Raw genomic sequence first — 109778 nt, forward strand, 5'->3', positions numbered from 1 at the left:
TGCTCGTCGCGGTTGCTGTTCCGACGATGACGGCAGTGCGTGCCGCACTTGCCGCGAGTCCGCGTGAACGTCGTCCGAATGCCATGGTGTTCCTCTCGAGTGGTTTAACCGGGGTGGTGTTCGTGGTGTTGTGGTCGGGTCAGGTCAGGGGTGGAAAGGCCAGAAGACTGGAACCAGGAAGGTGGCAACGGCGACGAAGAGCAGCAGGAGGGGCAGCCCGAGCTTCCAGTAGTCGCCGAAGCGGTACGCTCCAGGCCCCATCACCATGGTGTTCGCCGGGGTCGCGACCGGGGTGAGGAACGATGCTGCCGCTGCGACCGTGACGCCCATCAGCAGGGGGAGCGGTGAGATCCCCGTTTCGGTTGCGATCGCGATGGCGATCGGACCAAGGATGAGTGCTGTGGCCATGTTGCTGATCAGCTGCCCGAGCACGCTCGTGACGACGGCGATACCGAAGAGCAGCAGATAGGGGCTCGAGGTGCCCACTGCGGCGACGAGCCCGTTCGCGATGACGTCGGCAGCGCCGGAGACCTGGATGGCGGTCGACAGCGGAATCATCCCGCCGACGAGGATGAGGGTCGTCCAGGAGATCGAGCGGTGCGCCTGGGAGACCGTGAGCACGCGCAGGAGGACCATCGCCGCCGCAGCGGTCAGGGCTGCAACCGCCGCAGGCACGATCCCGGTGGCAAGCAGGACGACCATGCCGGCGAGGATCACGAGGGCGGTCGTTGCGCGCGGGCCCATCGGCACGGCCTGGCGACGGATCAGCTGGGGTGCGTCGACGACGACGACGTTGGGGTCTGCGGTGTTCCGGTCGAGCGCCTGCCACGGGCCGCGCAGCAGCAGCACGTCTCCAGCGGCGAGGACGGCATCCGTCAGGTCCTCCCCGCTCCGCTGGATCGCGATGACGACGAGTTCCCCACTGTCCGTCACCATTCCCGTGAAGACGCTTTCACCCACGAAGGACGAGCGTGGTGCGATGACGACCTCTGTGACACCGTTCTTCCGGCCCAGCAGGCTTCCCGCGTCCGCGAGAGAGTACTGGGCTGCGAGGGTACGCGCGTGGTCGCTGAGATCCTTGGGCGCGACCTGGGCGGTTCGGTTGGGCAGGAGCCTCGGGCCGAGGAACACGGTGATCAGGATGGTTCCGACGACGAGCGGGAGGCCGACGAGGCCGAATTCGAAGAATCCGAACGGTGCATGGCCCGTGCTGACCGCGAGCTCGGAGACGAGCACATTGACCGGGGTTCCGGTCAGGACGAGAAGCGACCCGGCATGTGCGCCGAAGGCGAGTGGCATCAGCATCTGGGAAGGAGGCTGCCGAATCCGGATCGCGAGCACGACGACCATCGGGAGCAGGGACGCGACGGCGCCGTTGACGCTGATCAGGGCGGTGACGACCGCAACGAGCAGCATCACGAACGTCACGATGATGCGCCGGTTCGTTCCGGTGCGTTTGGTGAGCTGCTGGCCGGCCCAGGTGGTCACCCCGGTCGCGTCGAGTGCTTCGCTGACGACGAACAGGGCGGCGATGAAGACGATGACCGGGTCGCCGAACCCCGCCAGGGTCTGCTCGAAAGAAATCACCCCGGTCAGGAAAAGCGACAGCGCAACGCCGATGGCGACGATCTCCGCGGGAACCGCGTTCCAGACGAAGAGCACGATCGCGGCGAGAAGCACGAGCAGGGTGATCGAGATGTCGTTCACGGCTGCGCCCCAGGATGCCGGTGAACGGCGTCGCCGCGTGGCCTGCTCATGACCGGGAGGCCGGCCGTTCCAGGCCGTCCTCGTCGTCGTCCGGTTCCTTGCCGCTCGAGAGCGCCGCGGGGATGTCCCCGGGAATGTAGTCCGGCATCCGCCCGGCCGGGATGATCGCGAGGAGTGCGATGCCGGCGAGGCCGAGCAGCGAGATCTGCAGGGCACGGAGCCGCGCGTCCTCGTTGATGGCCACGGCCTCTGCAACCTGCTCCGGGGTGGCGGATGTCTGGCTCAGGACCGACTCGAGGTGGTCGTTGGTGACGAAGTTCACACTGTCGAGGGGCACTTGCGCGACCAGTTCCGGCGGCAGGGCCTGGCTGCTCGCGACACTCGACGCCACGATCGCGCTGAGGATTCCGACGGCGAAGACGCTCGCGACGGCGATGCCGACGCTCCCCGAGATGTTGTGGACGAGGCCGCGCCAGGCGCCTACGTCTCCGGCGAGGCGTTTCGGGGCCGCGGAGAGCAGGGTGTTGAACACGAGCGCCACAATCGCCCCCTGGCCGAGGCCGAGGATGATGAGGCCGATGACGACGGCGAACTGTTCCCATTCGTTCCGGATCGTGAAGGCGAGGATCACCAGCCCGAGGGCGACGACGACGAACCCCACCCGGGCGATCTGGTGCGGCGGGTACCGCTTGTACAGGGTGGCCACGACGGAGCTGGCGATGAAGATCGAGAGGGTGTACGGGATGATCGAGATCGAGGTCTGGAAGCTCGACCGGCCCTGCACGATCTGGATGTAGAGCGGGATCAGGAAGTTCGCTGCGGTTCCCACGAACAGCATCGCCGCCATCGCGAAGGTCGTCGCCTTCTCGGATCCGGACTTCAGCACCTCGAGGTCGAAGATCTGCGGCAGGTGCGCGGCCTTCCTCCGGCGCAACCACACGAAGAACGCCTGCCCGCCGATCGCCCCGAGGAGGATCAGGACCGGCGCAGGGGAGACCCCCAGGACTGTGAAAGGCGCGCTGGGCGTGGCCAGGACCACGCCCCAGGAATTCAGGCCGCTGAACCCGAAGCTCAGCAGGATGATGGACCCCGCAGCGAGGACGGCGCCGACCCAGTCGATCACGACGGCGGGCTGGGACGGCACGACCTTCAACCGGAAACTCAGCAGCAGGTTCACTGCCGCGAGCGCCACGATCAGGGCGAAGGAATACCGCCAGCCGATCGTCGACGCGAAGGTACCCGCGATGAGGAGCGCGAGCACCCCGGCCGCGGGGATGGCCGCCGCGAGGAACCCGATCGAGCGGGCCTGCTGCTCACCGGAATAGTTCGCCGCGATGAACACCACGAGCGCCGGCGCGATCAACGCGATCACCGCACCGGACGCGGCCTGCGCGATGAACAGCATCGTCGGACTCACACTCACGGCAACGGCCGCCATCGCGAGTCCATGGATCACGACTGCGATCTGGAACACCCGGCGGGACCCGAACTTCGCACCCAGCTTGGCACCGAGCAGGATGAACGCCGCCATCGCGAACGTGCCCGCGGTGATCGCCGTCCCCACACTCGTCGCTGGAGTGTTCAGATCCGTCGTGATGCCCTGCATCGACACCGTCAACGCATTCACCGCGAACGACGCCTGAATCTGCGTGAGCACGACCACGACCAACGGCAACCACGACGCTGCAACGGCAGGGCGGGTGGCACCCCCGGGTACGACGGTCTCTGAGGACATCCTTCACGCTCCCAACTGGGTTTCCGACTGGTTCTGTCTGGGTCTGTCCGGCGAATTCTTGTCAGACTAGGGCCACTGATCCGGCGTCCAGCAGAGTTGGCGCAGGACTGCGCTTGTGCTGGCGCAAGAACGCCGTGCCGGGTCCGGAGCTGTCAGGCGACAACCCGGAGTTCTTCCGCGTTGCATTGTGTTCCCGTTTGGGGGGCGATAGCCTGCGGTTCTGGAATGGATCGCAGGTCTGCGTCGCAGCGGGCCGCGCGGAGATCGCGCAGCAGAAGTGAGGGGTTTCAGATGTGGGTGCCGGTGTCCAGCGACGCGGTGCGGCATCTCACCGTTCAGTCCGGCATCCCGGTTCCGCTTCCCGACGACGCTGTCGGCTTCCTCGCGCAGCGCCTCGAGGTTCCGGCCTCTGACGTGTTTCATTTTTCGGCGATCAGGAAAGCGATCGGCAGCACGACGGTGACGCTCGCCACCCAGTCGGCCTTCCGCTACACAGGGGGCACCGATTCCACCGCGGGGGTCCTGCACGTCGGTTTCATGCTCAATGGCAGCATGACGATCGGACTCGGTCAGCACCCGCCCCAACGGTTCAGCCCGATCAGCGCATACGTGATGCCGGCGGGGGTCGCGTCGTCCGTCCAGACGACGGAGGTCACGCGCGGACTCGGCATCCAGCTTCCCCAGGCCCGCCTGATAGCGAGGGGGATCCAGCTCGAGGGTGAACGCCTGCGCCTCGAACGCTCGGCGTCTCTCGCCGCGCCCCTGCGGGTCCTGGCGCTCGCGGTCGTCGAAGCGGCCTGGACGCCGACGGCCATCGGAGTGTCTGTCACAGAGAGGACGATCGAGGACCTCGTGGTCGGCATGTTTCTGGAGGGCGAGGGTTATGCCATGGACAGCGCTGACCTCCGGGCGGGCCTGCGCATGCGCGCCGTCGCCCACATCGAGGCCAGGCACCGGAACCGCGATCTCAGTCCTGCTGTCGTTGCCGCCCAGCTGGGGATCTCCCTGCGGCACCTGCAGCGCGCGTTCGAGGGCGGGGGCAGTACTGTCGCCGCGGAGATCAGCCGGTGTCGCGCGGAGTCTGCCGCCCAGCTGCTGCTCGCACCGCGCACGGCGGGGCTGACAATCGCCGACATCGCAACGCGTTCCGGATACACGTCCGCTTTCGAGCTCCGCGCCGGGTTCCGCGCACGGTATGGCGTCCTGCCCTCCCAGTACCGCATCGGCGGCATCGCCCTGCCGGAGACACGAGCGTCCGGACGTGCGTAATCCCCGGTCCCCGGCCAGTATTCTTGGGACGGTGAGTTCTTCTGACTATTCCGCCCGCCACCTCTCGGTCCTCGAAGGCCTCGAGGCCGTGCGCAAGCGCCCCGGCATGTACATCGGCTCGACCGACTCCCGGGGGTTGATGCACTGCCTCTGGGAGATCATCGACAACTCCGTCGACGAGGCGCTCGGCGGATTCGGTGCCGGAATCGACATCGTGCTGCACCCGGACGCGAGCGTCGAGGTCAGCGACACCGCCCGCGGTATCCCCGTTGACATCGAACCGAAGACCGGACTGACCGGCGTCGAGGTCGTCTTCACCAAATTGCACGCCGGCGGCAAGTTCGGCGGCGGTTCGTATGCGGCGTCGGGTGGACTGCACGGAGTCGGCGCATCCGTCGTGAATGCCCTGTCGGAGCGCCTCGACGTCGAGGTCGACAGGGACGGCAAGACCTGGGCGATGTCCTTCCACCGCGGTGAACCCGGACTGTTCGCCGACACCGGGGAGAAGAGTCCGGACGCCCCCTTCACCCCCTTCGAACACCAGAGCGAACTCCGTGTGGTCGGCAAGGTCCGTCGAGGCGTCACGGGAACCCGTATCCGCTATTGGGCGGATCGGCAGATCTTCACCAAGGGCGCGACGTTCCAGACCGAGGAACTGCTCGAACGGGCCAGGCAGACGGCGTTCCTCGTTCCCGGGCTCGCCTTGTCGATCGACGACCGCCGTGGCGATGAGCCCGTTGTCGAGGTATTCCGGTTCGAGGGTGGCATCTCCGAGTTCGTCGAGCACCTCTCGACGGATGCCGCGATCACGGACACCTGGCGCCTCACCGGCCACGGCACGTTCACCGAAACCGTTCCTGTGCTGATGCCGACGGGTGCCATGGTCCCGACCGAGCTCGTCAGGGACTGCGCCGTCGATATCGCGCTGCGCTGGGGGACCGGCTACGACACGATCGTCCGCAGTTTCGTGAATATCATCGCGACGCCCAAGGGCGGCACCCACCAGGCCGGATTCGACGCCGGGCTGATCAAGTTCCTCAGGGCCCAGGTCGAACTCAACGCGCGTAGGCTCAAGATGGGTTCTGACAAGCTCGAGAAGGACGACGTGATGGCGGGGCTCACCGCCGTGCTCACCGTGCGTCTGCCCGAGCCGCAGTTCGAGGGACAGACCAAGGAGGTCCTCGGAACGCCCGCCGTGCGCGCGATCGTCGCGAACGTCGTCGCCCAGGCGATGAACGAACGCTTCGTGTCCACCCGGCGCGACGACAAGACGCAGGCGGCCGTGCTGCTCGACAAGATCGTCGCGGAGATGAAGTCGCGCATTTCCGCCCGTGCCCACAAGGAGACGCAGCGGCGCAAGAACGCCCTCGAAAGCTCCTCCCTGCCCGCGAAGCTCGTCGACTGCCGCAGCAACGACGTGCTGAACAGCGAACTGTTCATCGTCGAAGGCGACTCGGCGCTCGGCACCGCCAAGCTCGCGCGCGACAGCGAGCACCAGGCCCTGCTGCCCATCCGCGGCAAGATCCTGAACGTGCAGAAGGCATCCGTCGCCGACATGCTCTCTAACCTCGAGTGCGCCTCGATCATCCAGGTCATCGGCGCCGGCTCCGGCCGCAGCTTCGATCTCTCGGCGGCGCGCTACGGCAAGGTCATCATCATGAGCGATGCGGATGTCGACGGGGCGCACATCCGCACCCTGCTGCTGACCCTGTTCTTCCGGTACATGCGCCCGATGATCACAGAGGGGCGGGTGTTCGCCGCGGTGCCGCCCCTGCACAGAGTGGTCGTGATGAACCCGGGCTCGAAGCCCAATGAGACCATCTACACCTACTCGGAACCCGAGCTGCACAGCGTGCTTGCGGCCCTGAAGAAAAGCGGAAAGCGGTACCAGGACCCGATCCAGCGGTACAAGGGGCTCGGCGAGATGGACGCGGACCAGCTGGCGACGACGACGATGGAGCGCTCGCACCGGATGCTCCGCCGCGTGCGGGTCGCCGATGCCGAGCAGGCCGGCAAGGTCTTCGAACTCCTGATGGGCAACGACGTCGCCCCGCGCAAGGAGTTCATCATCGAAAGCTCGGACAAGCTCAGCAGGGACCGCATCGACGTGTAATGCCTGTTCACGGTGATATGGTCGCCGCACACTGCCGGCACTGGCGCCGGCACAAGGCGGAGGGCATTCCAGATGAGCACCCAGGCGGACCAGGCAGGATTCCAGCAGGCACGGTTCACGGGCCGGACCGTCATCGTGACCGGGGCGGGCAGCGGCATCGGGAGGGCGACGGCGCTCCGGCTCCTCAGCGAGGGCGCCCGCGTCATCGCCGCCGATATCTCGGCGGAGCGTCTCGCGGCTCTGGAGCAGAGCAGCGGCAGCGGGGAGCTCGTCGGCGTGGCCGGCGACGTGAGCCTGCAAGCGGATGTCGACGCGCTCGTGCTGGCCGCGGGACCCACGGTCGACGGGCTGGTCAACAATGCCGGGATCATGGACTCGTTCCTCCCGACGGCGGAGATCACCGACGAGGTGTGGGAGCGGGTCTTCCGGGTGAACGTGACCTCGCAGATGCGGCTGATGCGTGCCGTGCTGCCCGGCATGGTCTCGGCCGGTTTCGGGCGGATCGTGAACATCGCAAGCGAGGCAGGCATCCGCGCGGGAGCATCGGGCACCACGTACAGCGCGTCCAAGCACGCCGTGATCGGACTGACCAAGAGTACGGCGTTGTTCTACGGGCCGAAGGGGGTGCGCTGCAATGCGGTGGCGCCCGGCGCGGTGAAGACGAACATCGAGGCTCCGTTCCTGTCCGCGTGGGCCGCCGAGCGTCTCGGACCGATCATGCAGACGACCATTCCGGCCCCTGCGGAGCCGGAGGAGCTGGCCGCGTCCATTTGCTGGTTGCTGAGCGAGGACTCGCCCAACGTCAATGGAGCCGTCCTGATGTCCGACGGCGGCTGGTCGACAATCTAGCGAACGCCGGTCTGCGGAGGTCAGGCGGGCGGGGCGAACGCGGAACTGGGCAGGTCGCGCTCCCCGGCGGCGATGGCGCCGACGATCCGCGCGGCCACGGCCTCCGGCTGCAGACCGGCAGGGAAGTTCGGCGCGACGCCTGAGATCGGGTGGTCGGCGAGGCCGGTTTCGGTGTGTCCGGGGCGGGCGTCGATCATGCGGATGCCGCTGCGGCGAAGCTCCCGCCCCGCGGCCTGTCCGAATGCTGCGAGGGCGGCCTTGGACGCCGAGTACGCCGCAAGGCCCGCGGTCGGGCTCTCGCTCACGACACCGCTGAGGGTCACGAAGAACGGTTCCCTGCCGGCGGCGGCGGATGCCGTGAGGCTGTCCGCTGCGGCGCGGAGCAGGCGGATGGGCGCGAGCGTGTTCACGGCGAAGAGTTCCTCCATGGCCGCGTCTCCGAGCTCACGTGCCGGCCCGAAGGCCACGACACCGGCCGCGTTGACGACCCCGTCGAGTCCTCCGGTGGCCTGGACCGCACGGGCGACCAGGGCGTCGACTGCCGAAACGTCGGTGAGGTCACCCGTGACGAGCGTGCCGGGGATCCCGAGGGCTGCGAGCCTGGCCGTGTCACGCCCGGCCAGGACAAGGGTCGCTCCGGCGGCCGAGAGCTGCCGGGCGATTTCACGGCCGAGGCCGCCGGTCGCGCCGACGACGAGGACGACCGAGCCGGGAAGTGTAGTCATTCGGACACTGTAGCCGTCTGAGCCGGCCGTCTGAGCCGGCCGCATGAGCCGGACGCATGAGCCGGCCGGCCGGTTCAGGCGATCCGGGCGCCGATCGTGCCGACCAGAGCTTCGAGCATCGTCCCAGAGGCATCCCGCCTGGCCCCGGTTTCCGGAAGGGTGCGCGGGGCTCCGTCCGGACCGACCGCGCGGGCGGGCATCGGACCGACCCACGCGACGGCGATGGCGTCTTCCCCCTTGAGGAAGCGGTGGGCGCGGACTCCGGACGTCGCCCGGCCCTTCGCGGGGAATTCGGTGAACTCGGAGACCTTGGCACTGCCGGGGTCCGTTCCGGCGAGGGTGTGGCTGGACGCTGCGACGGTGGCGACGACGGCCGTCTCCGCGTCGTCGGCCGCGAGACTCGTGAAGAACACGGCCCGGGCATCCGCTGCGAGTTTGATCCCGGCCATTCCGCCGGCAAGGCGGCCCTGGGGCCGCACCGATGCGGCCGGGAACCTCAAGAGCTGGGCGTCGGACGTGACGAAGACGAGCTCGTCGTCCTCCGTGCCCTGCTCGGCCCCGATGACGGAGTCCTTCGGCTTGAGCTGGATGATCTCGAAGTCAGGCCGGTTCGCCCAGTCGCCCGCGACGACGCGCTTGACGGTGCCGAAGGCGGTTCCGAGCGCGATGGAGCGGTCGGACTCGAGGGAAACGAGCGCGAGCACGGTCTCGGACCTGTCGGTCAGGCCCAGGTAGTCGGCCACGCGCACGCCGGCGCCGAGCTGGATGGATGTGGGCGGCATCACGGGCAGGTCGACCGGGGTGAACCGGATCAGCCTGCCGCGGCTCGTGACGGCGCCGACCTCTGCACGGCTCGTCGTGTCCAGGGTGGAGAGCACGGCGTCGTGCTTGCTGCGCCGCTGGGTGGGCACGGTCCTGGTCCGGGGCGCGGATGCCGCGTCACCGGTCTCCGTCGCGGCGTCTCCAGCCGGGAGGGCATCGGGATCGAAGGGGTCGTCAGCAGTGGGCTCGATGGCGGCGAGGTCGACCCTGGCGATGCGACCGGTGGCACTCAGGTAGACCCTGGTCGGCGTGTCGGTGAGTTCGAGCACCGGGGCGTTGCGTTTGGCGACGGCGCCGGCGATGCTCGGCTTGGCCTCGGTGAGGAGGGTGCGGCGCGGGGTGCCGAACTTCTCCGCCACGGCGGCGAGCTCGTCGGAGACGAGGGTGCGGATGGCCTGCTTGCTCCCGAGCAGTTCTTCGAGGAGGGCGATCTCGGCGAGGAGCTGGTCGCGTTCGGCCTCGAGTTCGATCTGGGAGAAGCGGGTGAGGCGGCGCAGACGGAGTTCGAGGATGTACTCGGCCTGGATGTGGCTCAGCTCGAAGACGTCGATCAGGCGGGTGCGGGCCTGCTCGGTGTCGTCGCTCGTGCGGATCACCTGGATGACCTCGTCGATGTCGACGATGGCGATGAGGAGGCCCTCGACGAGGTGCAGGCGTTCCGTGCGCCTGGCCAGGCGGTAGGCGCTGCGCCGGGTGACGACCTCGATCCGGTGGCCGACGTAGACGGAGAGGAGCTCGCGCAGGCCGAGGGTCTGCGGTCCGCCGTCCACGAGGGCGACCGCGTTGATGTTGAAGGAATCCTCGAGGGGGGTGTAACGGTAGAGCTGTTCGAGAACGGCGAGGGGGCTGAAGCCGGTCTTGATGCCGATCACGAGCCGCAAGCCGTGGGTGCGGTCGGTGAGGTCTGTGACGTCGGAGATGCCGCTGAGCTTCTTGGAGGTGACGCCGTCCTTGATTTTCTCGATGACCCGCTCCGGGCCGACGAGATAGGGGAGCTCCGTCACGACGAGGCCCGATTTCCGGGCCGTGATGGCCTCGACGGAGACCTTGGCGCGGGTCTTGAAACTGCCGCGGCCCGTGAGGTAGGCATCCTTGATCCCCGAGAGACCGACGATCGTCCCCCCGGTCGGCAGGTCGGGTCCCGGCACGTATTCCATCAGCTCGTCGAGCGTCGCGTCGGGGTGCGCGAGCAGGTGCCGCGCCGCGCCGACGACCTCGATGAGGTTGTGCGGCGCCATGTTCGTCGCCATGCCGACGGCGATGCCCGCGGCCCCGTTGACGAGCAGGTTCGGGTAAGCGGCAGGGAGCACATCCGGCTGGGTCAGCTGGTTGTCGTAGTTCGGGACGAAGTCAACGACGTCCTCGTCGAGGTTTTCCGTCATGGCGAGGGCGGGGGCTGCGAGGCGCGCCTCGGTGTACCGCGGCGCGGCGGGGCCGTCGTCGAGGGACCCGAAGTTGCCGTGGCCGTCGATGAGGGGAACGCGGAGGGTGAAGGCCTGGGCCATCCGCACGAGCGCGTCGTAGATCGCGGTGTCACCGTGCGGGTGCAGCTTCCCCATCACTTCGCCGACGACGCGCGCCGACTTCACGTGGCCCTTGTCCGGACGCAGGCCCATCTCGGCCATCTGGTAGAGGATCCGGCGCTGCACGGGCTTGAGCCCGTCCCTCGCGTCGGGGAGGGCGCGGGAATAGATCACCGAGTACGCGTACTCCAGGAACGATCCCTGCATCTCCGTCGAGACATCGACGTCCTCGATGCGTTCGGTGAATGCTGCGGGCGGGGTAGCGGGTGTGCGACTCATTCGTGAATTCTGCTTGGGGTGCTCCGGTGGCAGGACCAGCGGCACGATCGGGTGGGCGCGCAGGCTGCGCGCCAGTGCAGGGCCGTGTCCATGACAGACTTGACCCAATGCCCCCCATGCTACCGGCCCGCCAATTCAGTGAGCTGCGCCTTGCCGACGTCCTGTCAAGTTGCCACGCTGCGGTCCTCGGCCGGGAGAATGCGCTTGCCCTCGCCGCTGTCGACAAGGCCGTCGTCGTGCTCGTCGACGGCCTCGGCGTCAGCTCGCTGCGGGCACGGGCAGGCCACGCCCGGTACCTCATGTCGAAACTGACCAGGGCCGGGGTCGTCGATACGGTCTTCCCCGCCACGACCGCCGCAGCGATCACGAGCCTGACCACCGGGGTCGAACCCGGTCGGCACGGGCTCGTCGGCTACCGGGCCCTCGACGCCGCCAACGACAGGGTCGTCAACCAGCTGAGTGGCTGGGACGAACGGATGCCGCCGGAAACGTGGCAGCGGACCCGTACCGTCTTCGAGCGCGCCGCCGATGACGGTGTGCCGAGTTTCACCATCGGCCCGAAGCGCTACGCCCACTCCGGATTCACCCTCGCGTCCCTCCGTGGTGCGCACTACGTGCCGGCGGAGAGCATCTCCGATCGGTTCGCGGCGGCCCGTGCCCTGCTGGACACCGAGTCGCGCGCCCTCGTCTACCTGTACGTGCCCGAACTCGACGTCGCCGCACACGCGCACGGCTGGGAGTCCGCGAAATGGCTCGCGGCCCTCGAGGCCCTCGACTCCGCCGCCGGGCGCTTCGCTGCCGGTATGCATCGGGACGAGGGGCTCATCGTCACCGCAGACCACGGCGTCCTCGACGTCCCCGCCACGAAACACGTGCTCTTCGACAGCGTTCCCGAACTCGTCGCGCCGGTGCGGCACATCGGGGGAGACCCGCGCTGCCTCTACCTGTACCTCGACGAGTCCCGCGGCGACGCCGGAACGTCCGCATCAGAGGCGGCGACCACGCTGGCCGAAACCTGGCGCGAGGTCGAGGGCGACCGGGCGTGGATCTTCACGCGTGCGGAGGCGGTCACGGCCGGACTCTTCGGCAGGGTCGATGACGAAGTGCTGCCCAGGATCGGCGACGTGATCGTGGCCGCGCGGAAGGCCGTCGCATACTACGACTCCCGCGAGCCGAACCAGTCCGCCCGGTCGATGATCGGCCAGCACGGGTCGCTCACGGACGAGGAACTGCGCGTCCCCGTGATCCGCGACGGTGCCTTCGGCGCGTAGCCGCGGCTTCCGCCCGGGGGAACACCTCAGGCCCGCCCCCGGGGGGACGGGCCTGAGGGAGAGCCTGATGCTCAGGAGGGGTACTGGCCGCGCTTGACCTGGGGCTTCGGAAGCCGCATTGCTCGCAGCTGGAGCGCGCGCATCGCCGCATACCAGCGCACGCGCTCCGCCTTCGCGTCGCCGAACTTCGCCTTGACCTTCCGGGTGAGGGTGAAGCCGAGCACCGTGCAGTCCACGACGGCGATGAGGAAGAAGGCCCAGAGCGCGAGGATCCCGTAGGTCTGCACGTTGCGGTCGGGGAAGAACGTGAGGAGGATGACGAGGAACATCACCGGGATCATGAACTCGCCGATGTTCACCCGGGCGTCCACGTAGTCGCGCACGAAGCGCTTCTGCGGACCACGTTCGCGGACGGGGAGGAACTTGTCCTCACCCGCGGCCATGCCGATCCTGGCCCTGTCGCGGGTCTCCGCGGACTTGGCGCGTGCCTGGCGTGCGGCGAGCTTGCGGTCGTCGGGCACGAGGGGGCGCCGGTTGGCGGCCTCCTGCTCCTTACGACTCGGCGTCGGCTGGCCCTTCCCTTCCGGGTGGCCGGCGGGGTGGGCGGCCGCGAGGCGCGCCCTCGTCTCGTCGATCGATTCGATCGGCGGTTGTGCGTCTGGGTTCACTGGCTTGGCCACATCAGTTCCTTGCAATTAGTTGGCTTAAGATTACCTGATGACCGTTACCCCAGATACTGCACCCGAAGCCGCACTCGCCGACGCGCCTGTGCGCGCCGCGGTCGAGGCCGCCCTTCCCGCCACGATTGCCGACCTGTGCGCCCTCGTGCGCATCCCGTCCGTGTCCTGGGACGCGTTCGATCCGGCCAGGGTGGCGGAAAGCGCGGAGGCCGTCGCCGCCCTGGTGCGGGGGCTCAACGTCTTCGACGAGGTTGTCGTGACCCGGTCGGGAATTCCCGGCACCACGGAACTGGGCCAGCCTGCCGTGCTCGCCCACCGACCGGCCCGCAACGGCCGACCCACGGTCCTGCTCTATGCCCACCACGATGTGCAGCCCCCCGGCCACGACATCGACTGGGAATCCACCCCGTTCGAGCCGACCGTTCGCGGGGATCGGCTCTACGGAAGAGGCGCAGCGGACGACAAGGCAGGGGTGATGGCGCACGTAGCGTCGATCCGGGCACTCGCCGAGACGGCCGGCCCCGACTTCGACCTCGGAATCGCCGTGTTCATCGAGGGTGAGGAGGAGTTCGGCAGTCGCTCGTTCGCGGCATTCCTCGAGGACAACCGGGAGTCGCTCCGCGCCGACGTCATCGTCGTCGCCGACTCCAACAATTGGGACGTGGACACCCCCGCCCTCACGGTCGCCCTGCGGGGCAACGTCACCTTCCGACTGACCGTGCGCACTCTCGACCACGCCTCCCACTCCGGAATGTACGGGGGAGCGGTGCCCGACGCCATGATGGCGACTGTGCGCCTTCTCGCGAGCCTCTACGCGGAAGACGGCTCCGTGGCCGTCGACGGGCTCACGAGTCGGGACGTCCCCGCACCCGAATACACCGAGGAACAGCTGCGCCTGGAAACCGGCCTCCTCGATGGTGCGACGCCCATCGGCCACGGCCCGCTGCTCAGCAGGCTCTGGTCCCAGCCCGCCATCACGATCACAGGCATCGACGCCCCGAGCGTCGCGAACGCGTCGAACACCCTGTCCCCGGTCGTGAGCGTGCGTCTCAGCACCCGGATCGCACCAGGACAGCCCGCTGCTGAGGCTTACCAGGCCCTCGAGGCGCACCTGCGCGCCCACGTCCCGTACGGGGCGAGCATCACCATCGACGACGTCGACACCGGCGAGGCGTTCCTCGTCGACGACAGCGGCTGGGCCGTGCCGCTCGCGCTCGGTGCGATGACGGATGCCTGGGGCAAGCCCCCGGTCAACGTCGGCATCGGCGGCTCCATTCCGTTCATCTCGGACCTCGTGCGGGCGTTCCCGGAGGCCCAGATCCTCGTCACGGGTGTCGAAGACCCCGATTCCCGGGCGCACAGCCCCAACGAGTCCCTCCACCTGGGCGTGTTCAAACGGGCAGTCCTCGCCGAGGCGTTCCTGCTCGACCGGCTCAACCGCCGCACCGGGACTCTGGAGGCCCCCACCCGATGAACCCATCAGCCCCGGTCAGAGACGAGAGACCGGCAGGCGGGAATTACTGCGGCGGACTCACCGTTGCTGCAGGTAGAATCTGTCAGAATTCGAGCACAGCGCAAGGAGCGTCATGACCGACACCATCACAACCAGCACCGCCGCCCACGGAGTGGGCCTGAGCGAGGCCGCAGCGCTGAAGGTACGAAGCCTGCTCGCCCAGGAGGGCCGTGAGGACCTGCGCCTCCGCGTCGCCGTCCAGCCCGGCGGCTGCTCCGGCCTCATCTACCAGCTCTACTTCGACGAGCGTGTGCTCGACGGTGACGCGCTCGTCGACTTCGACGGTGTCGAGGTCGTCGTCGACAAAATGAGCGTTCCGTACCTGGACGGGGCCTCGATCGACTTCGAGGACACCATCCAGAAGCAGGGCTTCACCATCGACAACCCCAACGCCGGCGGCAGCTGCGCCTGCGGGGACTCGTTCAGCTAGGGAACCACAGACGATGCCGGGCGGGCCGCCCGGCATCTTGGCGTGGATTCGTTACCGGATCAGCGCCTGCGCTGCACCCCGAAGCGCATCCCGCGCAGTAGGCTGTCATTCACACAGAGGCACTTCCGATGAAGTGATGTCGAGACTCCCCGAAAGGTTACTGGTGCGCAAAAACCACCGTCTCCGATGGGCTGCAATTCCGATCGCAGCGTCGTTGGTCATTGTTCTAGCGGGGTGCACCCAAGCCCAGCTCCACGGCTTCCTGCCCGGCTTCGTCGAGGGCGAACCGGCGGTGACGAACCAGACCGACCGCGTCGCCGGACTCTGGACGACATCCTGGATCGTGCTCCTGATCGTCGGCCTGATCACCTGGGGCCTGACAATCTGGGCCGTGATCGTCTACCGGCGCCGCAAGGGCCAGACCGGACTTCCGGTCCAGCTGCGGTACAACATGCCGATCGAGATCTTCTACACGATCGTTCCTCTCATCCTCGTCATCGGTTTCTTCGCATTCACCGCGAGGGACCAGGCCGCCATCGAGGCCCGCTTCGACTCACCGGACGTGAAGATCGAGGTCATCGGCAAGCAGTGGGCCTGGGACTTTAACTACGTCAACGAGAATGTCTACTCCGCCGGCATCCAGGGCCAGCCGAACCTCGACGGGCCCAAGGGCTCGCTCGTCGAAGCCGAGTTGCCGACGCTCGTCCTCCCGGTGGGCAAGAAGGTCGAACTCGCGCTCGAATCCCGCGACGTCATCCACTCCTTCTGGGTCATCGACTTCCTCTACAAGAAGGACATGATCCCGGGGAAGACCAACTACATGTCGGTCATCCCTGAACGGATCGGCACCTATTCCGGCAAGTGCGCCGAGCTGTGCGGTGAGTACCACTCGCTCATGCTCTTCAACGTCAAGGTCGTGTCAGAGGCCGACTACGAGGCGTACACGGCCTCGCTCAAGGCCGCGGGCAACTCCGGGCAACTCGACAACGGGTACAACCGCAACCAGAATCTTCCGGGCACGTCCGCCCCGGCGGTAGAGGAAGGCAAGTAGGCCATGACCACAACCGCACCCGCAGCACCCGCGACGCCGGCCGCCCCGGCCGCTACCCGTCGTCCCACGGGCGTCGAGCGCAAGGGCAACGTCCTCGTCCGCTGGATCACCTCCACCGACCACAAGGTGATCGGGTACATGTACCTCATCACCTCCTTCGTCTACTTCTGCCTCGCCGGCGTGATGGCGCTCGTCATCCGCGCGCAGCTCTTCGAGCCCGGCCTCGAGGTCGTGCAGACCAAGGAGCAGTACAACCAGCTCTTCACGATGCATGGAACGATCATGCTGCTGATGTTCGCGACGCCGTTGTTCTTCGGCTTCGCGAACTCGCTGATGCCCCTGCAGATCGGCGCTCCTGACGTCGCCTTCCCGCGCCTCAACGCCTTCTCGTTCTGGGCATTCTTCTTCGGCAGCCTCATCGCCGTCGGCGGGTTCCTGACGCCGCAGGGAGCAGCATCCTTCGGCTGGTTCGCCTACCAACCGCTCGCGAGCACGACCTTCTCGCCCGGCGTCGGCGGAAACCTGTGGATGGTGGGCCTGGGACTGTCCGGTTTCGGCACCATTCTCGGCGCGGTGAACTTCATCACGACCATCATCACGATGCGCGCCCCCGGCATGACCATGTTCCGGATGCCGATCTTCACCTGGAACACGCTCGTCACCTCGCTGCTGGTCCTGATGGCGTTCCCGGTGCTCGCCGCGGCCCTCCTTGCAGCGGCCTCTGACCGCATCTTCCTCTCGCACATCTACGACCCGGCCAACGGCGGTGCCATCCTCTGGCAGCACCTGTTCTGGTTCTTCGGCCACCCCGAGGTGTACATCATCGCGCTGCCGTTCTTCGGCATCGTCTCCGAGGTGTTCCCGGTCTTCAGCCGCAAGCCGATCTTCGGGTACAAGACGCTCATCTACGCGACCATTTCGATCGCCGCCCTGTCGGTGGCGGTCTGGGCCCACCACATGTACGTGACCGGTTCGGTGCTGCTGCCGTTCTTCTCGCTCATGACGATGCTCATCGCGGTTCCGACCGGTGTGAAGATCTTCAACTGGATCGGCACGATGTGGCGGGGGTCCCTGACCTTCGAGACGCCGATGCTGTGGGCGCTCGGCTTCCTCGTCACCTTCACGTTCGGCGGGCTCACCGGTGTCATCCTCGCCTCGCCGCCGCTCGACTTCCACGTCTCCGACACGTACTTCGTCGTGGCGCACTTCCACTACGTCATCTTCGGAACCGTCGTGTTCGCCATGTTCAGCGGCTTCTACTTCTGGTGGCCGAAGTGGACGGGCAAGATGCTCAACGAGAGCCTCGGCAAGTGGCACTTCTGGTTCCTGTTCATCGGATTCCACACCACCTTCCTCGTGCAGCACTGGCTCGGAGTGGTCGGCATGCCGCGCCGCTACGCCTCGTACTCTCCGGAGGACGGCTTCACCTGGATGAACCAGCTGTCCACCATCGGGTCGATGATCCTCGCCGTCTCGATGATCCCGTTCTTCCTGAACGTGTACATCACTGCCCGCAAGGCGCCGAAGGTCACGGTCAACGACCCGTGGGGCTTCGGAGCCTCCCTCGAGTGGGCCACGTCGTGCCCGCCGCCGCGGCACAACTTCACGTCGATTCCGCGCATCCGCTCAGAGCGGCCGGCCTTCGACCTCAACCACCCCGAGGTCGCCATGCCGGTCGGGATCGGGCCGGGCAAGGACGCGCCCGATGCCCCCGTCTACGACGCCGCAACGAACGAGGTCAAATAAATGAGGGCAAACACCAACCTGCTCTGGCTGCTCGCGGGCTTCTTCGCCCTCGTCACGGTCGCGTACATCGTTTGGGGTCTCGTCGACCCGCACCAGCACAGCATCGAATGGGCGGGGACCTTCGCCCTGGCACTGAGCTCCGTGTTCGTGAGCTTCGTCGCCTTCTACCTGTCCCGGGTGCACGGCGCTCAGGGAGGAGAGCTTCCAGAGGACCGCCTCGACGCCAACGTCGACGACGGCGATCCCGAAGTCGGCTTCTTCAGCCCGTGGAGCTGGTGGCCCATCCTCCTCGCCGCGAGTGCTGCGTTGCTTTTCCTCGGCCTCGCGATCGGGTTCTGGATCTCGATCATCGCGGTCGGCATCGGCGTGATCTGCCTCATCGGCTGGGTCTACGAGTACTACCGCGGTAACTTCGCGCGCTAGCCGGTCCGCGAAAGCGGGTGAGCAGTCGGTCTCGATTCCTGAGAACGACGGCTCACCCGCTTTCGCGTTAATGGGGGAGAGCGTGCAGGGCGCGGCGCCGGAAGCCGAGCACGTCGAAGGAGAACGTCACGGGACTGCGGGAAGGCCAGCGGCCTGCGATGGCCTCCGTCCCGGTGTGATGTGCCGACGGGCCCATGCCGATCAGGACGGCAACGGCGTCCGCGCCGAGGTCGTGACGACTGGTGACCCTGATCCGGGTCTCCAGGGCGAACCAGGGCTGCAGGGAGTCCCTGAGGTCCTCGGCTTTGTTCGGCGGGATATCGAGGGCCAGTCCGGCATCCCTGAGCTCGCGGAGATGGTCATCGTGGGGAACGACGACGGCGAGGAGACCCCTGTCGCGCAGCACGCGATGGAATTCGGCCGGGTTCCGCGGTGCGAAGACGTTCAGGAGGGCATCGGCGACTCCGGTCCGCACCGGAAGGTCGGCCCAGACGTCGGCGACGAGCCCGTCCACCTGCGGCGGTTCAGGGAGTTTGCCGCCTGAGGCTGCAGCATGTTCGTGCCCAGGCGCGGCGACGGTGCGGGCAGCGGCCACAGTTCGGGCCACGGCGACGGGGGAGAGGTCCATTCCGAGGTATCCGGCGGTCGGACAGGCTTCGGTCACTCCGCGGAGGTAGTACCCGGTGCCACAGCCGATGTCGAGCACCCGAGCGGGCTGTTCCGCTGCGACGAGCGTCGTGACGGCCGTGCGCAGGTCTTCGTACCAGCCGGCTTCGAGGAAGGCCTCACGTGCGTCGAGCATCGCGGCGCTGTCACCGACCACGTGGCTGCGCCCGCCCAGGAGCGACAGATAGCCGCGCCGGTTGGCGTCGAAGGAATGCCCGGAAGCACACCGCAGCACGAGGCCGCCATTCGCCGCGAGGGGCGACAAACAGTTCGGGCACCGAAGCCACTCCGACAGGGTCTGGAGGGACATCGATGCCCGATCTGTTCATGTTGTGTTGTGGTGATTGTGGAACTACCGCTGGTTAGTGGTGGTCTCCGTGGCTCTGCTCGAGCTCCGTCGTGGTGACCGGAACAATCCGGTCCTCGAAGAACCAGCGAGAGAGTCCGCCGCGCAGGCGCTGGCCGGTCGTGATCTTGCCCTGGTCGTTCGGGCGGATCATCAGCGGCTTGTAGTCCGAGTAGCTCACGAGCTTCCAGCGCTCGTACTCGTCGACGGGCTGGTGCACCTCGATGTACTCGCCACCGGGCAGGCGGACGATCCGGCCGGATTCGTAACCGTGCAGGACGATCTCGCGATCCTTCTTCTGCAGCGCGAGGCAGACTCGCTTGGCGACGAAGAACGCGATGAACGGTCCGACGATCGTGGCGAACTGACAGGCGTGGATGACGCCCTCCATCGTCACGTGGAAGTGCGTGGCGATGATGTCCGAGGATGCGGTCGACCAGAGCGCGGCGTAGAACGTCACGCCGGCCGCGCCGATCGCCGTGCGGGTCGGGGCGTTGCGCGGGCGATCGAGGATGTGGTGCTCGCGCTTGTCCCCGGTGACCCAGGCCTCGATGAAGGGGTAGATCAACACGACCAGGATGAAGAGTCCGAGGCTGATCAGAGGGATCAGGATGTTGAACGACCAGGTGCGATCGAGCCAGACGAACTCGAGTCCCGGCGGAATCAGGCGCAGGGCCCCGTCGGCAAAGCCGATGTACCAGTCCGGCTGGGTACCCGCCGAGACGGGGGAGGGGTCATAGGGTCCGTAGTTCCAGATCGGGTTGATCGTGAACAGTGAGGCGATCAGCATCACGACACCGAAGACGATGAAGAAGAACCCGCCGGCCTTGGCGGCATAGACCGGGAGGACCGGGTAGCCGACGACGTTCTGGTTCGTGCGTCCGGCACCGGGGTACTGGGTGTGCTTGTGCACGACGACGAAGAGCAGGTGCATCGCGATGAGGGCGATGATGATCGCGGGCAGCAGCAGGATGTGGAGCGAGTAGAGCCGACCCACGATCGCCTCGCCCGGGAACTCGCCGCCGAAGAGCAGGAAGGAGATCCAGGTTCCGATCAGCGGGATGCCCTTGACCATTCCGTCGATGATCCGCAGGCCGTTGCCGGAGAGCAGATCGTCGGGGAGGGAATATCCGGTGAAGCCCTCTGCCATCGCGAGGATGAACAGGATGAAGCCGATGACCCAGTTGAGTTCGCGGGGCTTGCGGAACGCACCCGTGAAGTAGATCCGGAGCATGTGCAGGCCGATGGACGCCACGAACAGCAGCGCAGCCCAGTGGTGCACCTGGCGCATCAGGAGGCCGCCGCGGATGTCGAAGGAGATATTGAGCGACGAGGACATCGCCGCCGACATTTCGACGCCCTTGAGCGGAACGTACGAGCCTTCGTAGTGGACGGGTGCCATCGAGGCGCTGAAGAAGAACGTCAGGAACGTCCCGGACAGCAGGATGATGACGAAGCTGTAGAGGGCAACCTCACCGAGGAGGAAGGACCAGTGGTCTGGAAAGATCTTCCTGCCGAGTTCCTTCACCGCGGTGGAGATGCTCGTGCGCTCGTCGATGTAGTTCGCCGCCGCGCCCGTGAAGCCGCCGTTGGTTTTCGTCGTCTCGACCACGCCTGTGGTCGTTTTCGTGATACTCAATGCCGCTCCCAGAAACTCGGTCCGACGGGTTCAGTGAAATCGCTCTGCGCAATGAGGTAGCCCTCAGAGTCTACGGCGATGGGCAGCTGGGGGAGCGGCCGCTTGGCCGGCCCGAAGATGACCTCGCAGTGGTTCGACACGTCGAACTGTGACTGGTGGCACGGGCAGAGCAGGTGGTGGGTCTGCTGTTCGTAAAGGGCGACGGGGCAGCCGACATGGGTGCAGATCTTGGAATACGCGACGATGCCGTCGTACGACCAGCCTGCACGCTCGGGGAGTTCGTTGAGGTCCTCGGGCTTGAGGCGCATCAGCAGCACGGCCGCCTTGGCCTTCTCTTCCAGACGACCGCTCGGCAGGTCCTGCAGACCCTCCGGAATGACGTGGAAGGCGGAGCCGAGGGTGACGTCCGAGGCCTTGATCGGTGTGCCGGTCGGGTCGATCGCCAGCCGGGTCCCCTTCGTCCACATCGTGTGGGTGAGCAGCTCGGAAGGGTTCTCGTTCATCGGGCCGAGGCCGCGGAAGAGCACGACCGCGGGAAGGGGGAAGGCGATGAGCGCGCCGATCAGGCTGTTCCGGATGAGGCTGCGTCGTCCGATCCCGGATTCCTCGTTGGCTTCGGCGAAGATTTCGACCGCCCTGGCCCTCGTCTCGTCTGAGCCGCGGACGGGGTGCCGGACATCGATGCCTTCGTGGTCGCTCATCAGCGCCTTGCCCCAGTGGACGGCGCCGATGCCGATCGCCAGGAGCGCGAGGGCCAGACCGAGGCCGATGAAGAGATTGTTCAGCCGCACGGAACCCGGGTCGGTTTCCACGATCGGGAACGCCATGTACGCGGCGATAGCAAAAACGCTGCCGACGATCGAGAGGTAGAAGAGCGTGTACACCGTGCGCTCGGCACGGCGCTCGGCGCTCGGGTTCAGGTCGGTGACGCGGGGGCGGTGCGGCGGGAATCCGGGGTTGTCCACGGCGTCGCGCACGACAACGGCCGTGCCGGCGTTCGCGGGGTCGTGCCCGGCGCCGGAGTCAGCAGCGGTGAGGTCCTTCCCGCTGTTATCGTCCGTGGCCATTGTGCTCCTTTGTCTGCTGTGTGTCGTGCAGTTGTGTGCTGAGCAGGTGTGTCTGCTGCATGATTCTGATTCCGCGCCCTGTTCGGATGCGGGTCAGTTCGATTTTGCGGTGATCCACACCGTCAACCCGACGATCGCGCCGAGTCCGAAGATCCAGAGGAACAGTCCTTCGGAAACCGGACCGAGCGAGCCGAGGGCGTATCCGCCCGGGGACGGGTTGTTCTCGAGGTACTTGAGGTACGTGATGATGTCGCGTTTGCTCTCCGGTGAGATGTTCATGTCGTTGAAGACCGGCATGCTCTGCGGTCCCGTGATCATGGCCTCATAGATGTGCTGGGCGGAGACGCCGTCGAGTGCGGGTGCGAACTTGCCCTCCGTGAGGGCGCCTCCGGCGCCTGCGACGTTGTGGCACATCGCGCAGTTGATGCGGAAGAGCTCGGCGCCCTTGGCGGAATCGCCCTGCGCGTCGAGGTACCGCGCATCCGGGATGGCCGGCCCGGGGGCGAGGGAGGCGACGTATGCGGCGAGGGCTGCGATCTGTTCGTCCGTGAACACGACGGCCTTCTTCTCAGCCTGAGGCCCGTCCATCTGCATGGGCATCCGGCCGGTGCCGACCTGGAAATCGACGGATGCCGCACCGACACCGATGAGGCTCGGGCCGGATCCGGTTCCCGCGGCGCCGAGGCCGTGGCAGGTGGCGCAGTTGCTCGCGAAAAGCTTCTGGCCCTCTCCGATGGTCTGCTGAGACGAAGCATCCGTCTGGGCACTCGCGGTGCTCGTGCTGAACAGCGCATAGGCGCCGCCCGTGAAGAGGAGGCCGATGGCGATCAGGGCGACACTGGCAAGTGGGCTGCGGCGGCCGGACTTGCGCACGCGGGCCGGCTTGGGGGTGTTGGTCTTGGTCATTCTGAGGTGTCCGCTCCGGATCTCTATTTGAGGACGTAAATGACGAGGAAGAGGCCGATCCAGACGACATCGACGAAGTGCCAGTAGTACGAGACGACGATGGCGCTCGTCGCCTCCTTGTGACCGAAGTTCTTGACCGCGAACCCGCGGCCGATGACGAGGAGGAAGGCGATCAGGCCGGCCGTGACGTGGATGCCGTGGAAGCCGGTGGTGAGGTAGAACGCCGATCCGTATGCGTTGCTCTGCAGCGAAACGCCCTCGGAGACCAGGGTGGCGTACTCCCAGATCTGCCCGGAAACGAAGACGGCGCCGAGGGCGTACGTCAGGAAGAACCACTCGACCATGCCCCACTGGCTGGGCTTCCAGCCCGTTGAGCGGGCCTGGAGACGCTCCGCGGCGAACACGCCGAACTGGCAGGTGATCGACGAGGAGACGAGGATCAGGGTGTTCACGAGTGCGTAGGGAAAATTGTGCTTCTCGGCTTCGAATTGCCAGAGTTCCGGCGATGTCGACCGGAGCGTGAAGTAGATGGCGAACAGGCCCGCGAAGAACATGACTTCGCTGCCCAGCCACACAATGGTGCCGACAGCAACGCTGTTGGGCCGATTAACCACGGGCGCTGTGGCTGAATAAGTTATCGAAGGGCTCGTCACTCGTCCATTATGGCCGATTTCGCAGCCGGGGTGCGCACCATGCGGACGCGGGTGCGTCATTTACCCAAAAGGTGACCAGATTGGAACGAAAGCGCCGCTGGAGCAGATTCGGAACGCGGGAGCCGATGCGCTTAAGATCGGTTTCATGCTCGAAATCCAGTCCTGGCCCAATGTCCTCAGCGCCCTGCTCAGTGGAGAGGACCTGAGTGTCTCCGATGCGGCGTGGAGCATGGAGCAGGTGATGCAGGGGCACGCGACCCAGGCCCAGATCGCCGGGTTCCTCGTCGCCTTGCGCGCCAAGGGGGAGACCGTCGACGAGATCGTCGGTTTTCGTGACGCCATCCTCGAGCATGCCGTCGCCCTCCCGGTCAACCCGATGGCGCTCGATATCGTCGGCACCGGCGGTGACCGTTTCGGCACCGTCAACATTTCGACGATGGCTTCGATCGTCTGTGCCGGCGCGGGCGTTCCGGTGATCAAGCACGGGAACAGGGCCGCGAGTTCGGCATCGGGCGCCTCGGACGTGCTCTCGGCGCTGGGCATCGACCTGACCCTCTCCGCCGAGAAGGTCGCCGAGATCCTCGAGGCGACCGGGATCACCTTCGCCTATGCGGCGGCATTCCACCCAGGATTCCGTCACGCCGGACCGGTCAGGGCCGAGCTGGGCATCCCGACGGTGTTCAACTACCTCGGCCCGCTCTGCAACCCGGCGCGTCCGGAAGCCTCCGCTGTCGGTGTCGCCGGACTCGACCGGGTACCGCTCATCGTCGGTGTCTTCCAGACCCGCGGAGCTGCCGCGCTCGTCTTCCGCGGGGACGACGGTCTCGATGAACTCACGACGACCGGTCACAGTCACGTCTGGGAGGTCTCCCGGGGACTCGTGACCGAGCATGACATCGACCCGCGCGAGCTCGGCATCCGCCGCGCCTCGATGAGCGAACTCCTCGGCGGCGATCCGGCGCACAACGCGGAGGTCGTGCACCAGACGCTCGCCGGACAGGCGGGCGCCGTGCGCGACATCGTGCTCCTCAACGCAGCGGCCGGTCTTGTCGCCTTCGATCTTGCGAAGAATCCGGTGTCCGCGCAGTCGAGCATCCTCGACCGATTCCGCGACAAGCTGGCCGTGGCAGCGGAATCCATCGATTCAGGGGCCGCTACGGCCAAGCTCGCCGAATGGGTCGCGGCCAGCCGCGCCTAGCCAGCCTGCACGCACCGATTCGACGGAGATTCTGGTGGGAAAGCGCCTGAGACGCGCTCCCGCGTGTGTGGAACCCGGAATCTCCGTCGAATCGGTTGGTTGTGCGGCAGCGAGTTGTGCGGCTTAGAGCACGTCCTCGTCGACCCAGCCGAAGGTCTTCGTGACGGCCTTCTTCCAGTTGCGCAGCTGCCGGTCGCGCTCGGCGACCGTCATCTGCGGCGTCCAGCGGCTGTCCTCCTGCCAGTTGGCGCGGAGCTCGTCGAGGTCGCTCCAGAAGCCGACCGCGAGGCCGGCCGCGTATGCGGCACCGAGCGCCGTGGTCTCCGCGACGACGGGCCGGACGACGGGCACGCCGAGGATGTCGGCCTGGAACTGCATGAGCGTGTTGTTGGCGATCATGCCGCCGTCGACCTTGATCTCGGTGAGCGGGACCCCGGAGTCGGCGTTGACGGCGTCGATCACCTCCCGGGTCTGGAACGCGGTCGCCTCGAGGGCCGCCCTTGCGATGTGACCCTTGTTCACGAACCGGGTCAGCCCGACGAGGGCGCCCCGGGCGTCCGAACGCCAGTACGGCGCGAACAGCCCGGAGAACGCCGGCACGAAGTAGGCGCCGCCGTTGTCGTCGACGGACTTCGCGAGCGTCTCGACCTCTTCGGAGGAACTGATCATGCCGAGGTTGTCGCGCAGCCACTGCACGAGCGCGCCGGTGACGGCGATCGAGCCCTCGAGCGCGTAGTGCGGTTCGGCGTCGCCGAGCTTGTAGCCCAGGGTCGTGAGCAGCCCGTTCTTCGAGTGCACGATCTCGGTGCCGGTGTTGAAGATCAGGAAGTTACCGGTGCCGTAGGTGTTCTTGGCCTCGCCCTGGTCGAACGCGGCCTGGCCGAACGTCGCGGCCTGCTGGTCGCCGAGGATGCCCGCGATCGGCACCTCGCGAAGCAGGCTGTGTTCGTTGACCGTTCCGTAGACTTCGGAGGAGGACCGGATCTCGGGCAGCATCGACCGGGGCACGTCGAAGGCGGCGAGGATGTCGTCGTCCCACTGCAGGGTCTCGAGGTCCATGAACAGCGTGCGGCTCGCGTTGGTGACGTCGGTCGCGTGCACGCCGCCCTCGAGGCCGCCGGTGAGGTTCCAGAGCACCCACGAGTCCGTCGTGCCGAACATCAGCTCGCCGGCATCCGCCTTGGCCCTGGCGCCTTCGACGTTCTCGAGGATCCAGACGATCTTTGTGCCCGAGAAGTACGTGGCGAGCGGCAGGCCGACCTGCTTCTTGAAGCGCTCCACGCCCCCGTCGGCGGCGAGGCGGTCGACGATGGGCTGGGTGCGGGTGTCCTGCCACACGATCGCGTTGTAGACGGGGAGCCCGGTGGTGCGGTCCCAGACCACGGCGGTCTCGCGCTGGTTGGTGATGCCGACGGCGGCGATGTCGTGCCGGGTCAGGTTCGCCTTGGACAGCGCCTGCCCGATGACCTCACGGGTGTTGTTCCAGATCTCCATCGGGTCGTGCTCGACCCAGCCGGCCTGGGGGAAGATCTGCTCGTGCTCGAGTTGTCCGGTCGAGACGATCGAACCGGCCTTGTCGAAGATGATCGCCCGCGAACTCGTGGTGCCCTGGTCGATGGCGATGACGTATTGGGCCATGGAATACCTCCTTGTATTGTTCTGACACGTTGTGCTGAGACGTACTGACTACTGATGGACATGCAGAAGCCGACCGGTCGGTCCTGGTTGGGGAACCGGCCGGTCGGCAGGCGCACTAGGTGAGAATGGGCAGGAGAGCGTACGAGGCCCATCCGGCGAGGACGCCGCCGATGACGGGGCCGACGACCGGCACCCAGGAGTACGCCCAGTCGGACGAGCCCTTGCCCTTGATCGGCAGGATGAAGTGCGCGATGCGCGGTCCGAGGTCACGGGCCGGGTTGATCGCATACCCGGTCGGGCCACCGAGCGAGGTGCCGATCACGATGACGAGCAGGGCCACCGGCAGGGCGCCCAGGGCCGCGAGGCCGCCGGACGTGCCCTGGCGACCGCCGCCGAAGGCGATCACGACGAACACCAGCACGAAGGTGCCGATGATCTCGGTGACGAGGTTCCAGCCGTAGGAGCGGATGGCCGGACCGGTCGAGAAGACGCCGAGCTTGTTCGCCGGGTTCGGTTCCTGGTCGAAGTGCTGCTTGTAGGCGAGCCAGCAGAACACGGCCCCGATGATGGCGCCGAGGAACTGAGCCGCGATGTAGACGAGCACCGACAGGAAGTTCACCGGGACCCCGGAGCCGAACTCGGTCGCGCCCGATGCGACGAGGCCGAGGGTGACGGCGGGGTTCAGGTGCGCACCTGAGTTGTACGCCACGATGACGCCGGAGAAGACGGCGAAACCCCACCCGATGGTGACCATCAGGAAGCCGCCGCCGAGACCTTTGTTCTTGGCCAGGGCGACGTTGGCTACGACACCGGTACCGAGGAGGACGAGCATCGCGGTGCCCACGACCTCCGACAAAAATACGACTCCAATATTGTCCACGTTGACCTTCCTAGGTAGGGCTCGAGCGCTGAACAGTCTGGTCGCGGTGAGCGACTGGCAACACCATAGCGCGCTGGTATCCCGAGCGAAATGGGCAGGTCGAGGCGTGGTTCGTCCCTTACTTCCCCGGCTACCTGCGCGTAGGTTAAGGACAGCTCCGTATCGAATCGCACGATGCGACGCCGACCGATCGTCACCATCCGACCCGAAGGAAGAGTCATGAAAAAGCTCGTCAATGATCCCAAGAACGTTGTCGATGAGGCCGTGGCCGGCTTTGCAGCCGCGCACGGCGACATCGTGCGCGTATCCAGCGACCCTACTTTCATCGTCCGCGCCGATGCCCCGGTGTCGGGCAAGGTCGGCCTGGTCAGCGGAGGCGGAAGCGGCCATGAGCCGTTGCACGGCGGATTCGTCGGCGTCGGCATGCTCGACGCCGCCGTGCCAGGCGCGGTCTTCACCTCGCCGACCCCCGATCCCATCCTCGCGGCGACGCAGGCGGTCAACGGCGGCGCAGGGGTGCTGCACATCGTGAAGAACTACACCGGCGACGTCCTCAATTTCGAGACGGCTGCCGACCTGGCCCTCGCGGATGGGATCGAGGTCCGCACGGTCATCGTCAATGACGACGTCGCCGTGAAGGATTCGCTGTACACCGCCGGACGTCGCGGAGTCGCCGGAACGGTCCTCGTCGAGAAGATCGCCGGAGCTGCGGCCGAACGCGGCGACGACCTCGCCTCCGTTGCCGCCGTCGCGGAGAAGGTGATCGGGCAGGTGCGCACGATGGGTGTGGCGCTGACGCCGTGTGTCGTCCCGCACGCGGGAGAACCGAGCTTCACCCTCGCAGAGGACGAGATCGAAATCGGCATCGGCATCCACGGCGAGCCGGGCCGGGAGCGGATCAAGCTCGAACCCGCAGACGCCATCGTCGACCGTCTCCTCGGACCGATTCTGGAGGACATTCCGTTCGTGAGCGGGGATTCGGTGCTCCTCCTCGTCAACGGCATGGGCGGCACTCCCCAGATCGAGCTCTATATCGTCTTCCGGAGGGCCGCCGAGGTCCTTGCTGCCAAGGGGATCACTGTCACGCGGACGTTGGTCGGGAATTTCACCACCTCCCTCGAAATGCAGGGCATGTCCATCACGGTTCTCAAGCTCGATGACGAGCTCACCGCGCTCTGGGATGCGCCGGTGCAGACTGCGGCGCTACGGTGGGGACGGTAGAAGGAGATTCCATGAATCTGAGTGTCACCTGGGCTGAAGCCTGGATCCGGCAGTGTGTGGACGTTATCGCTGACCATCGTGTGGAGCTGATCACCCTCGACAGGGACATCGGCGACGGCGACCACGGCGAGAACATGGACCGTGGTTTCCAGGCGGTGCTGGGGAAACTCGACACCCTCCCGGCAGACGCCGTTCCCGGCGACGTCCTCAAACTCGTCGCGACGACACTCATTTCCACGGTGGGCGGTGCCGCGGGGCCGCTCTACGGAACGGCTTTCCTGAAGGCGGCCGTCGCCGTGGCGGGGAAGCCGGACCTGGACGGTGCCGCGGTCGTCGCACTGCTGACGGCGGCACGCGACGGAATCGTGCTCAGGGGCAAGGCGGAGAGCGGCGACAAGACCATGGTCGACGCCTGGACGCCCGCTGTGAACGCTGCAGCGGCCGCGGAACGCGCCGGAGCGACGCCCGTCGCCATCCTCGTCGAGGCCGCGGATGCTGCGGAGGCCGGCGCGGTTGCGACGGAGCCGCTCATCGCGCACAAGGGACGCGCGAGTTACCTCGGCGAACGCGCCATCGGGCATCGCGATCCGGGTGCCCAGTCCAGTGCCCTGCTTCTGCGTGCTGCCGCCGACACCGCCGAGCAGGTTGCGGATGAGTGATTCAGAACCCGCCGTCCCCGCCGTACTCGTCGGCCTTGTCTTCGTGTCGCACAGCTCGCTGATCGCGAGGGGCCTCGTCGATCTCGCCCGCCAGATGGCTCCGACCGTGCGGATGCTGCCGGCGGGCGGCACCGACGACGACCGGATCGGAACGAGCTTCGCCAAGGTGGCGGCGGGCATCGAGGCCGCAGAAGCAGGCAGGGGAGTCGTCGTGCTTTGCGACCTCGGCTCCGCAATCCTGACGGCGGAATCAGCGCTCGATTTCCTCGATGACGACACTCGATCCCGGGTCGTCATCGTCGACGCACCCCTTGTCGAGGGCGCCGTCGCCGCCGCCGTCGCCGCACAGATCGGTGGCGACCTGCCTGCCGTGGAGTCTGCGGCCCGGTCGGCTGGGGCAGCGTACTCGGGTGCGCCCTCGGCCCAGGCGCCGGTCCCGGCCGCAGATGCCGGGTCCGGTCAGTCGGGGGCCGACACGACGGTGATGAGGACGGTGACCCTGATCAACGCTGACGGCCTGCACGCCCGGCCCGCCGCGGAGTTCGTGACCCTCGCCGCGACGCTCGGCGTTCCGGTCACGGTCAATGGCCGCGATGCCGCGAGCCTGCTGGCCATCATGGGCCTCGGGTTGACCCGGGGCGCACGGGTTGAACTCTCGGCAAGCGGTGCCGGCGCGGCCGCGGCGGTCGACGCCCTTGCCACACTCCTCGAATCGGGGTTCGGCGAGGCCTGAGAGTCCCGGGGGAGCCAGCGGCACGGCGGAAGATCGCGCCGGGAAATTTCGGCTCATACCGACCCGATTGGTTCTATGCTGGCCGCATGATCCAGGACACCACAGTGCCGTGCCCCGTGTGCGGCCATGCCATGAGTGAACACACGATCGTGCACGGCGTGCACGACACGATCCTGAACTGTCCGGTGCCCCATCCGGGCGCCTGGGACAGGGACGCATTCGAACCGGTGAACGAGTTCGGCATGGTCACCCACCAGCACCCTGCGGAGGACCCTCCCGTTCACGGCTGAATTCTCCTGCTCCGCACCTGCAACGGCTGGTCAGCGTACGAGTTCACCAAGAATTTCCCCGGATGCCCTATTGTCTGCAGTGCAGATCTCCTGCACAACGTCGTCCCACCTAATCCAGACGGTATCCATCGAATGAGCGCCACAGCCAAGCGTGTGATCGGGCTCGTCCTCGCGGGCGTGCTCGTCGTCGGCGTGGTCATCGTCGTGGTCGGCGGTCGCCTGTTCGGAACAACGACCGGGACGGCTCCGGTGACCACGAACCTCGCTGTCGTCCACGGGGTCATCGGCTCGGAGAAGAAACCGTTCTTCGACGACCCGGCCGTCCGGGCTGTCTTCGCCGAGAAGGGTCTCGACGTCGAGGTCGTGACGGCGGGATCACGCCAGATCGCCACATCCGTCGACCTCACCGGCGTCGATTTCGTGTTCCCTTCCTCCGCGCCCGCCGCCGAGAAGATCCGGCGCGAAGCCGGGGCGCGCAGCGTGTTCTCCCCGTTCTACTCGCCGCTCGCGATCGCGACCTTCACGCCGATCGTGGCCCTCCTGCAGTCCGCGGGGATCGCGAACCAGGACGCCGCGGGCACCTGGCACCTGAACGTCGCGGAATACCTCAAGGCCGTCGCCGCGGGAACCCGCTGGAATCAGCTCCCCGGTGCGGCGGCGAGCTACAACAGCTCCCGTTCGATCCTGATCTCCAGCACGGACATCCGCCAGTCGAACTCAGCGGCCATGTACCTTGCGATCGCGTCCTACGTCGCCAACGGGAACAGCGTCATCAGCTCCGCCGACGCGGAGGCCGCCGTCATCGACCCGATGGCCGCGCTCTTCCTCGAGCAGGGCTTTTCGGCCTCCTCCTCCGAGGCACCATTCGAGGACTACCTCTCCCAGGGAATCGGCTCGAAACCGCTCGTGATGGTCTACGAGGCACAGTTCCTCGGCCGGCAGATGAGCGTCACCGGCCGCAGCGCCATCACCCCTGACATGGTCCTGATGTATCCGGACCCGACCGTGCTCTCCAAACACACGGTGGTCCCGCTGTCCGAGCAGGGAACCCAGGTCGGCGAACTCCTCCAGTCCGACCCCCGCCTCGCCCGGCTCGCGGCGCAGTACGGGTTCCGGCCCGCCGACCCGGCCGTGTTCACGGCAGCCCTCGCCGGCAACGGCCTCGCGGCGCCCGCAAGCCCCGTCAACGTCATCGAACCGCCGAGCTACGAGACGCTCGAGGCGATGATCACGACCATCAGCGGGCGGTACGACACCCCTCTTGCCTCACCAGACGCCAACGTCGACAAATGACCAGACGAACACCCGCCGAACGATCACCCGGAGACCAAGGAGCACCATGGCAGACTCATCCCTCGATCTGAGCACTCCCACACCGGGCGAGAGGCCGGCCGCCGCTGCGACGACAGCACCGCGCGTCGACACCGGACTTGTGCTCGTGCCGCCGAACGCTGTCCCGGACATCGGTGGCACCCAGGCCAGCGCGATGATGCCGATCGACGACGCCCGCACTGAGGAACTCGCCGGACGCGCCAGGGCCTTCGTCGCCGACCTCATCGACCGCGATCCCTCGGCCCCGGAATTCCAGAAGAAGATCTCGGACGTGGCCCAGATGGGCCGGGACGAGATCCGGGCCGCGTCCGAGGTCAGCAACCGGATGCTCCAGCGCCCGGTCGCAGCGCTTGCCGCCGCGCGCGGAAAAGGCGACGAGGCCGACGCGCAACGGCGCGTCGCCAGCACACTCGTCGAACTGCGCGGAACGATCGAAGACCTTGACCCGTCCAGGGCCGACGGCGGGGTCGCCCAGTTCCTCCTGAACCTGATCCCGTTCCGGGACAAGCTCCGCAGCTATTTCGCCCGGTACGCCTCCGCACAGAGCCAGCTCAACAAGATCATCCACTCGCTTCAGAACGGCCAGGACGCCCTTCTCAAGGACAATGCGGCGGTCGAGGGGGAAAAGGTGCGGCTCTGGGAGACGATGAATCGCCTGCAGGAGTACGCCCTCCTCACGAGCGCCCTCGACACCCAACTGGTGGAACAGATCGACACGGTCAGGACGACCGACCCGGCCAGGGCCGACGCGCTCACGAGCGATCTCCTCTTCACGATCCGACAGAAGCACCAGGACCTGCTCACCCAGCTCGCCGTGAGCGCCCAGGGCTACCTCGCCCTCGACGTCGTGCGGAAGAACAACGTCGAACTCATCAAGGGCGTCGAACGGGCAACGACGACGACCATATCCGCCCTGCGCACGGCCGTGATCGTGGCACAGGCACTGGCCAACCAGAAGCTCGTCCTCGACCAGATCACCGCCCTCAACACGACGACCTCGAACCTGATCGTCTCGACCTCGCAGATGCTCAAGACCCAGTCTGTCGCCATCAGCGAGCAGTCGGCATCCGCGACCATCAGCCTCGAATCGTTGGAAACGGCCTTCCAGAACATCTACGAGACCATGGACGCCCTGGACAGCTACAAGCTCAAGGCGGTCGCGACGATGGCCCAGACGGTCGACACCCTTCAGACCCGCCTGGCCGAGGCAACCGCATACCTCGAGCGAGCCCGGCCGGAAGCCCACTGAGCATGCTTCGCCTCCTGAGGAGCTTCGGCGTGGTCGCGGTCGCGGCGCTGCTGCTGGCGGGCTGCACCGTTGCGCAGCCGAACGAGCAGGACGGCCTGCCCAACGACGCCACGACTCTTCGGGTCCTTGCGGGCAGCGAGGTCAAGGATATGGCTCCGATCCTGGAGTCCGCGGCCGCAGACAAGGGAATCCGGGTGGTCTTCGACTACACCGGCACCCTCGCCGGCACGGAACTCGTCGCATCCGGTCGTGCCGCCGGTCGCTACGACGCGACGTGGTTCCCGAACAACCGCTACCTGTCGCTGCTTCCCGGGGCGGCCAAGGCCGTCTCCTCGAGCGTCAAGATCATGAGCTCCCCGGTCGTCCTCGGGCTTCGGCCCGCAGTGGCGGCGCGGCTCGGCTGGGACTCCGCCCCGCCGACCTGGGCGGACCTCGCCACCGCCGCTGCCGACGGTGAATTCACATACGGCATGACCAATCCCGCGGCCTCGAACTCCGGGTTCAGCGCCCTCGTGGCGGTCGCGACGGCACTGTCCGGAACGGGAACCGCGCTCACCGATGCGGACGTCACTGCGGTCGGTCCTGAGCTGACCCGGTTCTTCTCCGGGCAGAAACTGACCGCCGGGTCCTCCGGCTTCCTTGCTGACAAATTCGTCGCAGACCCCACCCTCGTCGACGGCGTCATCAACTACGAGTCCGTACTCCTCGGTCTCGCCGGCAAGGGTGCACCGCTCACGATCGTCCGGCCGACCGACGGAGTCGTCACGAGCGACTATCCGCTCACCCTGCTGGCCTCGGCCGACACGGGCAAGCGTCCACTCTTCGACACCCTGACGGCCTGGCTCACCACTGACGCCGTACAGAAGCGAATCGTGTCGGAGACCAACCGTCGGCCAGGCGTTCCCGGGATCGACACCGGGTCGGCCTTCCCGGCCGGCATCCTCTTCGAGACGCCGTTCCCGAACACGCTGGACGTCGCCAACACCCTGATCGCGACCTACCTCGACACGGTGCGGGCTCCCGCGCAGACGCTCTTCGTGCTCGATACCTCCGGGTCGATGGCGGGGGAGCGGCTCACCGCGCTCCAACAGGCGCTCAAGAACCTCGCCGGGGCAGATTCCTCGACGACGGGCGGTTTTGCCGCGTTCCGCAACCGTGAGCGCGTGACCCTGATCCCGTTCAGCACCGCCCCGGATACCCCGACGATCGTCGACGTGCCTGCGGCGGACAAGACCGAGGCCCTGCAACGGATTCGCGATGTCGCGGATGGACTCTCCGCAGACGGCGGCACGGCGATCTATGACTCGCTGGAACGAGCGTATGCCCTCGCGCGGCAGCAGAAGGCCGAGCGGCCGGATACCTTCGTCTCGATCGTGCTCATGACCGATGGTGAGAACACCGACGGTGCAACGGCGAAGGACTTCTCGGACTACTACGCGACCCAGGGTGCGGATACCCGGTCCATCGCGACCTACGTCGTTCTCTTCGGCAATGGCAACGTCGATGAGCTCACGAGCGTGGCGAAGCTCACGGGCGGGCAGGCCTTCGACGCGCTGAACGGCGACCTGTCGAGCGCGTTCCAGGACATTCGTGGGTACCAGTAGCGTGTCGCGGTGGCTCGCCTCCACGAAGAACATCGTGGGCTCGGTAGTCGGCATCGCGACCCTCGGCGCGCACGTCGCCGTCGGCCTCGGTCCGCTGTGGCCCGTTGTCGTCGTCGCGATGTACGCGGTCGGCGCGCTCGTCGCACCGCGCGACAGGGTGGACCTGCGGCCGGGACCACTGCATGGAGAGGGGGGAGTGGCGTCAGCCGCGGACCTTGCTGCCCAGCTGGCCGTGCTGAGGAGATCGATGACGGCGGAGAACCGCCGCCTGCCGGACGAAGCGACCTCGAGGCTCGCCCGAATCCTGGATGCCCTCGATCAGGTCATCGCCCGCTGGACGGACCTGACCGAAGCGGCCGATCAGGCTCACACGGTCGAGCAGATGATCCTCGACTACCTGCCCACGTCGATTCAGCGGTTCCTGAACCTGCCGCGGAGCTTTGCGATCGCAAGCCGGGTCGAAGGGAAGAAGACGGCTGAGGACGAACTGATCGAGCAGTTGGACATCCTCGAGACGGAGAGCGATCGCATCCGCACCGCACTCTACGCGAAAGACCTCGCGGCGCTCGAAGACCAGAGTCGTTTCCTGCGTGAGAAATTCGGCCGATCCGAACTGGACCTCTGATTCAGGCGAGCCCGGGCAGGGGGACCGGCGGCGCCGGTGCGACGGGGGCCGCTGGGCGATAGGTCGCGATGATGACACCCGTGCTCGTCGTCGTGCTGTCGACGAGGTCGAGGGATGCCGAGGGGCCACCGTCCGGGAAGAGGCGTCGACCGGTGCCGAGCACCAGGGGGTGGATCAGGAGCGTGTACTGGTCGATCAGGCCCCAGCGCATCAGTGCACGCACGAGCTCGCCGCTGCCGAGGATCACGATGTCCTTGCCGGGCTGCTGGCGCAGTTCCGCGACGGTCGTCGTCGCCTCACCGCTCAGGAGGATCGAGTTGTTCCAGGCCAGGGGGCCGGGGAGGGTCATCGACGTCACGTACTTCGGGATGTTGTTGATCACCTCGGTATACGGGTTCTCCAGGGTCATCGCCGGCCAGATCGAAGCGAAATCCGCGTACGTCTTGCGTCCGAAGAGCAGGGCGCCGGCATCGCCGATTCCCGCGGCCATGACGCTGCCCATCACCGAGTCGGCATAGGGCTGGGCCCAGCCGCCGAGGTCGAAGCCGTCCCGGCGATCCTCGTTCGCCCGGCCGGGCGCCTGCATCACGCCATCGAGGGTCACGCTGTTGGTGACCACGATTCTGCTCATCGAAATCCTTTCCTCCGTCTGCAAACTTACTGCCCGATGCCGAATCTCCTAATTCGGGGGACAACAGATGACGCCTGCTCCAGACAGCCTTTCACCTTCTTGACAAAAAATATTGTCGGTGGAAGGCTGGTTGCATGCTCGAAGTCGCCGTCATCGACACCGCCGGAGCGGCGGCAGCGTCGCTCGAGCCCACACGGAGCCGGCTGCTCGCCGAGCTCGGCGAACCGGGTTCGGCCACGACCCTGGCGGCCAGGCTCGGCCTGCCGCGCCAGAAGGTCAACTATCACTTGCGCGAACTGGAACGCCACGGTCTCATCGAACTCGTCGCCGAGCGTCGCAAGGGGAACATGACCGAGCGGGTGATGCGGGCGACGGCACAGTCATTCGTGATCTCGCCAACGGCGCTCGGGGGAGTGGCTCCCGATCCGCGGCGTGGCGTGAATGAATTCTCGGCGCGCTGGATGCTCGCGGTTGCCGCCCGGCTCGTCCAGGAGGTCGGAATCCTGCTCGACCGCGCGGGGCGCGCACACCGCCCGCTTGCCACATTCACAATCGACAGCGAGCTGCGCTTCGCTTCGGCGGCCGATCGTGCCGATTTCAGCGCGGAACTCGCTCTCACGGTCGCCACCCTCGTCACGCGCTACGACGCGCCGCAGTCCCCGGGCGGTCGCGCCCACCGGCTCGTCCTCGCGCTGCACCCGAGCATCACCCGACCTCCGGAAGAACCCGGTAACCCAGCAGGCAAGGAGAACTGACATGAGCAAGGACTTCGAGATCGTCGTCGAGGGGGAGTTCCCCGGCGATCCTGAGCAGATGTGGGACGCCATCACCCAGAACACGGCGGCGTGGCTGTTCCCGACGGACGACATGCCCGGGGTTGACCTGGTCTCGGAGCGCCCGACCCATCACGTGAATCGGATGGAGGGACCCGATGGCTGGTTCAACCAGCTCGAACAGGTCATCGAACCGCGTCCGGGTGGGCATTCGTTCCTCCGCTGGGTGCACAGCGGCGTCATCCAGGACGACTGGGACAACCAGTACGACAGCGCGAGCAAGCACACCCTGTTCTACCTGCACACCCTGTCCGAGTACCTCGAGCACTTCGCCGGCCGCAGTGCCGTCTACGCCGATGTCCAGGGACCGGAGGCCTCTGGCGGTCCCGAGGGATTCGAGACGCTCCGGAGCGCACTGGGTTTGACTCCCACGTCGGCCGTGGGGGAGACCGTCACCGTCGCCCTGCCCGGAGTCCCGGCGGGAACGGCAAGCGTCGACTGGAACGCAGAGCACTTCATCGGCCTCCGCACGGCCGACGGTCTCTACCGATTCTTCGGTCGGAACGCCTTCGGTGCTGTCGTCGGGCTGACCGTGCACCGGTTCGGCGACATCGGGAGCGCGGGACTTCCCGAGGACTGGAAGACCTGGCTCGACGCCCTGTATGGCTGACGCCGGTCGGGAAGCCACGTCCGGGGACGTCGGACCTCTGGAAACCGTGTGCCTCGCGCGCTACCGTGGCAGCATGAGCGCAATGGATCTGGCCACCCTCCGCCGCCTGGCCGCGGAGGGCAATGAAGAGGCCGCGAACCGGCTCGCCGAACTCGCGGCGACTCGCGGCGACCTGGCCGAACTGCGCGAGCTGGTGGATTCCGGCAACGAACTCGCCGGCGAGAAGCTCGCGCAGCTCGCGGGGGAGCGCGGCGACATCGACGAGTTGCGCCGTCTGGTCGGCGCGGGAAACGAACTGGCGGCAGACAAGCTGGCCCAGTTCGCCGCGGCGCGGGAGGACATCGACGAACTCAGCCGTCTCGCCGACGAGGGCAACGAGGTTGCTGCGACACTCCTGACCCAGCTCATCCGTGGAACCGGGTAGGGGAGCCGACCATGGCAGTGACGGGTATCGGCGGGCTCTTCTTCCGCAGCAATGATCCGGACACCCGGGCGGCCTGGTACCGCGAGCACCTCGGTATCGAAGCGGGCCAGGCCGGCGTCTGGCAGCAGCAGGCCGGCCCGACCGTGTTCGCGCCGTTCCCCTCCGAAAGCGACTATTTCTCAGAGAAGCACTCGTTCATGCTCAACCTCCGTGTGACGGACCTCGACGCGCTCACCGCACGGCTCACGGCGGCGGGAGTCAACGTCGAGCGTCGCCCAGAGTGGGATACGACCGACTACGGCCGCTTCGCCCGCATCCACGATCCCGAGGGGCTTCCGATCGAGCTCTGGGAGCCTCCGGCCTGAACGGGCCGGATCGCATCAGCCGACCCATTCGCCCTGCAAACTGACATAATGTGCATTATCGGTCATTACCGGATGCCTGTTATCTGAGCCGTGTCGTCGTTGTTTCGTCGTCGTCGTTGTTATGTCGGCGTAATCGCGTCGGATTCTGTCTGACGGCCACCGGAGCCGGGCGGCCCGGTCAGGCGCCGACGTACGCAGCGAGGAACTGGCCGGTGAGGGTGGACCGGGCGGCGACGAGATCGGCGGGCGTTCCTTCGAAGACGATCCGTCCGCCGTCGTGGCCCGCACCGGGGCCGAGGTCGATGATCCAGTCGGCGTGTGCCATGACCGCCTGGTGGTGTTCGACGACGATCACGGACTTGCCGGAGTCGACCAGCCTGTCGAGCAGGCCGAGAAGCTGCTCGACGTCGGCGAGGTGGAGGCCGGTGGTCGGTTCGTCCAGGACGTAGATGTCGCCTTTCTCTGCCATCTGGCTCGCGAGCTTGAGCCGCTGTCGTTCGCCCCCGGACAGGGTCGTCAGCGGCTGTCCCAGGCCGAGATAGCCGAGTCCGACATCGGCCAGCCGGACGAGGATCGCGTGAGCGGCGGGCGTGCGCGCCTCCCCCGAACCGAAGAAACTTTCGGCCTCGGTGACCGACATGGCAAGGACCTCGCTGATGTCGCGCCCGCCGAGGTGGTAGTCGAGCACGGATGCCTCGAACCGCTTGCCCTCGCAGACCTCGCAGGTCGTCGCGACGGTGGCCATCACGCCGAGGTCGGTGTAGATGACGCCTGCCCCGTTGCAATTGGCGCAGGCGCCCTCGGAGTTGGAACTGAACAGCGCAGGCTTGACCCCGTTGGCTTTGGCGAAGGCCTTGCGGATCGGCTCGAGCATTCCGGTGTACGTCGCCGGGTTGCTGCGTCGGGAACCCCGGATGCCACCCTGGTCGATCGACACCACATCCGCGCCTGCCGGGATGGAACCGTGCACGAGCGAACTCTTTCCCGACCCGGCCACCCCGGTCAGCACGACGAGCACGCCGAGCGGGATGTCGACGTCGACGCCCTGCAGGTTGTTCCTCGTTGCGCCGCGGATCTCGAGCGCCCCCCTGGGCGTGCGCACGGTGTCCTTGAGGGCGGAGCGGTCGTCGAAATGACGACCGGTCAGGGTGCCGCTGGATCGGAGTTCCTCGACGGTGCCCTCGAAGCAGACCGTGCCGCCGGCCGTTCCCGCGCCAGGGCCGAGGTCGACGACGTGGTCGGCGATCACGATCGTCTCCGGCTTGTGCTCGACGACGAGCACCGTGTTTCCCTTGTCCCGCAGCTGCAGCAGCAACGTGTTCATCCGTTCGATGTCATGGGGGTGCAGCCCGATGGTGGGTTCGTCGAAGACGTAGGTCACGTCGGTCAGCGAGGATCCCAGGTGCCGGATCATCTTGGTGCGCTGGGCTTCACCGCCGGAGAGGGTGCCGGCCGGCCGGTCAAGGGAGAGATAGCCCAGTCCGATCTCGACGAAGGAATCGAGGAGCTGGCGCAGCGCGGTTAGGAGCGGCAACACGGAGGGTTCGTCGAGAGCGCGAACCCACCCGGCCAGGTCGCTGATCTGCAGGGAGCAGGCATCCGCGATACTGATGCCTGCGACCTTCGAGGACCGCGCGGCCGCACTGAGGCGGGTCCCCCGGCACTCCGGGCAGGTCGTGAACGTGACCGCGCGGTCCACGAACACGCGGATGTGCGGCTGCATCGCCTCGCGGTCCTTGGAGAGGAAGGCCTTCTGGACCTTGGGGACCAGACCCTCGTAGGTCATGTTGATGTCCCCCACCTTCACCTTGGTCGGTTCCCGGTACAGGAAGTCCTCGAGCTCCTGCGCGCTGTAGTCGCGGATCGGCTTGTCCGCGTCGAGGAAGCCCGACCCCGTGAAGATCCGCACGCCCCAGCCGTCCGGGGTGTAGCCGGGAATCGTGAGCGCACCCTCGTTGAGCGATTTGGCGGAATCATAGAGCTGGGTGAGGTCGATGTCGTTGACCGTGCCCATGCCCTCGCACCGGGGGCACATGCCGCCGGTGATCGTGAAACTGCGTCGTTCCTTCACGGTCTTGCCCGCCCGTTCGAGCGTGACCGCTCCCGCTCCGCTGATCGAGGCGACGTTGAAGGAGTACGCCTGCGGCGAGCCGATATGCGGCTGCCCCAGCCGGCTGAAGAGGATGCGCAGCAGCGCGTTCGCGTCGGTCGCGGTTCCGACCGTTGACCGGGAATTGGCGCCCATGCGCTCCTGGTCGACGATGATCGCGGTCGTGAGCCCCTCGAGCACGTCCACGTCCGGCCGCGCGAGGGTCGGCATGAAGCCCTGCAGGAAGGCGCTGTACGTCTCGTTGATCATCCGCTGGGACTCTGCGGCGATCGTACTGAACACGAGGGAACTCTTTCCCGAACCGGACACGCCGGTGAACACCGTCAGGCGACGTTTCGGGATGTCGATGGTGACGTTCTTGAGGTTGTTCTCCCTCGCGCCCTGAACCCGAATCAGATCGTGGATGTCGGCGGCGTGCGGAGGAAGACTCATCATGGCTCCATTCAACCAGCATCGCGCAATGCACGAGCGGGGTGAACTCCCCCGGCGACCATTGCGCGTCAGGGGCCCTCCTCGCTACAGTCTGGGTGACCGAACCAGACGCCCAGGCGTCCCCAGTGGTATTTCGAGTCCGAGGAGCGCAGTCATGTCTCATCCCGTCACCGAATTCGATCTCACGGTGGACACGAGCCGCCTGAGCAAGCCCGAACTGACCACGATGCGAACCGCCATGGCCGTCGGCGGGGTCGTCGCCATCGTGCTCGGCGTGATGATCCTGGTCTGGCCGGGAGCGACGCTCACCATCGTGGCCGTCCTCTTCGGCCTCTATTTCCTGATCGGCGGAATCGTCCGGATCGTGCGCGGCATCGTCATGGCCGGCGGCGGCGCAGGCGTCCGGGTGCTGAACATCCTGCTCGGTGTGCTGCTGCTCGTCGCCGGTGTCATCGCGATCCGCAATCCGATCGGGACGATCGCCGTGCTCGGCATGGTCATCGGGATCTCGTGGCTGATCGAGGGTGTTGCGGCGCTCGTCGAAACGGCCTCGGACTCGAGCAGGTGGTTCGGCATCCTCTTCGCTGTGATCAGCATCGTGGCCGGAATCGTGGTGCTGCTCTCCCCCGTGAACTCGCTCGGCGTGCTCGTCATCGTCGGCGGGGTGTTCCTGATCGTCTCCGGCCTGGTCCAGCTGGTTGTGTCGTTCACGCTCGGACGCGGCGCGCGCACCAGCGTCACAGACTGACCTCGCTAGTCGGTGACCATGTCGGTGGTGTCGCCGACGTACCGGGTGTTGCCCGCGGGAACCGGCTCGACGGCGGCCAGGGCCACCTCTGCGGCGAATTCGCTCACGTTGTACAGGCGACCTGCGGCGACCTTGCGGGCGCTCATCGTTCCGGGGCTCGAACGCTCGAGGAGCGTCGCGGTGACGGTGCCCTCGATGATGTCTCCGGAGACCACGACGAAACCGATGCCTTCGGAGTCGAGTTCTGGGATGAGCGCGCGCAGCGCGTCCTCACCCGCACGCTTGCTCCGCGCGACCGGTACGTACTCCGGCATGGTCGGGGCTGTCTCGAAGAAGTGCGCCTGGTGGCTCGTGACGAACACGACCCTGGCGCCGGCGCCCAGCAGGGGGCGAGCGGCCGCGAGCAGGTTGAGCTGGGCATCCCGGTTGAGCTTCATCGCGTAGTCGGGGGCCATCCCGGTTTCCATGCCGCCTGAGGCATTCATCACGAGGATGTCGAGTCCGCCGTATTCCGCGCGGATCGTTTCGATCATGGCTGCGACCGAGGCCTCATCGGTGAGGTCGGCGCCCGCGGTGATGGCCGTTCCGCCGGCCGCGCGGATGGCGTCGGCGACTTTGATCGCCCGCGCCTCCTTGTTGCGGAAGTTGATGACGACGCTCGCTCCGGCCTCCGCGAAGATTCCGACGGTCGCGGCTCCCACGCCCCGGGAAGAGCCGGTGACGAGGACACGCTGTCCGTTCAGTGAACCTGCGGCAAGTGGGTTGGTCACACGAACTCCTCAAATAACGAACTGGGTCTAGCAGAAGACCTTACCAAGAACCCCGACCCCGCCCTTGTCGGCACACCTGCTAGTTTGAGAAGGGGAACACAATGGGGAGGGTCACTATGGACGTATTCGCTGCGAATTACGCGTGGGTTGTCTGGCTGGTGCTCATATTGATCTTCATCACGATCGAGATGGTCACTCTTGACCTCACGTTCCTGATGATTTCCCTTGGCAGCCTCGGCGGCCTGATTTCCGGCCTGTTCGGTGTGCCGTGGTGGGGCCAGCTCGTGATCGCGGCGTTCCTGTCCATGGTGCTGCTGCTCGGCATCCGCCCGCCCCTGCTCCGGGTGCTCAAACGAGGTGGCGACCCGACCCTCAGCAACGTCGACGCCCTCCTCGGCCAGGACGGTCACATCGTGAGCTCGACCGGCGCCCTCGCCCAGGTGCGCCTCGCGAACGGTGAGACCTGGACCGCGCGCTTCTCCCCCCTCGTCGAGCCGGCCGTTTTCACGCCGGGCGAACGCGTCATCGTCATCGCCATCGACGGGGCGACCGCAGTGGTCATCCCCGCAGAAAGGAACATTTCATGAATGATCCGACCCAGGTCGTCGTGCAGGTGATCGTTGTGGCCTTCGTCGCGGCGCTGGTCATCTTCGTGATCGTCACCCTCGCGAAATCCATCCGCATCATTCCCCAGGCCAGGGCCGGGGTCGTGGAAAGGCTGGGCCGGTACCACAAGACGCTCATGCCCGGCCTCAACATCCTGATCCCGTTCGTCGACAGGCTGCGTCCCCTCATCGACCTGCGCGAGCAGGTCGTGTCCTTCCCGCCCCAGCCGGTGATCACCGAGGACAACCTCGTCGTGTCGATCGACACGGTCGTGTACTTCCAGGTGACGGATGCCCGGGCAGCGACCTATGAGATCGCCAACTACCTGGGCGCGGTCGAACTGCTCACGACGACGACCCTCCGTAACGTCGTCGGCGGACTGAACCTCGAGGAAGCGCTTACGAGCCGTGACAACATCAACGGCCAGCTCCGCATCGTTCTCGACGAAGCAACGGGCAAGTGGGGCATCCGGGTCGGCAGAGTCGAACTCAAGGCCATCGATCCGCCGCACTCCATCCAGGACTCGATGGAGAAGCAGATGCGCGCCGAGCGTGACCGTCGCGCGCTGATCCTGACCGCAGAGGGCACCAAGCAGTCCGCCATCCTCACGGCGGAGGGCGCCCGACAGGCGGCCATCCTCTCCGCGGAGGGCGACGCGAAGGCGGCTGTGCTCCGGGCCCAGGGTGAGGCCGAGGCCATCACGACCGTGTTCCGGGCGATCCACGAAGGCGACCCCGACCCGAAACTCCTCGCCTACCAGTACCTGATGACCCTGCCGAAGCTCGCAGAGGGCAGTGCGAACAAGCTGTGGATCGTGCCGAGCGAACTCACCGAGGCGATGAAGGGCATCGGCCGCGCTTTCGGAGAGCGGCCCGTCGCCGGTTCCTCCACCTCCCCGGCCGCCGCTCCCCCGGCTGCCGCGTCCGCCGGGCCGTCCGTGGAGATTCCCGCCGACGCGCCGGCCGGCTCACACGCCGCAGAGGGGTAGCCCCGTGGTTTCGGGCGGCCCCCCTGCATTCCTGGCCGGGTCGCCCCCGCGCATTTTCGCGCACCGCGGCCTCGCACTGAACGCCCCCGAGAACACGGTCCTCGCCTTCCGGCACGCGCTCGAGCACGGCGCGACCCACCTGGAGACCGACGTGCACGCCTCCCGTGACGGGGTCGCCGTGCTCAGTCATGACGCGAGTCTGGCACTGCCCGAGTTGGACATCCCGCTCGAGGAGCTGCGTATCGCCGAACTGCAGCGGATCGACCTCGGCTACGGCCAGTCCTTCTCCTCACTGACGGAAGCCCTCGAGGCCTTCCCGGAGGCGCTGTTCAACCTCGACGTGAAATCCGAGGGCGCCATTGCCGCGACGGCGGCCGCCGTCCTTGCGGCGGGAGCGACCGGGCGGGTCCTGGTGACCTCGTTCTCCGAGGAACGACGCAGGAAGACGCTCCGGCTCCTTCCCGGAGTCGCGTCGAGCGCGTCCGCGCCGGTTGTGGCTCAGTCCGTTGTCGCCGCGCGGCTCGGGAACAGGGCGCTGCTGCGACGCGTTCTCAACGGATGCGTTGCGGTCCAGGTTCCGGAGACGGCATCAGTGCTGCGAGTGGTGACACCCCACTTCGTAAGGGCCATCCACTCGGCGGGCGTCGAGGTTCACGTCTGGACGGTCAACGACCCCGCCGCCATGGAACGACTGCTGGACACCGGTGTCGACGGCCTTGTCACCGACCGACCAGACCTCGCCGCCGCGCTCGTGGACCGCAGATCCGACCGTGGAACCGACCGCGGAACAGCCCGCGACACGCCCGGCATGCCATAAATCCCACTTCCGAAACTGAGAGTTATCACCGAGTAGGGGCATAACGGAAAGATAACGCCCAGCTTGACGGTTTATAACTGAGAGTTGCATCGCGAGAGGAGACCACACAATGGCGGATCGCAGTTTGCGTGGCATGAGGTTGGGCGCACAAAGCCTTCAAAGCGAAGAGGGCGTAACCTTTTCACCACGAGTTAGTCACACATACCTGTGTGCAACGTGCTCACGAGAGACGGTGATGATCTTTTCGGCGGAGGCGGAAGCCCCCGACGAGTGGGAATGCCGGTTCTGTTCCCAGACGGCCACCCGGCTCGTCGATTCCAAGCCCGTCATCGTCGATCACTCGGCCGAGAAGGTACCGCGCACACACTGGGACATGCTCCTGGAACGTCGCACCCGTCCCGAGCTCGAGGAACTGTTGCAGGAGCGCCTCGCGTTCCTCCGCGCACGTCGCGGCCAGCAGAAGATCGGCGCCTGACACCGAGCAGACACTACGCACGCACCCGATTCCGTCGGGTGCGTTCTGCGTTAACCGGCCGGATCGATGCCACCTCTGCACGCCGGCGCGCATCGCTCCGGGCGGACGGCGCGAAGAACAGGCAGAAGACGAGCCCCGCGAGTCCGAGCCCGGAGACAAGCCACTCGATGCCCCGACCGGCAACCATCGCGGGGGTCAGCGTCGTGCTGAGCGGAACGGTCTGCACCATGGCCCCTGGCACCCACGTCGGCAGGCTGTCCATCGTGTGGCCGTCGGGCGCGATGATGGCGCTCGACCCGACCGTCGAAATATTGACGACGGTCCGCCCGGCCTCGATTGCGCGCAGACGGGCGATCGCGAGCTGCTGGACGCTCTCGTCCGTGTGCCCGAAGTCGGCGTTGTTGGTCTGCGCCAGGATGACCGTGGCCCCGGAGTCGATCATCTGGTGAACCAGCTGGTCGTCTGCGATGTCGAAGCAGATCGCGATGCCGGCCAGGATCCCGTTGACGTCGAAGACGTTCGGCTGGGTGCCGAGCTGGTAGTCCCGCGAGATCAGGTCGATCAACTCCGGGGCAAAGGGGCGCCAAAATGCCCGATCAGGCATGTATTCTGCGAACGGTACCGGGTGGACCTTGTCGTAGAGCGCTGTGACGCCCTCCCCCGCCTTCCAGAGCAGGCTCGTGTTGTAGTACTTGCCGTCCCGGTACGTGATCGTTCCCGTGATGAGCGGGGCCACCATCGCGCGGCTGACGTAGTCGAGGACGTCGGCGGCGTCCTGCGACCGGGTCGGGTCGATGTCACTGCCGTTCTCCGGCCACACGACGAAGTCGACCGGCTGCCCGACGAGCGGGAGGGTGGCTGACGTGTGGTCGGCGAGGATCTGCCCCGGCGAATACCGCGCAAAGAGCCCGGCATCGGAAGCGCCCTGGACGGCGGCGATCCTGGCCTCCCCCGACTGGGCGATGGACACCGCCGGCACGAGGAGGAGCAGGGCGACGGATGCCGTGAGCACGGTCCACCTGGCCAGCACGCCCCAGCCCACCTCACGCAGCAGCTGCAGCGCGAGGGCACTCAGCCAGACGATCAGGAAGGTGAGCCCGGACATCCCGACCCAGGCGACGAGGCCGGCAAACGGACTCTCCGACTGCGAGATCGCCACGCGGCCCCAGGCGAAGCCGCCGTACGGCCAGACCGCGGAAATCGCCTCACGCGCCGTCCAGAGGCCGGCCACGACCAGCGGAACCATGCCCAGGCGTCCCCATCGGGTCGGCCAGGCCAGCGGTCCGCGGTTGAGGACCACGGCGATGAGCCACAGCCCGACGCCGAAGAAGATCGCCTCGAGTCCGCCGAGGGCGAGCCAGGGCACCGGGCCGAGGTAGAGGGTGATCCAGCTGATGTGGATCAGCCAGAAGGACAGTCCGGCGACCATGCCGACCAGAAGCGCCGGTCCCGGCCGGCGGCCGAGCAGGGCGAGGAACATCAGCAGTACGCCGACCGGAGCGAGGATCCACCAGGAGCGGTCGGGGAACCCGCCGTCGAGGATGGCGCCCGCGCCCGCTGCCAGCACCAGGGCGGCCGGGAGCGGCAGGCGGAAGTCCCCGCGGTCCGCGGACCTCCCGACGCGGTTCACCTGTACGTCGACACGGTTCACCGGGGCGACACTCACCGGCACGACACTCACCGGCACGACACCCGCCTGCACGACACTCATCTGCACGGCCTAGGCGAACGACGAGTATGCGACGATGCCGCGTCGAATGGCATCGAGCGCGATCCGGGCTGTCGCGCCGACCGGGGCATCGGCGACGACGGACAGCTGATCAAGGAGGTCGATGGTCTGCTTGGTCCAGCGTACGAAGTCCCCCGCGGCCATTTCGGCCTCGTCGAGGACGTCGATGAGCGAGCCGTCACGGGCCCATTTCCACATGGCAAGGCTGAGTCCGACCGCGAGCGGGTTACTGCCAGGCAGCTGGTGGTCCCGTTCGAGGTCGTCGAGGCGGCTCCAGAGCTCCTGGGTGTCGTGCAGGGCTGCGCGGAACGGGCCCCGCGGCAAGTAGCGCTCGTCGATCAGTCCCTCTTCGCGTCTTGGTTCGAAGACGAGGGCGCAGGCCATCGCCGCGAGTCCGGCCGGGTCGAGGTCGTTCCACAAGCCGCGGCGCAGGGACTCGGCGACGAGCAGGTCCCTGTCGGCATAGATCCGCCGGAGGATGAGGCCGCTCTCGCTCAGGGTCACCGCACCGTCCCGGTCTTCGAGCAGGTAGCCGTAACCGAGGAGGACCTCGGTGACGCGGTCGAAGACGCGGGCGACGGCTCCCGTGCGGGTCGTGATCTGCTTGGTGAGGGCATCCGTTTCCCGACGCAGTTTCCACCACCGCTGCGCCCAGCGGGCGTGCGACTCGCGCTCGGGGCAGTTGTGGCACGGATGCGCGCGCAGCCGCTTCCGGAGGCTCGCGAGCTCGCGCTGGCGGCGTTCCTTCGCCGCGCGGGCGCCGGTCTCCCCCGTGAGCGTCTCGCGTTCGACCTCGGTGAGCCGGCGGCGGATCGCCGAGTACTCGGTGAAGTCTCCGAGGTGGCAGACCATCGAGGCGGCGAAGCCCGTGAGGGATTCCTCCTGCTGGCGGACGGCCCTGGCCATGTCGACGACAGCCCTGTCGGCCTGGAACTGGGCGAATGAGGATTCCAGGACCGTGCGGGTGCGGTCACGGCCGAACTGGTCGATCAGGTTCACGGCCATGTTGTAGGTCGGCTTGAAGCTCGAATTGAGCGGGTACGTGCGCCGGGAGGCGAGCGATGCGACGGTCTGCGGGTCGAGCCCTGAGGCCCACTGGATGACCGAGTGGCCTTCGACGTCGATGCCGCGGCGGCCGGCGCGGCCGGTGAGCTGGGTGTACTCCCCCGGCGTGATCGGGACCCGGGCCTCGCCGTTGAACTTCTCGAGCTTGTCGAGGACGACGGTTCGCGCGGGCATGTTGATCCCGAGGGCGAGGGTCTCCGTCGCGAAGACCGCTTTGACGAGCTTCTTCTGGAAGAGTTCCTCGACGACCTCCTTGAAGGCGGGGAGCATGCCGGCATGGTGGGCGGCGACGCCGCGTTCGAGACCGTCGAGCCATTCGAAGTAGCCGAGCACGCCGAGGTCCTCGTCAAGCAGGGTGCGGCAGCGTTCGTCGACGATCGCACGGATCTCGGCCCGTTCCGCGGCATCGGTCAGGCGGACGCCTGCCCGCAGGACCTGGTTGACCGCCTGGTCGCAGCCGACCCTGCTGAAGATGAAGAAGATGGCGGGGAGCAGATGCTTGCCGCCGAGGAGCCGGACGATCTCGGCTCTGTCCATCCTGCCCGGTTCGAAGGTCGAACGCGGGGGCTGCGCGCGGCCGCGGTTGCCCCCGTGCCTGCCGTCCTGGCGGACGGAGACCCCGCGGCCGGCGCCCTGGGCGAGGCGGACCAGTTCCGGGTTCACCCGGTGGGTTCCCGCGGCACCCGCAGCGTCGAACAGGTCGAGCATCTTGCTCTTGACGAGCACGTGCTGCTCGAGCGGCACGGGCCGTTCCTCGGAGACGATGACGTCGGTCTCGCCGCGGACGGCCTGCAGCCAGTCGCCGAACTCCTCCGCGTTGGACACGGTCGCACTCAGCGACACCATCCGCACGTTCTGGGGCAGGTGGATGATGACCTCTTCCCAGACGGCGCCGCGGAACCGGTCGGCGAGGAAGTGCACTTCGTCGAGCACCACGAAGGCGAGGTTGGTGAGCAGGTCGGAGTCCGCGTAGAGCATGTTGCGCAGCACCTCGGTCGTCATGACGACGATCCGGGCCTGCGGGTTCACGTTGGTGTCGCCGGTGAGGAGGCCGACTTCGTCCGCCCCGTACTCGGCGACGAGCTCCTGGAACTTCTGGTTGCTGAGCGCCTTCATCGGGGCGGTGTAGAAGACCTTTTTGGTCGACTGCTTCATCGCCAGGTAGATAGCGAACTCCGCGATCAGGGTCTTGCCCGCTCCGGTCGGTGCCGCCACGAGGACGCTGTTGCCGTCCTCGAGGGAGGCGCAGGCGGCGATCTGGAACGGGTCGAGGTCGAACCGGAGGCCGGCTCGGAAAGCTGAGAGCCTGGGGCGGCTCGCCCGGTCGCGGGCCGCTGCGAAGCGCTCGGCCGGCGTCGGCTCGGCCGGGGTCTGGAGAGAGGTCATGGTCGACGCCTAGAGCGCCAGCTCCTGTTCGAATGCGAGGGCGCGCCGGGCGGCACGCCGGTCGTGCAGCACGGCCACCCCGTACGCGGCGAAGTACAGCACCACCATGGGGATGGCGAGGAGGAACATCGACACGACGTCAGCGGCGGGGGTCGCGATCGCGGTGAAAAGGATGATCACGAGGATGGCGACCCGCCAGGACTTGATGATCGACTGCGCACTGATCACCCCGGCGAAGTTCAGCAGCACGATGAAGACGGGCAGCACAAATGCGATCCCGATCGCGACGACGAGTTTCAGCACGAAATCGAAATAGCTCTGAGCGGTGATGAGCGCGGCGTCCTGTGACGGTGCGAAGCCCGTCATGAGTTCAACGACGTGCGGCAGGACGTAGAAGCCGGCGGCACAGCCCGCCAGGAACAGCGGCACCGCGGTGAAGAAGAAGCCGAAGGTGTAACGCTTCTCGGTTCGGGTCAGTCCGGGCATCAGGAACGCGAAGACCTGGTACAGCCACATCGGGCTCGAGATGACGATTCCGACGTAGACGGAGATCTTGAGCTTGAGGTCGAAGGCGCTCGTGATGTCCGGGTAGTTCAGCTGCGCGCTGCGCCCCTGTGCCGACGCGATCGTGTAAATCGGCTCCCTGAGGGCGTTCCACACGAAATCGGACAGGAAATAGCCGATCACGGCGCCGACGAGTATTCCGGCTGCCGCGAGGAAGAGGCGTTTCCGCAGCTCGAGCAGATGCTGTCCGAGGGACATCTTCCCGTCGGAGTTCGTGCGCCGAGGAGTGCGCCCAGGCACGGAGGTTACGGCTTTGTCGTCGGATCGGGCGCGTCGGCTCCCGGGGCGGAGTCCGTCCCCGGTGCGCTCTTCGTCTCAGCGGGCTCATCGCTGCGGATCTCACTCTTGAAGATCTTCATCGACTGGCCGAGGCTGCGCGCGAGTGCGGGAAGCTTGGGCGCACCGAAGAGCAGCAGAACGATGACAAGGATGATCAGGAAGTGCCATCCGGTCAGGTTGTTAAGCATGAGGGCGTGTCCTCTTCATCGGTGGGTCTGGTCTAACGATCGGGCCGTGTTGCAACAGCTTACCTCTGGCGATCCGACGATCGCGCCGTTCCTGCCTGGAGCGTTCACGCGCGGTGCGGTGCAGGTCGACGGTCAGGGCGAGTTCGTTCACGTCCGCGAAGATCGCAGGACGCCGCGGCGGCCGTGTCTCCTCGGCCGGGTCCGTGTCGAGTTCCCCGACGAGGTCACCGAGCGCGCCGACTGCATCCGCGAGCGCCATCAGCTTCCGGAAGAGCATGACGGCGAACCAGGCCAGCATGCCGAGGAGGACGAGCACCAGGCCGGTCCAGATCAGGAGCCAACTCCACCACGGCATCGGCTACTCCCCCGGCCCTGCCGGTGTACTGGATGCCGCAGGCTCCGAATACCGTGCCGCGCCGGCATCCGCCCACGCGCGCACGATCTCGCGAGCGGCGGCGGGCTCGACGACGGTCACGACCCCGGAGAGACCCGCGACGAGGCGTTTGAGTGCGTGGTAGTGCGAGACACGCAGGGTCGCCCTGACCCGGTCACCCGCGAGGTGCTGGACCGGGCGGCCGGAGAGGTAGTCGCCCAGGAGCGGCAGCGCACCGGCAGCGAGCTCCACGACGACGTCCAGGTCGGATTCGGAGCCCTGGAACAGGGTCTCCGGCAGCACGAGTTCCTCTGTGCGGCTCGTCACGGGGCGATCGGTGACGGTGAGGGCGCTCATCCGGTCGAGCCGGAACGTCCGGACGGCTCCGCGCAGGTGGCACCAGCCGCGCAGGTACCAGTCCCGGTCGACGGATTCGACGCGGAGCGGGTCGACGTAGCGTTCTTCCTGCCCGCCGCGGGCGTTCAGGTAGTCGAACCTGACCTGGACGCCGGAGCGCAGTGCGGACTGGATGAGGGAGATGGCGTCTCCCGAGGTACGAGCGGATACAGCGAGCTGGCTCGGCGCGGCGGTGGCGCTCCGGCTGAGCTTGGCCATCAAGGATGCGATCGCATCCCGGTCGGCGTTCTCGGGAAGCGAGGAGAGGTATTGCAGTCCTGCGATGAGCGCGGCGGCCTCGCGGGCGGAGAACCGTGGCGAGTCCTCGATCGCCACGAGGTGGGTCAGCACGATCGTGTCGTCGGCCTCGAACTGGCCCCACTCGATGTCGAAGAGATCCCCTGGCAGGTACTGGCTCGTGTCTCCGGGCACCCCGGAAACGGCGATGAGGGTGACCGCGTCGCGCACCCGCTCTGGCGCGACGCCGAAGTGAGCGGCGACGACCGTGACGCTGATGCCGTCGTGGTCGATGAGATAGGGAACGAGCGAGAGCAGGAATGTGAGTTTGTCGGGGGCGCCGAGGGGCACGCGGGGGGTCATGAACGCACCTCGAGCGGCTCATGGGCGTCGCGGACGCGGAGCAGCCGGTCGAGCACGGCGTCCCGGAGGGCCGGCGGGGAGAGCACGAGGACCTCGGGCCCGAACCCGGAAAGCTCGTCCGCGAGGATGTTGAGGTCCGTGTAGTGCAGGACGAGTGCCGCGATCGGCTGGGCGCCGCCGGAGGCATCCGCCGCCCGTTTGCCGAGACGCACCGCGGCATCGCTGCCCGGGAGGACCTCGATCTCAGCGACGTTGGCCGCGGAGAGCGCATCGAGTTCGGCGAGGGCGGTCTGGCCGGCGTCCGGCCCGGATTCGGGTGCGACCAGGTCGGGGACGACCACGACCGGTCCGACGATGCGGGACAGCAGGAACGTGCGGGTCGCCCCGGCGTCGAGGTCGGTACCGAACAGGTGCCAACGGCTTTCGTGCTGGACGACGGCGCGCGGCGCCACCTGACGGCGCCGGGGCGCCGCCTCGCCGGGCTTGAGGTAGAGGAAGGAGACCACGTGCGCGCGGTCCATGGCCTTGCTGAGCGGTTCGAAGGACGCGTCGCGGACCCGGAGGGTCGGGGCGTACCCGAGCACGGGGTCGCCGTCCGCTCCGCCGAGCGCGTTGAGCTTGGTCAGGGCGCGCCGGGACTCCGCCGAGAGCGATCCCTCGCGCCACACGGTCGCGGCGAGCTTGAGCAGCATCAGTTCGTCACCGGAGAAGGACACGTCGGTCGGAAGTTCGTAGAGCCCCTTGGGGATCCGGTAGCGCAGGTACCGGTTATTGCCGGGATCGTCGGGCTGTTCGACGGTCTCGAGCGGGATTCCGAGTTCGCGGATGTCGTCCTTGTCCCGCTCGAACTGCCGTTCCAGGCTCGCATTGTCGCCGCTGTGCACGTAGCGCTGCCGGTAGCCCTGAACGGTCGAGAGGATGTCGGCCTTCGTGAGGCCGATTTCGGTCGCTATCAGGGCCAGCACGAGGCTGAACAGGCGTTCTTCAACCGTGACGCGGTTGATCGGTTCGGGGGTCGTCGACACCCCGTGAGTCTAACCGAGCGCCGGCACACCGCCCGTGTCGCGGAACGAGAAGCGGAGGCGACTCGTTGCCCGGGTCACTGGTCATGGGCGGTTGGGCGGTCCGGTGAGGATCTGGTGGGCGCGGTGCCGGTTCGGTGGCCGCCAGAGTCGTTGCGGGTCGATGAGTCCGGGGGCCCGGACTTGTGGTGAGCCTTTCACCATCCGGATCTCCCACCCGGAGGTATCGATGCTGTGGTGGTGGAACCAGCAGAGTAAGACACCGTTGTCGACGGTCGTCGGGCCGTCCTGGGCCCAGGGCTTCACGTGGTGTACTTCGGCCCAGTGCGCCGGGGCTTTGCACCCGGGAATGATGCAGCCGCCGTCCCGGGCAGTAATCGCCCGGCGCTGGGCCCGGTTGAAATAGCGCCGTTCCGGCCCGAGCTTGAGCACTTCGTTGTTCGCCCCGAACAGGACCCCTTGGAAGCCGCCGTCGCAGATGCGCTGGTGCACCGTCTTCAAAGACACGGGGGCCTCGACGCCGTCGATCCACCCCACCCCGACCCCCGAGGCGAGGTCCGCAGCGTTCACGTGCACCATCACCGTCGGCGCCGACCCGCCCATCGACGGGGTGTCCTCGTCCCGGGCGGCGTGTTCGAACAACGCCCGGAGGATGTCCGCGCGTTTCTCCCCGCCCGTGCGGGTGTCCGCGCGCCGCTCCCGGAGGTCCGCTTCGATCACGTCCAGCTCCGGGCCCGTGTCGGCGTCGGTGCCCGCGGTCTCGGCGCCGGGGATCATCTGCCCCGAGTCCATCAGGGCCTGTTCCTCGGCGGTGGGGAACGCCGGGCGGGCGTGGAAGCTCAGGAAGGCGTCGAAGAGGGTGTTCATCACCCCGTAGAGTTCCGGCGTGACTCCGCCCTTGACGGGGTAGAGCCCGTTCTTGAGTTGTCCGAAGCCGATGTTGGACTTTGCCTCGAACAGGTCCTCGGTTGGGAGGACCCCGTCGGGGTCCAGGGCCGCCTGCCACTGCGCGACCATGCCCCGGATCAAGTCCGTCGTCACCGGGACACCTGCCCCGGCCAAATCCTCGGTCTCCGGGGTGATCAGCCCCGCCGCAGAGGCGACCAGGGCCCGCTCCGCCGTGAGCAGGTCATCCGGCGCCACCCGGTGACTGATCACCTGCAGCCCCGCCACGATCAACTCCGCCGTCTCCACCCCGATCTCCCCCGCTGCCAGGGCGGCCCCGACCGTCGGGAACAAGGGCGGTAACCAGCTGCTCCCGCCGCACGGCCGCGGCAACACCGCGTCGCCGAGCTTCGTGCGCCGCTTCACCTCCCGGGCCGACACCCGCGTCACCCGGGTGAGGACATCCCACGGGCCCGTGCAGCCCATCCGCCAGGCCAGACCCTCCCGGCCGAGCACCCGGGCCCTCCGGTCCACATCCGTCGCCGTGCTCACCCGGGCCGCATCCACCGTCCGCCCGATCGCCTCCACGGTGCTCAGCGCCGTCACCGCTTCTCTGTCGCCGAGCAGCCCCAGCGGGATCGCCGCCAGGGCGTCTGCGAGAACCGCCTGGGCTTCGGCGAGCCTTGCGACAGCATCCGCATACACCGACGGCACCGACCCCGCCAGACCTTCAGCACCCTCGAAACCTTCGGCACCCATGGTGGGCTGATCACCCGCGGCCACTGAATCGTGGGCCTGCGGGGTGTGTGACTGGGGATCTGAAGCTCCTGCCATACCCCGATTCTACCCCGAATCGAAGACAAAGACGAGACTTGCTCACATAATTTTGCGCTTCATATTTCCACTTTCACACCTGAAGACGGTTGATTCTCCTGCCCGTGGTACCGAATTCAGGAGATCCGCCCGGGCGGGCAATACCGGCCCGCGGACCAGTGCGGACGCCCCCCACCCGGCCGCAAGCATCTCCTGAATTCGACACACTCAGGCGACCCCACGCGGCCCCAGGCGGCCGCGTGGTCCTGACCAGAGATTCGTGGGGCATCCATGAAGACCCGGCTCACCGGCGAAAGCACGGGCCGGTCACCCGAAAGCACGCGGCACCCTCGCTCTCGTGAACGGAGGGTGACGCGTGCGGCAGTGGAGCGGTGTGGCTAGCCGATGCCGAGGATGTCGATGACGAAGACGAGGGTGGAGCCGGCCGGGATGGTTCCCTGCGCTGCGTCTCCGTAGCCCTTCGCGGGCGGGACAACGGTGAGGATCTGCGAGCCCACGGTCTGTCCGATGATCGCGGTCGCGAAGCCGGGGACGACGCCACCCTGGGTCTTCGAGCCGTCGACGGCGAGGAGCTGTGCCGGCGCGCCCTTCGTCCAGCTGGAGTCGAAGACCTTCTTCTCCGCCCAGAGGACGCCGGTGTAGTGCACGGTGACCGTGTCGCCCTCCTTGACGGTGTCGCCGGTGCCCTTCTTCAGGACGGCGACCTGAAGGTCGGCCGGCGGCGTGCCGCCCGGGATCGTGATCCCGGGGGTGCCGTTGGCGTCGAGCACGACGGCGGGAAGGCCGTTGACCGGAGTCTGGTCGGCACCGTTCGCCCGGAGCAGGTAGGTCTTCACAACGTCGATCACGAAGACAAGGGAGTCCGTCGCGGCGATCCCGAGGGTGGAGTTGCCGCCCTGGGGTCCGAACGCGTCGTCCGGGGAGACGACGACGGCGATGCGCGAGCCGGCCTGCGCGCAGGCGAGCCCGTCGGTGATGCCCTTGATGGTCTGGTCGTTGAGGGTGAGCACGTTCGCGCTCGTGCTGTCGTACTTGCTGACCTGGATCGGTGAGCCCGTCGTCCCGTTGTAGACGTTCAGTTCGATCTTCGCCTGCTGGCCGGTGACAAGCCTGTCGCCGGAGCCGGGGACGATGACCCTGCCCTGGGTCGTCCCCGTCATGAGCGGGGTCGGGAAGTCGACCTTCGGAACGGCGCCGAGGTTGTCGCTGACCGTGACGAGCTTCGAGGCGGCGCCATCGCTGATCGGTGCGACGCAGCTCGACGCGGCATCCGCACTGCTGCTGCACCCGGTGAGGGCGGCAAGCAGCAGGCCGGCAGTCGCAATGAGGGCAGAAGCTCTACGCACAGGATCTCATTTCAGTGTGGGACGTTCAGCGTGCGGCGCCCTCTGGCGCCCACAGTCGGGAGGCCGAACACGGCCGGAGCCTATCCTAACCGGCGTCGGCCGTGGTGTCGGCCGTGGTGTCGGCCGTGGTCTCGGCGGTTCCGTGCAGGTCGAGGGGCGCAGCGACGATGGCCGGGCCCCGACCGTCGAGGCCTCTGGCCTTGGAGGTGGCTGCGCCGGCCTCCGCGATCCGGACCCGCTTGCGCATGACCTTTCCGCTCACACTGCGTTCGCCGAGTGCGCCAGGGGTCCAAGCCTCGACATCCGCATCCGAGAAGTCGGTCTTGGAGGGCCGGCGCTTGAGCTCGGGCAGGATCGTGTCGGGGGCGAGACGCCGTGCCGTGATCAGGAACCCGGTGTGCCCGATCATGCGGTGGTCCGGGCGGACCGCGAGACCCTCGACGTGCCAGCCGCGCACCATGGTCTCGTTCGAATCCGGGTTCGTGTAGAACCCGGTTCCACGGATGGCCTCGGCCACCCGGGAGAGCTGGGTCACGGTCGCGACGTAGCAGAGGAGCACGCCGCCGGGCTTGAGGGCGGCGGAGACGGCCTCGAGGCATTCCCAGGGGGCGAGCATGTCGAGCACGACCCGGTCGGCGGTCTGGTCGGGGACCGCGGACGGCAGTGCGTCTGCAAGGTCCCCGAGGGTGATCGTCCAGTTCGTCGGGTCGGCGCCGAGGAAGGTCGCTACGTTGTCCCTCGCGACATCGGCGAACTCCGCCCGGCGTTCGAAGGAGGCGAGGTGCCCGGCCGGCCCGATCGCGCGGAGCAGCCACAGCGACAGCGCACCAGAGCCCACCCCGGCCTCGACGACCGTCGCACCGGGGAAGATGTCCGCCTGGGCGAGGATCTGGGCCGCATCCTTGGGGTAGATGATCGCGGCTCCCCGCGGCATCGACATCACGAAGTCGTTGAGCAGCGGGCGCAGCGCGAGGTGCTCGACCCCGACGTTGTTCACGACGACGGATGCATCGGGCAGGCCGATGATGTCGTCGTGCGCGAGGATTCCCCTGTGGGTGTGGAAGACCTTGCCCGGCTCGAGCGTGATGGTGTTGAGCTTGTTCTTGGGGCCGGTGAGCTGCACGCGATCGCCGACCCGGAAGGGCCCGCTGCTCTGGATGACCTGGGTGTATTCGCCGTTCGGGGTGATGCCGTTGCCGGCGCTCATGGTGCCGGTTTCGCTCATGTTGTCGGTGTCGCTCATGCGTGGATGTCGTCCTCGGTCGGATGCGAGCCGGAACCGGGCCGCGCGGGTACCTCGGCGACGGCAGCGCGCCGCTCGGCAAAGACAGTGTGGACGCCGGCCAGCGTGCGTCCGTGCAGGGTCGGCCACAGTTCGTACCGGGCGCTCGCTTCGATCTCGACCATGTGCGGGACCGCGATGACAACGGCGCCGGAGGCGACGGCCGCCGCAATGCCGGGCAGGGAGTCCTCGACGGCAACACAGTCGGCGGGGGTGACACCCAGCAACCGGGCGGCCGAGAGATAGGCCTCAGGGTGCGGTTTGCTCTGGAGGACCATGTCACCGGCGACGATCGCATCGAATGCGGCGAATCCGACCTGGTCGGACACCTGCTGCGCCATCCGGTGTTCCGACATGGTCACGAGGGCCATCGGGATGCCCGCGGCCTTGACCTCCGTCATCAGCTCGAGGGCGCCGGGGCGCCAGGGTGCACCGAACTCACTGAGGAGGCCCTGGACCCGCGTGGTCAGACGGTCGACGATCACTTCGGCGTCGAGGCGGACACCGCGATCCTGCAGGATGGCCGCGGAGCCCAGCAGGCCGCTTCCGACCAGAAGCATGCAATCACTGTGCGTCCAGACACCGCCGAAGCTCTCGACGAGCTCGGTTTCGGCACGCATCCAGTACGGTTCCGAGTCGACGATCGTGCCGTCCATATCCCACAGCACGGCCGCGGGCAGGGGCGAAAGAGGACGGAACGGGTTCACAGGGTCCAAGTGTAAGGGGCACCGCTTATCCTTGACTGACGGTGCTTTTCCGGGCGCCCCGGCAGATCGAGGTTTCACGCAGTGACAGATGGCAATGGATTCCTGGGCGGACGCCTCCTTGTGGTGGCGTTTGCAGGCTGGAACGACGCGGGTGAGGCCGCGACCGGTGCCGTTGGCATCCTCAGGGACCTCCTCGACGTGTCCTCCCTCTTCGAGGTGGACCCCGAGGTCTACTTCGACTACCAGTTCAACCGGCCGACGATCTCCACGGATGACGAGGGTCACCGCCAGCTCGAATGGCCCGGCGCGACCCTGTTCGGTCCTGCAGAGCCTGGCGTCGTCGGGGAGCCCCTCGCCGACGACGCACAGCTGCGCGTGAGCGGCAGCAATGCGGGCAACATCTACCTCCTGCTCGGCACAGAGCCGAGCCGCAGCTGGAAGGGATTCACCGCAGAGGTGCTCGACGCGGCCCTCGCTGCGGACATCGGCGGAATCGTCTTCCTCGGCGCCATGCTCGCGGACGTTCCGCACACGCGCCCCATCTCCATTTTTGTCTCGAGCGAGAACCCCGAGGTGCGCAGCGAGCTGCAGATCGAGCGCAGCAGCTACGAGGGTCCCGTCGGGATCCTGAGCGTGCTCTCGCACGCGGCAGAGCTCGTCGGCATCCCGACCCTCTCGATCTGGGCGTCCGTCCCCCACTACGTGCACAACGCGCCGTCGCCGAAGGCGATGCTCGCCCTGATCGACAAGCTCGAGGAGATCATCGACGTGGTCATCCCACGCGGCGACCTCGTCACCGAGGCCGAGGAATGGCAGACCGGCATCGACACCCTCGCGGCAGACGACGAGGAGATGGCGGCGTACATCAACCAGCTCGAGCAGGCCAGGGACACAGTCGACTCGCCGGAGGCGAGCGGCGAGGCGATCGCCCAGGAATTTGAGAAGTACCTCCGTAAGCGCGGCGACGGTCGCGACGGCCAGTCCGGGCGCGCGGACGGGCGTCCGGGTCCTGACGTGCCGCGTCAGCCGTAGCCCTCGGCCGACCTAGAGGGTGATGCCCAGCAGGGCGTCGATGGCCAGGGCCACCAGTTCCGGCGCAGCCGTGCCCGCTTCTGCGGCGGCGTCCAGGATCCGCAGCGCGGCCGGGGTGTCGAGGTCGTTGACGAGCGCTGCGCGCAGCGCGACGATGACCTCGTCCGCGTTCGCGACGGCATCCGTGTTGACGTCGTCGACCAGGTCTTCGTCCACCCTGCCATCGGCGGCGGCGGCCGTCGCGTCTCCGGTGGCACGACCGAAGGCCCTCGTCCAGGCCTCGAGGCGCGCCTCGGCGGCGGAGAGCGAGTCGGTGGTCCATTCCCAGTCGCTGCGATAGTGCTGCGCGAGCAGGGCCAGGCGGATGGCCCGGGGGTCGGTGCCCCCGGCGCGTAGCGCCGAAACGAGCACGAGGTTGCCGAGCGACTTGCTCATCTTCTCGCCCTGGTATGCGACCATGCCGGTGTGGCTGTACACGCCGGCGAGCGGATGCCCCGAGAGGGCGGCCGCATGGCCGGCGCTCATGTCGTGGTGCGGGAAGATCAGGTCCGAGCCGCCGCCCTGAACGGTGAAGTCTGTGCCGAGTTCGGTGAGGGCGATCACGGAACATTCGATGTGCCAGCCGGGACGGCCGGCGCCGACGCGCGAGTCCCAGGCCGGTTCGCCCACCCGGGCGGCACGCCAGAGCAGCGGGTCGAGCGCGTCGCGCTTTCCCGCACGGTCGGGATCGCCGCCACGCTGGGCGAACAGGGTCAGCATCTGCTCGCGGTCGAGGTTGCTCTCGTCGCCGAGCTGCCAGGGCGCCACCCGCTCTGCGGCGGCGATATCGAAGTAGATGTCTGAGCCCGCGGCCTCCGCCGGACCTGCGGTGTCCGAGAGCTCGGCGGCATCGACGGCAACGGCGTATGCGAGACCGTCGTCCCAGAGCTGGGCGACCGCGTCGGCAACCTCTTCGATGACCTCGGTCACGGCGACGTAGTTGTCCGGAGGGATGATGCCGAGGGCTTCCATGTCCGTGCGGAACAGGTCGACCTGGGACGCAGCGAGGTCGCGCCAGTCGACGCCGGTGGCCGTCGCCCGCTCCAGGAGCGGGTCGTCGACATCCGTCACGTTCTGTGCGTAGTGCACGCGGTAGCCGGCATCGAGCCACACCCGCTGGAGGGTGTCGAAGGCGAGGTAGGTGTTCGCGTGGCCGATATGCGTCGCGTCATACGGCGTGATCCCGCAGACGTAGAGCCGGGCGACGTCGACCGGTTCCGCGAGCACGAGTGCTTCCGTCGCCGTGTCGTACAGGTGCGGTGCTTCGGAGTTTCCGGGGAGGACGGGGATGTCGGGGTGTCGCCAGGCGCGCATTCCAGGGCCCCTAAGCCGCGATGGTGTTGGTCGCGAGCAGGGCCATCAGAGCGAAGCCGAGCACGATGCGGTAGATGACGAAGGGCAGGAAGCTGCGCTTGGAGATGTAGTTCATGAAGAATCCGATGACGAACAAGGCGACGACGAAGGCGACGACGGTCGCGACCGCGGTCTCGGCCGGGCCGAAGATCTCCGGGGTGCAGTTGGTGGCGCCCTCGAGGCAGGGGTGCGCGATGGCCTTGTACATCTCGTAGAAGCCGCTGCCGAGCACAGCCGGGATGGCGAGGAGGAATGCGTAACGGGCGGCGGCGCGGCGCTCGTAGCCCATGAACAGGCCGGCCGTAATCGTTCCGCCGGAACGGGAGACGCCAGGGATCAGCGCGAGCGCCTGGGCGAAGCCGTAGATGACGCCGTGCGTGACCGTGATGTCCTTCAGGCGGCGCCGGTGGGCCCCGACCGCATCGGCGACACCGAGCAGCACGCCGAAGACGATGAGCACGGTCGCCGTGATCCACAGGTTGCGGAGGGTGGACTCGATCTGGTTCTGGAAGACCAGGCCGAGCACGATGATCGGGAGCGATCCGAAGATGATGAGCCAGCCCATCCGCGCGTCGGGATCACTGCGCGGGATCTTGCCGAACAGGGACTTGACCCAGTGCGTCACGATGCGCGAGATGTCCCGCCAGAAGAACAGCACGACGGCCGCCTCCGTGCCGATCTGGATGATCGCGGTGAACCGGGCGCCCGGGTCCCCGCCCATGCCGAGGAGTTCGCCGACGATGCGGATGTGGGCGCTGGACGAAACCGGGAGGAACTCGGTCAGACCCTGCACGAGTCCCAGGATGATGGCGTTGAGGAAGTTCACCGGAGCTCGCTTTGCTAGTAGGTCGACAACAGGTCGGTAAGGACCCGCCTGCCAAAGACTAGCGCGTCGAGCGGAACCCGCTCGTCGACCCCGTGGAACATTCCGGGGAAGTCCAGCTCAGCCGGAAGGCGCAGCGGGGCGAACCCGTACCCGCGGATTCCAAGCTTGGACAGGGCTTTGTTGTCGGTGCCCGCTGACAGGAGATAGGGAAGCACGGGGGCGCCCGGGTCGTGCCGGTGCAGGCTGCCGACCACGGCGTCGACGAGCGGGCCGCCGAAGTCGGTCTCCAGGCCGATGTCGCGGTGCATCACGACGATCTCGATGTCCGGGCCGACGAGGCTCGCAACTTCGGCGAGCACCGCGTCCTCCTCGCCGGGCAGAGTGCGGATGTCGATGAGCGCCTCGGCGAGGTCGGGGATCACGTTGTGCTTGTACCCGGCCTTGAGCAGCGTCGGGTTGGTCGTGGTGCGGAGGCTGGCCTGGATGAACCCGGACGCTGTTCCCGTCGCGAGCGCGAGTTCGTCCGGGCCGACGCGCTGCGGATCGACGTCGAGGATCCGGGCGATCTCGGCGAGCAGCTGGGTCGTGGTGTCGGTCAGCCGGATCGGCCACTCCCGGCGGCCGATCGCCGCGACGGCCGTTGCGAGCTTGGTGACGGCGTTGTTCCGGATGAGCCTCGAGCCGTGGGCGGCGTCGCCGCGGGCGACGAGCTTGATCCAGATCAGGGCCTTCTCCCCCGTCTGCAGCAGGTAGGCGCGCTGGCCGCCGAGCGTGATCGAGTACCCGCCGACCTCGCTGATCGCCTCGGTGGCGCCTGCGAAGAGCTCCGGGCGGGTGTCGACGAGGTAGTGCGAGCCGAGCACTCCCCCGGCCTCTTCGTCGGCGAAGAACGCCACGATGAGGTCACGGGCCGGTGCCTCGCCCGCGCCGAGGATGTCGCCCAGTGCCGCGAGGATCATCGCATCCATGTTCTTCATGTCGACGGCACCCCGGCCCCAGAGCAGGCCGTCCTTGATGACACCGGCGAAAGGGTCGACCGACCAGGTCTCCGGGTCGGCGGGGACGACGTCGAGGTGGCCGTGCACGACCAGGGCGCCCGCGTCGCGGTTCCGGCCGGGCACGCGCACGACGACACTCGTGCGCCCCGGCTCCGAGTCGAAGAGCTCCGGCGCGAGGCCGAGGCCCCTGAGGTGCTCGGCGACGTACTCCGCGGCATCCGTTTCACCGTTGGAACGGCCCTCGCCGTAGTTCGTGGTGTCGAACCGGATCAGGTCGCGGGCGAGTTCCGCGGTCAGATCGAGGGGTGTTGCCGGATCGGTGTCGTCTGCCCAGGAAGCCATGACTTCACGCTATCGGTTGTCGCTGCGGGGAGCTGTCCCGGGGGTTCACGGACTGTCATGTGCGGGTGTTCGGTCGGGGTGTGCGGGAAGGCCTCGAAATCCGTGCTAGATTATTGACTCGTCAGCCGGTCACCGGCTGGCCAGCACCAGCCCGGGTGGCGGAATGGCAGACGCGCTAGCTTGAGGTGCTAGTGCCCTTATGGGCGTGGGGGTTCAAGTCCCCCCTCGGGCACAGAATGAAGATCCGGTAGTCCAGGTTCTTCGCTGTGAGAAGAAATAGGTCGAGACATCCAACGGATGTCCGGCCTATTTCTTTGCCCGGATCGGATACTCAGCGCTCCTTGCGATATGTGCAGCCTGCAGTTTGCTGACAGTGGCCCAAGGATTCGTTCCGATACGTTCCTGATCGTGCCGCCCGAGTCCTGAAGAACGGCTGACGTGCCTGCCCACCCGCTGTGCCCCGGGAGCGGGAATGGTCGCGCCATGCGGCGGTCATTGGACGGTGGCAGTGAGCCTGCTGAGGTTGTCCAGGACCTGCGTGCCAAGCGGACGTTGCAGCCACTCGTCGAGCAGAACCTCCCGGGAGTGGCTCCGGTAGTCGTCCTGAATCCTGCGCAGCGCGTCGACGAAACGTCTCCCCCGGACCAGCAGCGAGATTTCGAAGTTGAGGCTGAACGAGCGCATGTCCATATTGCTCGACCCGATCACCGCGACTTCATCGTCGACGGTGAAATGCTTGGCATGCAGGACGACCGGTTTCTCGTACAGGAAGATGCGCACTCCCGCCCGCAACAGGGTCTCGTAGTACGAGCGTTGTGCGTGGTATACGAGGGCCTGGTCGGCGACTTCGCAGGCGTACAGGTGCACCGTTACTCCCCGTTCCGCGGCCGTCGTGATCGCGTAGAGCATGGAGTCGTCGGGGACGAAGTAGGGGCTGGCGATGACGAGTCGTTCCTGGGCCGAGTAGAGCAGGGCGTTGAAGACCCGCAGGTTGTTCTCGCCTTCGAACCCGGGCCCACTCGGAACGACCTGGCAGTCGAGGGTGTCCTCGGTGGTCACGGAATAGATCGGGTCTGCCTCACGGGTGAGGAGATCTTCCGTCTCGGAGTACCAGTCGGTGATGAAGATCGCGTTGACGCCCGCGACGACGGGGCCTTCCAGTCGCACCATCAGATCCTTCCACCGCAGGTTCCGTTTGATGTTTCCCCTGGTGTTGTAGCTGGGGTCGACCATGTTCTGCGAGCCCATGAATCCGACGATTCCGTCGATCACGAGCACCTTGCGGTGGTTTCGCAGGTCCGGGCGCCGCCATTGCGTTCTGAAAGGATGGAAGGGGAGCATTTCGTGGGAATCGATGCCGACGTTCCTCAGCCAACGGCGGGTCGCCCGGCCCTGCGGGCTCCGGATCGTCGAGATGTGGTCGTACAGAACCCTGACGATCACACCCCGTTCATGGGCTGCGAGGAGGGCGTCGAAAAACGGCATCGTCGTCCGGTCTCGGCTGAGAATGTAGAACTCCACGTGCACGTACCGTTCGGCCCGCATCACTTCCTCGGTCATCGCGGCGATCGACTCCTCGTAGTCGGGCAGAAGCACAGCGTCGTTTCCGCCGACGAGCGGCATGGCGCCCAACGTGTGGTTCAGTTCGACGACGGATTCGAACCATTGGGGCCAGGTCTCCGTCTTGGAGACCTGGTCGAGGCCGGCGGTCGTACCGAGGATGTAGTCGTTGATGTCCTGTTGCTTCTCGCGCCGTGCCTTCGGGAGCCTGCTGCTGCCGAAGAGGCTGAAGAGCACCGCTCCCGGGATCGGCGCAATGAAGATCGCCATCAGCCAGGCCATCGCCGCCGTGGGACGGCGGTTCGGCGGAATCCTGATGACCGCCCCGACGCGGATGGCCATCTCGAGGACGAGGACCGCGATCGGCAGGGCCTTGGGCAGTTTTCGCAGGTTCACTCTGGAAGTCCGATCTGACGTGCGGCCGCGCGGATTCACGTGTCCCCACCTTAGTTGGGCCGCCGGTACCCCGGGAGGTAAGCTCGCCTTCACCCACGATCACCGCATGAGCATGGTGACCGGTCGGTGCCCATCAAACGATCCTTTGGCTGGAGTCATGGCCGGTAGTTCAACCGAACGCTCGGATGCAGCGCCCGGCGCGCGTCCTGAACGTGCGGCAACGTCGGGTGCACGCCGCGTCTCCCGCCGGTGGCCGCTGATCAGTGGCCTCGCAGCCGTCGCCCTGGCGTGTGCGCTGGGCGCTCTGATCGCAACGCGTGATCATGGGCTGCCGTTGCCCATCGATGTGGAATGGATGCGGGAACTGGTTGAGAATCGCGAACCCCTCTGGCAGGTCCTTGCACTGACGATGGACTTCCTCGGAGGAGGCGTGGTGGCGACCCTCGTCGTGCCGGCCCTCGTCGCCGTCGCGCTGCTTGTGGCACGACGTCCCTGGGCGGCGGCTTACTACCTGGTCGCGACCATCGTCACCGGAGCAGCCGTCCAACTCCTGAAACAATTCTTCGGGCGCGCACGCCCGGAAAATTTCCTGACGAACCTCGATTTCGGATCTTTCCCATCTGGCCACGTTGCGAATGCCGCGACGATGGCCGCAGTCATTGCGATTCTCCTGCCACGGATCTGGGTTGTGGTCGCCGGGACCGTTTACACGGCCCTCATGATGATCAGTCGCACCTATCTCGGTGCACACTGGCTCACCGATACCCTGGGCGCCCTGCTGCTCGGAATCGGCGTCGCGATTGTCACGTGGGCGCCGCTCGCCGCCAAGCTCGACGGTGAACGCGCGCTCGCCAAGGAACGCAGGTCACGATCAGCGAAAGGAATTGCCCCGTGAATCCTCCCCGCACCAACGGCCAGCGGTCTTCCCTGCACGGCATGCGCACCAGATTCATCGCAGAGGAACGCGTGCTGGAGCCCGCCTCTCGCCGGCGATTCTATGTGACGTCGATTGTTCTGGTCGGCTTCGGCGTCGTCTGTTTCACGGCAATCCTCGCCTCCGTCCTGCAGCACAACGGACTCACCGTGGTGGACGCGCCTGTGCAGGACTGGCTCTTCGGTATGCGCTCGCCAACCCTGACCGCGATCATGATCGGACTGGCGATCGTTTTCGGGCCCGTCGCACTTCCCATCCTTCTTCTCGTCGTGTGCGTGGTCTGGGGCATCATAGGTAAGCACGGCCGACGTCCACTCATCCTGGCATCGGCCATGTTGGTCGGAGTCCTCTTGGGGCAGGTGATCGGACATGCGGTGGACCGCCATCGACCGCCGACCGATCTCATGCTCTTCGGCCCCGATCCCTCCTTCTCCTTCCCGTCCGGACACGTCCTGGGCGCATCAGACTTCGTCCTGTTGACCGCGTACCTCGTGTTCTCACGTCGTCGAAGCATCCGTGGAGCAATGGCAGGCTTCGGCTTCGCGCTCCTGTGCATCGTCGCCGCGGCGGTCAGTCGCGTTTATTTGGGCTACCACTGGGCAACGGATGTCATGGCATCCGTATCACTTTCCCTGGTCATTCTGGGCAGCGTGATCGCCTACGACACGTGGCGAAGCCTTCGGGCTTCCGGGGAGCTCCAGATCACGATCCCGCACTCTGCGGAATGACCTGAACCCGCGTGAACCTCAGATGTCAGAGCCGGGCGCGCCAGGCCCTGACGAAGCCGTACAGCCCATAGGCGATCAGACCCGCACCAAGAGCAGACAAGATAGGCCCGCCGTACGGAAGAGCGACGAGGGACCTCAGCGCCCCGTCCAGGCCGGTCGACTGGCTCGGGTCCACGGTGATGGCCGCAACCACGATGAGGACCGCCACGACGGCCAACACGATTCCCTTGGCGACGTAGCCGACGATTCCCAAAGCGAGGACAAACTTTCCAGCCGACCCGCTCGGCACCGAGATATCTGCCGTGAACTTCTGCAACGCACCCTTGCGCACGAAGTAGACCCCGATGGCCAGCACGAGAAGACCCCCGGCCAGGAGGACGATCACGCCTCCTGGCGCCGCAAGAAGCGATGCGCTGGCATCACGGGTACTGCCGGCGGAACTCGTCGCTCCCCCCTGCGCAAAGGTGAAAGCGGTCCCCGCAAGAAGGAAGTAGACAACCGCCTTGCCGACTTCAGTGACGCGCCGGGACCACTGACGTTTGGGGTCTGCGCCGCGCATCAGGAACGCTCCCAAAAGCAGCCAGAGCCCGAGGGCAGCCAGTCCCGCGACCACAACCCACAGAACGAATACTCCGCCCGGGCTCGTCGCGAGCTGCCCGAGAGCACCGGACTGATCTGCACTACCGCTTCCGGCACCAACCACGATGGCGATGGCTATCGCGGCGATGAGGATGTGCAACAAGCCGTTGACGGCGAAGCCCAGGCGGGCAAGCATCTGCAAAGTGCGGCTGTTCTTTGCTGTGCTGGCAACGCTGGCCGCTGAGTTACTGATCACGGCCTCAGCATAGGACGACATCGGTGGTCCGGACTATCCTTCTTCCCTAACGAACTTCCCCAACGAATCAGGGAGTCCACCAGGGCCGCAGGGGCAGGCTCCCGAGGCCGTCCCCGTCCGACGGCTTCACCGCAAGGACCTGGTGCAGCTGGATTCCCCCCGTCTCGAACGCGAGCCGTGAGCCGGCCATGTACAGGCCCCAGACCTTCGCGGTCTGCAGTCCGACCTCGGCGACGGCCTCATCCCAGTGCTCGACGAGGTTGGTGCACCAGTCGCGCAGGGTCAGGGCGTAGTGCTGCCGCAGGTTCTCCTCGTGCAGCACCTCCAGGCCGGTGTCCTGTGCGGCGCTGATGATGCGGCCGGAGCCGGTGAGCTCGCCGTCGGGGAAGACATACCGGTCGATGAACCCGCGGGTGGACGCTTCGGAATGGTTGTCCGGGCGGGTGATGCAGTGGTTGAGCAGGAGCCCGCCCTGGCGCAGGCGGGACTGCAGGAACTCGAAGTACGCGGGATAGTTGCGCACGCCGATGTGCTCGAGCAGCCCGATCGACGACACGGCGTCGAAGCCGGTCTCGGCGATGTCGCGGTAGTCGCCGAACCGGACTTCGGCCAGACCGGCGAGGCCTTCCTCGGCGATCGCACGCTGCGCCCAGCCGGCCTGCTGTTCCGACAGGGTCACTCCGGTGGCCCTCACGCCGCGGCGGGCCGCGTAACGCACCATGCCGCCCCAGCCGCAGCCGACGTCGAGCAGCCGGTCGCCCGGCTTCAGCCGCAGCTTCTCGAACACCAGCCGGTACTTGTTCTCCTGAGCCTCGTCGAGGGAGGCGTCCGGGCGCGGGTAGCACGCGCACGTGTAGGTCATCGACGGCCCGAGCACCCACTCGTAGAAGGTGTTCGACACGTCGTAGTGGTGGTGGATCGCCTCGGCGTCCCTGCTCTTGCTGTGCCGTAGTCCCCCGGCGATCCGGCGCCAGCGCGGCGGTGCTTCCAGTTCCGGCGGTTTGATCGGGCGCAGGTGGCCGACTCCGATCGAGCGGATGATGGTGGCCATCACCCGGGGCGACGGCAGCGTGAAGACCAGGTCGCCGGTGAGCGCTCTGAGGAGCTCGTACGGGTCGCCGGGGTGCACCCCGTGGATCTCGAGGTCACCGGCGATATAGGCGCGGGCCAGGCCCAGGTCGCCGCGGCCGGTCGCCAGGTAGGTCGTGCCCCGCGGCGTTCTCAGCTCCAGCCCGAGCGGTGCCTCCGGCGGGCCGGCCGAACTCCCGTCGTAGGCGGTGAAACGGAGCGGGAGCCGACCGCCGGCCAGGATTTCGAGGATCCCGGCGAGGGCGAGCTTCCCCTCCGGCTCCGACGTGCGAGCCCCTTCCGTGGCTTCCGAGGATCGCTGCTGGAATGTGGTCATCGTCGTAACACCGCCTTTGCGTAGAGATCGAGGAGACGCGAATCGGGGTCGTAGCGGGCCTTGACGCTCCGATAGACGTCTCCGCCATAGAGTCCGTCGAACTTCTCCGGAGAGTAGTACGAGTCCGAGTACAGCGACTTGTGCCCGTCGAACTCGCCGACCGCATCCTCGATCCGACGGTTCGTCTCCCCCTCGGTCGACCCCACCGGCACCGTCGACCAGAACCCGACGTTGACATACGTCTGTCGCGGCCGGATCGGGTACAGCGGCCAGCCGCCGTCGTCACGCAGCCGCAGCGGGCAGAGCCAGATCGGTTCGATCGGCACAGTGGCCAGAAACCACTCCAGGAACTCCGCACAGCGCTCGATCGGTATCTCGACGTCCTGCACGACACGTTCCCGGCGTGGACGATTCCGCAGCCACTCGAGGCGATCCCCGATCTGGAATCGCTGTTCGTAGCGCATCAGCTTCCCGTAGAAGCTGCTGCGCCGAAGCGTTCGGGGCCAGAGCCTGCGGACGAGCGGACGCTGTGCGCCGAATGCCGCCGAGCACCAGAACCAGTCCGTGTCCCACCGCCACAGGTAGTCGTGGATCGTGAGCCGGTCGACCGTGGTGCCGGCGTCGTGCTGGATGGACCGGTAGTAGATCTTCTGCCCGGTGTAATCGCTCACCGGGCCGGACGCGGCGGTCTGGGCGCCCACGCAGAGGTAGCCTTCGTCGGCGCTGGACACCACGCCGTCGAGGTAGTCGACGCGGTCGCCGTCCAGGTCACCGGTCGCGACGATGCGGTCCATCGCCGCGATGAGGTCGGGGAGCGAGTGGAACCGCAGGTGCCGGATCTCGACGAAGGGGTCAACCTGCTCCAGCTCAATGCGCAGGCGCACCGCGTACCCGAGCGTGCCGTAGGAGTTCGGGAAAGCGCGGAAGAGGTCCTCGTGCTCAGCCGGCGACGCCGTGATGACGTCGCCCGTTCCGGTGAGGATGTCCAGCTCCAGCACCGACTCGTGCGGAAGGCCGTTGCGGAAGGACGTCGATTCGATGCCGAGGCCCGTGACCGCACCGCCGAGGGTGATCGTCTTCAGCTGTGGGACCACGAGCGGAGCCAACCCGAGCGGCAAGGTCGCGGCGAGGAGGTCCTCATAGGTGCACATGCCGGCCACGTCGGCCGTCCGCGCTTCGGTATCGACCGCGATGACGCCCGTCAATCCCGACGTGTCGAGGCCCGGGGCGTCCGACTTCGCGCGTGACCGGAACAGGTTCGAGGTGTGCTTCGCGAGCCGGACGGAGGCCGTCGGCGGGACCGCCCGATAGCTCGCGAGCAGCCGCTCGACGCCGGCGGCGTGAATGGTGTGTGCGTCGATCGAGGGAGTGGACACCCACCCAAGCTAGTCCTCGATCGCCCAGCCCGCACGCATCGCCGTTACGAGAGATCGAGACTGGACCTGGCGAAACGAGCGGAGAGGAACCGGCCGTTGATCAGGAGACCTTCGGCATCATCACGGACGGCCGCGTCGTACATCTCGGTGACGGCCGTCTCGAGAACGGTCAACTGAGCGGCCAGTGCCGTGTCAGGCGTGGTGCCGTCGGCGAAGACGTGATTGTGCGCCCACTCGGCAGGGAGCGCAAGATACGTGCGCAGAGTCTCGGGGAGATACGAGGTCGCCGTTCGCCTGGCCGTCATCTCGGCTTCCAGGTTGCCCGCCAGCCTCGGCAGTGTCTCCAGCAGCAGCCCGGTGATCCGACGGACGGCCGTCACGGCTTCCGGCGGGAGACGGGACTCCACCCGCGCCGGAAGGCTTCTCAGATCGACGTCGAGGGTCGCATCGGCAACCCGTACGTCCGACCCTGTCGACTCGATGCCGAGGGTGTGGAGTGCGTGCGCCGCCGCGGAAGCCTCGCCCGCGGCATCCCCCGCCACGGCGGCGATACGGCCGGCGAAGACGCTGAGCCATTCGCCGAGGGTCAGGGTCCGCCGTGAGATCACGACGCCGCCGGAAACCTTCTGGGCCTGGGCGAGGAACCGGGGTCCCGCGAGGTGAGTGAGGGTCAGGGTCTCACTGTTCGCCCCAAGTCGAATCTCACGGATGGACCCGGGCTTGCCGGCCAGGCGGTCTGCCAGCGAGCGGTTCCGTTCCACCGTCAGGACACTCGCGGCCACCGGTGCGGACAGCGCACGTATGGCTCCGTCGGCGAGGCCGGCCAGAAACGCCTGGGGGTCGGCCGTGGCTTGCTCGAGGGTCACCAGCGGCCACCGTCCGTCAGGGGAAGCACGAGGCCCGGAGTGGCGATGACGTGATCCTCGCGCAGTTCGCGGACCGCGCTTCCGATCGCGAAGAATTCCGTGGTGTGGCCGCCCCACCGGTGCGGCAGCGACAAGAGTTGCACTCCGACGATGCCGTCAGCCGCGAGGGTTTCGGCCTCCGTCTGCATTCTCCCCATGGCCAGTTCGCGAGCGTCGTACAGCGCCTCCGTGAACTGGGTGATCTCGATGTTCGCTCCCAGGCTGCTGAGGGCGGCTATCGTTCCCCGGTGGGCGATGTGATAGACGCAGGTTCCCATCACGAGGCCGAGCGGTGCGTAGCCCGACTGGATCAAGGTCCAGAAGTCCTGGCCGGAGAGGTCCGAGGTGAACGGAAGACCCTTGTTGTTGCGCCAGGTACCGCTCGCCGGGGCGTGGTCTGCCACGACGGCTGTTCCGATGGCCACGAATTCGGCAAGGTTGTTGCCGTAGTCCTTGAACTCGATCTCGAGCCGAACGCCCACGATGCCGTCTGCGCCCAGGGCGTCGGCCTCCGCCTCCATGCGCGTCATCGCGAGTTCCCGAGCGTGGTACATCGCGGCACTGAGCTTGTCGAGCTCCATGTTCTGGCCCCAGCGTCGCGTCTGGATCCCGACGTGGTAGACGCTCGAACCGAGCACGAGTCCCACCGGGCGGAATCCGGCTTGCCGCACCAGGAGGAACTCGTTGACGGACAGGTCGGACGTGAACAGATGCTTCTTGCCGTCGGCCAGGCGCGCCCGGGCGCTCGCCGAGAGGGAGACGCCGGAGAATGGGTCCGTCATGGGGTGGTCGTCCGTTCGCTCGTCGTGGGTGCTGGGGAGATCATCGTTCAGGCGTTCGTGGGCGTTGCGGGGAATCGCGCAGGGGCATCACGGTCAGGGGCGGAGGAACGGCCGACCGGTTCCGCGCGCGCGGCAACGCCACCAGGGTGGTGCCGACGACGACGAATTCGGCGTGCAGGTCTCGCGCATCCGAGCCGCCGCACGCGGTGTCGAACTCGGACAGCGTGGTGTCGGTCACGACGAGATCTGCCGCACCCGTGTGCGTGACCCGGCGCGCGAGCCGCTCCCTGGCTTCGCGCCGCGCCGCCTGGACCAGCCTGGTCATCCCGGTCACTTCGCCGTTTATCCAACTGGTGCGCTGCTGCTGGAGCTGCCAATCCTCATGCTTCGTCGACACGGACATCCCGAGCACGACACTGTGCGGGAGATATCCGGCCAGGAGAGCCGCGGCGCAGTCTTCTCCGCTCAGGTTGGTGTACCAGGGGTCGGCCGCGGATCCGGGAGAAGGCACGAGAGAGGAATCCGTGGAGCGCACGGCCGTACCGAGGGCGCTGAATTCCCAGGCCGTGCCCTCGACGCGGGTGCGACGGATGCGAATGTCAACGACTCCGTGCGCCCCGAGTGCCTGCGCTTCGACGCGCATCCGCTTGAGTGCGCCATACCAGCCGCGTTCGTATGCGCCGACGTAGGGGGCGAAGCTGCCCCAGGTGGACCCGCCGCCTGAGGTCGTCACGGGCGAAACCTGGCCTATCGACGATCTCCCCATCTTCGCCCCCGACGTCCACCAGGCACAACCGCTGCCCTTCCACCCGAGGTTCATGACGGCGCAGCCGAAGACTTCGCCGACGGCGGTCAGCCCGACGCTCTGGATGCTCGCCGCCGCGGCGACCGAGAGCAGCGACCCCGCTGTTCGACTGGCCTTTTGTCCAGCGATGCGGGCATGCGCAGCAGGCGGCAGTCCCCCCGTCCATTCATCCACGTGCTCATATAAGCACCCCGGACCCGGATAGCCAGGCACTTCCGCGGTCGGACACGGTTTATTTCCCGGTGACGCAGAACGCCCGGTGCGCCGGAGACTCTCTCGGGCGCACCGGGCGAATGCCGGCCGGGGTGACTACAGGGTGGCGCGCACCTGCACGACGGCGCCGTCAGGGGCGTACGGCACGGTGCGGCCTTGGATGGCCACTCCGTCGACCGCGAGGCTTGCGCGCGACCCCTCCCTGCCCGAGTTGGCAACGGTGATGACGTAGGTCGCACCGCGGGCCCGGCGAGTGACGGTGAATTCAGCGACGTCCGGTCCGAGCTGCGGGTCGACGACGAGGCCGTCGTAGTCGGTGCGCACGCCCAGGAGGTACTGGGAGACCGTCACGAAGTTCCACGCGGCTGTGCCGGTGAGCCAGGAGTTCTTGGCCTCGCCGTGCCGGGAGGCCTCCTTGCCGGCGATCATCTGCGCGTACACGTACGGTTCGAGGCGGTGCACCTCGGAGATCTCCTCACGGTAGGCCGGCGTGATCTTGCGGTAGTGGTCGAAGGCCTTGGCGCCGCGGCCGAGAACCGTCTCGCCGATGATGACCCACGGGTTGTTGTGGCAGAAGATTCCGCCGTTCTCCTTGTAGCCCGGCGGGTACGTCGAGACCTCGCCGAGTTCGATGCGGTAGCTCTTGTACGCCGGGTATTGCAGTACGAGTCCGTGTGCGGAGCCGAGCAGGCGGTCCACGGAGTCGAGGGCTCGGAACGCGGGGCTTGTAGCGGACGGGGTTCCGTCCGCGTTGTGCTCGACGCCGACGCCGGCGAGGACCGCGAAGCCCTGCGGCTCGATCCAGATCTGGCCCTCGGTGTCTTCGTGGGTGCCGACCTTGTTGCCGTAGAAGTCGTAAGCGCGCAGGAACCACTCGCCGTCCCAGCCGTCGGAGAGCAGCACCTGGCTCATGGTCGCAGCGGCCTTGCGGGCGCGGTCGGCCTGCTGGGTGTCGCCGCCGCGCTCGGCGATGGTCGCGTACTGTCCGGCAGCGAGCACGAACTGGGCCGCGATGAATGTCGACTCCGCGACGCCGCCTGCCTGGTTCTCCGTGGTCTGGAAAGACTCGCCCGGCGTCGTCGAGAAGCAGTTCAGGTTCAGGCAGTCGTTCCAGTCGGCGCGCCCGATCAGGGGCAGGCCGTGCGGGCCGAGGTTGTTGAGGGTGAACTCGAAGGAGCGCGTGAGGTGGGTGTAGAGCGTCTGCGCGAGCGCGTCGTTGTTGTCGAACGGCACGACCTCGTCGAGGATGCTGAAGTCCCCGGTCTCCTTGAGGTAGGCATCCACCCCGATGATCAGCCAGGCCGGGTCGTCGTTGAAGCCGCTCCCGAGCTCGTCGTTGCCGCGCTTGGTGAGCGGCTGGTACTGGTGGTAGGCCGAGCCGTCCGGAAGCTGGGTGGCGGCGATGTCGAGGATGCGTTCGCGGGCGCGGTCGGGGATCAGGTGTACGAAGCCGAGCAGGTCCTGGGTCGAGTCTCGGAAGCCCATCCCGCGCCCGATTCCGGTCTCGAAGTAGGAGGCCGAGCGGGACATGTTGAATGTGACCATGCACTGGTACTGGTTCCAGATGTTGACCATCCGGTTGAGCTTGTCGTCCGGCGAGGTCACGGTGTACGCGGAGAGCAGGGTGGTCCAGTACTCCCCCAGGGCCTCGAACGCGGCATCCGCCTTCTCGGTCGTGTCGAGCCGGGCGAGAAGTTCGTGCGCCCGTGTCTTGTTGATGACCTGCTTGGCATCGTCGGCCCACTTGCCCTGGCCGTTCTCCTCCGTGTTCTCGACATAGCCGACGACGAACACGAGCTCGCGGGTCTCGCCGGGCTGCAGGGTCGAGTCGACCTGGTGCGAACCGATCGGGTACCAGCCGGACGCCATCGAGTTCTGCGCCGTGCCGGCGTTCGGGACCTTCGCCTCGGCCAGGGTCTCATAGAGCCCGACGAAGGTCTCCCTGTCGGTGTCGAACCCGGCGATCTCGGCGTTCACCGAGTACACGGCGTAGTGGTCGCGACGCTCGCGGTATTCGGTCTTGTGGTAGATCGTGCTGCCCTCGACCTCGACCTCGGCGAGGGAGAGGTTGCGCTGGTAGTTGGTCTGGTCGTCCTGGGCGTTCCAGAGGCAGAACTCGAGGTACGAGAAGAGGGAGAAGGTCTTGACGTGGTCCGAGGTGTTGGTGATCGTCACCTTCTGCACCTCGGCCGTCTCGCCGAGGGGTACGAAGTACAGGGTGGAGACGCGCAGGCCGCCGCGCTCGCCGGTGATCCGGGTGTACCCCATGCCGTGGCGGGTCTCGAAGAAGTCGAGGTCCTTCTTCATCGGCAGCCAGCTCGGCGTCCAGACGTCGTCGCCGTCGTTGATGAAGAAATATCGTCCGCCGGAGTCGGTGGGAATGTCGTTGTAGCGATACCGCGTCAGGCGACGCATCTTCGCGTCCTTATAGAACGTGTACCCGCCGGCCGTGTGAGAAATCAGGGAAAAGAAATCTTCGCTGCCCAGGTAGTTGATCCACGGGTATGGCGTGAGCGGGGTCTCGATCACGTATTCCCTGGCCTCGTCGTCGAAATGACCGAACCTCATGTGTGCACCTTTGCGATATGCGGAGGACCGGATAGCGACGGGATCCGAAAATATCGGAATCCATCGATGCACCAGACCCAAACCTGTGTGAGAGCGCTCTCATTGGCGCCCACCGCTACCCTAGCAAACGTAGACCCCGGGGTGCCACACCGCACGCCCACCGGATGCATACCCCGCCGGCTCCACTCTGCTGTGGCACGCTGGGACCATGGATCTGGAGGTGTCACCCGCGCTCACGATTCCCGCATCGGAACTCGGCTGGCGGTTCTCGCGGTCGCCGGGGCCTGGCGGGCAGCACGTGAACACCTCGGATAGCCGCGTCGAACTGTCCTGGAGCGTCGCCCTGTCGCCGTCCCTGTCCGACGGCCAGCGGGCAAGGCTCCTGGCGCGACTCGACCGGCGACTCGTCGGCGGGGTGATCACGGTCGCAGCGTCGGAGCAGCGCTCCCAGCTCCGGAACCGCGAGATCGCCCTGGCCAAGCTCGCCGAACTCGTGTCCGCGGCCCTGGCCCCGGATGCCGCTCGCCGCCGGGCGACCAAACCGACCAGGGGTTCGAACCGTCGGCGCCTCGCGGCCAAGGAACAGCGTTCGGCGACGAAACAGCAGCGCCGGAGGCCGTCGGAGGACTAGCGCCGGCCAGCGGGAGGTCCCGTACGCTGGTCGGATGAAGCCGATCCGTCCCGCCGTGCCCGCCGATGTTCCCGAGATCCTTCGGCTGGTCGTCGAACTCGCCGAATACGAACGCGAACCCGACGCGGTCGCGGCGACGGAGGAGGGATTCCTCGCCGCCCTCTTCGGCGACGAGCCCGCGGTCCACGCGTTCGTCATCGACGGCGAGGAGGCCGGTACCCTGGCCGGGATGGCCGTGTGGTTCCTGACCTTCTCGACCTGGGAGGGCGTGCACGGCATCCATCTCGAGGACCTGTACGTACGGCCGGCCCACCGGGGCGGCGGGTATGGAACCGCACTACTCACCAGCCTCGCGGCACTGTGCGTCGAGCGCGGGTACGCGCGCCTGGAATGGGATGTCCTCGACTGGAACGCGCCCGCGATCGGCTTCTACGAGTCTCTCGCCGCCCGGCCCCTCGACGGCTGGACGACGTACCGTCTCGACGGCGCAGCGTTGCGGCGCGCCTGAGCCCGCGCATCCGCTTCACCGGCCCGGTCCCGGACGTCGACTAGACTCGGTCCAGACTTCCGGTCGCTGATAACTTCAGCGAACGGACGAGCGCTGGTTGAGACAGTGCAGGAAGGCCCCCGGATTCGTCCGGGGGCCTTCTCTTTTGCCTCGGCTCGGACTTCTTATTCTGGAATGGGAATGCGGAACCGTCGGCGCCGATTACATCCCTCGTACCGAAATGACGACGGAGGCCGCATGAGCACGACTGAAGTAGGTTTCCGATCCGCGCGCGGCCCGATCCTGATCGCCCTGATGCTGACGACGGGGCTCGTGGCGATCGACGCGACGATCCTCGCCACAGCGGTGCCGACGATCGTCGGCGACCTCGGCGGATTCGCCCAGTTTCCGTGGCTGTTCTCGATCTACCTGCTCGCGCAGGCCGTCTCCGTGCCGGTCTACGCGAAACTCTCGGACACGCTCGGCCGGAAACCGATCGTGATGATCGGCATCGGACTGTTCCTTCTCGGGTCCGTGCTCTGCGGCCTGGCCTGGAGCATGCCTGCGCTGATCGCATTCCGGGCGATCCAGGGCCTCGGCGCCGGCGCCGTGCAGCCGATGGCGATCACGATCGCCGGGGACATCTACACCGTCGTCGAACGGGCCAAGGTGCAGGGCTACCTCGCAAGCGTCTGGGCGATCTCCTCGGTGGTGGGACCGAGCCTCGGCGGGATCTTCTCGCAGTTCCTGTCCTGGCGCTGGATCTTCTTCGTGAACATCCCGCTGTGCCTCATCGCTGCCTGGATGCTGCAACGCACCTTCCACGAGACCGTGACGGCCCGCCGGCACCGCGTCGACTACCTCGGCGCCGTCCTCCTGACGACGGCACTCACTCTTCTGATCCTCGCGGTCCTCGAGGGTGGTCAGGCCTGGGCCTGGGATTCCGTGCCGAGCATCGCGGCCTTCGCGACCGGGGCCGTGCTCCTCGTCCTGTTCGGGTTGGCGGAGCGTCGTGCCGCAGAACCGGTGCTGCCGCTCTGGGCGTTCAGCAGGCGCCTGCTGCTCAGTACCGCGTTGATCTCGGTCGGCGTCGGCGCGATCCTGATCGGGCTGACCTCCTTCGTTCCGACCTACCTCGAAGGCGTGCTCGGCACGCCGCCGCTCGTCGCCGGACTCGCTCTCGCCGCCCTCACGGTCGGCTGGCCCATCTCCGCGGCGCTGTCCGGCCGGTTCTACCTCAGGATCGGCTTCCGGAACACGGCGCTGATCGGCGTGTCCATCGTCCTGTTCGGCGCCCTGCTCCTCGCGGGGACGGCCGGCACTCCGATGGTGGTGGTGACCGCGCTGAGCTGCTTCGTCGTGGGCCTCGGCCTCGGCCTCGTCGCAACACCCACGCTCATCGCGGCGCAGTCGAGCGTCGAATGGGACGAGCGCGGCGTCGTGACCGGCGCGAACCTGTTCTCCCGGTCCATCGGCAGTGCCGTCGGTGTCGCGATCTTCGGCGCAGTGGCGAACGGGATCATCGGCTCGTCGGCATCGGGCGTGCGGGATGCCGCGAGCGTTCAGGCGGCATCCGTCGCCGTCTTCGTCGCGGTCGCCATCACCGCCGCGCTGACCGTGGTCGCCGCGGTGTCGATGCCCCGGCGCGCCCGGGCCTGAGGCCGATCCGGTCAGGGGGTCTCGTCGACGATTCCGATGAAGCGGGTGCCGACACCGTCGACCTCTGTACGGCTGAGACCGGCGGCAGGCTCCGGCAGTTCGTCTGCGCCATGGTCGTCACACGTGAGGTACGTGAAGGCCGGCCACCACTTCTTCGGGCGGGCCGCCTCCGAGAAACCGCAGACGTCGCAGCGGAGCTCGACCCAGACCGGTTTCTTGCCCGTGCGGTTGGCCCGCGACTGCACCAGCCAGTCCGGCGGGTTGTTCTCAATCTCGGCCAGTTCCGCTTCGGTCAGGCGCGAGGGAAGGTCGTGTCGCTGCGCCATCTCGAGCGGAATATCCAGTCGCAAGGCGGCCATTCGTCTCGTAATCATCGTGTTCAAGGATAATCGCCGCCGGCCGGGTCTGGTCCGCCGACATCACCCGGGACGGTACCCCGGACGACATCCCCGACACCACCGCGGTATCCGGCGTCAATTCGGTGCTGAGGAACGTGCCAGCAGGCCTTTCGTGCGCGTAGGCTGATCCCTGCACTACGCGACCTCCAGACCAGTAAGGGCCCCTCGTATGCCTCACTCCTCGACGGAGGCCGGCTCCACCGCGGTTCCCCGACCCGTCACCACCCGGCGGGACCGTCTTTCGCACTGGCTCCTTCAGGACAGTGAGCGCCCGCACCAGGGTCCGCACGCCCGCACAGCGGAGAAGACGCACAGCTGGTGGCGCGTCATGTGCCTCACCGGCGTCGACTACTTCTCCACGCTCGGCTACCAGCCGGCCATCGCCGCGCTCGCGGCCGGCCTGCTCTCCCCCTTTGCAACGATCGTCCTCGTCCTGCTGACCCTGCTCGGCGCGCTCCCCGTGTATCGCAGGGTCGCCCGCGAGAGCTTCAACGGCTCCGGGTCCATCCACATGCTCGAACACCTCCTGCCCTGGTGGGCGGGCAAGCTCTTCGTCCTGGCCCTGCTCGGCTTTGCGGCCACCGACTTCATGATCACGATCACCCTCTCCGCGGCGGATGCCACGGCACACGCCATCGAGAATCCCTTCGCCCCCGAATGGTTCCACGGCAACGAGATCGGCATCACCCTCGCCCTGATCTCGCTCCTCGCGATCGTGTTCCTCAAGGGTTTCAAGGAAGCGATCGGCATCGCCGTCGTGCTCGTCGGCGTCTACCTCGCGCTCAACCTCGTGGTCGTGTTCGTCTCCCTGGCGCAGATCGCGAGCCGGCCGGTGATGATCACCGACTGGTGGAGCGCGCTCAACGCCCAGCACGGTGATCCGCTGATCATGGTCGGGATCGCCCTCATCGTCTTCCCGAAGCTCGCCCTCGGCCTCTCCGGCTTCGAGACCGGCGTCGCCGTGATGCCGCAGATCACCGGCGACCCGACGGACACACCCGAGCGTCCCGCAGGGCGCATCCGCGGCGCCGGCCGCCTGCTGACGACGGCCGCCGTGATCATGAGCGGCTTCCTGATCCTGACGAGCTTCATGACGACGTTCCTGATCCCCCAGGCCGAATTCCAGCCGGGCGGGCAGGCCAATGGGCGCGCGCTCGCGTACCTCGCACACGAGTTCCTCGGCCCGGTGTTCGGAACCGTGTACGACGTCAGCACGATCTGCATCCTCTGGTTCGCCGGGGCGTCCGCCATGGCCGGACTCCTCAACCTCGTGCCCCGGTACCTGCCGCGCTACGGCATGGCACCGCAGTGGGCTCGCGCCGTGCGGCCGCTCGTTCTCGTCTTCACCGCGATCGCGTTCATCATCACCGTCGTCTTCCAGGCCAGCGTCGACGCCCAGGGCGGCGCATACGCGACAGGCGTTCTCGTGCTGATCACGTCGGCGTCCGCCGCTGTGACCCTGTCCGCCCGCAGGCAGGGCCAGCGCAAGCGGACGATCGGCTTCGGAGCCATTTCCCTCGTCTTCGCGTACACGACCGTCCTCAACGTCATCGAACGCCCGGACGGCCTGCGCATCGCCGGGCTGTTCATCGCCGGGATCCTGCTCATCTCGCTGATCTCCCGGGTACGCCGGTCCTTCCAGCTTCGGGCGACATCCGTGGCCCTCGACGAGAGGGCCCTCGCTTTCGTGAAAGCGGATGCCGCCGACGGCGCAGTCCGGGTCATCGCGAACGAACCGGACGACGGCAGCGAACACGAGTACCGGCACAAGGACCGCGACGAGCGCCGGTACTCGCACATTCCCCGCGACTCGCAGACCATCTTCCTCGAGGTGCACGGCACCGACTCCTCCGAGTTCGAGGAGGACCTCCTCGTTCGCGGCGTCGTCAAGCACGGCTACCGGGTCCTCGAGGTCTACAGCGGCAACATCCCCAACACCCTGGCTTCCGTGCTCCTCGAAATTCGCGACGTGACCGGCATCGTCCCCACGATCTACTTCGAGTGGACAGAGGGCAGCCCGATCTCCAACATGGCCAGGTTCCTGTTCTTCGGAAACGGCGAGGTCGCCCCGGTGACCCGCGAGGTGCTCCGCGTCGCCGAGCGCGACGTCAAGCGCCGTCCGGCGGTGCACGTCAGCTGACCGCTGCCCAGGCCTCGCTCCGTACCGGGAGGGCAGGACACGGGTATGGTCTGCTGCATGAACGCGAGCGCAATGCCGCCGGAACGTCCACCGGTCCAGCCCCGAACGCCGGTGCCGCCCCAGCCGGCCGTGCCCCCGCAGCCGGATCGGCGCCGCGGAGGGCGGGCAGGCCTCATCGTCGCCGTCGTTGTGCTCGGCGTCGTCATCCTGGCCGGGGCCGCACTGCTCATCCTTCTTCTGACCGGCGGCGCGGTCGGCACGCCCGTCCATCTCGCAGCGGATGCCGAGGCCGGGTCGAGCGTGGCTGTCCGGGTTCCGAACTCCGCCATCCGCTTCGAACCCAGCCCCGATTCGCAGGTGCACGTGCGGGCAGACGGCAGTTCGCTCGGCGCCACGCCGACGCTGGCGATCACAACGGCGAACGGCGTGACCGAGGTCACCGGCGGGTGCCCGAGCCAGTGGCTCGGCTTCTGCTCCCTGAACATGACGGTGGCCCTCCCTGCGGCACTCTCCCTCACCGCGGACGGGGTGAACGGGCAGATCGAGGCGTCGGCACTCACCGGCGCGCTGAGGCTGACGACCACGAACGGAGCCGTCGAGACGACGGGTACGCTCGGCCGGGTGGAGGTCCACACCACCAACGGCGCGATCAGGGTGCGCGATGCCGGTTCCCGCCGCGTGGTCGCCACGACCACGAACGGAGCCGTCGAGGTCGATTTCCGGGATGCCCCTGAGGCCGTCGAGGCCCGCAGCACCAACGGTTCGATCACGGTGCGCATGCCGGCAGCCGGACTCTCCTACCTCGTCGACGCGCGGACGACGAACGGGAACGTCGACACAGGCTCCGTCCCGAGCGATCCCTCCGCACGGCGCACGATCATCGCCCAGACCACCAACGGTGATGTGCGCGTCACGACCGGCTGACGCCCGTCGACGGGCGGCCGCGCACCGGGCGGGCCGTGCACCGGGCGGGCCATGCACCGAGCGGCCCATGAAACAATGGAGCCATGCCAGACAGCCTCCCTCCCCTCGGCCTCCTCCTCGACGTCGACGGGCCGATCGCCAGTCCGGTCACCCGAACGATCCGGCGCGACAGCATCATCGCCGACCTGATCACGCTCGCGGCCGCGAACGTGCCGATCGCCTTCATCACCGGCCGGTCGGCGCTCTTCATTCGCGAGCAGGTCATCACGCCCCTCCTCGCGGCCGGCCTCCCGGAGACCATGCGCATGTACGGTGTCTGCGAGAAGGGCGCCGTCTGGTTCCCGATCACCGCAGCGGGAATGGGCGACGTTGTTGTCGACCCGAGCGTCGCACTGCCTGCGGCCGCCGTCGACGCGATCCGTTCGCTCGTGCACGACCGTTTCGCCGACACCATGTTCTTCGATGAGACCAAGCAGGCCATGGTCTCGGTCGAACAACGCACGGATGCCGCAGACTCCGACTACGCGGCGGCCGCTGCCGACTTCAACGAGGCCTCATTCGCGATCCTCACGGGCCTCGGGCTCGGGGTCCGCTTCGGTGACCGGGTCTCCCCGGACGCGTCGGGTGCTGTGCCGTTCCGGATCGATCCCACGATCATCTCGACGGACATCGAATCCGTCACCCTCGACAAAGACCACGGCGCCGAACGCGCCCTCGCCTTCTTCGCCGAGACCGGCCCGCTCCCCCGGGTGTGGCGCTCCGTCGGCGACTCACGCAGCGACTACCTGATGGCCGACCACCTGCACACCGCCGGGTACGAGGTCGCCCACGTGGATGTGCGCCCGTCCGACGGGGTCCTCGAGCGACCGTACCCCGTGATCATCGAGGGTGACCTGATCCACGACGCCGCCGGCGCGAACTTCCTGGCCTACTGGGTCGACACACTCGGCCTGCGCTAGACCCGGGCCGAGTGGCGCGGGCCGCTAGTCGGTGACGAAGCGGATGCCGTCCTGCAGGCGGCTGCGCAGGTCGAACACCTTCTCGAAGCTGCCCCGATCCATCCCCGGCAGCCCCTCGCGCAACAGGCCGACGAGCCGCGACCGCGGAATGATGACGACCGTGGGACGCCGGCCGCGGCCGGGTACCGCAAGCGGGTCGGACAGGGCGTCGTCGGGGAGCACGACGACGAGGGCGGTGAAGCGCACGCCAAGGGCGCGCGAGAGCGCCCGCGCGGCATCCTCGAATTCATGAACGGGACGGTCCTCCGGCCGGAGGGTCTCCGCGAGGAGCTCGCCGCGCCGGAGTTCGACGGAGGCGCCCCAGTCCTCGGAGAGGATTGCGAACAGCCCGGCGGGGCCGAGGACGACATGGTCGATCGGGTCGGGGTGGGAGCCCGCGAGCACGTCGTGCCAGGCCGTGTAGCCGATGCCGAGCAGGGACACGAGGTGTGCCGTCGATTCCTGGGCGAGGGCGCGGGCCAGGCAGTGCCGGATCTCGCGGGGCGCGGAGCGGACGAGCTGGGGCGCGTACGGATCGTCGATGACGGTCCCGCGGCCGACCCACTCGCGCAGGAGCTCGAGGTACCGTTGCCGGGCGTGGCCCCCCGGGTGTCCGTACATCCGCGCACGCGGACCTGTCGCCGCCGACGAAGCGCGCGCCGAGCCTGCGGACGAACCGGAACCGGACGAACCGGAGGCGGAGCCGGTGTGCACGGTCCCGTGCTCGTTGTCCGGGTACCGGCGCCTGTCGTAATCGGCCCGGCTCTCGGGATTGCCGATCCGTTCCCACGCCACCTGGACGGCCTGGAAGTCGGCGGCGCGACCCCCGACATCCGGGTGGGTGAGACGCAGCCTCTTGCGGTAGGCGCGTCGCAATTCCTCGCTGGTCGCCTCAGGGCTCACGCCCAGCACCTCATAGGGTGATGCCGCCGCCGGGCTCTCTGACATCCTCGCGGTCTCTTTCGTTCGATCGTGTGCGGCAAGCCGCCGTCCGGGGTCTGACCTGTGTCAGACGTTCTCTTCACCTTATCGACCGTTTCTGTCATCTCGCCCCACCCGAGCCGCTCACGGGATCCTGACGGATCTGTGGGACGATCGGCCCATGAAGACCTGGGAACGCCTGACGGTGCGTCGCTCGAGCACCCGCCTGATCGTGATGGCCGTGATCGGCCTTGCCGCCGGGGTGGTGGCGTCGATCGGGGGCGACTGGGTGCTCGCCCCGATCGTGGGCTGGGCAGCGGCCTGCGTGACGTTCATCGCCTGGGTCTGGATCGTGATCGGGCCGATGGACGCCGCGACGACCGCGACGCATGCGACCCGTGAGGACCCGTCCCGGGGCGTGTCCGACCTGCTCGTGCTCCTGATCAGCCTCGCGAGCCTCGGCGCGCTCGGCCTTCTGCTCGTCGAAACGCATTCCACGACGGGAGCAGCGCAGGTCGTGCTGGCCCTGTTGTCCGTGCTGAGCGTCGTGTTGTCCTGGACGCTTCTGCACACCTTGTTCACCCTCCGCTATGCCCGGCTCTACTACGAGGGGGCGGATGGCGGGATCGAATTCAACCAGACAGCGCCGCCGAGCTACGGGGACTTCGCCTATCTCGCATTCACCCTCGGCATGACGTTCCAGGTGTCGGACACCAACCTGAAGACACACATCATCCGGATGACGGCGCTGCGCCACGGCCTGCTGTCCTACCTCTTCGGATCCGTGATCCTTGCGACGATGATCAACCTCGTCGCCGGGCTGCTGCACTGAGCCCGGCTTCGGGTCAGGCGCTGGGCCGGACGTTCAGCCGGCGAACGCGCGCACGGGCAGGCCGGTGACCCCGGCATCCACCCGGAACAACGATCCGGCGAGTGCCTCTTCCCCGTCGTCGAGGCCTTCCCGTGACGTCGTGATGAAAAGCTCGTCCAGGTTCGGTCCGCCGAAGGTGCACGCGGTGACGCGGCTTGCGGCGACCTCGACGACCTCGTCCAGGCGGCCATCCTGCGTGTAGCGATGCACGGCGCTCCCGCCGTAGAGTGCCACCCAGACCCCGCCGTCGCTGTCGACGGTGAGACCGTCGGGAAAGCCGGACTCCGCCGGGATCTCGACAAAACTGCGCAGGCCCGTCAGGCCAGTCTCTGCACTGTAGTCGAACACCGCGACCCGGCCCGTCGCGGTGTCGTTGTAGTAGGCGAGGGAGCCGTCCGGGCTCCAGTCCAGCCCGTTGGAGATGGTGAGGCCGGTCAGGACGACCTCGACCGAGCCGTCCGGGTCGAGGCGGCGGAGGGAACCGGCGCCCGGGTACTGGTCGAAGGCCATCGAACCGCAGTAGAACCGGCCGTCCGGGTCGCAGCCGCCCTCGTTGAGTCTCAGGAGCGGATCGCTCCAGAGCTCCCCGAGTTCGGTGATCGTCCCTTCGGCATCCTCGAGGGCGAAACCGCGCTGCAGGGCCAGGACGGCGCCGCCCGCGCGGCGCGGCCGCACGGTCACGACCATGCTGCCGACGTGCCTGCGATGCACGGTGTCACCGTCCAGCGAGAGGATGTCTCCCGCGAACATGTCGAGCCAGCGCAGGCCGCCCCAGGACGGGGACCATACGGGGCCCTCACCGTGGAAGGCGAGGGGATCGGTACGCTGTTCGGCCTGCACGGGGTTGCTCAGTCGCGCAGGATCTGGACGGGAATCGCCACGGCGAGGGCCACGCAGAGGATCCCGCCGAAGAAGATGGGCAACTGGCCCGCGGTGACCGTGAAGGCGAACCCGAAGAGCCACAGTCCGAAGACGAACACGGCCATCGCGACGATGAAGGCGACAATTTTCATAGGGGTCCTTTCGACACCGGCCCGGCCGTTCCGTGCCATGACGAGCGTAGCCGCTCAGGCGACCGGTTCGATGAGTTCGGGCCCGTCGCCGATGAGGGGCGCAACCTCGTGGAACCGCAAACCCTCCACGGATTCCGCGGAGGCGGCCACGGCCGCGTCCACGAACTCCTGGTCGCCGACCGTGTGCGGGTCGAGCCACTGGTCCCAGGTCTCCTCCGGGAGCACGACGGGCATCCGCTCGTGAAGGCCCCGGAGACGGCCACTCGACTCCTGGGTGAGGATCGTGGCGCTCAGCACCCATCGCGCCGGGTCGTCTTCCGTGAGGGCAGGGTTGCGCCACCACGCGTAGAGACCGGCGAGGGCCAGGGGCAGCCCATCGTCCGAGTGCACGAAGTACGGGGTCTTGACGGTGCCTTCGGTGTGCCATTCGTAGTAACCGGTGGCGGGCACGAGAGCACGCCGCGATGCGAGGGAGGGCTGGAAGGTGGGCTTCTCCCCCACCGTCTCCGACCGGGCGTTGAACGTCGGGAACTTCGACACGAGCGCCGACGCGAAGGAGGGAACGAGCGACCAGCGCGCAGACTCGATCCTGCGCACGACGGCGCCTGATTTCGCCGACTCGAGCACGATCGGAATCCGCTCGGTTGGCTTGATGTTCCACGACGGTTCCGGGAGGTCCTCGCCCTCATGCTCGACGTCGAACATCGCGGCGAGGTCCGGCGCCGTGTCCGTGATGATGAATCGACCACACATGGTCTCAGGCTAGCGCGGCCCACCGACAACCCTCTCCCCGGGCATCGGCCGTGCATCCGCCCGCCCCGGATCGTCTTGACTTAATCGAATGTCTGTTCGAATATGGTGGGGTGTCCAGTCTCCCCGTCCCCCGCAGCGGACCCGACCCGCGAGAACTCGCGGCCGGGTTGCAGGCGCGCATCCGCGGGATGGAATCCACTCGGGCGGGACTCGAAAGCCGCCAGGCGGCAACGGGATTCGCCGGCCTCCTGCCGGGCGGCGCGCTCAGGCCTGGGTCGGTCTACACCGTGGACGGCTCCGTCTCCCTCATTCTCGCGCTCCTCGCCGGGCCGTCCCAGGCCGGGTCCTGGTGCGGGATCATCGGGCTGCCCGACCTCGGCCCCGAAGCGGCGACGAGCCTCGGTATCGACCTCACGCGCCTCGTCCTGGTCCCTGCGCCGGGCGACCAGTGGCTCACCGTCACGGCGGCCCTCGCGGACGTTCTCCCCGTCGTCGCGGTGCGACCGACGCGGCGGGTCTCGGAGGCGGAGGCCTCCCGGCTCGCCGCCCGGCTCCGGCAACGCGGGTGCACACTCCTCGTCGCCGGCGATTGGCCGCAGGCCGAGGCGAGGCTCTCCGTGCGCTCAAGCACCTGGACCGGGCTCGGCGACGGTCACGGTCACCTCACGGGACGCGAGGTGACCGTCGCGGCGTCCGCGCGCTCCGGCGCACCCCGCACCGCACGGATGTCGCTCGCCGGCGGCCCGGCGGAGGCAGAGTCCGTCGACCCGCCCCGCCTCGGTATCCCCTTCGGCGCGCACCGGTACAGCGAGGCGGTCTGACAATGACAGCACTCACCGGTACGACAGTGGGGCACCCGCACGGACCCGAGCGCACCCTGGTGCTCTGGTGCCCCGACTGGCCCGTGACGGCGGCCAGGGTGCGCGCCGGGCTCCCGGAGGACGTGCCCCTCGCGCTCGTCGACCGCGGCATCGTATTTGCCTGCTCGCCGGCGGCCCGCACGACGGGCGTGCGGAGAGGACTCGCCGCCCGCGAGGCCCAGTTCCGCTGCCCGGAGCTCGTCGTGCTCGGCTACGACCGCGTACTCGACGACCGGGCCTTCGAACCCGTCATCGAGCGGCTCGAGGACACGACACCCGGCGTGCAGGTCCTGCGTCCCGGACTCTGCGCCATCCGCTCCCGCGGGCCTGCCCGGTTCTACGGCACCGAAGAGGCGGCCGCGGACGCCCTCGTCGCGTGCGTCGCGGGGCTCGGGATCCCCGGCGCCCGGGTCGGCATCGCGGACGGCGCCTTCGCCGCGGAACAGGTCGCCAGGGACCAGGCCCCCACCCCGGTCAGGGTGGTTCTCCCCGGGGGGTCAGCGGCCTTTCTCGCCGTCCGCCCGGTCACGACCCTCGTCGACGCCGGGCTCATCGACAGGGACCTCGCGACCCTGCTGCGCCGCCTGGGCGTGCACACGCTGAGGGACTTCGCGGCGCTCCCCGCCGACCGGGTGCGGCACCGGTTCGGAGCGGCAGCGGCCCGCGCCCACCGGATCGCAGGGGCGGCGGACGATGGCCGAGTCGTTCCCCGGGTCCCTCCCCGCCACCGGGAGGTGGCCTTCGACTGGGAACCTCCCCTCGACAGGGTCGACCAGGTCACCTTCGCCATCCGGGCGGGACTCGACGCCTTCGTCGGCGACCTCGCCGCCTCGCGCCTGGTCTGCACCGAAGTCACGATCGAGGTGTGCACCGAGGCCGCGGCGGGGGCAGGAGCCGTGCACACGCGTTCGTGGCGGCATCCGCGTTGGTTCACCGGCGCGGACATCGCCGACCGGGTGCGGTGGCAACTGCAGGGGGCCGGCCCCGGTGCGAGCGAGCTCGAAGCCGCCATCACCCGGGTGCGGATCATCCCCGAACGCGTGGACTCGACAGCCGATCACGAGCAGGGTCTCTGGGACTCCGGGCCAGACGAGCGGATCCACCACGCGCTCACCCGGGTCCAGGGCCTGCTCGGGCACGACGGGGTGCTCACCGCAATCAGTGCGGGCGGCCGGCTACTCAGGGACCGCCGGGTGCTCGTTCCCTGGGGCGACGCCGTCCCCGTCGTCCCCGCCCAGCCGGCCTCGGCACGCGAACGCACGGCCACGGCGCCCTGGCCTGGCAGCCTCCCCGGGCTCTCCCCCGCGACCGTTTTCCTGGAATCGCCGTCGGTCCTGCTCCACGCCACGGACGGCGCTGCCGTCGGCGTCGACGAGCGGGGCATCCTCTCCGGGACTCCTGCCGCCTTCTCTCAAACCGGGCGAACCGACGACCTGTCCCCTGTCACGGCCTGGGCCGGACCCTGGCCGCTCGTCGAACGCTGGTGGGATCCCGCCAGGGCGCACCACGGCCATCGCCTCCAGCTCGTGGACGGATCGGGCGCGGCCTGGCTGCTCCTGCTCGAGTCCGCCCGCTGGGTTGCGGAGGCCCGGTATGACTGACGACGGAACCACTGGGAACGGTATGGCTGAGAACGGTATGGCTGACAACGGTATGACTCAGAACGGAACCGACTGATGGGCTGGAGCAATCCCCCGATCCCGTGGTCCGAACTCGAGCGCGCCCTCTCCGACCGGCGCCGCCCCGGCGGTCCGCCCGCGGGAGCCGACGGCGGCGACAGCCCGGCGTGGTCGGGCAGGCGCAGGCCATACCGCCCGGCGGAGCCCGCCGTTCCGGCCGGCTCAACCACGCGGGCTGCCCTCGTGCCGTACGCCGAACTGCACGCGCACTCCAACTTCAGCTTCCTCGACGGCGCGAGTTCGCCGGAGGCCCTGCTCGAGGAGGCCTCGAGGCTCGGACTCTCCGCTCTCGCCCTGGCCGACCATGACGGGCTCTACGGCGCCGTGCGCCTCGCCGAGACGGCCGAGAGCTTTCCCAACCTGGCCACCATCTTCGGAGCAGAGCTGTCCCTCGGCCTCGGCGAGCCGCAGGCCGGCGTTCCCGACCCGGTCGGCTCCCACCTGCTCGTTCTCGCCCGCGGCCAGGCCGGCTACCATCGGCTCGCCGCCGCCCTCACGAGCGCCCATCTCGCGGGAGGCGAGAAGGGCCGTCCGGTCTACGACATCGAGGATCTCGCAGCCCAGGCCGACGGCACCTGGGCCGTGCTGACCGGATGCCGCAAGGGCGCCGTGCGCCGGGCTCTCGTCACAGGGGGGCCTGCTGCTGCGGCGAGGGAACTGGCCGGACTCGTGCGCCTCTTCGGCAGGGACAACGTCTTCGTGGAACTGTACGACCACGGCTACCCCGCGGACAGCGCCGGCAACGACGCCCTCGCGGGCCTCGCCGCTGACGCGGGCCTGCCGGTGCTCGCCACGAACGCCGTGCATTACGCAACGCCGGCAGGTTCCCGGCTCGCCTCCGCGCTCGCCGCCGTGCGCGCCCGGCGCAGCCTCGACCAGATGGACGGCTGGCTCCCCGGCTCCGACGGAGCGCACCTGCGCGGCGGCGCCGAAATGGCCGCCCGGTTCGCGCGCTATCCCGGCGCGGTCGCGAACACCGTTCCGCTCGCCGCCGAACTCGCCTTCTCGCTACGCCGGGCGCGCCCCCGCCTTCCCCGCCAGGATGTCCCTGCGGGGCACACACCGATGACCTGGTTGCGGTCCCTGGTCACGGACGGCGTCGCCGAGAAGTACCCGGGAGCTTCTCCGTCGGTGCTCGAGCGCATCGAGAAGGAACTCGCGGTCATCGAGGCCAAGGACTTCCCCGGCTACTTCCTGATCGTGCACGACATCGTCCGGTTCGCGCGCAGCCGCGGCATCCTCTGTCAGGGCCGCGGCTCTGCGGCGAACTCGGCCGTCTGCTTCGTGCTCGGCATCACCGCGGTCGACTCCATCTTCTACCGGCTCCCCTTCGAACGCTTCCTGTCGAGCCTTCGCGACGAGGAGCCGGACATCGACGTCGACTTCGACTCCGACCGGCGCGAGGAGGTCATCCAGTACGTCTACGGCCGTTACGGCAGGCTCAACGCGGCCCAGGTAGCGAACGTCATCACCTACCGGCCGAAGGTCGCCGTGCGCGACATGTCCAAGGCGCTCGGCTTCAGCACGGGCCAGCAGGACGCCTGGTCCAAGCAGGTCGAGCGCTGGAGCGAATCCGCCTCGAGTCCGGAACACGACATCCCCCCGCTCGTGACCGACCTCGCCGAGCAGCTGCTCGGCTCCCCCAGGCACCTCGGCATCCACTCCGGCGGCATGGTCCTGACCGACCGCCCCGTCGGCGAGGTCTGCCCGATCGAGCCGGCCAGGATGGACAACCGGACAGTGCTGCAGTGGGACAAGGACGACTGCGCCTGGATGGGCCTGGTGAAGTTCGACCTGCTCGGACTCGGCATGCTCGCGGCCATCCAGTACACCTTCGACCTCACCGCAGAACACCTCGGCGAGACCTGGACCCTCGCGACCATCCCCCGCGAGGAAGCCGGCGTCTACGACCAGCTCTGCCGGGCGGACTCCGTCGGAGTCTTCCAGGTCGAGAGCCGCGCCCAGATGGGCACCCTGCCCCGCCTCCAGCCGCGCCGCTTCTACGACCTCGTCGTCGAGATCGCCCTGATCCGGCCGGGGCCCATCCAGGGCGGCGCCGTGCATCCCTACATCCGGCGCAAGCTCGGCCAGGAACCGGTGACGTACCTGCACCCGAAACTCGAGCCCGTGCTCGAACGCACACTCGGCATCCCGCTCTTCCAGGAGCAACTCATGCAGATGGCCATGGCCGTCGGCGGGTGCTCCGGCGAGGACGCCGACCTGCTCCGTCGCGCGATGGGATCCAAGCGCGGCATCGAGAAGATCTCCACCCTCCGCGACCGGCTCTACGCCGGGATGGCGTCGAACGGCATCACCGGGGACGTGGCCGACACGATCTACGCCAAGATCGAGGCCTTCGCCAACTTCGGCTTCGCGGAGAGCCACTCGATCAGCTTCGCCCTGCTCGTGTACGCGAGCGCCTGGTTGCGCCTGCACTACCCCGGCGCCTTCCTGGCCGCCCTCCTCCGCGCCCAGCCGATGGGCTTCTACTCTCCGCAGTCGCTCGTCGCGGACGCCCGCCGCCACGGCGTCACCGTGCTCCGTCCGGACATCCTCCGATCGGGCGCCGACGCGGGCCTCGAAACCACCGACGGTCCCCCGACAGTTCGCCGTTCGGTGTGCCTGTGCCCAGAGCAGCCTCCGGTGCCGCCCTTCGACCGAGCTGTTCCGCCGGACTGGGCAGACCACCGCAGGGACGGCGACTTCGCGGTGCGCCTCGGCCTGGCCGAGGTCTCCGGCATCGGCGGCGACCTGGCGGGCCGCATCGTCGCAGAGCGCGGCCTCAACGGGCCGTACCTGTCGATGGCGGATGCCGCGGGGCGGGTCGGCCTGAACACGGAACAGCTCGAGGCGCTCGCCGCCGCCGGTGCTTTCTCCGGTCTCGGGCTCGAACCGCGGACCGCGCTGTGGACGGCCGGAGAGGCGGCGACCGAACGACCGAACCACCTCAGCGGAACCGCCGTCACCGTGCAGCCGCCTCTGCTCGACCTGCTCAGCCCCGTCGAACAGGTCGTCTATGATCTCTGGGCAACCGGCATCTCCCCGGACGACCATCCGATCAGCCACGCGCGCGCGGGCCTGGCCGCACGCGGTGCCCTTCCGATCGACCGGCTTCCCGCCGCCGAGTCCGGACGCCGGATCCAGGTCGGCGGCGTCGTCACCCACCGGCAGCGCCCGTCGACCGCCGGCGGGGTGACCTTCCTCAATATCGAGGATGAAACCGGGACTCTCAACGTCATCGCCGGAATCGGCGTCTGGAACCGCTACCGAAGAATCGCGAGGGAATCGCCCGCGCTCGTGGTGCGCGGCATCCTGGAGCGTTCCCCGGAGGGCGTCACGAATCTCCTCGCCGACAAATTCGAAACCCTCACCCTCGCGGCGCCGACGACCTCCCGGGATTTCCGCTGAGAGAGCCGTCCCTCTCCCGTGGGTCTTCGGCTAACGTCGAACGGGTGAATGACGATCGATACGGACAGGACGCCCTGAGGCCGGGCTGGCGCGAGGTGGGACGGAAGGTCATCCCGACCCACGACGCCGTCCGCGACCTCGTCGTCGAAGAAGTCGCCACGGGGTTCTGCGGCGCCATCGTGCGCCTCGAGAAGCAGATCGTGACCCTCGAGGACCGGCACGGCGCGCTCCGGCTCTTTCCCCTCGGCTCAGCGTTCCTGATCGACGGGGAGCCCGTCAGGCTCGTCGTGCCCGCCAGGGCGGCCCAGCAACGCGCCCGGACGGCATCCGGTTCCCTGGCCATGGCCGCGACCCGCGCGCGGGTCGCCCGCGGCAGCCGGATCTTCGTCGAGGGTCGGCACGACGCCGAACTCGTCGAGAAGGTCTGGGGCGCCGACCTCCGGATCGAGGGCGTCGTCGTCGAATACCTCGAGGGAGTCGACAACCTCGAGGAACTCCTCACCGAATTCGGCCCGGGACCAGGCAGGAAGGTCGGCGTGCTCGTCGACCACCTCGTACCAGGGTCCAAGGAGAGCCGGATCGCCGAGAACGTCGCTCGCGGCCCGCACGGGCGGAGCGTCCTCGTGGTCGGGCACCCCTACGTCGACGTCTGGCAGGCCGTCAAACCCGAGCGACTCGGGATGAAGGACTGGCCGACGACCCCCCGCACGGTCGAGTGGAAACACGGGATCTGCGAGCACCTGGGCTGGCCGCACGAGGACCAGGCCGACATCGCCAGGGCCTGGCAACGCATCCTGGGCCGGGTCCGGTCGTATGCCGACCTCGAGGCCGCATTCCTCGGCAGGGTCGAACAGCTCATCGACTTCGCGACCGTCGATTGACAGGTGGGCTGAATACCGCCCCTGTTCGGGCGAAATATTCATAAAACGTAACGGTTATGACTCGAATTCGCCCCAAATCCGGTTCTTACCGAGCGAAGTGGTCTAGTCTTGTCCCAGTAGTTGTAGTGCTTGCACGTCTTAAAACGCACGGACTTCGGTCCATGCGGCGTATTCCTTTCGGAAGCGGACGACGAATACCGCGACGAACGGCCCCGACAGTCGGGGTCGGTCTAACACTCCTGGAGGAGTTTCAAAAATGGCAACAGGTACCGTGAAATGGTTCAACGCTGAAAAGGGCTTCGGATTCATTGCTCCCGACGACGGAAGCGCCGACGTGTTCGCGCACTACTCCGCGATCGCTTCCAATGGCTACAAGTCCCTCGACGAGAACCAGAAGGTCGAGTTCGAGGTAACCCAGGGCCCCAAGGGTCCCCAGGCCGAGAACATCCGCGCCCTCTGATTCTGCTCAGTGCTGAATCAGCACACTGCTTGAACTGCGTCTGACCGAGGTCATTCGCCCAGAGAGCTCCAGTAATGCCCCCGCTTCGGCGGGGGCATTACTTCGTTAAGCCGAAGCTTTTCTCGCCGCCGCCCTAGTCTGCGCGGCCGTCTCCGACGAAACGCTCGACCCGCCGGTCCGGCACCAGCCAGATGAGTGCGGCGATCGCGAAAACGCCCATGGACACGAGCGGCTGCACCAGGGCGAGCAGAATCCCAGCCAGGTAGATGAAGGGCGAGCCCTTGCCCTTCCAGTCCCGTCCGAGGGCCGTGGCGAGGGCTCCGTCGGCGCCCTGGTAGCGGATCAGGGTCCGCTGCAGGATGTAGAACGCCACGGCGGCCAGGAGCAGCGTGAACCCGTAGACCATGACCGGGACCTCGGCGAAGCCGGACTCGTCGCTCCACCTCGTAGCGAAGGGGAACAGGGAGAGCCAGAACAAGAGGTGCAGGTTCGCCCAGAGGATGCCGCCGTTCACGCCGGAGGCGAGGCGCAGCAAGTGGTGGTGGTTGTTCCAGTAGATCCCGATGTAGAGGAAACTCAGCAGGTAACTGAATAGCGTGGGCAGGATGGTCACGAGCCCCTGCCAGGTCGGTTCCTCCGGGACCCGGATCTCGAGCACCATGATCGTGATGATGATGGCGAGCACGCCATCGCTGAACGCTTCGAGCCTGTTCTTGGTCATGTGCCTCCGGTCCCTGTCGTCCGTTCAGGTGCGCTGAGGGCATCATCCCAGATTCCGTTCGCCCTGTCAGGAGCCGGATTTCGCACAACCTGTCCGGCCGTCGGTGGCAGACTCAGGGTATGAGTGAGCGCACCCTGATCCTGCTGCGGCACGCCAAGTCCGACTGGTCCGGCGAGGTCTCCGACCTCGAGCGCCCGCTCGCCGAACGGGGACTGCGCCAGGCGCCGCTCGCCGGAGCGTGGCTCGCCCGCAATATCGGGCACATCGATCTCGCGGTCGTCTCCCCCGCGCACCGCGCTCGCAGCACCTGGGAAATCGCCGAGGGTGAACTGACGGAATCGCCGCCGACCGTGGTCGACAGCCGCGGCTATGCGGCATCCGCCGACGAACTGCTCGACGTCGTCAGGGAGCTTCCCGACGAGGACCACACGGTCGTTCTCGTCGTGCACAATCCCGGGATCACCGGCCTCGCCGAACTCCTCACCGGAACGTGGATACCGATGCCGACCAGCACCCTCGCCGTGCTGGGCTTGGCCGGACCGTGGTCTGACGCCGGCAGGCGACCGGCCGAGATCCTGGCGACCGGGCGCCCGCCGGAAGACTTTCCGCACCGTCACCGCGCTCAGTGAGGGGACGGTCGTCGACTAGTTGACGAGGTCCTGCCAGCCGTCACCGTCGACGTACTCGAAGATGAGGTTGGTCTCGGTGTGCGCGACAGCAGGATGCTCGGCGAGATGTTCGAGCACGAAGTCACGCAGCGCGGACGCGTTCGCCGCCGCGACGTGCAGGAGGTAGTCGTCGGCCCCCGCGGTGTGGAAGAGACCGATGACGCCGGGCCAGTGCGGAGCGGCATTACGGAAGTCGTCGATCTGCACCCGGGCGTGTTTGACGAGCCGCACGGAAATGAGCGCCTGCAGGGAGGCTCCGAGGGCTGCGAGGTCGATGTTCGCCCGGTACCCGCGGATGTGGCCCAGCTGCTGGAGCCGGCGCAACCGGAGCGACACGGTTGACTCGGCGACACCGATCTCGGCAGCCAGTGCGGCGCCGGAGGCTCGCGCGTTGACCGAGAGGGCCTTCAGCAATGCCCGGTCGACCCTGTCGATTTCGGCTTTCTTCGGTTCCATCAGTCACACTCTTTCGTCCCTAAGAGCTTATGCGACGAATCATTCCTTGACGCAAGGGTCTGCGCCTGGACCGGGTAACGATCGAGGATCGATCGCGCGAGGCGGTGGCTTCAGCTGCGGCCGAGGCGGCGACGCAGCAAGTCGATCCGGTTCTGCAGCTGGGTCACGCTCGCCTGGGCAACTGCGGGTCCCCCGCAGACCCGCCGTAGTTCGGCGTGTACGATCCCGTGCGGCTCATTCGCGAGTTTCGACCACATGCCCACGAGACTCGCGAGCAAGGTCCGCTGTTCCTTGAGGGTGCGGTAAAGCGGCGGCGGTTCCTCGGGGGCGATCTCGCCCGTGACCGGGTTCTTTCGCCGGTCGGTCGACCGTTTGGCCTGGCGGGACTGCCGTTGCCGGAGCAGCTCAGAAACCTGTTCCGGCTCGAGGAGTCCGGGGATGCCGATGAAGTCGAATTCCTCGTCCGTTCCCGGTTCGGCGAGTTGGCCGAACTCGTCGCCGTCGAACATGACCATGTCGAAGGTCGCCTGGGAGTCGATCGCCTGCCAGGTGAACTCGTCCTCGCCGAGTCCGTCCGACCCCTTCTCGTCCCGGTTCGCCGCGGCGACCATCGCGTCTTCGGGGTTGTACATCCCGTCGTCGCCGTCGTCCCTGTTGCTCCGGTCGAGCGCGTGGTCGCGTTCGAGTTCGAGGGCGTTGGCGAGGCTCAGCAGGCTCGGCACGTTGGGCAGGAAGATCGAGGCCGTCTCGCCGCGCCGTCTGGCGCGCACGAAGCGGCCGATGGCCTGCGCGAAGAACAGGGGTGTCGATGCGCTCGTCGCGTAGACGCCGACGGCGAGCCGGGGAACGTCGACACCCTCTGACACCATCCGGACGGCGACCATCCAACGCCGGGTGTTCTTCGAGAACTCGTCGATCCGGTCGCTCGACTCCTTCTCGTCAGAAAGCACGACGGTCACCGGTTCCCCGGAGATCTCCTCGAGGATGGTGGCATACGCGCGTGCGGCTGACTGGTCCGTTGCGATGACGAGGCCGCCGGCGTCCGGGATGCCGTGCCGGACCTGGGTGAGGCGCGAGTCAGCGGCGCGCAGCACGGCGGGGATCCACTGCCCGGTCGGCTCGAGCGCCGTACGCCAGGCCTGGCTCGTGATGTCCTTGGTGTTGCCCTCGCCGAGTTTGGCTTCCATCTCGTCGCCGGCACGCGTGCGCCACTTCATGTGCCCGGCGTAGACCATGAACATGACCGGGCGCACGACGCCGTCGGCAAGGGCGCGACCGTAGCCGTAGTTGTAGTCACTCTGCGAGAGACGGATGCCGTGCTCGTCCGGCAGGTAGCTGACGAAGGGGATGGGCGAGGTGTCGGACCGGAACGGGGTCCCGGTCAGGGAGAGGCGGCGGGTCGCCGGTTCGAAGGCCTCCCGGATCGCATCGCCCCAGCTGAGGGCGTCGCCCCCGTGGTGCACCTCGTCGAGGATGACGAGGGTGCGGCTGGACTGGGTGAGCTCGCGGTGCAGGGCGGCCCGGCTGGCGACCTGAGCGTACGTGACGGCGACACCGTGGAAGTGGTTGCCGTAACGCCCGTCCGCGTTCTTGAACGAGGGGTCGAGGCGGATGCCCGCGCGAGCGGCGGCATCCGCCCACTGGCGCTTGAGGTGTTCGGTCGGGGCTACGACGGTGATGCGGTCGATCAGGTGCCGCGCACGAAGCTCGGACGCGAGCCGGAGTGCGAACGTGGTCTTGCCTGCTCCCGGTGTCGCGGCGGCGAGGAAGTCACGGGGCTGGTGCACGAAATAGGCGGCCAGGGCCTCTTCCTGCCAGGCGCGCAGCTTGGTCGCGGTACCCCAGGCGGCCCGGCCGGGGAACGACGGGGACAGGTGTTCGGCTGCACTCGTTCCCTGGTTCGGTTCGAACGCTGCTGAGGTAGTCACTTCAATAGAACCTAGCAAGGTGAACCGACAGTTTCGTGCAAACGAGGAGAATGGACTGATGACAACGCCATTGCATCCCTGGTCGCGGTACGTAGCCGTCGGCGATTCCTTCACGGAGGGTGTCGGGGATCCCGAGCCCGCGTGCCCGGGAGGGTTCCGCGGCTGGTCAGACCGCGTCGCCGAGGTACTCAGCCAGGGCTCGACGGACTTCGCGTATGCGAATCTCGCCGTGCGCGGCAAACTGATCCGGCAGGTCATGGACGAGCAGTTGGAGCAGGCCCTCGACGTGCACCCGGACCTGATCACCTTCTCGGCAGGCGGCAACGACGTGATCCGGCCGGGGTCAGACCCCGACGAGATCGCCGCCCGGTGCGATGAGGCCGTGCGCCTGCTCAGCCGCGACGGAGCCACGATCGTGCTGTTCACGGGCGCCGATGTCGGGTTCGCCCCGGTCTTCCGCGGGATCCGCGGCAAGATCGCGATCTACAACGAGAACATCCGTGCCGTCGCTGCGCGCTACGACTGCGTCGTCGCCGACCTGTGGGCCCTCACCGAGATCCAGGACGCACGGATGTGGGCGCCCGACCGGCTGCACCTGAACGCCCTCGGACATCACACCGTCGCCCGGATGGTGCTTGACGTGCTCAACGTGCCCAACAGTCTCGAACCCTCCGAGCCCGAGCCGTTGCCCGCGCAGACCTGGCGCCAGGCGCGCAGCGAGGACATGGTCTGGGCGCGGGAGTATCTCGTGCCGTGGGTGCTGCGCCGCATCAGGCACCAGTCGTCCGGGGACCACGTGCTGCCCAAACGCCCGGAGGCCGGGCCGTTCCGCCAGGCCGTCAAGTAGCCCAGCTCTTCACACAGCGCAGAGGCGTCAGCGGGACGCGAGCAGTTCGCCAGGGTGCGTGAAGCGCCAGCCGGGTCCGGGATCGCTGAGTGTGCCGTCCAGCACCAGGGGCACACTGATCTTCTGGGTGCCGACCACGAAGTCGAGAGACCCGACGGCGTCTCCGTCCGAGCCGACCCCGACCGAACGGGCCGTTGCGACGCCCGTGACGGCCGTGTCAGACCAGACGAGGGCGGATGCCTTCTCGGCGGCCACGACCGAACCGTTCTGCCCCCAGACGCTCGCGTACGCTCCATAGGACGCACCGGCTTCGGTCAGGGTGACCTCACGGAAGCCGGGTTTGACGCTCTCGATGAGCCGCCCGATGTCGGCGTCGAGGGTGTCGTGGGTGGTCCCGCCGAGCAGGACCCCGACGAGGGTCACGGTCGTGTCTCCGACGGTGAAGTCCGCGGAGAAGAGCAGGCACGCGCCGGCTTCGTCCGTCGTCCCGGTCTTGATGCCGTCGACACCGTGCTCGCCGAGCATCTCGTTGGTGTTGGTCACCGTCCCGATCGTCGGCAGCGTGGCCGTCTTCTCCGAGACGATCGAGGCGAGCGCCGGGTTCTTCAGCACGAGTTTGCCGATCTCGACGAGGTCGGCCGGCGTGCTGGCGCTCAGCGGCGAAATCCCGCTCGTGTCCGCGATCGTGGTCCCGGTCAGGCCATGGTCGGTGAGCCAGGCCCTGGCGACCTTCAGATACGCGTCGACAGAACCGAACGCCCAGTTCGCGAGGGTGATGCTGTAGTTGTTCGCGGAGGGCAGCAGCATGCCCTCGAGGGCCTGGCGCTGGCTCAGCACCATCCCGGACACGACGGGGGCGACCGAGCCGTCCTGGGCGAGCACGTCGTAGTAGATCTGCACATCGGCGTCGGTGAACTTCACGTCGGGACCGGCCTCGGTGGCCGCGAGCGGCTTCGCCTCGAGCAGCACGAGGGAGGTGACCATCTTGGTGATGCTCGCGATCGGCACGGCGGCCTGGCTGCCGTTGGAGCCGAGCACCCCGTCGTAGCCCACGGCGCCGATCGCTCCCTCCCCGATTCCCGGCCATTTCATTGCCGTCGCCGGCTGGGTGAGCGCGGCAGGCTGCGTGAGCGTCGCCGCCGACGCTGGAAGTGCTGCGGCACTCGTTGTCGCGAAGTAGCCCCCGAGGAGGATCACGACGAGCAGGCCCCCGAGGACCGCGAATCGGCGACGCAGGATGGTGGAACGACTCGCGGAAGGCATCCGCTCACTTTACCGATCCACGGATAGGGAAACGCTGGACACCGCGGCGCGGCGCAGTCCCGGTCAGCGCAGCGCGTACAGTGCGACCGCGCTCGCGGATGCGACGTTGAGCGAGTCGACGCCGTGCAGCATCGGGATCGTGACGACCGTGTCCGCGACAGAGAGCGCCTGCCTGCTGAGCCCGTCGCCCTCGGCGCCGAGCACGATCGCGAGCCGCTCTGGCGGGTCGATCGCGAAGTCGTCGAGGCTCACCGCGTTGTCCGCGAGGGCGAGTGCTGCGAGGTGGAAGCCGGCTTCGTGCAGCAGAGGAACGGCTTCGTCCCACTCGGGGAGCCGGGTCCAGGGCACCTGAAGCACCGTGCCCATGCTCACGCGCACGCTGCGCCGGTAGAGCGGGTCGGCGCAGCGCGGGGTGATCAGAACGGCGTCGGCGCCGAGTCCGGCGACCGAGCGGAAGATGGCGCCGACGTTGGTGTGGTCGACGATGTCCTCGAGGATCACGATCCGGCGGGCGCCCCTGACCAGATCGGACACCGGCGCGAGCACGGGTCGGTGCATCGCGGCGAGTGCCCCCCTGTGCAGGTTGTACCCGGTCAGTTCTTCGAGCACGGATGCCGCGCCGACGTAGATCGGCACGTCCGGCCAGTCGGCGAGCAGTTCGAGGGCGTCGGGCAGCCACTGCTCCTGCAGGAGCACCGAGCGGGGGCGATGTCCGGCCTCGAGGGCGCGCGCGATGACCTTGGTCGACTCGGCGATGTACAGGCCGCCCGCCGGTTCGGACTTCCGCCGGAGTGCGACATCCGTGAGCTGGGAGTAGTCGGCAAGACCGGGAAGGTCGAGGGAGTCGATGTGGATGATCTGCACGGTGATTTGCCTTTCGAAGGAGAACACGTCCAGACTGCCAGTTGTCTCACCCGGTCACGTACTCGAGGTCACGTACCCGTGTTCTGTAACAAGGACGAAAACTGGCCAGCTTAGACTCGGAGTGGACAGGACGGAGCGTTATGACCACCGAGACGATTCCCGTCGCGGGCGAGGTTTCGGCCGACACCCTTGACACGGTCGCCGAACTCCTGCGCGGAAAGCGTGCTGCGGTGCTGACCGGCGCCGGGCTCAGCACGGATTCGGGCATCCCCGACTATCGGGGGAAGGGCGCGCCGGTCCGCACCCCGATGAACTATCAGACCTTCATCGACGACCCCAGGGCCCGGGTCAGGTACTGGGCGGGCAGCCACCTCGGCTGGCGTCGGTTCCGCGCAGCTGAGCCGAACCTCGGGCACCGTTCGCTCGTCGCCCTCGAGGCCCATGGTGTCATCTCCGGCGTGATCACCCAGAACGTCGACGGGCTGCACACCAGGGCCGGTTCCCGCCACGTCGTCGACCTGCATGGCTCGATGGATCTCGTCGTCTGCCTCGGCTGCGGCCAGGCCTTCGACAGGGAGAGCATCGCGGCGCGCCTCGAAGCCGACAACCCGTCCCTGCGGCGGCCGGACTCCGCCCGTCTCGCACCGGACGGTGACGCCGACGTCACCGACCTCACGGGCTTCGTCATCCCCGCGTGCACGGTCTGCGGCGGGATGCTCAAGCCCAACGTGGTCTTCTTCGGCGAGCTCGTGCCGACGGTCAAGTTCGTCGAGGCCACCGCCCTCGTCGCCGGGGCCCAGGCGCTCATCGTCGCCGGATCGTCTCTCGCGGTGAATTCGGGCATCCGCCTGCTCGAACAGGCCCGCCGGCGCAAACTGCCGATTATCGTCATCAATCGGGGCGTGACCAAGGGAGACGCGCGCGCACTGGTTAAGCTGGAAGCCGGCACCTCCGAGGTGCTGGCCGGGCTCGCCGAACGCCTCACGGGGTAGAGGAGGTCCTGGTCGCCAGACGGGACAGCGCCAGACAGGACAGCGCAGACAGGGGCCACGCGAGACCATGCACCGGTTGCAGACCAGGCTTTCGATCGTCCGACACGGCCAGACCGACTGGAACCTCGCCACCCGGATCCAGGGCCGCACCGACATCCCACTGAACTCGACGGGACGGGCCCAGGCCGCCGAGACCGGCCTGCGGCTCCTCAAGCGCAGCCGCGCGGGGTTGGCGCCCAGCCTCGACGGCGGCCTGACCGAGAGCTCCGCCGCCTGGGAGAAGATCGTCTCGAGCCCGCTCGACCGGGCCGCGGAAACCGCCCGCATCATCGCGGGGGAACTCGGCCTGCCGCGGCCGGAGATCATCGACGACCTCACCGAGCGTCACCACGGCCACATCGAGGGCCTCACGTTCGCAGAACGGCAGCGCCAGTTCCCGAACGGGATGCCGGTGCCCGGCCTCGAGTCGCGCCAACAGGTCCTCGACAGGGTGCTTCCGGCCCTCGGCCGCGTGGCCGAGGAGTTCCCGGGTGACGCGGTACTCGTGGTCTGCCACGGCGGCGTGATCGGAACCCTGATCCGCTACCTGACCGCCGGCGTGCGCCCGCACCCCGACGAGATCATCGCCAACGGATCCGTCCACGACTTCCTCTGGACCGGCGGCCGTCTCGAGCTCGAGCACTTCGACGCGACGATCCGCGGTTTAGCGGAGAACACGCACTACTCGGGCTGAGCGGTCTCCCGGATCGCGCGGAGCAGGATCTGCGCGGAGTCCGCCCAGTTGTACCGGGCGGCCTGGTCGATGGCGAGCCCTGAGCGCTTCGCCCACTCCCCCGGTTCGTCGAGCTGGTGCACGGCAGCCGCGAGCCCCCCGGCGTCGCGCGGTTCGAAGTAGAGCGCGGCCTCACCGCCGATCTCCCGGAAGATCGGAATGTCGCTCACGACGACCGGGATCCCGAGGCTCATCGCTTCGACGAGGGGGATCCCGAAGCCCTCGTCGAGGGACGCGGTCACCAGGGCCGTCGCCGAATCGAGCAGGGACACGTACTCCGCGTCGGAGACGCCGTCGTGGAAAACGATCCGCGCTCCGGGGGCGAGCCCCTGCAGGCGGGCCTTCTCCGTGTCACCGATCCGGCTGAGCAGGTGCAGGTCATGGCCGGAAAGGTCAGCGAGGGCGCGCACGAGCGTGTCGACGTTCTTGTACGGCATGAACGAGCCCATGTAGACGAGGCTGCCCGTTGCCGGCCCGGTGCGACGCACGCCCGTCCCTGCACCTGCCGCCTCGCCGAGGGCACCGGCGGCGTTGGGGACGACCGTGATGGGCTTGCGGGTGAGGCGGTGCTTCAGCATGAGTGCCCGTGTCGTCTCGGAGACCGTGACGACGCCGTCAGCGCGGTTCAGCAGCATCCGCTGGGGCCACCAGGACAGGTGGTAGAACCGCCAGAGCAGCCGGATGAAGGCGGGCAGGTCGCGCGGGGGTGTGCGGTTGCGATAGTAGATCAGGTCGTGGACGGTGAGCAGCAGTCTGTAGTTGCGGCCCCACGAACCCATGGTCTGCATCGGGCTGAAGACGACGTCGGGGTGCAGCCGGTTGACGCGGAGGGCGACGAGGGGCTCGCGGATGCTCGTGGGCGCGTTCACGAGCTGCCACGGGAGCGCGGGGAGCATCGCGAGTTGCCTGTGGTCGCTGATGAGCATCGTCACGGCGTGCAGCCGGCTCAGCTCGGTGACGAGTTCGGAGGTGTAGCGGCTGATGCCGTCGTGCCGGTCGAACCGGGTGTAGCGGCAGTCGAACACGATCCTCATGCTGTCAGCTCGATCCTGCTGGGGCCGATCATGCCGGGGCCGATCATGCCGACGCCGCCTCGTCGAGGAAGCGGCGCAGCTGTTCTGCCGCTTCGGCGGGAACTTCGTAGTGGATGAGGTGCCCGACGTTGGGGATGACATAGAGACGGGCGTCCGGGAACAGCGCGCGCAGCCGGTACTGGGCCTCGACGGGGGTGATGTCGTCCTTGTCCGCCGCGATCAGCAGGGTGCGTTGCGGAATGCGCGCGGCGAATTCACTCACGTCGCTTCCGACGGACGCGCGGAAGGCTTCGAGCACGACCCGGCGATCGGAGAAGGCGGAGAAATACCGGTCGTGCTGGTTGTGGATCCAGCGGCGCAGGGCGGGGTCACGGGTCTTGGCCATCGCGATGCTCATCACCCGCACGATGAAGCGGTTGCGGAGCAGGGCGAAGCCGAGCCGCTCCGGTAGGGCGGCCGCTGACCAGTAGTAGAACACCGCGAGGCGGGTGAGGATTCCGCGGGGACCGGACAGGGCCGGCGCCGCGATCGGGTTGACGAGCACGACGACATCCGCGGGCAGTCCGCCCGCGACGGCGGAGGCCACGATGATCGAGCCGAACGAGTGCCCGAGGATCACGGTGCGCCCGGTCGGGGCGACCGCCGAGACGAAGCCCCTGAGCCACTCCGAGTAGCCGGGCACGTCGTGTCCCAGGGTCGTGAGCGCCGCCGATTCGCCGAAGCCGGGCAGGTCTGGCGAGAGGATGCGATACCCCGCGAGCTGGGCGACGACGGGCTCGAGGCCGTGGTGGTCGCCGCGGAAGCCGTGCACCATCACGATCGTCGTCGTCGCTGCCGGATCCCCGTACTCCCAGTAGCGGGTGTCGGTCCCGAGCACCGGGACGGTGTGAACGCTCACCGGGATCCGGGCGAGCTGGGCGTCGTATGGCGAAGGAACAATCATCCCCTCCAGTTTACGCAGGACTCGCGCGACGGGGCGGCGTCGACGCCCGGGGATGTCGGCGGTCGGCCCTAGGCTGGCCCCATGAGCAACTGGAGTGACACCCTCGCCGTCTTCGACCTCGAAACGACCGGAATCGACGTGGAGACGAGTCGCATCGTCTCGGCGACGGTGGCCGTGATCGATGTCTCAGGGGCCGTCGTCGAGCGCATCGACTGGCTGCTCGACCCCGGCATCGAGATCCCCGAGCAGGCGACCAACGTGCACGGCATCACGACGGCCCAGGCCGTTGCGAACGGGCGCGCCGCCGGCGAAGGTGTCACCGAGATCGTCGCGACCATCCGGGAACTGCTCAGCAGGGGCCTTCCGATCGTGGCATACAACGCGCCGTACGACCTCTCCCTGCTCAACCGGGAGGCCATCCGCTACGGGGTCGCACCACTCGTGTCGCCCTCCCCCGTCGTCGACCCGCTGGTCATCGACAAGCAGGTGGACCGCTACCGCAAGGGCAAGCGCACCCTCGAGGTCACGAGCGCCTACTACGGGGTGTCCCTCGACGACGCCCATGACGCCGGTGCGGACGCGATCGCCGCGGGCAGGGTCGCCCAGGCCATCGCGAAGGCCCACGTCGCCGTGCTGCCGGGCACGGTCGCCGAACTGCACGAGCTGCAGGTGCAGTGGTCCATGCAGCAGGCCGAGCGCTTCCAGGACTACATGCGCCGCGAACGCGACCCGAAGTTCGTCGCGAGCGGCGCGTGGCCCGAGCGGTAACGCGAGCAGCACCGCAGGCATCCGCGCGGGGTACGGAACGCGGGGTACAGAAAAGGCGAGCAGCCGTGGCTGCTCGCCTTTCGTGTATCGCGCTCGAGTGCGTCGGTCTTATTTGCCGAAGCCCTTGTAGCGGGAGTTGAACTTCTCCACGCGTCCGGCGGAGTCCATGATGCGCTGCTTGCCCGTGTAGAACGGGTGCGACTCAGAGGAGATTTCCACGTCGATGACGGGGTAGGTGGATCCGTCTTCCCACTCGATCGTCTTGGCGCTCGAGACCGTCGAACGGGTCAGGAAGGTCGCACCCGACGCGAGGTCGCGGAAGACCACGGGGGCATATGTGGGGTGGATGTCAGACTTCATGAAAACTTCCTTATATGAGTTGCGCCGGTCCGGACCGGATGGCCCGGGGAACGGCGGCAGGAAAAAGTTACACGGCCCGAGGACCGACTGTCGAGTCTAGCAGAAGCGAGCGTCAGGCCGCACGGGCCGTGAAGCGACCGGCGTCCTCGCTCAGGCCGATCGGCAGGCCGAACGTTTCGGTGAGGGTGTCCGCCGTCAGCGACTCCGCGAAGGGGCCGGCCGAAACGACGCGTCCGCCAGAGAGAAGCAGGGCGTGGGTGAAGCCGAGGGGGATCTCTTCGACGTGATGGGTGACCATGATGATGGCCGGTGAACTCTGCTCGAGGGCATAACCGCCGAGCAGGCGCAGGAGTTCTTCGCGGGCGCCGAGGTCGAGGCTCGCCGCCGGTTCGTCGAGCAGGAGCAGTTCGGGGTCGGTCATGATCGATCTGGCGATCTGCACTCGCTTCTGTTCACCGTCGCTCAGGGTTCCGAAGGTGCGATCGGCGAGGTGGTCGAGGCGCCATTCCTGGAGGACACGCTGGGCGCGGCGCTCGTCGATGGCCTCGTATTCCTCGGTCCAGCGACCGGTCACCGAATACGCGGCGGTCATGACGACGTCGATCACCTTTTCACCCGCCGGAACCTTCCGGGCGAGCGCGGTCGACGCGAAGCCGATGCGCGGACGCAGCTCGAACAGGTCGGTGCCGCCGATCGGCTCCTCGAGCACCTCGGCTGTGCCCCGGGTGGGGTGCAGCATCGCGGCGGCGATCTGGAGGAGCGTGGTCTTTCCAGCGCCGTTCGGGCCGAGGATCACCCAGCGCTGATCGTCATCAACACTCCAGTTCACTGAGTCGAGGATGGTTGTGCCAGCCCGGACGACGGAGACGTCGGTGAATTGAAGAACGTTGACCATGCATCCATGTTATCTGCCGTCGCCGAGGCGTCGGCACGCCGGGCGGGGCTCAGAGCAACCCGGCGTAGATCTCCCGGGTGCTCGTGGCGATCTGGCTCCAGCTGAACTTTTCCTCCGCCCTGATCCGGCCGGCCCTGCCCATTTCCGCGGCACGATCGGGGTCTGAGACGACCTCCAGGAGGGTGCGGGCGAGGTCGGCGACGAAACGGTCAGGGTCGATCGGCGTGCCGGTGCCATCACTGACCTGGTCGATGGGCACGAGTCGTCCGGTGACCCCGTCGTCGACGACCTCGGGGATGCCGCCGGTCGCCGAACCGACAACCGGGAGGCCGCACGCCATCGCCTCGAGGTTCACGATGCCGAGAGGCTCGTAGACCGAGGGACAGACGAAGACGGTGCCGGCCGTCAGGACGGCGGAGAGGTCGTGCTGGGACAGGTGTTCCGGAATCCACACGACCCCGGTGCGCTCGGCCTGGAGCGCCCTGACTCCAGCGGTCACCTCGGCCATGATTTCTGCGGTGTCCGGTGCCCCGGCGCAGAGCACGAGCTGGACCTCAGGCGGGAGAGACGCTGCGGCACGGAGAAGATACGGGAGTCCCTTCTGCCGGGTGATCCGTCCGACGAACACGACTGAGGGTCGGGTCGGGTCGATGCCGAGCGAACGGACGATGTCCTCGTCCGCGGTCGGCTTCCAGGCCTCGAGGTCGATGCCGTTGTAGACGACGTGCACCCGGGACTCGTCGAGTGCCGGATAGCTGCGGAGGATATCCGCCCGCATTCCCCCGCTGACGGCGATGACGGCATCCGCTGCCTCGAAGGCCGTGCGTTCGATCCAGCTCGAGACCCGGTAGCCTCCGCCGAGTTGTTCGGCCTTCCACGGCCGGAGCGGCTCCAGGCTGTGTGCAGTGACGACGTGCGGGACGCCGTGCAGGAGCTTGGCGAGGTGCCCTGCGCCGTTGGCGTACCAGGTGTGCGAGTGCACGATGTCGGTGCCCGCGGCGTCCTGGGCCATCAACAGGTCGACGCCGAGTGTCGACAGGGCGCCGTTCGCCGTCGCAAGCTCGGCTGGGACGCCGTATGCGAAGGTATTCGGTTCGTCGCGCGGCGAACCGAAGCAGCGCACCACGACGTCGATGTCGGTACGGAGGGCCTTGACGAGCTCAGCGACGTGCACGCCGGCCCCGCCGTAAACCTCTGGTGGATATTCCTTGGTCAACAGATCGACTCGCATGAAAGTAAAACTAGCGCAGCATCGCATCCGACACACCGTTTTCGGGTGGCCACAGGCCCCGGATGCCCTTACTGTAAAGACATGGCATCGAAGAAGATCTTTGGAATCGTACTCGCTGGTGGCGAGGGCAAACGACTGATGCCGTTGACGGAGGACCGCGCAAAGCCGGCCGTTCCGTTCGGCGGCAACTACCGGCTCATCGACTTCGCACTGTCCAACCTGATCAATTCCGGGTTGACCCAGATCGTCGTCCTGACCCAGTACAAGTCGCACAGCCTCGACCGTCACGTCTCCCAGACCTGGCACGTCTCCGGCGGCTTGTTCAACTCATACATCGCGTCCGTGCCCGCGCAGCAGCGCCTCGGCAAGCGCTGGTTCTCCGGCTCCGCGGACGCAATCCTGCAGAGCCTCAACCTGATCCACGACGAGAAGCCCGACATCGTCGTCGTGGTCGGCGCCGACCACGTCTACCGCATGGACTTCAGCCAGATGATCGCGGCCCACATCGCCTCAGGGGCACAGGCCACGGTCGCTGCGATCCGCCAGCCGATCGGCCTCGCCGACCAGTTCGGCGTCATCGAGGTCGACGGGGCCACTCCGGACCACATCCGGGAGTTCCGCGAGAAGCCGAAGGACGCGATCGGCCTCGCCGACGCGCCGCACGAGGTGTTCGCCTCGATGGGCAACTACGTCTTCAACGCCGACGCCCTGATCGAGGCCGTGCTGCGTGACGGAGAACGCACCGACTCGAGCCACGACATGGGCGGGGACATCATTCCCGACTTCGTGTCCCGCGGCGAAGCCGGTGTCTACGACCTCCAGCGCAACGAGGTACCGGGCTCCACCGATCGCGACCGGTACTACTGGCGCGATGTGGGAACCATCGACTCCTTCTTCGAGGCACACCAGGACCTGATCAGCGCGCTCCCGGTCTTCAACCTCTACAACCAGAAGTGGCCGATCTTCAGCCAGCAGCTCAACTCGCCGCCGGCCAAGTTCGTCCGTGACGGGCGTGGTTCGCTCGGCACGATGATCGACTCGATCGTGTCCCTCGGCTGCGTCATCTCCGGCGCCCACATCGAGCGCAGTGTGCTCGGGCCGTGGGTGGCCATCGATTCCGGCGCCCACATCGCGGACTCGATTCTCTTCGACCGGGTGCAGATCCTGCCCGGCGCGACCGTCCGTCGGGCCATCCTCGACAAGAACGTCGTCGTCGCCGCCGGAGCCTCCGTCGGTGTCGACAGGGACCGTGACCTCGCGCGCGGCTTCAGCGTCACCGAGTCCGGCATCACCGTCGTCGGCAAGGGCGTGCACGTACACCCGTGACCCGTCCCACTCGTTTCCTTGTCGTCCTCGATTCCGATTCCACCCTGATTGAAAACGAAGTGATCGAGCTCCTGGCGGATGCTGCGGGCTCGCTCGAACTCGTCGCTGCGGTGACCGAGCAGGCCATGCGCGGTGAGATCGACTTCGCCGAGAGCCTCCGTGCCCGGGTGAAGACCCTCGCCGGGCTGCCGGAGAGCGTCTTCACCGACGTCGGGCTCCTGGTGCGCCCGACTCCGGGCGTCCACGAGCTCATCGCCGGACTGCATGCCCACGGCAGCAGAATCGGGGTCGTCTCCGGCGGTTTCCACGAAGTGCTCGATCCGCTCGCGGAGAGCCTCGGCATCGACCACTGGCGAGCCAACCGGCTCGAAGTCGTCGACGGCCACCTCACCGGCAACCTCGTCGGGCCGATCATCGACGCAACCGCGAAGGCGGATACCCTCCAGAAGTGGGCGGCGGAACTCGGCGTCGCGCTCCCCCAGACCGTCGCCGTCGGCGACGGAGCGAACGACCTGAAGATGATGCACGTCGCGGGTCTCGGCATCGCGTTCAACGCGAAGCCTCTCGTGCGGGCACAGGCGGATGTCGCGATCGACATCTGCGACCTCAGCCAGGTCCTGCCCATCCTCGGCCTCCGCGGCTAGCACTTCCCCTACAGGCGCCGCCGTGTCCGGTGGACTCTAGTCGCGTCTGGGTGGTCCGGTGAGGACCTGGTGGGCGCGGTGCCTGTTCGGTGGCCGCCACAACCGTTGCGGATCGATCAACCCAGGGGCCCGGACTTGCGGTGAGCCCTTCACCATCCGGATCTCCCACCCGGAGGTATCGATGCTGTGGTGATGGAACCAGCAGAGTAAGACCCCGTTGTCGACGGTCGTCGGGCCGTCCTTGGCCCAGGGCTTCACGTGGTGTACTTCGGCCCAGTGCGCCGGGGCTTTGCACCCGGGGATGATGCAGCCGCCGTCGCGGGCGGTGATCGCCCGGCGTTGCGCCCGGTTGAAATAGCGCCGCTCCGGCCCGAGCTTGAGCACTTGGTTGTTCGCCCCGAACAACACGCCCTGGAAGCCGCCGTCGCAGATGCGCTGATGCACCGTCTTCAACGACACGGGGGCCTCGACCCCGTCGATCCACCCGACGCCGATCCCGGAGGCGAGGTCGGCGGCGTTCACGTGCACCATTACCGTCGGGGCTGACCCGCCCATCGACGGGGTGTCCGTGTCGCGGGCGGCGTGTTCGAACAACGCCCGGAGGATGTCCGCGCGTTTCTCCCCGCCCGTGCGGGTGTCCGCGCGGCGCTCCCGCAGCTCTGCCTCGATCACGTCCAGATCCGGGCCCGTGTCGGCGTCGGTACCCGCGGTCTCGGCGCCGGGGATCAGCTGCCCCGAATCCATCAGGGCCTGTTCCTCGGCGGTGGGGAACGCCGGGCGGGCGTGGAAGCTGAGGAAGGCGTCGAAGAGGGTGTTCATCACCCCGAACAGTTCCGGCGTCACTCCACCCTTCACCGGGTACAACCCGTTCTTGAGTTGGCCGAAGCCGATGTTGGACTTCGCCTCGAACAGGTCCTCGGTCGGGAGGACCCCGTCGGGGTCCAGGGCCGCCTGCCACTGAGCGACCATGCCCCGGATCAGGTCCGTCGTCACCGCGACACCCGCCCCGGCCAAATCCTCGGTCTCCGGGGTGATCAGCCCCGCCGCCGTGGCGACCAGGGCCCGCTCCGCCGTGAGCAGGTCATCCGGCGCCACCCGGTGACTGATCACCTGCATACCCGCCACGATCAACTCCGCCGTCTCCACCCCGATCTCCCCCGCCGTCAGCGCTGCCCCGACCGTCGGGAACAGCGGCGGTAACCAGCCGCTCCCGCCGCACGGCCGCGGCAATACCGCGTCGCCGAGCTTCGTGCGGCGTTTGACCTCCCGGGCCGAGACCCGTGTCACCCGGGTGAGGACATCCCACGGGCCCGTGCAGCCCATCCGCCAGGCCAGGCCCTCCCGGCCGAGCACCCGGGCCCTCCGGTCCACATCCGTCGCCGTGCTCACCCGGGCCGCATCCACCGTCCGACCGATCGCCTCCACGGTGCTCAGCGCCGTGACAGCTTCTGTGTCGCTGAGCAGCCCCACCGGGATCGCGGCCAGGGCGTCTGCGAGAACCGCCTGCGCCTCGGCGAGCCGGGCGACAGCATCCGCATGAACCGATGGCACCGACCCGGCCAGACCCTCCGCGCCCTCG

General features: G+C 67.6%; 103 protein-coding genes and 1 tRNA gene (1 of these 104 cut by a window edge). 50 read left to right on the forward strand and 54 right to left on the reverse strand.

All coding sequences use genetic code 11. The features are described from left to right. The 3 genes in view from E3O39_RS01850 to E3O39_RS01860 are tightly spaced (at most 59 nt apart) and all read right to left on the reverse strand, a layout consistent with a single transcriptional unit that may run on beyond the window. Positions 1-85, reverse strand: the 5' portion of a protein-coding gene (locus E3O39_RS01850) for an SHOCT domain-containing protein (protein WP_134446520.1). Its footprint begins 218 nt before the window's first position; 85 of the gene's 303 nt are visible here — the first part of the coding sequence; its start codon is at positions 83-85; its stop codon lies beyond the left edge, outside the window. A 59-nt stretch (positions 86-144) separates the two neighbouring features. After that, positions 145-1707, reverse strand: a complete 1563-nt coding sequence (locus E3O39_RS01855; RefSeq protein WP_134446521.1) for an SLC13 family permease — start codon at positions 1705-1707, stop codon at positions 145-147. Between the two features lie 46 nt (positions 1708-1753). Next, positions 1754-3442, reverse strand: coding sequence for an MFS transporter (locus E3O39_RS01860; RefSeq protein WP_134446522.1), 1689 nt, complete (start codon positions 3440-3442; stop codon positions 1754-1756). A gap of 291 nt (positions 3443-3733) precedes the next feature. On the opposite strand from E3O39_RS01860, the gene E3O39_RS01865 reads away from it, so the two are divergent. The 3 genes from E3O39_RS01865 to E3O39_RS01875 all read left to right on the forward strand — a co-directional run bounded on the left by E3O39_RS01865 (position 3734) and on the right by E3O39_RS01875 (position 7673). Beyond that, on the forward strand, positions 3734-4711 hold the full coding sequence (locus tag E3O39_RS01865) for a helix-turn-helix transcriptional regulator (protein WP_166787267.1): 978 nt from the start codon (positions 3734-3736) through the stop codon (positions 4709-4711). A 31-nt stretch (positions 4712-4742) separates the two neighbouring features. Continuing rightward, on the forward strand, positions 4743-6824 hold the full coding sequence (locus E3O39_RS01870; protein ID WP_134446524.1) for a type IIA DNA topoisomerase subunit B: 2082 nt from the start codon (positions 4743-4745) through the stop codon (positions 6822-6824). A 72-nt stretch (positions 6825-6896) separates the two neighbouring features. Beyond that, entirely contained in the window at positions 6897-7673 is a 777-nt protein-coding gene (locus E3O39_RS01875) for an SDR family NAD(P)-dependent oxidoreductase (RefSeq protein ID WP_134446525.1), read from the forward strand. Positions 7674-7693: 20 nt separating this feature from the next. Here E3O39_RS01875 and E3O39_RS01880 read toward each other — a convergent pair whose 3' ends face one another. After that, complete coding sequence (locus E3O39_RS01880; RefSeq protein ID WP_134446526.1) at positions 7694-8398, reverse strand: SDR family oxidoreductase; 705 nt, start codon at positions 8396-8398, stop codon at positions 7694-7696. A 74-nt stretch (positions 8399-8472) separates the two neighbouring features. Beyond that, the gene (locus E3O39_RS01885) at positions 8473-11022 is read right to left on the reverse strand and encodes a DNA topoisomerase (ATP-hydrolyzing) subunit A (RefSeq protein WP_134446527.1); all 2550 of its coding nucleotides are present in this window, start codon (positions 11020-11022) and stop codon (positions 8473-8475) included. 107 nt (positions 11023-11129) lie between these two features. Here E3O39_RS01885 and E3O39_RS01890 point away from each other — a divergent pair, with 107 nt between their 5' ends. Next, the gene (locus E3O39_RS01890; RefSeq protein WP_134446528.1) at positions 11130-12293 is read left to right on the forward strand and encodes an alkaline phosphatase family protein; all 1164 of its coding nucleotides are present in this window, start codon (positions 11130-11132) and stop codon (positions 12291-12293) included. Positions 12294-12364: 71 nt separating this feature from the next. Here E3O39_RS01890 and E3O39_RS01895 read toward each other — a convergent pair whose 3' ends face one another. Then, positions 12365-12973 carry a DUF3043 domain-containing protein gene (locus E3O39_RS01895; RefSeq protein ID WP_134446529.1) on the reverse strand — a complete coding sequence of 203 codons (609 nt, stop codon included), beginning with the start codon at positions 12971-12973 and terminating at the stop codon, positions 12365-12367. A gap of 37 nt (positions 12974-13010) precedes the next feature. On the opposite strand from E3O39_RS01895, the gene E3O39_RS01900 reads away from it, so the two are divergent. The 5 genes from E3O39_RS01900 (at position 13011) to E3O39_RS01920 (ending at position 18136) form a co-directional block, all read left to right on the forward strand. Next, positions 13011-14447, forward strand: coding sequence for a dipeptidase (locus E3O39_RS01900; protein ID WP_134446530.1), 1437 nt, complete (start codon positions 13011-13013; stop codon positions 14445-14447). 112 nt (positions 14448-14559) lie between these two features. Continuing rightward, positions 14560-14916 carry an iron-sulfur cluster insertion protein ErpA gene (gene erpA, locus E3O39_RS01905; RefSeq protein WP_134446531.1) on the forward strand — a complete coding sequence of 119 codons (357 nt, stop codon included), beginning with the start codon at positions 14560-14562 and terminating at the stop codon, positions 14914-14916. 163 nt (positions 14917-15079) lie between these two features. Beyond that, positions 15080-15967: a cytochrome c oxidase subunit II gene (gene coxB / locus E3O39_RS01910; protein ID WP_166787268.1), complete on the forward strand. Its 888-nt coding sequence runs from the start codon at positions 15080-15082 to the stop codon at positions 15965-15967. Positions 15968-15970: 3 nt separating this feature from the next. Next, entirely contained in the window at positions 15971-17713 is a 1743-nt protein-coding gene (gene ctaD, locus E3O39_RS01915; protein ID WP_134446533.1) for a cytochrome c oxidase subunit I, read from the forward strand. Beyond that, on the forward strand, positions 17714-18136 hold the full coding sequence (locus tag E3O39_RS01920) for a cytochrome c oxidase subunit 4 (protein WP_134446534.1): 423 nt from the start codon (positions 17714-17716) through the stop codon (positions 18134-18136). A gap of 67 nt (positions 18137-18203) precedes the next feature. Here E3O39_RS01920 and E3O39_RS01925 read toward each other — a convergent pair whose 3' ends face one another. The 5 genes from E3O39_RS01925 to E3O39_RS01945 form a co-directional block, all read right to left on the reverse strand. Next, positions 18204-19112, reverse strand: a complete 909-nt coding sequence (locus tag E3O39_RS01925) for a methyltransferase (protein WP_134446535.1) — start codon at positions 19110-19112, stop codon at positions 18204-18206. A gap of 52 nt (positions 19113-19164) precedes the next feature. Beyond that, positions 19165-20787 carry a cytochrome bc complex cytochrome b subunit gene (locus E3O39_RS01930; protein ID WP_370294571.1) on the reverse strand — a complete coding sequence of 541 codons (1623 nt, stop codon included), beginning with the start codon at positions 20785-20787 and terminating at the stop codon, positions 19165-19167. Further along, positions 20784-21854: a ubiquinol-cytochrome c reductase iron-sulfur subunit gene (locus E3O39_RS01935; protein ID WP_134446536.1), complete on the reverse strand. Its 1071-nt coding sequence runs from the start codon at positions 21852-21854 to the stop codon at positions 20784-20786. The genes E3O39_RS01930 and E3O39_RS01935 overlap by 4 nt, the downstream gene beginning before the upstream one ends. 93 nt (positions 21855-21947) lie before the next feature. Next, positions 21948-22760 (reverse strand): c-type cytochrome, encoded by an 813-nt coding sequence (locus E3O39_RS01940; protein WP_134446537.1) that lies wholly within the window; start codon positions 22758-22760, stop codon positions 21948-21950. Between the two features lie 23 nt (positions 22761-22783). Next, positions 22784-23473 carry a heme-copper oxidase subunit III gene (locus tag E3O39_RS01945; RefSeq protein WP_134446538.1) on the reverse strand — a complete coding sequence of 230 codons (690 nt, stop codon included), beginning with the start codon at positions 23471-23473 and terminating at the stop codon, positions 22784-22786. Between the two features lie 85 nt (positions 23474-23558). On the opposite strand from E3O39_RS01945, the gene trpD reads away from it, so the two are divergent. After that, positions 23559-24611, forward strand: coding sequence for an anthranilate phosphoribosyltransferase (gene trpD / locus E3O39_RS01950; protein ID WP_134446539.1), 1053 nt, complete (start codon positions 23559-23561; stop codon positions 24609-24611). Between the two features lie 123 nt (positions 24612-24734). Here the strand turns inward: trpD and glpK are convergent, their stop codons facing one another. Further along, complete coding sequence (gene glpK, locus E3O39_RS01955; protein WP_134446540.1) at positions 24735-26249, reverse strand: glycerol kinase GlpK; 1515 nt, start codon at positions 26247-26249, stop codon at positions 24735-24737. 115 nt (positions 26250-26364) lie between these two features. Further along, on the reverse strand, positions 26365-27081 hold the full coding sequence (locus E3O39_RS01960) for an MIP/aquaporin family protein (RefSeq protein WP_241975266.1): 717 nt from the start codon (positions 27079-27081) through the stop codon (positions 26365-26367). A gap of 267 nt (positions 27082-27348) precedes the next feature. Between E3O39_RS01960 and dhaK the strand changes: the two genes are divergently transcribed. The 8 genes from dhaK to E3O39_RS02000 all read left to right on the forward strand — a co-directional run bounded on the left by dhaK (position 27349) and on the right by E3O39_RS02000 (position 34842). Then, on the forward strand, positions 27349-28350 hold the full coding sequence (dhaK, locus tag E3O39_RS01965) for a dihydroxyacetone kinase subunit DhaK (protein ID WP_134446542.1): 1002 nt from the start codon (positions 27349-27351) through the stop codon (positions 28348-28350). Between the two features lie 11 nt (positions 28351-28361). After that, positions 28362-29009 carry a dihydroxyacetone kinase subunit DhaL gene (gene dhaL, locus E3O39_RS01970; protein ID WP_134446543.1) on the forward strand — a complete coding sequence of 216 codons (648 nt, stop codon included), beginning with the start codon at positions 28362-28364 and terminating at the stop codon, positions 29007-29009. Next, entirely contained in the window at positions 29002-29742 is a 741-nt protein-coding gene (gene dhaM, locus E3O39_RS01975; protein ID WP_134446544.1) for a dihydroxyacetone kinase phosphoryl donor subunit DhaM, read from the forward strand. Before dhaL ends, dhaM begins: the two co-directional genes overlap by 8 nt. Before the next feature lie 86 nt (positions 29743-29828). Then, positions 29829-30032: a hypothetical protein gene (locus E3O39_RS01980; RefSeq protein WP_134446545.1), complete on the forward strand. Its 204-nt coding sequence runs from the start codon at positions 29829-29831 to the stop codon at positions 30030-30032. 132 nt (positions 30033-30164) lie between these two features. Then, complete coding sequence (locus tag E3O39_RS01985; RefSeq protein WP_134446546.1) at positions 30165-31325, forward strand: hypothetical protein; 1161 nt, start codon at positions 30165-30167, stop codon at positions 31323-31325. A 46-nt stretch (positions 31326-31371) separates the two neighbouring features. After that, positions 31372-32613: a toxic anion resistance protein gene (locus E3O39_RS01990; RefSeq protein ID WP_134446547.1), complete on the forward strand. Its 1242-nt coding sequence runs from the start codon at positions 31372-31374 to the stop codon at positions 32611-32613. A 2-nt stretch (positions 32614-32615) separates the two neighbouring features. Next, positions 32616-34217, forward strand: coding sequence for a VWA domain-containing protein (locus E3O39_RS01995; RefSeq protein ID WP_134446548.1), 1602 nt, complete (start codon positions 32616-32618; stop codon positions 34215-34217). Then, complete coding sequence (locus E3O39_RS02000; protein WP_134446549.1) at positions 34204-34842, forward strand: hypothetical protein; 639 nt, start codon at positions 34204-34206, stop codon at positions 34840-34842. The genes E3O39_RS01995 and E3O39_RS02000 overlap by 14 nt, the downstream gene beginning before the upstream one ends. Position 34843: 1 nt before the next feature. Here E3O39_RS02000 and E3O39_RS02005 read toward each other — a convergent pair whose 3' ends face one another. Continuing rightward, positions 34844-35473: a dihydrofolate reductase family protein gene (locus tag E3O39_RS02005; RefSeq protein ID WP_134446550.1), complete on the reverse strand. Its 630-nt coding sequence runs from the start codon at positions 35471-35473 to the stop codon at positions 34844-34846. A gap of 134 nt (positions 35474-35607) precedes the next feature. On the opposite strand from E3O39_RS02005, the gene E3O39_RS02010 reads away from it, so the two are divergent. The 4 genes from E3O39_RS02010 (at position 35608) to E3O39_RS02025 (ending at position 37705) form a co-directional block, all read left to right on the forward strand. Continuing rightward, a complete protein-coding gene (locus tag E3O39_RS02010) occupies positions 35608-36228 on the forward strand; it encodes a helix-turn-helix domain-containing protein (protein ID WP_134446551.1) in 621 nt (206 codons plus the stop codon). Position 36229: 1 nt separating this feature from the next. Beyond that, a complete protein-coding gene (locus E3O39_RS02015) occupies positions 36230-36916 on the forward strand; it encodes an SRPBCC domain-containing protein (protein WP_134446552.1) in 687 nt (228 codons plus the stop codon). Positions 36917-36989: 73 nt separating this feature from the next. Then, positions 36990-37340, forward strand: a complete 351-nt coding sequence (locus E3O39_RS02020) for a hypothetical protein (protein WP_198413353.1) — start codon at positions 36990-36992, stop codon at positions 37338-37340. A gap of 11 nt (positions 37341-37351) precedes the next feature. Then, entirely contained in the window at positions 37352-37705 is a 354-nt protein-coding gene (locus tag E3O39_RS02025) for a VOC family protein (RefSeq protein ID WP_134446553.1), read from the forward strand. A 178-nt stretch (positions 37706-37883) separates the two neighbouring features. On the opposite strand, the gene E3O39_RS02030 is transcribed toward E3O39_RS02025, so the two are convergent. Beyond that, a complete protein-coding gene (locus E3O39_RS02030) occupies positions 37884-40250 on the reverse strand; it encodes an excinuclease ABC subunit UvrA (RefSeq protein ID WP_134446554.1) in 2367 nt (788 codons plus the stop codon). Positions 40251-40401: 151 nt separating this feature from the next. Here E3O39_RS02030 and E3O39_RS02035 point away from each other — a divergent pair, with 151 nt between their 5' ends. Continuing rightward, positions 40402-40995, forward strand: a complete 594-nt coding sequence (locus tag E3O39_RS02035; protein WP_166787271.1) for an HdeD family acid-resistance protein — start codon at positions 40402-40404, stop codon at positions 40993-40995. 5 nt (positions 40996-41000) lie between these two features. Here the strand turns inward: E3O39_RS02035 and E3O39_RS02040 are convergent, their stop codons facing one another. Further along, complete coding sequence (locus tag E3O39_RS02040; protein ID WP_134446556.1) at positions 41001-41765, reverse strand: SDR family oxidoreductase; 765 nt, start codon at positions 41763-41765, stop codon at positions 41001-41003. A 116-nt stretch (positions 41766-41881) separates the two neighbouring features. Between E3O39_RS02040 and E3O39_RS02045 the strand changes: the two genes are divergently transcribed. The 4 genes from E3O39_RS02045 (at position 41882) to E3O39_RS02060 (ending at position 44651) form a co-directional block, all read left to right on the forward strand. Further along, positions 41882-42352, forward strand: coding sequence for an NfeD family protein (locus E3O39_RS02045; RefSeq protein ID WP_134446557.1), 471 nt, complete (start codon positions 41882-41884; stop codon positions 42350-42352). Then, positions 42349-43359, forward strand: coding sequence for an SPFH domain-containing protein (locus E3O39_RS02050; RefSeq protein WP_134446558.1), 1011 nt, complete (start codon positions 42349-42351; stop codon positions 43357-43359). Before E3O39_RS02045 ends, E3O39_RS02050 begins: the two co-directional genes overlap by 4 nt. A gap of 4 nt (positions 43360-43363) precedes the next feature. Next, positions 43364-44176: a glycerophosphodiester phosphodiesterase family protein gene (locus E3O39_RS02055; RefSeq protein ID WP_134446559.1), complete on the forward strand. Its 813-nt coding sequence runs from the start codon at positions 43364-43366 to the stop codon at positions 44174-44176. Positions 44177-44285: 109 nt separating this feature from the next. Then, positions 44286-44651, forward strand: a complete 366-nt coding sequence (locus E3O39_RS02060) for an RNA polymerase-binding protein RbpA (protein WP_134446560.1) — start codon at positions 44286-44288, stop codon at positions 44649-44651. A 13-nt stretch (positions 44652-44664) separates the two neighbouring features. Here E3O39_RS02060 and lnt read toward each other — a convergent pair whose 3' ends face one another. From lnt to E3O39_RS02115, 11 genes are all read right to left on the reverse strand, one after another. Further along, positions 44665-46362 (reverse strand): apolipoprotein N-acyltransferase, encoded by a 1698-nt coding sequence (gene lnt / locus E3O39_RS02065; protein ID WP_134446561.1) that lies wholly within the window; start codon positions 46360-46362, stop codon positions 44665-44667. A 9-nt stretch (positions 46363-46371) separates the two neighbouring features. Next, complete coding sequence (locus tag E3O39_RS02070) at positions 46372-48831, reverse strand: RNA helicase (protein ID WP_134446562.1); 2460 nt, start codon at positions 48829-48831, stop codon at positions 46372-46374. Between the two features lie 9 nt (positions 48832-48840). Beyond that, complete coding sequence (tatC, locus tag E3O39_RS02075; RefSeq protein WP_134446563.1) at positions 48841-49593, reverse strand: twin-arginine translocase subunit TatC; 753 nt, start codon at positions 49591-49593, stop codon at positions 48841-48843. 47 nt (positions 49594-49640) lie between these two features. Beyond that, positions 49641-49862, reverse strand: a complete 222-nt coding sequence (gene tatA, locus E3O39_RS02080; RefSeq protein ID WP_134446564.1) for a twin-arginine translocase TatA/TatE family subunit — start codon at positions 49860-49862, stop codon at positions 49641-49643. Beyond that, a complete protein-coding gene (locus E3O39_RS02085) occupies positions 49855-50217 on the reverse strand; it encodes a hypothetical protein (RefSeq protein ID WP_134446565.1) in 363 nt (120 codons plus the stop codon). The genes tatA and E3O39_RS02085 overlap by 8 nt, the downstream gene beginning before the upstream one ends. A 3-nt stretch (positions 50218-50220) precedes the next feature. After that, positions 50221-51231 carry a YafY family protein gene (locus E3O39_RS02090; protein ID WP_134446566.1) on the reverse strand — a complete coding sequence of 337 codons (1011 nt, stop codon included), beginning with the start codon at positions 51229-51231 and terminating at the stop codon, positions 50221-50223. After that, entirely contained in the window at positions 51228-52256 is a 1029-nt protein-coding gene (locus E3O39_RS02095; RefSeq protein ID WP_241984946.1) for a YafY family protein, read from the reverse strand. The genes E3O39_RS02090 and E3O39_RS02095 overlap by 4 nt, the downstream gene beginning before the upstream one ends. 81 nt (positions 52257-52337) lie before the next feature. Next, complete coding sequence (locus E3O39_RS02100) at positions 52338-53972, reverse strand: HNH endonuclease signature motif containing protein (RefSeq protein ID WP_134446567.1); 1635 nt, start codon at positions 53970-53972, stop codon at positions 52338-52340. A 377-nt stretch (positions 53973-54349) separates the two neighbouring features. Then, positions 54350-55318 carry an FKBP-type peptidyl-prolyl cis-trans isomerase gene (locus E3O39_RS02105; protein ID WP_134446568.1) on the reverse strand — a complete coding sequence of 323 codons (969 nt, stop codon included), beginning with the start codon at positions 55316-55318 and terminating at the stop codon, positions 54350-54352. A gap of 85 nt (positions 55319-55403) precedes the next feature. Next, positions 55404-56525 carry a tRNA (adenine-N1)-methyltransferase gene (locus tag E3O39_RS02110; protein ID WP_134446622.1) on the reverse strand — a complete coding sequence of 374 codons (1122 nt, stop codon included), beginning with the start codon at positions 56523-56525 and terminating at the stop codon, positions 55404-55406. A gap of 32 nt (positions 56526-56557) precedes the next feature. After that, positions 56558-57307: an HAD family phosphatase gene (locus E3O39_RS02115; protein ID WP_255454103.1), complete on the reverse strand. Its 750-nt coding sequence runs from the start codon at positions 57305-57307 to the stop codon at positions 56558-56560. An 81-nt stretch (positions 57308-57388) separates the two neighbouring features. Here E3O39_RS02115 and E3O39_RS02120 point away from each other — a divergent pair, with 81 nt between their 5' ends. Next, entirely contained in the window at positions 57389-58339 is a 951-nt protein-coding gene (locus tag E3O39_RS02120) for a PAC2 family protein (protein WP_134446569.1), read from the forward strand. Between the two features lie 12 nt (positions 58340-58351). Here E3O39_RS02120 and mshC read toward each other — a convergent pair whose 3' ends face one another. From mshC to E3O39_RS02135, 3 genes are read right to left on the reverse strand one after another with little or no spacing between them, the layout of a single operon-like run. Then, positions 58352-59692 carry a cysteine--1-D-myo-inosityl 2-amino-2-deoxy-alpha-D-glucopyranoside ligase gene (gene mshC / locus E3O39_RS02125; RefSeq protein WP_134446570.1) on the reverse strand — a complete coding sequence of 447 codons (1341 nt, stop codon included), beginning with the start codon at positions 59690-59692 and terminating at the stop codon, positions 58352-58354. Between the two features lie 10 nt (positions 59693-59702). Then, positions 59703-60557 (reverse strand): undecaprenyl-diphosphate phosphatase, encoded by an 855-nt coding sequence (locus E3O39_RS02130; protein ID WP_134446571.1) that lies wholly within the window; start codon positions 60555-60557, stop codon positions 59703-59705. A 14-nt stretch (positions 60558-60571) separates the two neighbouring features. Beyond that, positions 60572-61897, reverse strand: coding sequence for a M20/M25/M40 family metallo-hydrolase (locus E3O39_RS02135; protein ID WP_134446572.1), 1326 nt, complete (start codon positions 61895-61897; stop codon positions 60572-60574). Positions 61898-62046: 149 nt separating this feature from the next. Between E3O39_RS02135 and E3O39_RS02140 the strand changes: the two genes are divergently transcribed. Next, positions 62047-62129, forward strand: a tRNA-Leu gene (locus tag E3O39_RS02140). Positions 62130-62389: 260 nt separating this feature from the next. On the opposite strand, the gene cls is transcribed toward E3O39_RS02140, so the two are convergent. Further along, positions 62390-63799: a cardiolipin synthase gene (gene cls, locus E3O39_RS02145; RefSeq protein WP_134446624.1), complete on the reverse strand. Its 1410-nt coding sequence runs from the start codon at positions 63797-63799 to the stop codon at positions 62390-62392. Between the two features lie 211 nt (positions 63800-64010). Here cls and E3O39_RS02150 point away from each other — a divergent pair, with 211 nt between their 5' ends. Together E3O39_RS02150 and E3O39_RS02155 are read left to right on the forward strand one after the other, a co-directional pair. After that, entirely contained in the window at positions 64011-64748 is a 738-nt protein-coding gene (locus tag E3O39_RS02150; protein WP_134446573.1) for a phosphatase PAP2 family protein, read from the forward strand. Positions 64749-64819: 71 nt separating this feature from the next. Next, positions 64820-65515, forward strand: coding sequence for a phosphatase PAP2 family protein (locus E3O39_RS02155; protein ID WP_241975456.1), 696 nt, complete (start codon positions 64820-64822; stop codon positions 65513-65515). A gap of 25 nt (positions 65516-65540) precedes the next feature. On the opposite strand, the gene E3O39_RS02160 is transcribed toward E3O39_RS02155, so the two are convergent. The 7 genes from E3O39_RS02160 to E3O39_RS02190 form a co-directional block, all read right to left on the reverse strand. After that, a complete protein-coding gene (locus E3O39_RS02160; protein ID WP_241984947.1) occupies positions 65541-66350 on the reverse strand; it encodes a DUF1206 domain-containing protein in 810 nt (269 codons plus the stop codon). Between the two features lie 67 nt (positions 66351-66417). Beyond that, positions 66418-67755 carry a class I SAM-dependent methyltransferase gene (locus E3O39_RS02165; RefSeq protein WP_134446574.1) on the reverse strand — a complete coding sequence of 446 codons (1338 nt, stop codon included), beginning with the start codon at positions 67753-67755 and terminating at the stop codon, positions 66418-66420. Then, positions 67752-69131, reverse strand: coding sequence for an FAD-binding oxidoreductase (locus E3O39_RS02170; RefSeq protein WP_134446575.1), 1380 nt, complete (start codon positions 69129-69131; stop codon positions 67752-67754). The genes E3O39_RS02165 and E3O39_RS02170 overlap by 4 nt, the downstream gene beginning before the upstream one ends. Positions 69132-69175: 44 nt before the next feature. After that, complete coding sequence (locus tag E3O39_RS02175; RefSeq protein WP_134446576.1) at positions 69176-69997, reverse strand: hypothetical protein; 822 nt, start codon at positions 69995-69997, stop codon at positions 69176-69178. Then, positions 69994-70818 (reverse strand): heavy metal-binding domain-containing protein, encoded by an 825-nt coding sequence (locus E3O39_RS02180; RefSeq protein ID WP_134446577.1) that lies wholly within the window; start codon positions 70816-70818, stop codon positions 69994-69996. The genes E3O39_RS02175 and E3O39_RS02180 overlap by 4 nt, the downstream gene beginning before the upstream one ends. A gap of 40 nt (positions 70819-70858) precedes the next feature. Continuing rightward, a complete protein-coding gene (locus E3O39_RS02185; RefSeq protein ID WP_134446578.1) occupies positions 70859-71797 on the reverse strand; it encodes a heavy metal-binding domain-containing protein in 939 nt (312 codons plus the stop codon). A 135-nt stretch (positions 71798-71932) separates the two neighbouring features. Then, positions 71933-74404 carry a GH36-type glycosyl hydrolase domain-containing protein gene (locus tag E3O39_RS02190; RefSeq protein WP_134446579.1) on the reverse strand — a complete coding sequence of 824 codons (2472 nt, stop codon included), beginning with the start codon at positions 74402-74404 and terminating at the stop codon, positions 71933-71935. Positions 74405-74612: 208 nt separating this feature from the next. Here E3O39_RS02190 and arfB point away from each other — a divergent pair, with 208 nt between their 5' ends. The 3 genes from arfB to E3O39_RS02205 all read left to right on the forward strand — a co-directional run bounded on the left by arfB (position 74613) and on the right by E3O39_RS02205 (position 77181). Then, a complete protein-coding gene (gene arfB, locus E3O39_RS02195; protein ID WP_134446580.1) occupies positions 74613-75035 on the forward strand; it encodes an alternative ribosome rescue aminoacyl-tRNA hydrolase ArfB in 423 nt (140 codons plus the stop codon). A 34-nt stretch (positions 75036-75069) separates the two neighbouring features. Further along, entirely contained in the window at positions 75070-75543 is a 474-nt protein-coding gene (locus E3O39_RS02200; protein WP_134446581.1) for a GNAT family N-acetyltransferase, read from the forward strand. A gap of 237 nt (positions 75544-75780) precedes the next feature. After that, the gene (locus E3O39_RS02205) at positions 75781-77181 is read left to right on the forward strand and encodes an MFS transporter (RefSeq protein WP_134446582.1); all 1401 of its coding nucleotides are present in this window, start codon (positions 75781-75783) and stop codon (positions 77179-77181) included. Between the two features lie 11 nt (positions 77182-77192). Here the strand turns inward: E3O39_RS02205 and E3O39_RS02210 are convergent, their stop codons facing one another. Further along, positions 77193-77555, reverse strand: a complete 363-nt coding sequence (locus E3O39_RS02210; protein ID WP_134446583.1) for a hypothetical protein — start codon at positions 77553-77555, stop codon at positions 77193-77195. 193 nt (positions 77556-77748) lie between these two features. Here E3O39_RS02210 and E3O39_RS02215 point away from each other — a divergent pair, with 193 nt between their 5' ends. The 3 genes from E3O39_RS02215 (at position 77749) to E3O39_RS02225 (ending at position 81602) form a co-directional block, all read left to right on the forward strand. Further along, complete coding sequence (locus E3O39_RS02215) at positions 77749-79719, forward strand: amino acid transporter (protein ID WP_370294576.1); 1971 nt, start codon at positions 77749-77751, stop codon at positions 79717-79719. 57 nt (positions 79720-79776) lie between these two features. Next, a complete protein-coding gene (locus E3O39_RS02220; protein ID WP_166787272.1) occupies positions 79777-80643 on the forward strand; it encodes a DUF4097 family beta strand repeat-containing protein in 867 nt (288 codons plus the stop codon). Positions 80644-80726: 83 nt separating this feature from the next. Further along, positions 80727-81602 (forward strand): hypothetical protein, encoded by an 876-nt coding sequence (locus tag E3O39_RS02225; protein WP_134446585.1) that lies wholly within the window; start codon positions 80727-80729, stop codon positions 81600-81602. 24 nt (positions 81603-81626) lie between these two features. Here E3O39_RS02225 and E3O39_RS02230 read toward each other — a convergent pair whose 3' ends face one another. Then, complete coding sequence (locus E3O39_RS02230) at positions 81627-82589, reverse strand: DnaJ domain-containing protein (protein ID WP_134446586.1); 963 nt, start codon at positions 82587-82589, stop codon at positions 81627-81629. A gap of 154 nt (positions 82590-82743) precedes the next feature. On the opposite strand from E3O39_RS02230, the gene E3O39_RS02235 reads away from it, so the two are divergent. Further along, positions 82744-83394, forward strand: coding sequence for a DUF1345 domain-containing protein (locus tag E3O39_RS02235; RefSeq protein ID WP_134446587.1), 651 nt, complete (start codon positions 82744-82746; stop codon positions 83392-83394). A gap of 33 nt (positions 83395-83427) precedes the next feature. Here the strand turns inward: E3O39_RS02235 and E3O39_RS02240 are convergent, their stop codons facing one another. From E3O39_RS02240 to E3O39_RS02245, 3 genes are read right to left on the reverse strand one after another with little or no spacing between them, the layout of a single operon-like run. Next, positions 83428-84273 (reverse strand): SMP-30/gluconolactonase/LRE family protein, encoded by an 846-nt coding sequence (locus tag E3O39_RS02240; protein WP_134446588.1) that lies wholly within the window; start codon positions 84271-84273, stop codon positions 83428-83430. Positions 84274-84281: 8 nt separating this feature from the next. Then, complete coding sequence (locus tag E3O39_RS18855; protein ID WP_166787273.1) at positions 84282-84446, reverse strand: hypothetical protein; 165 nt, start codon at positions 84444-84446, stop codon at positions 84282-84284. Between the two features lie 54 nt (positions 84447-84500). Then, complete coding sequence (locus tag E3O39_RS02245) at positions 84501-85199, reverse strand: SOS response-associated peptidase (RefSeq protein ID WP_134446589.1); 699 nt, start codon at positions 85197-85199, stop codon at positions 84501-84503. A 110-nt stretch (positions 85200-85309) separates the two neighbouring features. On the opposite strand from E3O39_RS02245, the gene E3O39_RS02250 reads away from it, so the two are divergent. From E3O39_RS02250 to E3O39_RS02270, 5 genes are all read left to right on the forward strand, one after another. Then, complete coding sequence (locus tag E3O39_RS02250; protein WP_174774643.1) at positions 85310-86020, forward strand: hypothetical protein; 711 nt, start codon at positions 85310-85312, stop codon at positions 86018-86020. 2 nt (positions 86021-86022) lie between these two features. Beyond that, positions 86023-87660 (forward strand): DNA polymerase Y family protein, encoded by a 1638-nt coding sequence (locus E3O39_RS02255; protein ID WP_134446590.1) that lies wholly within the window; start codon positions 86023-86025, stop codon positions 87658-87660. Between the two features lie 75 nt (positions 87661-87735). Beyond that, a complete protein-coding gene (locus tag E3O39_RS02260; protein ID WP_134446591.1) occupies positions 87736-91146 on the forward strand; it encodes an error-prone DNA polymerase in 3411 nt (1136 codons plus the stop codon). A gap of 44 nt (positions 91147-91190) precedes the next feature. Continuing rightward, positions 91191-92027, forward strand: coding sequence for a DUF3097 domain-containing protein (locus E3O39_RS02265; RefSeq protein ID WP_134446592.1), 837 nt, complete (start codon positions 91191-91193; stop codon positions 92025-92027). 256 nt (positions 92028-92283) lie between these two features. Continuing rightward, a complete protein-coding gene (locus E3O39_RS02270; RefSeq protein WP_035840308.1) occupies positions 92284-92487 on the forward strand; it encodes a cold-shock protein in 204 nt (67 codons plus the stop codon). A gap of 133 nt (positions 92488-92620) precedes the next feature. On the opposite strand, the gene E3O39_RS02275 is transcribed toward E3O39_RS02270, so the two are convergent. Continuing rightward, a complete protein-coding gene (locus tag E3O39_RS02275; RefSeq protein WP_134446593.1) occupies positions 92621-93208 on the reverse strand; it encodes a TMEM175 family protein in 588 nt (195 codons plus the stop codon). A 119-nt stretch (positions 93209-93327) separates the two neighbouring features. On the opposite strand from E3O39_RS02275, the gene E3O39_RS02280 reads away from it, so the two are divergent. Then, on the forward strand, positions 93328-93837 hold the full coding sequence (locus tag E3O39_RS02280; RefSeq protein WP_134446594.1) for a histidine phosphatase family protein: 510 nt from the start codon (positions 93328-93330) through the stop codon (positions 93835-93837). A gap of 15 nt (positions 93838-93852) precedes the next feature. Here the strand turns inward: E3O39_RS02280 and E3O39_RS02285 are convergent, their stop codons facing one another. Both E3O39_RS02285 and E3O39_RS02290 read right to left on the reverse strand, forming a co-directional pair. Beyond that, complete coding sequence (locus tag E3O39_RS02285; RefSeq protein ID WP_134446595.1) at positions 93853-94332, reverse strand: Lrp/AsnC family transcriptional regulator; 480 nt, start codon at positions 94330-94332, stop codon at positions 93853-93855. Positions 94333-94442: 110 nt separating this feature from the next. After that, positions 94443-96260: a DEAD/DEAH box helicase gene (locus E3O39_RS02290; RefSeq protein WP_134446596.1), complete on the reverse strand. Its 1818-nt coding sequence runs from the start codon at positions 96258-96260 to the stop codon at positions 94443-94445. Between the two features lie 58 nt (positions 96261-96318). Here E3O39_RS02290 and E3O39_RS02295 point away from each other — a divergent pair, with 58 nt between their 5' ends. Continuing rightward, positions 96319-97107: an SGNH/GDSL hydrolase family protein gene (locus E3O39_RS02295; protein ID WP_134446597.1), complete on the forward strand. Its 789-nt coding sequence runs from the start codon at positions 96319-96321 to the stop codon at positions 97105-97107. A 27-nt stretch (positions 97108-97134) separates the two neighbouring features. Here E3O39_RS02295 and E3O39_RS02300 read toward each other — a convergent pair whose 3' ends face one another. Further along, positions 97135-98370: a D-alanyl-D-alanine carboxypeptidase family protein gene (locus E3O39_RS02300; RefSeq protein WP_134446598.1), complete on the reverse strand. Its 1236-nt coding sequence runs from the start codon at positions 98368-98370 to the stop codon at positions 97135-97137. A gap of 63 nt (positions 98371-98433) precedes the next feature. Beyond that, on the reverse strand, positions 98434-99234 hold the full coding sequence (locus E3O39_RS02305; RefSeq protein ID WP_134446599.1) for an RNA methyltransferase: 801 nt from the start codon (positions 99232-99234) through the stop codon (positions 98434-98436). Between the two features lie 140 nt (positions 99235-99374). Between E3O39_RS02305 and E3O39_RS02310 the strand changes: the two genes are divergently transcribed. Beyond that, positions 99375-100226: a Sir2 family NAD-dependent protein deacetylase gene (locus E3O39_RS02310; RefSeq protein WP_134446600.1), complete on the forward strand. Its 852-nt coding sequence runs from the start codon at positions 99375-99377 to the stop codon at positions 100224-100226. A 76-nt stretch (positions 100227-100302) separates the two neighbouring features. Beyond that, positions 100303-100959 (forward strand): histidine phosphatase family protein, encoded by a 657-nt coding sequence (locus E3O39_RS02315; protein ID WP_241984948.1) that lies wholly within the window; start codon positions 100303-100305, stop codon positions 100957-100959. Here the strand turns inward: E3O39_RS02315 and E3O39_RS02320 are convergent. After that, positions 100947-102032: a glycosyltransferase family 1 protein gene (locus E3O39_RS02320; RefSeq protein WP_134446602.1), complete on the reverse strand. Its 1086-nt coding sequence runs from the start codon at positions 102030-102032 to the stop codon at positions 100947-100949. The two genes, E3O39_RS02315 and E3O39_RS02320, sit on opposite strands and share 13 nt — an antisense overlap. Positions 102033-102075: 43 nt before the next feature. Then, entirely contained in the window at positions 102076-102975 is a 900-nt protein-coding gene (locus E3O39_RS02325) for an alpha/beta fold hydrolase (RefSeq protein ID WP_134446603.1), read from the reverse strand. Between the two features lie 81 nt (positions 102976-103056). On the opposite strand from E3O39_RS02325, the gene E3O39_RS02330 reads away from it, so the two are divergent. Then, positions 103057-103743: an exonuclease domain-containing protein gene (locus E3O39_RS02330; RefSeq protein WP_134446604.1), complete on the forward strand. Its 687-nt coding sequence runs from the start codon at positions 103057-103059 to the stop codon at positions 103741-103743. A gap of 108 nt (positions 103744-103851) precedes the next feature. Here E3O39_RS02330 and E3O39_RS02335 read toward each other — a convergent pair whose 3' ends face one another. From E3O39_RS02335 to glgA, 3 genes are all read right to left on the reverse strand, one after another. Beyond that, on the reverse strand, positions 103852-104103 hold the full coding sequence (locus E3O39_RS02335) for a type B 50S ribosomal protein L31 (RefSeq protein WP_134446605.1): 252 nt from the start codon (positions 104101-104103) through the stop codon (positions 103852-103854). A 112-nt stretch (positions 104104-104215) separates the two neighbouring features. Beyond that, the gene (locus E3O39_RS02340) at positions 104216-104998 is read right to left on the reverse strand and encodes an ABC transporter ATP-binding protein (RefSeq protein ID WP_134446606.1); all 783 of its coding nucleotides are present in this window, start codon (positions 104996-104998) and stop codon (positions 104216-104218) included. A gap of 49 nt (positions 104999-105047) precedes the next feature. Further along, on the reverse strand, positions 105048-106229 hold the full coding sequence (glgA, locus tag E3O39_RS02345; RefSeq protein WP_134446607.1) for a glycogen synthase: 1182 nt from the start codon (positions 106227-106229) through the stop codon (positions 105048-105050). Positions 106230-106310: 81 nt separating this feature from the next. Here glgA and E3O39_RS02350 point away from each other — a divergent pair, with 81 nt between their 5' ends. Then, positions 106311-107555: a glucose-1-phosphate adenylyltransferase gene (locus tag E3O39_RS02350; protein ID WP_134446608.1), complete on the forward strand. Its 1245-nt coding sequence runs from the start codon at positions 106311-106313 to the stop codon at positions 107553-107555. After that, positions 107552-108199 carry a phosphoserine phosphatase SerB gene (gene serB / locus E3O39_RS02355; protein ID WP_134446609.1) on the forward strand — a complete coding sequence of 216 codons (648 nt, stop codon included), beginning with the start codon at positions 107552-107554 and terminating at the stop codon, positions 108197-108199. The genes E3O39_RS02350 and serB overlap by 4 nt, the downstream gene beginning before the upstream one ends. 36 nt (positions 108200-108235) lie before the next feature. Here the strand turns inward: serB and E3O39_RS02360 are convergent. Then, a partial coding sequence (locus tag E3O39_RS02360) for an HNH endonuclease signature motif containing protein (RefSeq protein WP_134446610.1) occupies positions 108236-109778 on the reverse strand: 1543 nt, incomplete at its 5' end.

The sequence above is a fragment of the Cryobacterium sp. MDB2-A-1 genome (genome assembly GCF_004402675.1).
Lineage (GTDB): Bacteria > Actinomycetota > Actinomycetes > Actinomycetales > Microbacteriaceae > Cryobacterium > Cryobacterium glucosi.

Bases quoted from the DNA above. Each gene is read 5' to 3' on its own strand.
- E3O39_RS01860 (WP_134446522.1), bottom strand. From the start codon at position 3,442: ATGTCCTCAGAGACCGTCGTACCCGGGGGTGCCACCCGCCCTGCCGTT.
- E3O39_RS01865 (WP_166787267.1), top strand. From the start codon at position 3,734: ATGTGGGTGCCGGTGTCCAGCGACGCGGTGCGGCATCTCACCGTTCAG.
- E3O39_RS01875 (WP_134446525.1), top strand. From the start codon at position 6,897: ATGAGCACCCAGGCGGACCAGGCAGGATTCCAGCAGGCACGGTTCACG.
- E3O39_RS01880 (WP_134446526.1), bottom strand. From the start codon at position 8,398: ATGACTACACTTCCCGGCTCGGTCGTCCTCGTCGTCGGCGCGACCGGC.
- E3O39_RS01885 (WP_134446527.1), bottom strand. From the start codon at position 11,022: ATGAGTCGCACACCCGCTACCCCGCCCGCAGCATTCACCGAACGCATC.
- E3O39_RS01890 (WP_134446528.1), top strand. From the start codon at position 11,130: ATGCCCCCCATGCTACCGGCCCGCCAATTCAGTGAGCTGCGCCTTGCC.
- E3O39_RS01900 (WP_134446530.1), top strand. From the start codon at position 13,011: ATGACCGTTACCCCAGATACTGCACCCGAAGCCGCACTCGCCGACGCG.
- erpA (WP_134446531.1), top strand. From the start codon at position 14,560: ATGACCGACACCATCACAACCAGCACCGCCGCCCACGGAGTGGGCCTG.
- ctaD (WP_134446533.1), top strand. From the start codon at position 15,971: ATGACCACAACCGCACCCGCAGCACCCGCGACGCCGGCCGCCCCGGCC.
- E3O39_RS01920 (WP_134446534.1), top strand. From the start codon at position 17,714: ATGAGGGCAAACACCAACCTGCTCTGGCTGCTCGCGGGCTTCTTCGCC.
- E3O39_RS01925 (WP_134446535.1), bottom strand. From the start codon at position 19,112: ATGTCCCTCCAGACCCTGTCGGAGTGGCTTCGGTGCCCGAACTGTTTG.
- E3O39_RS01935 (WP_134446536.1), bottom strand. From the start codon at position 21,854: ATGGCCACGGACGATAACAGCGGGAAGGACCTCACCGCTGCTGACTCC.
- E3O39_RS01940 (WP_134446537.1), bottom strand. From the start codon at position 22,760: ATGACCAAGACCAACACCCCCAAGCCGGCCCGCGTGCGCAAGTCCGGC.
- E3O39_RS01945 (WP_134446538.1), bottom strand. From the start codon at position 23,473: ATGACGCACCCGCGTCCGCATGGTGCGCACCCCGGCTGCGAAATCGGC.
- trpD (WP_134446539.1), top strand. From the start codon at position 23,559: ATGCTCGAAATCCAGTCCTGGCCCAATGTCCTCAGCGCCCTGCTCAGT.
- glpK (WP_134446540.1), bottom strand. From the start codon at position 26,249: ATGGCCCAATACGTCATCGCCATCGACCAGGGCACCACGAGTTCGCGG.
- E3O39_RS01960 (WP_241975266.1), bottom strand. From the start codon at position 27,081: ATGCTCGTCCTCCTCGGTACCGGTGTCGTAGCCAACGTCGCCCTGGCC.
- dhaK (WP_134446542.1), top strand. From the start codon at position 27,349: ATGAAAAAGCTCGTCAATGATCCCAAGAACGTTGTCGATGAGGCCGTG.
- dhaL (WP_134446543.1), top strand. From the start codon at position 28,362: ATGAATCTGAGTGTCACCTGGGCTGAAGCCTGGATCCGGCAGTGTGTG.
- dhaM (WP_134446544.1), top strand. From the start codon at position 29,002: ATGAGTGATTCAGAACCCGCCGTCCCCGCCGTACTCGTCGGCCTTGTC.
- E3O39_RS01980 (WP_134446545.1), top strand. From the start codon at position 29,829: ATGATCCAGGACACCACAGTGCCGTGCCCCGTGTGCGGCCATGCCATG.
- E3O39_RS01985 (WP_134446546.1), top strand. From the start codon at position 30,165: ATGAGCGCCACAGCCAAGCGTGTGATCGGGCTCGTCCTCGCGGGCGTG.
- E3O39_RS01990 (WP_134446547.1), top strand. From the start codon at position 31,372: ATGGCAGACTCATCCCTCGATCTGAGCACTCCCACACCGGGCGAGAGG.
- E3O39_RS01995 (WP_134446548.1), top strand. From the start codon at position 32,616: ATGCTTCGCCTCCTGAGGAGCTTCGGCGTGGTCGCGGTCGCGGCGCTG.
- E3O39_RS02005 (WP_134446550.1), bottom strand. From the start codon at position 35,473: ATGAGCAGAATCGTGGTCACCAACAGCGTGACCCTCGATGGCGTGATG.
- E3O39_RS02010 (WP_134446551.1), top strand. From the start codon at position 35,608: ATGCTCGAAGTCGCCGTCATCGACACCGCCGGAGCGGCGGCAGCGTCG.
- E3O39_RS02015 (WP_134446552.1), top strand. From the start codon at position 36,230: ATGAGCAAGGACTTCGAGATCGTCGTCGAGGGGGAGTTCCCCGGCGAT.
- E3O39_RS02020 (WP_198413353.1), top strand. From the start codon at position 36,990: ATGAGCGCAATGGATCTGGCCACCCTCCGCCGCCTGGCCGCGGAGGGC.
- E3O39_RS02025 (WP_134446553.1), top strand. From the start codon at position 37,352: ATGGCAGTGACGGGTATCGGCGGGCTCTTCTTCCGCAGCAATGATCCG.
- E3O39_RS02030 (WP_134446554.1), bottom strand. From the start codon at position 40,250: ATGATGAGTCTTCCTCCGCACGCCGCCGACATCCACGATCTGATTCGG.
- E3O39_RS02035 (WP_166787271.1), top strand. From the start codon at position 40,402: ATGTCTCATCCCGTCACCGAATTCGATCTCACGGTGGACACGAGCCGC.
- E3O39_RS02045 (WP_134446557.1), top strand. From the start codon at position 41,882: ATGGACGTATTCGCTGCGAATTACGCGTGGGTTGTCTGGCTGGTGCTC.
- E3O39_RS02050 (WP_134446558.1), top strand. From the start codon at position 42,349: ATGAATGATCCGACCCAGGTCGTCGTGCAGGTGATCGTTGTGGCCTTC.
- E3O39_RS02060 (WP_134446560.1), top strand. From the start codon at position 44,286: ATGGCGGATCGCAGTTTGCGTGGCATGAGGTTGGGCGCACAAAGCCTT.
- lnt (WP_134446561.1), bottom strand. From the start codon at position 46,362: ATGAGTGTCGTGCAGGCGGGTGTCGTGCCGGTGAGTGTCGTGCCGGTG.
- E3O39_RS02070 (WP_134446562.1), bottom strand. From the start codon at position 48,831: ATGACCTCTCTCCAGACCCCGGCCGAGCCGACGCCGGCCGAGCGCTTC.
- tatC (WP_134446563.1), bottom strand. From the start codon at position 49,593: ATGTCCCTCGGACAGCATCTGCTCGAGCTGCGGAAACGCCTCTTCCTC.
- tatA (WP_134446564.1), bottom strand. From the start codon at position 49,862: ATGCTTAACAACCTGACCGGATGGCACTTCCTGATCATCCTTGTCATC.
- E3O39_RS02085 (WP_134446565.1), bottom strand. From the start codon at position 50,217: ATGCCGTGGTGGAGTTGGCTCCTGATCTGGACCGGCCTGGTGCTCGTC.
- E3O39_RS02090 (WP_134446566.1), bottom strand. From the start codon at position 51,231: ATGACCCCCCGCGTGCCCCTCGGCGCCCCCGACAAACTCACATTCCTG.
- E3O39_RS02100 (WP_134446567.1), bottom strand. From the start codon at position 53,972: ATGGCAGGAGCTTCAGATCCCCAGTCACACACCCCGCAGGCCCACGAT.
- E3O39_RS02110 (WP_134446622.1), bottom strand. From the start codon at position 56,525: ATGAGCGCCGGCAACGGCATCACCCCGAACGGCGAATACACCCAGGTC.
- mshC (WP_134446570.1), bottom strand. From the start codon at position 59,692: ATGCGCGCCTGGCGACACCCCGACATCCCCGTCCTCCCCGGAAACTCC.
- E3O39_RS02135 (WP_134446572.1), bottom strand. From the start codon at position 61,897: ATGGCTTCCTGGGCAGACGACACCGATCCGGCAACACCCCTCGATCTG.
- cls (WP_134446624.1), bottom strand. From the start codon at position 63,799: ATGGCCATCCGCGTCGGGGCGGTCATCAGGATTCCGCCGAACCGCCGT.
- E3O39_RS02150 (WP_134446573.1), top strand. From the start codon at position 64,011: ATGGCCGGTAGTTCAACCGAACGCTCGGATGCAGCGCCCGGCGCGCGT.
- E3O39_RS02165 (WP_134446574.1), bottom strand. From the start codon at position 67,755: ATGACCACATTCCAGCAGCGATCCTCGGAAGCCACGGAAGGGGCTCGC.
- E3O39_RS02180 (WP_134446577.1), bottom strand. From the start codon at position 70,818: ATGACGGACCCATTCTCCGGCGTCTCCCTCTCGGCGAGCGCCCGGGCG.
- E3O39_RS02190 (WP_134446579.1), bottom strand. From the start codon at position 74,404: ATGAGGTTCGGTCATTTCGACGACGAGGCCAGGGAATACGTGATCGAG.
- arfB (WP_134446580.1), top strand. From the start codon at position 74,613: ATGGATCTGGAGGTGTCACCCGCGCTCACGATTCCCGCATCGGAACTC.
- E3O39_RS02200 (WP_134446581.1), top strand. From the start codon at position 75,070: ATGAAGCCGATCCGTCCCGCCGTGCCCGCCGATGTTCCCGAGATCCTT.
- E3O39_RS02205 (WP_134446582.1), top strand. From the start codon at position 75,781: ATGAGCACGACTGAAGTAGGTTTCCGATCCGCGCGCGGCCCGATCCTG.
- E3O39_RS02210 (WP_134446583.1), bottom strand. From the start codon at position 77,555: ATGATTACGAGACGAATGGCCGCCTTGCGACTGGATATTCCGCTCGAG.
- E3O39_RS02215 (WP_370294576.1), top strand. From the start codon at position 77,749: ATGCCTCACTCCTCGACGGAGGCCGGCTCCACCGCGGTTCCCCGACCC.
- E3O39_RS02220 (WP_166787272.1), top strand. From the start codon at position 79,777: ATGAACGCGAGCGCAATGCCGCCGGAACGTCCACCGGTCCAGCCCCGA.
- E3O39_RS02225 (WP_134446585.1), top strand. From the start codon at position 80,727: ATGCCAGACAGCCTCCCTCCCCTCGGCCTCCTCCTCGACGTCGACGGG.
- E3O39_RS02230 (WP_134446586.1), bottom strand. From the start codon at position 82,589: ATGTCAGAGAGCCCGGCGGCGGCATCACCCTATGAGGTGCTGGGCGTG.
- E3O39_RS02235 (WP_134446587.1), top strand. From the start codon at position 82,744: ATGAAGACCTGGGAACGCCTGACGGTGCGTCGCTCGAGCACCCGCCTG.
- E3O39_RS18855 (WP_166787273.1), bottom strand. From the start codon at position 84,446: ATGAAAATTGTCGCCTTCATCGTCGCGATGGCCGTGTTCGTCTTCGGA.
- E3O39_RS02245 (WP_134446589.1), bottom strand. From the start codon at position 85,199: ATGTGTGGTCGATTCATCATCACGGACACGGCGCCGGACCTCGCCGCG.
- E3O39_RS02255 (WP_134446590.1), top strand. From the start codon at position 86,023: ATGACAGCACTCACCGGTACGACAGTGGGGCACCCGCACGGACCCGAG.
- E3O39_RS02260 (WP_134446591.1), top strand. From the start codon at position 87,736: ATGGGCTGGAGCAATCCCCCGATCCCGTGGTCCGAACTCGAGCGCGCC.
- E3O39_RS02270 (WP_035840308.1), top strand. From the start codon at position 92,284: ATGGCAACAGGTACCGTGAAATGGTTCAACGCTGAAAAGGGCTTCGGA.
- E3O39_RS02275 (WP_134446593.1), bottom strand. From the start codon at position 93,208: ATGACCAAGAACAGGCTCGAAGCGTTCAGCGATGGCGTGCTCGCCATC.
- E3O39_RS02280 (WP_134446594.1), top strand. From the start codon at position 93,328: ATGAGTGAGCGCACCCTGATCCTGCTGCGGCACGCCAAGTCCGACTGG.
- E3O39_RS02285 (WP_134446595.1), bottom strand. From the start codon at position 94,332: ATGGAACCGAAGAAAGCCGAAATCGACAGGGTCGACCGGGCATTGCTG.
- E3O39_RS02295 (WP_134446597.1), top strand. From the start codon at position 96,319: ATGACAACGCCATTGCATCCCTGGTCGCGGTACGTAGCCGTCGGCGAT.
- E3O39_RS02300 (WP_134446598.1), bottom strand. From the start codon at position 98,370: ATGCCTTCCGCGAGTCGTTCCACCATCCTGCGTCGCCGATTCGCGGTC.
- E3O39_RS02310 (WP_134446600.1), top strand. From the start codon at position 99,375: ATGACCACCGAGACGATTCCCGTCGCGGGCGAGGTTTCGGCCGACACC.
- E3O39_RS02320 (WP_134446602.1), bottom strand. From the start codon at position 102,032: ATGAGGATCGTGTTCGACTGCCGCTACACCCGGTTCGACCGGCACGAC.
- E3O39_RS02325 (WP_134446603.1), bottom strand. From the start codon at position 102,975: ATGATTGTTCCTTCGCCATACGACGCCCAGCTCGCCCGGATCCCGGTG.
- E3O39_RS02330 (WP_134446604.1), top strand. From the start codon at position 103,057: ATGAGCAACTGGAGTGACACCCTCGCCGTCTTCGACCTCGAAACGACC.
- E3O39_RS02335 (WP_134446605.1), bottom strand. From the start codon at position 104,103: ATGAAGTCTGACATCCACCCCACATATGCCCCCGTGGTCTTCCGCGAC.
- E3O39_RS02340 (WP_134446606.1), bottom strand. From the start codon at position 104,998: ATGGTCAACGTTCTTCAATTCACCGACGTCTCCGTCGTCCGGGCTGGC.
- glgA (WP_134446607.1), bottom strand. From the start codon at position 106,229: ATGCGAGTCGATCTGTTGACCAAGGAATATCCACCAGAGGTTTACGGC.
- E3O39_RS02350 (WP_134446608.1), top strand. From the start codon at position 106,311: ATGGCATCGAAGAAGATCTTTGGAATCGTACTCGCTGGTGGCGAGGGC.